This window comes from Sphingomonas sp. CCH10-B3 (assembly GCF_001556185.1).
GTDB classification, from domain to species: domain Bacteria; phylum Pseudomonadota; class Alphaproteobacteria; order Sphingomonadales; family Sphingomonadaceae; genus Sphingomonas; species Sphingomonas aquatica.
Map to the genome: position 1 here is coordinate 1 of NZ_LSIJ01000105.1, position 111,323 is coordinate 111,323.

Here is a 111,323-nt window from a genome sequence, read left to right on the forward strand (position 1 = left end):
CCGTGACATCCCGTGCCCGCGCCCCCATCTCGCGTGCCATGAATCCCTTGCGCTCCCCCTTGCGCTTTCTGGTCGAATCCCGGGTCGACGCGCTGTTCACGCCCGCGCCCGACGATGCGCCGTTCGACATCACCCAGGGGGCCGACAACGGCCTCTACGGCCCCGGATCGGTCGCCTGGGCCGTGCACGGCGACTTCGCGACGATGATGATCGGCGGGATTGCTGCCCTGCTGCTCCAGATGCTCCACCCCAAGGCGATGGCCGGGGTGTGGGACCATTCGAACTTCCGTGATGACATGCTCGGCCGCCTGCGCCGCACCGCGCGCTTCGTCGGCGGCACCACTTTTGCGCCGAGCGATCAAGCCGAAGCGATGATCGCGCGCGTGCGCCGCATCCACGCCCATGTCAGCGGCACGCTGCCCGACGGCACCCCGTACCGCGCCGATGACCCGGCGACGCTGGCGTGGGTGCATGTCGCGGGCGAATGGAGCTTCCTTGCCGCCTATAAACGCTATGCCGATCCCGCGCTGCCGCGCCACCGCGAGGATGCCTTCTTCGCCGAGACGGCGGTGCTTGCCGACAGGCTGGGCAGCGGCCCCGTACCGACCAGCCGCGCCGCCGCCGATGCCTGGCTGGAGGCGATGCGCCCCCATCTGCGCGCCGACGACCGCACCCGCGCGGTGATGGCGGCGCTCCGCAACGCCGCCCCCGCAGGATCGGCGAGCGCGCCCGTGCAAGCGCTGCTGATGGCGGCGGCGATCGACCTGCTGCCGCCCTGGGCCGCCGCGCTCCACGGCGAGCGCCCCGGCCCGCTCAGCCGCGCGCTGACACGGGCGAGCGCGGGAACGCTGACCGCCGCCATCCGCGCAGGCCTCGCGCCAAGGGTCGCACGGCGGAATGCGGCGCTGGCGGCGCGGGCGGCGCGGCTGGCGGCGGAGAGATAGCACCCAAGCGCTTCTTGCCAGATGCTTGCGCGGCGTAAGGAAATCCCTTACCCTCCGCCCATGATCGTCTCGCGCATCACCAGCAAGGCCCAGACCACGATCCCGCGTGCCGTGCGCGCAGCGCTCGGGCTTCAGCAGGGCGACGAAGTGCGCTACGAAATCGATGGCAATCGGGTCGTGCTGACGCGCGCCGAAGCCCCCGATCCGTTCATGGCCAATTTTTCGACCTTCACCGAATGGGCCGATGAGGCCGACAGCGTGTACGACGTGCTCTGGGATGACTAGCCTGACGCCGGGCGATGTCGTCTGGGTGCCGTTTCCGCATGTCGAGGAAAACCGTATTCGTCCGCGCCCGGCACTTGTCGTCGCGACCGGGCTCGGCCCGGATGCCAGCCTTTGCTGGGCGATGATGATCACCAACGCCGAACGGGCGAGCTGGCCGGGCGATCTGGTGATTGCGGATCACGCCGCGCTGCGCCTGCCGATTCCGTCGAAAATCCGCATTGAGAAAATCGCCACGCTCGATGCATCGCGCGCGACGCTGCTCGGGCGCTTGCCCGATGCGGAGATGGCGGTCGTGGCCGAGCGCATGGCGCGCTACACCGGCGGACAGGTAGTTTAGATGACCAACCGGCTTTACTATGGCGACAATCTCGACGTGCTGCGCCAGCATATTGCGGATGAAAGCGTCGACCTGATCTATCTCGATCCGCCGTTCAATTCGAACGCCAGCTATAACATCCTGTTCAAATCCCCGGCGGGCGCGGGGGCGGATGCGAGTATCGAGGCGTTCGACGATACCTGGGCCTGGGGGCCGAGCGCGTCCGAAGCGCTGATGGACATCACCGCGAGCGGCAACCACAAGCTCCATGTGCTTTGCCAAGCGATGAAGACCGCGATCGGCGAAAATGCGATGATGGCCTATCTCGCGATGATGGCGGTGCGCTTGCAGGAACTGCACCGCGTGCTCAAGCCGACGGGCAGCCTCTACCTCCACTGCGACCCGACCGCGAGCCACTATCTGAAGCTGGTACTCGACGCGGTGTTTGGGCCTGAAAGATATGTGAATGAAATTATCTGGAAGCGAACGACGGCGCACAGCAATGTGTATCGCGCTTACGGTGACATAACTGACACCATTTTTTTCTACGCCAAGTCCGACAAGCACACTTGGAACCAAGTCTATCGGGCCGCGACTCCTGAAACCATCGCGGCTGCTTTCCCCAGCGTCGACCCAGACGGCAGGCGTTGGCGCTCCGAAAATCTTCGAAATCCTGGGGTCAGGCCGAACCTTCACTACCCATATACCGCTTCGAACGGCGTCACCTATCAGCCGCATCCAAACGGCTGGACAGTTAGTTTGGCGAAGATGCAAGCTTACGACGCGGAGGGTAAGTTGCATTTTCCAACCAACCCCGAAGGCCGGTTGAGGCGGAAATTCTACGCGGACGAGACGCCCGGAATAAAACTGCAAAATCTTTGGGATGATATTTCCGCAATCGGTGCTCAAGCCCAAGAACGCCTCGGCTACCCCACCCAGAAACCCCGTGCCCTCCTCGAACGCATCATCGCGGCGTCGTCCAATCCCGGCGATGTCGTGCTCGATCCCTTTTGCGGCTGCGGCACCGCGGTCGATGCCGCGCAGAAGCTCGGGCGGCGCTGGATCGGCATCGACATCACCCACCTTGCGATCGGCCTGATCGAAAAGCGGATGAACGAAGGCTATAATGCCGATGGCAAGCGCGAGGCTTTGTGGGAGACGATCGGCTCTCCGCGCGATCTCGCCTCGGCCCAGCGGCTCGCGCTGGACGATCCGCACCAGTTCCAGCACTGGATCACGCTCAAACTCGGCGGCTATCCGTGGATGGGCGGCAAGAAGGGCGGCGACAAGGGCGTCGATGGATACTTCTACTATGTCGGCGACGGCGGCCAGACCGAAACCGGCGTCATCAGCGTGAAGGCGGGCGGCAATGTGAACCCCGGCATGGTCCGCGATCTCGGCCGGGTGATGGCGCGCGACGGGCACAAGCTCGGCCTGTTCGTCTGCGCCGCGCTGCCCACCAAGGGAATGACCGATGAAGCCGCGAGCCACGGCCTGATCGAAACCGACTGGGGCCGCTTCCCCGCGCTCCAGACGTTCACGCTGGCGGAACTGTTTCAGGACCGCATGCCCAAACTACCGCCGCTGGTGAGCCCCAACCGCAAGGCGCCGAGGGTGGAGACACGGGCGAGTCATCAGACAGGCGCGCAAGACAAATTGTTGTGAGAAAGCAGCACTTTGACCAAAGATCGCTACCAAATCGACGATCGTTCGTGGCTCCGGATCGCATATGCCGCCAAGCTTTCGGGACTTAGCGTTGTCGCCATCAAAAAAAATGATGGGCGATGGGTCGCTTGACTGGTGCCAGCTTCGCGCGGGGTCGAAGACATTTCTGGTCGATGAAGCGACCATCATCCGACTCAGGCTGGAGGGTCGCCAAGCGTCGAAAGACGCGCTGAAGCGAGCCGTATCGACGCTCAAGACGGTGAACGAGCGCGGACGGTCGCAACTGTCTCAGCCGCCGCCTCTCAAGACCGGTGCGGTTTTTGTCCGAACTTGGGACCCAGCGCCCGAGGCAGCGCCAATTTCGGGACGCGCCATTCGGACTGGCGAAGACGATGGGGAGAATGTTTGACGTTTCCAACACCTATCGTTCATGCTATGTTCTGCATCAGTCGCTCTTTGCCATCGTCCGCGCCCCTTTTCCCTCCGCTTTCCGGCGTGTCCGGCGGGCGCGGTCGGCGCAGCGCCGACGCTTGTTCAAATCGGTCGTCACTGTCGCGATCGCGCGTGCCCCTCCCCTTGCGACGGCCATAGCTTTTGTGACTTTCCAGCCCCCTCTCAACCGTCATCCCCGCGCAGGCGGGGATCCATAGCGGCGGACGTCGCGACGCCACGCCGACCGGCAGCGCTTATGGATTCCCGCCTTCGCGGGAATGACGAGTCCGGTGGTGGAACAGCCCCCCCCTGCGGAGGTCGCAACCTTTGACACCTTCCGGCGCCCGCGCTTCCCTTTTGCGCGGTCATCGGCTATGCGCCGCGCTTCACGAAATTCCCCTAGACTCCTTCATCATCACCAGAGGTTTGTTTGGCCAAAGAAGAACTGCTCGAAATGCGCGGGCAAGTGGTGGAATTGCTCCCCAATGCCATGTTCCGCGTCAAGCTTGAGAACGACCACGAAATTCTCGGCCACACCGCCGGCAAGATGCGCAAGAACCGCATCCGCGTGCTGGTGGGCGACGATGTGCTCGTCGAACTCACGCCCTATGATCTGACCAAGGGCCGGATCACCTATCGCTTCAAGTGATCGGGTGGTGCGGTCGGCGCCCGTCTGGCACCCGCACCCTTATCGTCACCCCGGACTTGTTCCGGGGCCGACCCTCCCACACTCCCTTTTGCCTTGGTGAGCAGATCGTCAAGCCCCCCGGGCTTGACTGAAACGTCCGGGGGACGTTTCACCTGCTCATTGTCCAAGGGCTGTCCTTCTTTTGCGAGCCCTCAAAGAAGAAGGACGGGGCTTCGACTAGCTCAGCCCGAACAGCCTGCGGGATTTGACCTGAGATGAAACCCAGCCTCGTCCTCGCCTCCACCAGCCCGCGCCGCCGCGATCTGCTCGCGCGGCTGGGCGCCGTGCCCGACCGCGTTGCCGCCCCCGACATCGACGAAAGCCCGCTGCCCGGCGAACTGCCGCGCGCCTATGCCTTGCGCCTTGCCGAGCAAAAGGCGCGCGCGGTCGAGCGGGCCGAGGGCGAGATCGTCGTGGCGGGCGACACCACCGTCGCGGTCGGGCGGCGCATCCTGCCCCCGGCCGAGACCGAAGAGATCCAGCGCCGCTTGCTCGCGCTCATTTCCGGGCGGCGGCATCATTGCCTGGCGGCGGTGTGCGTGATCGGCCTCGACGGCGTGGCGCGCGTGCGGCTCGCCGACACGGTCGTCACCTTCAAGCGGCTGAGCGACACCGAGATCGACGCCTATGTCGCCTGCGGCGAAGGCCTCGGCAAGGCAGGCGGCTATGCGATCCAGGGCCGCGCGGAGGCGCTGGTGCGGATGCTGGCAGGCAGCCATTCGGGCGTGATCGGCCTGCCGCTGTACGAGACGCGCACGCTGCTGTTGAATGCGGGCTATCCGCTTGGCTGAGTGGCTGTACGAGGCCGGGATCGGCGAAGCGCGCGCCGCGCTGGTGGTGGACGGCGCGATTGCGGCGGCGCGGATCGAGCTGCCGGGCTTGCGGCTGGGCAGCGTGGTCGCGGGGCGGCTGGTGGCGCGCGACCGGGTGAGGCTGGCGGACGGCAGCGAGCTGCTGCTCGACGGCAAGGCGGGGGTGAGCGAAGGCGCCGCAATCCGCGTCGAGGTGACGCGCGAGCTGATCCCCGAAGCGGGCCGCGCCAAGCTGCCGCGAGCCCGCGTGAGCGATGCACCGCCCGGCGACGGGCCGGACTTGCGCACGCGGCTGGCGGCGAGCGGGCACCGGTTGCGCGAGCTGCGGCCCCACGAACCCGATGCGCTCGAAGCGGCGGGGTGGTCGGAAGTGCTGGAAGCTGCGATGACCGGCGAAATCGCCTTCCCCGGCGGCGCGCTGCGGATGAGCCCCACCCCCGCGATGACCTTGTTCGACGTCGATGGCAGCGGCGATCTCGGCGCGCTGGCGGTGGCGGCGGCGACGGCGGTGGGGCAGGCGATCGAGCGGTTCGACATCGGCGGGTCGATCGGCGTCGATTTCCCGAGCGTGCAGGGCCGCGAACTGCGTCAGGCGGTCGCCGCCGCGATCGACGCTGCGCTGCCGCCACCGTTCGAACGCACCGCGCTCAACGGCTTCGGCTTCTTGCAGATCGTGCGCCCGCGCCCGCGCGCGTCGCTGGTCGAGCTGCTGCGGGGCGACCCCGTCGGCGCCGCCGCTCGCGCTGCCTTGCGCAGCCTCGAACGCACGCCCCCCGGCACCCCGCTTGCCATGCGGTTGCCGGCGGCGGTCAAGGCGCGGATTGAATCGGCGCCCGGCTGGTTGGCCGAGCTCGCCCGCCGCACCGGCCGCCCGGCCCAACTGGAGTCCTGAGCCATGCCATCCTCCTGCCCGATCTGCGGCAAGCCCGTCAGCGCGGCTCACAAGCCCTTTTGCAGCCGCGGCTGCACTGATCGCGACCTGCTGCAATGGCTCGGCGAAGGCTATCGCTTGCCCGCCGGCCCCGCGACGGGTGACGAGGACGCATCGCAAGACACCGTCAAACCCGGGCTGGACAGCGACGCAGACGACGACTAAGAGGCCGCCTTCGCGTTTCCCGCGCGGCCAAGCCCAGGTAGCTCAGTTGGTAGAGCATGCGACTGAAAATCGCAGTGTCGGCGGTTCGATCCCGTCCCTGGGCACCATTTCCCACGAGCGACAAAGCGGCAGCGCGCGGCGGACTAAATCTGTCTGATCGGGGTGGTGCCCCAAGGCGGACGAAAGCGATGAATATGAATCGCCGCTTCTACTACCCTAGAGCCGCCATTTAACGCAAATGATCGCCTTCCTTCGTCCCCGGATTGCCCCCAGCGCTATGACCTAAAGGAACCGTTTTACTCATCCGTCGAGGAACGATCACCCTGCGGCAAACCATCACATCGAAAGGATTGACCGTCCATGCGGCATTTGCCATGATTTGAATATGGGGATCGCGGTCTCCCCACGAGGCGACAGGCTCAAGAATCGCGTCCTACTTTCAACAAGGACGCATCATGTCTGTTCTCAACACGATCTCACCGGATAAACTCGTTCGCTTGGTCGGTATTCCGACCGGGCCTGTTTTGATCGACGTTCGACCCGAGGAGGAATTCTCGGCCGAACCGCTGCTGATCCCTGGATCGTTGCGAAGGTCCGCCAGCGATGTCAGCGCCTGGGCACGAGCATTCCACGGCCAGTCGGTCGTTGTTGCTTGTCGGGACGGTGGATCGCTGAGCCAAGGCGTCGCCGCCCGGCTGCGCCACGACGGCGTGTCAGCGGAGGCGCTGGAGGGCGGTGTGGCCGGATGGGCGAACTCTGGTCTTCCAATGGTGCCGAACACCGTGCTGCCGCCCCGCGATGCCGAGGGACGGACCGTCTGGGTGACGCGCGGTCGCCCCAAGGTGGACCGGATCGCCTGCCCGTGGCTGATCCGCCGCTTCATCGATCCGAGCGCGATCTTCCTGTTCGTGGCGCCCTCCGAGGTTCAGGGCGTCGCCGAGCGCTTTGGCGCCGCTCCCTTCGACATCGAAGGCGAAGGCGTCACTTGGAGCCATCGGGGTGAGCTATGCACCTTCGACGTCATGGTCGAGGCATTCGGCCTCAGCGGTCATGAGTCACTCAAACGCCTCGCGCCGATCGTGCGCGGTGCCGATACCGGCCGCCCCGACCTCGTGCCCGAAGCGGACGGGTTGCTTGCCGCCTCGCTCGGCCTGTCGCGCATGTATGCCGACGATCAGGAACAGCTCGAGGCCGGGATGCTCCTCTACGACGCCTTCTATCGCTGGTGCCGCGACGCGACCGACGAAACCCATAATTGGGTCTCGCACCAGCCCGCGAAAGCCCGCGCCAAAGCGCAGGTGCGGCCATGAGCGGCGCGGTGACGGAACTGCCCGTAGGCAGCGAAGCAGGCACGCCGGATCACGGCATCACATTTGGTGAAGCCGTGCGCGTCTGGGCGCGGATCGCATCGCTGAGCTTCGGCGGCCCCGCTGGCCAGATCGCGGTAATGCACCGCATCCTCGTCGAGGAGAAGCACTGGATCGGTGAGGAGCGCTTTCTGCACGCGCTCAACTATTGCATGTTGCTGCCCGGCCCCGAAGCGCAGCAGCTTGCCGCCTATATCGGCTGGCTGCTTCACAAGACCAAGGGCGGTCTGGTCGCAGGCGGACTGTTCGTGCTGCCCGGCTTCCTCGCAATCCTGGGCCTCAGTTATCTCTATGTGCTGCTCGGCCATGTGCCGCTGATCACCGGGTTGTTCTTCGGCTTGAAGGCGGCGGTCCTCGCGGTGGTGATCCAGGCGGTGGTGCGGGTCGGATCGCGTGCTCTCAAGAACAACGTCATGCGCGGGATCGCGGCGGCCGCCTTTGTCGCGATCTTTTTCCTCAATGCGCCTTTTCCGCTGATCGTCCTAGCGGCGGGCATCGGCGGCTATGTCGGCGGACGGCTGGGCTTGTCGGCCTTCAAGGGCGGCGGCGGACATGGGAGCGCGGGCGGGAATGTCGTCCATGACCGCGATACCGCGCTCGGCGAAAGCCTGCCGGATCATGCCAAGCCCAACCTTGGCTGGTCGCTCAAGATTTCCGGGACATTCCTGTTCCTTTGGCTCGCGCCGGTCATCGCGCTGCTGGTGCTTCTCGGCCCCGATGACGTGTTCACGCGCATCGCAACCTTCTTCAGCCAGATGGCGATGGTTACATTCGGCGGCGCTTATGCCGTGCTGGCTTATGTCGCGCAGGAAGCGGTAGGCACCTATCATTGGCTCAGGCCCGGCGAGATGCTCGACGGCCTTGGCCTGGCCGAGACGACGCCGGGGCCGCTGATCATGGTCACGCAGTTCGTCGGCTTCCTCGCGGCGTTTCGCGATGCGGGCGCATTGCCGCAATTGGTCGCGGCCACGCTGGGCGCGATCCTGACGACATGGGTGACGTTCATGCCCTGCTTCCTGTGGATCTTCGCGGGTGCGCCGTTCGTCGAGCAGTTGCGCGGCAACCGGACGCTCTCGGCCGCACTCAGCGCGATCACGGCGGCCGTCGTGGGCGTGATCCTCAACCTTGCCGTCTGGTTTGCGATCCACACCTTGTTCCAGGACGTGCGGGTGGTCCGGGTCGCGCGGTTCGCCTTCGACTTCCCGGTTCTGACCTCGCTTTACCTCCCGGCGGCGCTGCTGGCCGCCGGCGCCGCGATAGCCGTGTTCCGGTTCAAGGTCGGGATGATCCCGGTCCTCGCGGCAAGTTCCGCGATCGGTGCGGCCCTCTATCTGTCAGGCGTGGTCCAATGATCCCGCTGCTGCTCAAGGAGATCATGATGAAGCGTATCACCACGTTCGGCCTGTTGGGGCTTCTCGCTCTGAGTTCGCCCGCATTGGCGGCTGAACCCTGGGAACAGGCGGTCGCCACCGCCATCGGCAAACCGGGCGCCGAGATGCCGGGCGGTGTCTATCGCATCGGCCTGCCGCGCAGCGACCTGCATGTGGTGCTCGACGGCGTGACCTTGAAACCGGCGCTGGCGCTCGGCTCCTGGCTGGCGTTCGTACCGCATGGCGGGGGTCAGGCGATGGTCATGGGCGATCTGGTGCTCACCGATACCGAAGTGAATCCGGTGATGGCCAAGCTTGTCGCCGGCGGAATCGAGATCACCGCGCTCCACAACCATCTGCTGCGGAACACACCCCACACCATGTATATGCACATCGCCGGGCATGGCGATCCGGCGCAACTCGCCAAGGTGCTGCACGATGCGCTGGCGCTGAGCGGCACGCCCTTGTCCGCGCCTCCGGCGGCAAGCCCCGCCGCGCCGGAGACGATCGACCTCGACACCGCCGCGCTCGACCGCATCATGGGCCACAAGGGCAAGATCGGCGGCGGCGTCTATGCATTCGGCATTCCCCGTGCCGAGGCACCGCGCGATGGTGGGATGGCGTTACCGCCCGCGATGGGCGCGGCCATCGCCATCAACTTCCAGCCAACCGGCGGCGGCAAGGCGGCGATCACCGGCGACTTCGTGCTGACAGCGTCGGAGGTCAATCCGGTGCTGCGCGAGTTGCGGCAGAACGGGATCGAGGTGACGGCGCTCCACAACCACATGCTCGACGACGAGCCGCGCCTGTTCTTCATGCACTTCTGGGCCAATGACGACGCGCAGAAGCTCGCGCGCGGGTTGACCGCCGCGCTCAGCCATGTCGCGGTCGCGGCGAACTAGGGCGCAGCGATGAAACCCTGGAGGGGATGTGCAGCGGCACTGCTGCTGGCGCTGCCGGGGTGCAGCCAGGCACAACCGACCGATCCGCACTCCCCTCTCGTGCTGGAGCGAACGATCTCGCTCCCCGACACCAGGGGGCGCATCGACCATCTGGCGGTCGATCTGGCGGACCATCGGCTGTTCGTTGCCGAGATCGCCAACGGCACGGTCGATGAGGTCGATCTTGAGGCCGGCAAGGTCATCGGCCGCATCGCCGGCCTTGGCGAACCGCAGGGCGTCGCCTGGCTTCCGGCGACCCACGAATTGGTGGTCGCCTGCGGTGACGGCTCGGTCCGCTTCTATGACACAGAGCTTCACGAGCGGGCGCGGATCGCGCTTGAGGACGATGCCGACAATGTGCGGGTCGATCCGCGCAACGGCCATGTCATCGTCGGCTATGGCAAGGGCGGCCTCGCCACGATCGATCCCGTCCGTCACACGGTTCTCGCCCGATTGGCGCTGCCCGGCCATCCGGAGGGGTTTCGGCTGTCCGGATCGCGCGCCTATATCAATATCCCCGATGACGGCTCGGTGATCGCGGCCGACATCGACCAGGGAAAACAACTGGCACGCTGGCCGACCGGACTGCACCGGCTTAACTTCCCGATGGCGGTCGAGCCGTCAGGCAACCGGATCGTGATCGCCTATCGGCTCCCGGCGGCGCTGGCGACGATCGATACAGCGAGCGGCCAAACGCTCTCCCTCGGATCAGCTTGCGGTGATGCCGACGATCTATTCCTGGTGCGCGATCATATCCTGCTGGTCTGCGGCGCCGGCCATGTCGATGTGATCGGCGCCGATGGACAGAGCGCGTGGGCGCAAACTGCTGGCGGCGCACGCACCGGGCTCTATGTGCCGGAGCTGGACCGATTGTTCGTGGCGGTTCCGGCCCATGGTCATCCCGCCGCGATCTGGGCGCTCAAACTGAATCTCGCGCAGCCCCAGCGCTGAAGCACGGCGGCGTCAGAGATATTTGGCCAGTTCACCCAGCTTAGCCAGTTCGTCGCGCGTCGCCTTGGGCAACGGCCCGACCAGTTCCTCCAGATGATGTTCGATATGATCGCTGACCAGCAGTGTCTTGGTCTTGTCGAGCGCAGCGACCACCGCCTGCATCTGCTGCGCGATCTGGAGGCCGTCCCGGCCTTCGGCAACCATTTCGACGATCTTGGCGAGATGGCCCTGCGCGCGCTTCAGGCGGTTGAGAAGATCGGGATTGGCGGCATGGCTCATGCAAATGTCCTGCTCAATGCGGTAGCGCGATCCATCCGTGAACGGCGACATAGAGGCCGACGATCAGGATGACCCCACCCGAAACATAGGGCGCCTTGCGGACGATCTCGCCAAAACCGCTCCAGCGCTTCGTCACCTGCTTGACGCTGATCGCGGCGATGACGCCCGACGCGACCATGGTGATGGCAAGCCCGATGCTAAAGCACAACACCAGCACGGCGCCCAGCGCGAGCCGCTGGAGCTGGAGGCAGAGCAGCAGCACGGTGATCGCGCCCGGGCATGGGATCAGACCGCCGGTCAGGCCGAACAGGATGATCTGGCCGGTGGTGACATTGCTGTTCGCGAAGCGGCGCCGGATGTCCTCTGCATGGGCCATTTCGTGCGCATCGACAAAGCCGCCGGTCGCAACCTCCAGGCCGCGTTCCTCGGCTTCCTCGAATTCTTCATGTTCATGGTGGTCGTGATCGCCGTGATGATTATGCCCGTGGCCGTGGGAGTGGCCGTGATGGTGCCCATGATCGTGGTGATAGTGTTCGGCTGCAATCTGCTCGCGGCGGGTGCGCCATAGCATCCAGGCGGCGATCACGACGATCAGCACGCCGGATGCGAGCTGGAAATAGGGTTCGGTCGCTTCCGCGTTGAGGCCGCCGAACAGCCACATGCCGCCGAGCGCCACGACCCAGACCACGACCGTATGGGAGAGCGTCGCCGCCAAACCCAGCAGCACGGCCTGGCGCACTGTTCCCCTGACCGCGATGATGAAGGCCGCCATCATCGTCTTCGAATGGCCCGGTTCGAGCCCGTGCAGCGCGCCGAGCAAGATGGCGGTAGGCACAAACAGCCACGCATGGGCGGCGCTTTGTTGAAGCAGGTCTGCAAGAGAGGTCATGGCGTGGCGTTTAGCATGAGCTTTCGCATCATCCCATCCCCCTGGATAGGATATTTATCGATAAACGAACCTTATTGTGTTCTGGAGATTACTCCTCATCGCCTGATGAGCATCGGCGCCCGCTGGCTCAATCTACAAGTAGCGCGAGATTGCCTTGAAACCCTCGATCGCCCTGTTCGAGGGCGATCGGCGGTTCGCGGTGGTGGTCCGCTTGCCGGATGCCCAGCGCGACGATCTTGAAACGCTTGGCGTCATCCCGGTCATGCTGCCGGCGGCCGAAGGCCAGGCTGGTGCTGCCGGCGATTACGGCTTGGACAGCCCGCCTGAAGATCGGTCCCATGCCAAAGGCCAAGTTGGCGACCTCGTAGGCAAACGCAATGCCGGTGCCCGGATGGGCATCGGCATTGTGATCCAGCAAATATCAAGCCGGTCAGACTGCACCGTCCCTTCGGAATGCTGGTCGCGGATACGTAGCCAGAATCTCCGCAATCGATTTGAACTCCATGACCGTCATCGATCGCCGTTGTCACTACGCTGGCGTAGCAAAGGCGGTTTATAGGTCATTTTCGGCGGAAACCAACGGTATGTGGTGACCCGCGATGATGAACACTACATTTACGCTGTAACACCGCCCTAATGCTTGCACATTCGAATCAATTCGGATGGGCCGCCGCCGCAGTCGAGTCTATGACGGAAGAACTTCGACAGTCATGGAATAAGACGATCGTGGCCGCGGTGGCGCAATCGGGCGCGGTGCTCCTTCGCCTCCGGGCAGATTACCAGCAGCCAGTGGCTGTTCAGCCTTGGCACTGGCTTGGGGCGCAGAACCACCGGGGCCGGCCGCGCTCCGTCCACCGCCGCTGGCGACGTTTACCCACCACATACCGGCGTCCGGCCAAGTGATCGTGACCTTGCCCTCGGCATCGGTCGTGAGATCAAGCTGCTGAATGCCATCGCGATAGCGAACGCCACCGTTTACCGCGCTCACGGAAAGGTCGGCCGCCGGCTTGCCATCAAGCAGGAACTGGAAAGTGGCAGCCTCGCCGCTCGCCAGTTCGGTAGGGTGCGTAACCGGAACCATCTCAAGTCCCTTGCCGGTCGGCTTGAAAACCGCGGTGGTCGGCTCTCCAGCGGTCGCAAAGGTCTCGATGCGGCTCGTATTGACCGCGCTCCATACATCGGTCGCCCCGGCGGGCACAGCTTGAGCGAGCGTTGCAGGCGTGGTCCCGCGCGGAAGCATCTTCCGTTCTCCGTTCAGCAGGTAGCTGCCGCTCACCGATTCAGAAACGATTGCGATCTTGTAGGTGCCGGGCTGCACGACATGGACATCGAAAGTCTGACGCAGGCGGCCCTTCGCGCTGTTCTCGACCGCTACCTTGCTGCCATCCGGCGCGAGCGCGAACGGTTCCCAATTCTGCACGGCGTGATCGAAATAATAGAGGTCCGTCGATAGGGCCGCATCGACCGTCAGCCATTCGTCGCCGCTACCGACGAACATGGTCTCGGAAGGAAGCATCCACGACCGGGGCGCTGCCTCGACAGCGATCGGCGCAAGCGCGGCTCCCATGGCGAGGGCCGACAGGATCGACGTGCGGATCATCTTCACAGGCATAGCTCCCCCTTAACGCCGGGCGTTCAGTGAGACGCGGCCAAGCTCGAACTTGCCGCTCGTCGATGCAGTTGCCTGGGTTCCCGACCAGGTGAAGGGCAGACGCACCGCTTCGCGTCCACCGGCCTCGCGTGCTGCTTCGACGACGAGGACATAGTTCCCCGGTGTCAGCGCGGGCATACCTCCCCGACCGGCGGTGAAGCTGAGCGTATGCGATCCGGCCGGACGGGTTGCGCCGCTCACGCCGTCGGCAGGAACACTGAGCATTCGTCCGGCAGCACGCCACCAAAGACGCACGTCGCGCAGCCATTTGGCGCCCGCATTGTTGCGCTTGTCGACATCATAGAGAATGCTGAGGGTCCGGGGAGCGCTGCCCGCCTTCTCCAGCCAGACCGCCACATAGGGGCGATGATATTCGGCAACCGACAATCGCGGCAGCGTGAACGAAAGGTCAATCGTCTGCGCGCCAGCTGGCGTTACCCCAAAGCCGCTTGAGCCGAGAGCCGCCGCAGTCAATCCCGTCAAGCGAAAACGCATGCATATATCCCTGATTTCGATTGCTTCTAAGAAGCCCAAGGTCCAATTCAACATCACCCACGTAGCGCAAACAATTCGCATTCGCAACAAAAGGGACTTGCGTTCATCAATATTGCATCGTCAAATGGGAAGAGCGCATGTTCGTGCACCTTAACTCCGATTGTAAGAACGGCTATTCCATTCAAGACGGCGACCCACAGATGCAGCATGGGCGGGCAGTCCTTCAGCCTCGGCAAGGGTCACGGCTGCACGACCGAGTTCTCGTAAAGCCCGTTCGTCCAGCTCGATAACGCTGGTGCGCTTCATGAAATCAAGCACCGATAGTCCTGAGGCGAACCGCGCCCGGCGCCCTGTTGGCAGGACGTGATTGGGGCCAGCGATATAGTCGCCGATAGCTTCCGGCGTATGCTGGCCGAGAAAGACCGAGCCAGCATGTGCGACACGGTCAAAAAGATGGCGAGGTCGAGGGGTGGCGATCTGGAGATGTTCGGGCGCAAGCGCATCGATGAGTGGTATGGCATCGTCGAGAGCAGGGACGACAATGATCGCGCCATGCGCTTCCCACGAGGAACGCGCCACCGCCGAAGTGGCGAGGGTGCCGAGTTGCACTTCGACCGCCGCAGCGACGTGGTCGGCGAAGGCCCGATCGTTGGTGATGAGGATCGACTGGCTCGTCGGATCATGTTCGGCCTGACTGAGAAGGTCGGCGGCGATGCAATCCGCATCGTTCGCTCCATCCGCCAGGACGACAATCTCGGATGGACCCGCGACCATGTCGATTCCCACGACACCGTAAACCTGCCGCTTGGCTTCGGCGACCCAGGCATTGCCCGGACCGGTGATGACATCGACGCGTGGGATCGACCCAGTGCCGTAAGCCAGCGCGGCGACCGCTTGTGCACCGCCAATCGGACGCACCTCGTCAATGCCGGCGAGGTAGGCCGCCGCCAGCACCAGCGGGTTGGCGATGCCATCGGGCATCGGGGTCGCCATCACCACGCGACTTACGCCCGCAACGGCGGCAGGAATCGCGTTCATCAGCACCGATGAGGGATAAGTGGCTCGGCCCCCCGGCACATAGATACCGGCGCTTTCCACTGCCCGCCATCGCGCGCCGAGCCGGACGCCAGCACCGTCCACATAGTCGCTGTCCGTGGGCAACTGCCTTTCATGGTAGGTGGCAATCCGCCGCGCGGCAAGTTCCAGGGCCATACGCAAGTCAGGGTCGAGGTCGCGGAACACCCTCTCGCAAACGTCGCGGCCGATCGTCCATCCGGTCTGGTCGAGGTCGTGCCGATCCCACTTCCAAGTATAGGCGCGCAACGCATCGTCGCCGTCCCGGCGAACAGCCGCGATCACCTCGCGCACGACCACCGAGACATCCTCGTCGGCTTCGCGCCGCGCTTCCACCAGTGCGTCAAAATCCAATTTGAAATCAGGGGCGTCCGCAAAAAATCTTCGAACCATGCTTCACACTTCCACTTGTTGGGCGCTGAATTTGGTGAGGCGACACGCAGCAGCTTTCGCAGATTACCGCACAGCCTCGACCGCGATCAGCAGCACGGCATAGCGCCCGCCTTTGGCCAGCAACACCAGCGGCAGGAAGACCCGTAAAGGCGTGCGTAGCAATCCGGCCGCAAAGGTTAGCGGATCTCCTACAATCGGCGCCCAGGAAAGCAGGAGAGACCATTTGCCCCACCGGGCATACCAGCAAACGGCCTTCTCGACCGTGGCGGCCTTGAACGGAAACCAGCGCCGGTCGCGCAGCCGTTCGAAACCGCGTCCGAGCAGCCAATTGAAAAGCGAACCGAGCGTGTTTCCTGCCGTCGCACTTAACAGCAGCAGGAGCAGATCGTATCGCCCACTGATCGCCATCGCCGAGAGCAGGATTTCGGACTGTGCAGGCAGCAGGGTCGCGGCGACGAACGCTGTCACGAACAACCCGGCATAGGGCGCCGCTATAGCGATCATCGCGATCGACAGAAGGCATAGCGGTTCGCATCCTTCACTGCACAGTCGTGCCGAACAGGTGGCCGATGCCCGCCGTGGCTGCCAGCGCGATCGCGCCCCAGAAGGTCACCCGCACCGCGCCACGCCACATCGACGCGCCGCCTGCCCTTGCGCCGATCGCGCCGAGAATGGCGAGGAGGACGAGCGTCGCGATCGTGATTGCGATGACCAGCGAGGCGCGCGGGACCACGCCGACCATTAACACCGGTATGATCGCACCTGCGCAGAAGGTTGCCGCCGACGCCAGTGCCGCCTGGATCGGCCGTGCCGCCAATTCGGACGTGATGCCAAGCTCGTCACGCATGTGCGCGCCGACCGGATCGCTGCGCATCAACTGCTCGGCGACCTGGACGGCGAGGTCGGGTGCAAGCCCGCGCGCTTCATAGACAGCGGCCAGTTCGCGGCGTTCCTCCTCGGGGTCTGATGCATGTTCGCGCGTTTCGCGCAGCCGGTCGGAGCCTTCGACATCGGCCTGACTGCTCACCGAGACATACTCACCCGCCGCCATCGAGATTGCGCCGGCGATAAGCGCTGCGACGCCGGTCAGCATTACCGTCGACGAACTCGTCTGGGCCGAAGCGATGCCGACCACCAGGCTGGAGGTTGAAATGATGCCGTCATTAGCGCCGAGCACTGCCGCTCGCAGCCAGCCGACCCGCTGCACCAGATGCCGTTCGCTCGGATGTCGCATGCCTCAGTCTCCCTGCCTCGTTCGCGATGGGCATCCAGTGAGACGCCCATGGCGCGGACTGTTTCCGCACTTATGCCCGAAGGACTCAGCACTCGGTGGCCAACGCCGAGACCCCTCCATCATGCTTCCGCAATCCTGACGCGCAGAAGCTTGACCGAATTAAGGAACACGAGAACGTCTGGTCCCAGATGGATGAACGCCGCCTGGATTGGTCCAATCCAGCCCATGAGCGCGGCGGTGATGCCAAGCACATGGACCACTCCGACACCGACCCAGAGATTTTCCTGGACGGTCCGATAGGCGCGACGCGCGATAGTGCGCGCGCCAACAATCTTGCCGAGGTCGTCGGTCATCAGTGCGATGTCAGCGGCTTCCAACGCCGCCTGCGTGCCGCCGCCGCCCATGGCGATGCCAATGTCGGCACGCGCGAGTGCCGGCGCGTCGTTGACGCCGTCACCCACCATCGCAACCTTATAGCCGCGCTTCTGCAAGTCGGCGATCATGGCGACTTTGTCTTCGGGCATCAGGTCGGCCTTGACCTCATCGACACCCAAGTCTCTCGCAATCGCGTTAGCAGTCGTCTGATTGTCGCCGGTCAGCATGACGATATGTCTGACGCCATTTTCCTTCAAAGCGGCGATGGCTTCTCGCGCCCCTGGGCGCAGCGTATCGGCGATGAAGATGATCCCGCAAAACCGGCCGTCAACCGCGACGTGGACGGGCGTGCGATCCCGATCTTCGACAGCATAGGCGATGGACACGCCGTTCTCGCGAAGTAAAGCCGGATTACCTACGAGAACGGTTCTGCCTTCCACGGTCGCCCTAACGCCTCGACCCTGAACCTGCTCGTAGTTTTCCGGTTCCGGCACTGTGATTCCGTCCTCGGCGGCCGCCTCGACCACCGCCTTGGCCAAAGGGTGGGCTGAGCGGCGATCGGCGGCGGCCGCGATCCGCAGCAGTGTCGTTTCCGAAAAATCTGGATTGGTCACCTTGACGTCGACCACTAACGGCTTGTTGGCGGTCAGCGTGCCGGTCTTGTCAAAGGCGATCGCGTCTGCCTTGGCGAGTTGCTCAAGATAGAGCCCGCCCTTGATGAGAATGCCGCTGCGAGCAGCCCTGGCAATCGCGGCGATCATGACGATCGGCGTCGCCAGGCCAAGCTCTGCCGGCGAGGTGAAGATCAACAAGGTCACGATCTTGGAGACGTCGCGCGTCACCAGAAAAACGACGATCAGGAAGACGAACACGACCGGGATCAGCCATCCCGCGACCTTGTCGGCCAGCTTCTGCACGGGGGCAGCCTCGGCTTCGGCATTTTCGACCAGCGCGATGATGCGGGAGAAGATCGTATCGCCGCCGACCTTTTCGGTTCGGATGTCGAGCGCGCCGGCTTCAACGATGGTGCCGGCGAACACCTCTGCACCCTCCGTCTTGTCCTGGGGGACGCTTTCACCGGTGATCGGTGCCTGGTTGACCGAGGCTCGCCCGCCGACGACCACGCCATCGACCGGGATTTTCTCGCCGGTTCGCGCGAGGACGATGTTGCCCGCCTTGAGCGCCGCGATCGGCACCGTGCGCTCCGACCCGTTATCCCGCACGATCGCGGTTTGGGGCACGGACCCGATCAGCGCCTTGATCGAGGCGCGAGCGCGATCGGTATTGAGGTCGGCAATGAACTCCGCAATGAGAATGATGACCATTAGGACGGCGCCGGCCACAGTTTCGCCGCCGAATATCGCGACAATGGTCGCGATCGTCACGAAGATCTCGGTGCCGATCTTACGTTCAGTTATGAGGTCGGCGAGCCCTGTCCTGACCAGCGGATAGAGGCCGATGACGACCGCAGCCCAAAGCACCTGGATCGGCACAAGCTGTTGCCAATACAGCAGCGCCACCGTGCCGGTAAGCAGTATCCGGCCAATTTCGATCCAGCGTTCCCGTGTCATCAGGTCGCGCCAGGTCGCACCGTCTTCCCGGGGTTCAACTGCCTCACTCATCGTAACGCTGCCTCCTGTCGCTTCATTTTTCCGTTCGCCCGATAGAGGCTCCCGTTTCCCGCACCCTGAGGGGACATTTCGCCGCGAGCGCGGGGGCGAGCGCCCGCGGCGTGGTTCAGACCTCAAGGGGCAGGCCCGAACCAATCTCGATTTTAAGCACCGGAGCGAAAGCCCTTCCTGGCGCGACGCCTGGGTGCAGTTGACGGCCTGCGGAGCGCAAGATGCCGCGCGAGCAAGCGGTCCTCGGCCCTGAGCAACGAACCGAAAAGTCGCTTCGCACCTTTGAGCGGCAGCAAGGATAAAAGCCCCGTGCAGCGGAAACTGTGGACCACGCGCGCGCCTGGGGGGATTGCAGAGAGCAGGTAGCTTTCCTCCAGTGCGAAAAGCTTTCCCAGACCGAAGCGCAGGGCAAAGCACCGCTGCTCATCTACCGTTACAATGCGGGCATCGACGGTTCGGAAAGGCGCATTGCCTGTCTTCATGCGGAACGAATAATCGACCTTTGTATCCGACGTCAGCGAACCGGTTATTCTGACGAAAGGATGCCAGCGAGGGTAATCGTCAAACCTCGTGATGGCGGTCCAAACCCGCGGAAGCGACGTGTGGATGACGGTTTCATTCTCGACGGTGAACATGGCTCAGCTCCCGACGTCTCGACGGCCTTTTCAGGCTTGATCGTCGCGCGCGCCGAGCAATGTCTCGACCGGCGCGATCGTGATGAGCCCGATGCTACGTATGGTGTTGATCTCCGTCACGAACGTCCGAAGGCGCTCGTCTTCGTCGACGATTTCAACGACCAGGGGATCATTGCGATCGAGGAAGCCAGAGGCATGAATCAGTTTGGAATGCCCGAAGCCGACACGCCCGTTCAGGACCGTCACTCCAAGCAGTTTATGCGCTTTCGCCTTCTCCAGAATCACCTCGAACACGGGACGGTCGCCGCTCATCGCCAGTTCATCGGTGAAGATACGGAGCAAGGAATAGGATTTGGCTGTCATAACGCTGTCCTCTCTTCGTTTCGTGTCGAGGGGCCGACGACGTTTGCGGTTCGCCGCCGGCCCCTCTTGCTAGTTGGCCGGCAAGGGCTCATGCGGCTCTGCGCGCTCATCCCTTTGCCCGCGCCCGGCCATGTAGCGGGACATGAGCGCAGTGATCGCCGGCAGGACCAGCAGGGTGAGCGCCGTGCAGGTGATGAGGCCCCCGATCACGACTGTCGCGAGCGGACGCTGCACCTCGGCGCCGGTGCCCGTGGCGAGCGCCATCGGCACGAAGCCGAGGCTGGCGACCAATGCGGTCATCAGCACTGGCCGGACACGTTCCATCGCGCCGCCGATGATCGCTTCATCCTCATCGACGCCATCGTCACGCCGCTTTCGGATCGCGCTCATCATGACGAGGCCGTTGAGCACGGCGACGCCCGACAGGGCGATGAACCCAACCGCCGCCGTGATCGAGAAGGGTATGCCACGCAACAGCAGCGCAAACACCCCACCCGCCAGCGCCATCGGCACTGCCGAGAACACGATCGCCGCCGGCACGAAGCCGCCGAGCGCCATGTAAAGCAGTGCGTAAATGGCGAGGAAGCAGATCGGAACCACAATCAGCAGGCGCAAACGTGCCGACTGGAGGCTTTCAAACGTGCCGCCCCAATCGGTATACATGCCAGCGGGCAGATTGAGCTGGCCGATCTTCTCCTGGGCTTCGGTGACGAAGCCCCCGAGATCGCGACCGCGCACATTGACCTGCACGACGACCATGCGCTTGCCGTTCTCACGGCTGATCTGGTTCAACCCTTGTGTGTAGCTGAACCGTGCCACCTCGCGCAGCGCGATCGAGCGCGCGACCTCGCCCGGTCCTGCGGGCAGCATGACCGGAATCGCGCCAAGCGTTTCCAGATCGTCGCGCTGCGCGTCCGGCAGTCGCACCACCACTGAGAAGCGCCGATCGCCCTCGAACAGCAGCCCGGCCTCGCGCCCGCCGAGCGCGGCGGCGACGGTGTTCGCCACCTCCTCGACCGACAGGCCGTAACGCGCCGCAGCCTGCCGATCGATCTTAACGTCGAAGGTCGGCGCACCCGATGTTTGCTCTGCGCTGACGTCACCGGCGCCCGGTATCGAGCGAAGGATACCGGCGATCCGGTTGGCCTGGGCACTCATCGCGCCGAGGTCGTCGCCATAGAGCTTGACCGCGACATCCGCGCGCACGCCGGCGATGAGTTCGTTGAAGCGCATCTGAATGGGCTGCTGAATCTCGGTGCGATTGCCGATCAGCGGCTTCATCCGTTCCTCGATTCGCTTAAGGATGTCCTCCTTCGACTTGACCTCGGCCGGCCACTCATCCTCGGGCTTGGGGATGACATAGGTGTCCGAGGCGTTGGGCGGCATCGGGTCGGTGCCAAGGTCGGCGTTGCCGTTCTTGGAAAAGACCAATGCCACCTCCGGTAGCGATTTCAGCGCATTTTCTATCTGAAGCTGCATCTGCGTCGACTGGTCGATTGAGGCCGAGGGCACGCGGAAGTTGGTAACGGTGATGTCCTTCTCGTCGAGCTGCGGCATGAACTCCTCGCCGAGCAGGCCGAAGGCGAATATCGCCGCCACGAACACGCCCGCGCCACTGGCGACAAACGGCAGTGGATGCGCCACCGCTTTGGTCAGGAGTGGCGCGTATTTCTCCTTGAACCAGCGGATCGGCTTCACCTCCGTCTCGCTGACCTTGCCGGTGATCACGAGCGCGATCATGGCGGGCACGAAGGTCAGCGACAGCACGAAGGCGGACGCGAGCGCCACCATCAGGGTGATCGCCATCGGCGCGAAGGTCTTACCCTCGACGCCCTGGAAGGTGAGCAGCGGCACGAAGACCAGGAAGATGATGAGCTGGCCATAGACGGTCGGCCGGATCATCTCCTGTGCGGCGAGTGTGGTTTCCTCCATGCGTTCGGATCGGGTAAGAAGCCGTCCTTCATGCTCCTGCCGCTCCGCAAGGCGTCTGAGCGCGTTCTCCACGATGATGACCGCGCCGTCGACGATCAAGCCGAAGTCGAGCGCGCCGAGACTCATGAGGTTTCCCGACACGCCGAGCCTGTTCATGCCGGTAGCGGTCATGAGCATGGTGATCGGGATCACTGCCGCGGTGATGAGCGCTGCACGGATATTGCCCAGCAGCAGGAACAGGACGACGATGACGAGCAAAGCGCCTTCGACGAGATTCTTCTCGACAGTGGCGATGGTGGCGTTGACGAGCTTGGAACGATTGTAAACGGGCTCCGCGAAGACGTCGGGTGGAAGTGCCCGGTTGATTTCCGTGAGCTTGTCTGCCGCGCTGGTGGCAACGATCCGGCTGTTGCTGCCGGTCAGCATCAGCACGGTCGAAATGACCGCCTCCGATCCCATGCGGCTGCCCGAGCCGGTGCGGACCGCGCCACCGATCTCGACGTGACCGACATCCTTCACACGCACCGGCACGCCGGCGCGCGTGGCTACGACCGCCTCCTCAATGTCCTGGATCGACTTGAGGCGTGCGTCGGCGCGGACAAGGAAACTTTCACCGGCCCGCCGAATGTAATTGGAACCGGCAGAGAGGTTGGCCCGCTCCAGCGAGTCTGCCAGCTCCGTGATCGAGAGACCATAGGAAGCCAGCGCATTGAGGTTGGGTTGGACGAGATACTGCTTCACATAGCCGCCGTTGGAATCGACGCCGGCCACGCCCTGCACCGTCCGCATCTGCGGGCGAATGATCCAGTCCTGCACCGTCCGCAGATAAGCCGCCTTGGCGAGTTCGGTCGTCAGCTTCTCGCCTTCGGGCGTGAGATAGCTGCCGTCCGACTGCCAGCCGGGCTTTCCGTTCTCGATCTTCACGCCCTTCCCGTCGGGATGGCGGAAGGCGACCGAGTAGAAGAAAATCTCCCCGAGGCCGGTGCTGAGCGGCGCCAGATTGGGCTGGACGCCGGCAGGCAGGCTATCCCTTGCCTGGGCGAGCCGTTCGGTCACTTGCTGCCGCGCGAAATAGATGTTGGTGTCGTCGGTGAATACCGCCGTCACCTGGCTGAATCCGTTGCGCGTCAGTGATCGGGTCAGGGTGAGGCCGGGAATACCGGCCAACGCGGTTTCGACCGGAAACGTGACCTGCTTTTCCATGTCGACGGGACCAAGCGTCGGATTGAAGGTGTTGATCTGCACCTGACGGTTGGTGACGTCGGGCACGGCGTCGATCGGCAGTTTGGTGATTTGCCATGCGCCGATGCCGACGATGATGAGGACGAGGAAGGCGACGAACCATCGCCCCCTCACCGAGAGGCTGAGGATACGCGCGATCATTCCGCCGACTCCTTTTCGAGTTCGGCTTTCAGCAGGAAAGCGTTGGTGGTGGCGATCGGCGTCCCGGCCTTGAGGCCGGAGACGATGGCAACGAGCCCGCCGCTGCGGCTGCCGGCCTGGACCGTCTGCGCCTTGAAGCCGTCACGGGTCCGAACGAAGACGACGGTGCGATCCCCGATCGTCTGCACGGCATCCTGCGGCACCATAACGCCATCTTTGACGGCACCGCCGCTCGCAAAAATGCGCGCCTGGACGAGCTGCCCCGGAGCGAGCAAGCCCGCGTCACCCTTCGGCTCGATGACGACGGTCGCTGCCCGGCTCTGCGGATCGATCACGCCGGTCGCGGACCGGACGCGGCCCTCGATGGTGCGGCCGTCGCTGACGGTGAGTTCGACGCGATCGCCTGTGCGCACGCGCCCGGCGTCTGCCGGAGGAATGCTGGCCGTGATTTGCAGACGGCGCGGATCGGCAACGCGGAACAGTTCGGTTTCCGCAGCGACGAACTGGCCGAGATTGGCGGGAGCCGACGTGATGCGGCCACTGACCGGGCTCACCACCGCGACCGAGCGGCCGTCTCTCGACACCCTTGCTGCGCCCGCAGCCGCGCTCGCCCGGCGGGCATCGGCCTGTGCGACGGCGAGATTCGCTTCGGCGGCTTCATAGTCAGCTCTCGGACTCACACCTTGCGCCAGCAAGCCCCGCTCACGCGCGAGCTGGCGGTTGGCGAGCGTGACGCGCGCCGCCGCCGCCGCCTGATCGGCGGCGATCGTCGAAGCATCCCGGCTCTCAACGAGAGCGAGGGTTTCACCTTGCCCGACGGGATCGCCGATCCGCTTGAAGATTCGGGTCACGGTGCCGGGCGCTCTTGCGGTCAACACCGCCTCGGCATCCGGCGTAGCTTCAACCGTGGCGGCGGCCGGGATCGCCGCGTCCAGTTCACCGGACGCGGCGGGAGCAATGCCGATCTGTGACGCGGCGATGCCCTGCTGCGATATGGCTATCGTATCGGTTGGTGCAGCCGAAGCTTGCGACTCCGTTTCTGCTGCCGGAGCAGAGGCGGAAGGCTGCGTGAGGCGCGCGGCACCGAAGCCGAGCGCGGCGGCGGCGACCAGCCCAAGGGCGGCACCGGCATAGAGGCGGTTCTTGTCGTTCATTGGACCGGTTCTCCGGTGATGGTGAGGCCCTGGAGACGGGCGAGATTGGCGCGGGCATCGAGGCGGGCAGCGGCAGCGTCGAGAACGACCCCGCGCGCAAGTCCCAGCCCGTGCCTTGCCGCGATGAGTTCGATCAGGGGCGACTTGCCGGACTCGTAGGCGATGCGAGCAAGCCGGTAGGTCTCGTCTGCCGTTCGCAGCGTCTGTTCGGCCGCTGCGACACGCGCGTCCGCCGCTTCGTTGAGGGCGACAGCGGCGCTGATTTCTGCTTCCAATTCTAGCAAGGTAGCATTTGCCCGCGCTTCCGCGCCGCGTAGCTCCGCCTGGGCGGCGGCAATGTTCCCGCGATTGCGATCGAACAGCGGAAAGGGGACAGTTATCCCCGCGATGATCGCATTGGCCTTGTCGACTTCCAAACGACGGACGCCGACTGACGCCGTCACGTCCGGCACTGCTTGACGCCGTGCCACGATCACACGATGCGCTGCCGCCTCTCGCTCAGCCTTGGCGGCGAGGTAAGGTGCGGTCTGCATCGGGTCCACGGGACCATAGCCGGACCGCGCCTCGAACCTTCCCAGGAGAGGTTCGGACAAGGTAGTGAACGGTGTCGTCTGACCAGCAAGCGCGGAAAGGCGCGCATAGGCGCCGACCCGCTCGGCCTTCGCCGTGTCCACGGATGCCCGTAAAGAATTGACCTCGGTCTCGGCCTGAAGGCTGCGCAGCCGCGCTTCCTTTCCAGCCCCAACGAGCGCGCGTGCAGCACGCAGGTCAGTCTCGGCCTCCTCGACTTCATCTTCCGCCAGAGTGATTCGTCGATCAGCGATCTCCGCCGCGCCGTAAGCGCGGGCAAGATCATAGGCATAGGCCAGGCGACCATCCCTGCTCCTGGCGCGAGCGGCTACGACTCCCGCTTCGCCAGCCGCAATGCGCGCGGAGCGTTTGCCGCCCAGCTCGATGACCTGGTTGAGTTGCAGTGTGCTCTCGGCCCGGTCGAAACCTCTATAGGGCTGTTGACCGGCGATGTTCTCGGTCATCACCCCAATGCTGGGATTGGGCCGTGCCCGTGCTTGCCGGGCCAGGCCCTCGGCGCGTTCGACATCTGCTTCCAGGATCACCTGACGCGGCGCTTCCTGTGTCTCGCGAAAGAGTTCTGCGAAAGGCGGGGCGGTTTGCGCGTTTACACTTGTGCACATCAGGCCGCCGGCCGCCGTGAACAGGCCAAACAGCGCCACGCGAACGCGCCGTTGGCCGATATAATCGGTCATTTGGATTTTCCTTGAGGTTATGCTTGCGGAACGCCGGTCGGCGCGCGGGCATCAGCCTCGTGGGGGACGCAGAAGGGCTTCCGGTAAAAGACCGCTGATGACGAAGTCTTTGGAAACGAACCAGTCGCCTGAAACGGCGAAGAAAGTAGCAGTCATGCCAGTGCTAGGCACGATGTCCGCCAACCCATGAATGACCGTGTGGGTCGCCTTATGAAGATCGACTTCCGGCATGGACGGACTATCGTCATCATGCTGGACAAGAGCGCTTTCGATCCTCGTCTCATCATGGCCGGCCATCGAACTGTGCCAAGCATTCAAGCCGAGCACGTTGAGCATCGCTAGCATGGCCAACAGCGCGCCAACGATGAGGTATCGATTGGCGGCTTTTGCATGAAGGACATGGCGTTGGCCGAGGCGCATCTTCTTTTTACTATCGGCAAATGCGCAAATCGGCAATCCCGACCTTCCCGCAAGACAGCGAACGGCCCTCATGCCCGCCTCGCCCAATGCGGGTGGAGATCGTCGATCATATAGGCGTGTGCGGCACCGTCGCCCGTATGATATAGACGAATATGCTCATGATCCTTCGGTAGATCGTCATGCTCGTGCGGCACGACATCGGGGTCGTCAGACGGCCAAAATAGCAAGGCAAAAATCGTGCCCGCACTTGCAAAAATCGCCATCGCACCGAACGCAGCGGTCATGGAGATATTGGCGCCGAGTTGACCAACCAGCGGATAGCATATCAGCCAGCATATGTGGCTGAGAGCAAACTGTGCGGCAAACAGCGCCGGCCTGTCTTCTGCATTGGCCGATCGTTTGAGCAACCGCCCCGAAGGCGTGACGCTCATCGAATATGCGATCCCCAGCACGACCCAACCAGCGAGCAACATGTGCCAGTACGAAGGACCGACCGGAACGGCGATACTGATCCAGGTCATTGCGCCGAGGCCCACAGACAGGGCGACAGCTGCACCGACCATAACCCTTCGATCATCGATCCTGTCGAGCAATCGGGGCAGAAGCAGGGCTGCGGCGATCGAACCCAGACCATAAGCTGCCAGAGTCAGCGCCACGTCGCGTTGGGCCATCCCGAGTAAGCTCTGGACGATGACCACGGTGTTGACGATTACCATAGAGCTGGCGGCGGCGGCGGACAAGGTAATCGCCAGCAGACCGAGCAAGCGCGGCGTCTGGAGGTAGATACGCATCCCGCGCGTGGTCTTGGCATAGAGGCTTTCCTGCCGATCTGCTGACCGCTCGGCGCGCGGCAGAATGACCGAAACGACTAGCAGCGCCGAACCGATGAAACCGATCGCCGTGCCGGAAAACAGCCAATGGAAATTGATCACGGTCAACAAGGCGGCCGCCAGCATCGGGCTGGTGATATTCTCCATGTCATAGGCGAGGCGCGACAGCGAGAGCGCGCGGGTATAGTCGCGCTCATCGGGCAGGACGTCGGGAATGGTCGCCTGGAAGGTCGGCGTAAATGCCGCCGAGGCAGCCTGGAGCACGAAGATCAGGACATAGATTTGCCAAATCTCGCTCACGAAGGGCAGGCAGATCGCAACGGCCGCGCGCACGAGGTCCAGAGAAACGAGCAGCGCCCTGCGCGGGACGCGATCAGCAAAGGCCCCGGCGATGGGCGCAATCCCGATATAGGCGACCATCTTGATAGCGAGAGCTGTTCCCAAGACAGCGCCCGCATTGCCGCCAGCGAGATCGTAGGCCAGCAAGCCGAGCGCCACGGTCGCAAGGCCGGTCCCGACCAGGGCGATGACCTGGGCGAGCAGCAGATGCCGGTAGGTTCGGTTCGCAAGAACGGCGAGCATGGTTTCCAACGAGTCGGGCATATCCCCCCAGGGGGATACTTGCCTTTATCCTCGTTGCGGTTAAAAGGTCAATAAAGGACTGGTGTCGATCGCTCTTTCGGTCGGTGGCATCATGATCAAATTCCTACCTGGCGGTCGGTGAACCGAAAACTACGTCTCGACAGCATGACCTTAGGTAACGATGATAAGAAGATGTCCCATCCCCATCCTCACTCGACCCATCCCGCAATCGTCAAACGCCTCAACCGGGCTACCGGTCATTTACGCAGCATCGTGGACATGATCGAGAACGGACGATCCTGCTCCGATATCGCCATGCAATTGCAGGCGGTCGAAAAGGCGATCGCGACCGCCAAGCGAACCTTGATCCAGGATCACCTCAGCCACTGCATCGGTGGCGATCCGGCGCACGGCGAAAAGGCGATGGCTGAGTTTCAAGCTATCTCTAAATATCTCTAACCGACGCAGCCGGGAAAGAACAGCGACGGAGCCATGTCCACACTGTTTTCAAGTCAAACATTCCGCCGCTTTCTGTTGGGCCTGCTCGCCTTTGCTGTGCAACTTTCCGCTTGTCAGGCTATTGCACGCCACGCCCCTAGTGCAACGCTCGCTGCGGAGGCAGAACGCCATGCCGAATTAAAGCAGCAATCCGCTGCCCACGGCCACATCCATGACGACGGCGATGATGGCGAGCGCGTGCGTGGCCATGTGCATGGGCATAACCCGGCCGACCATAGCCATGATACGCCTATCGGTGTTGCCCAGTCAGGCGTCGATCTCCCTCTTGTGCAACAGGGATGGCCACCTCAGGCCGGACCGATATTGAGCGGCCGCAACAGCGACCCTATGGACCGCCCCCCGGAGTACCTGTCCTCGATGTGACCGCGACGCCGCGCCAGCGCGGCAATTCACATAGATAGACAGGTATTCTCATGATACAGGCTTTTACTGAGCCGGCGCACGGACGACGTGCGTCCTCCCGGCTCCTATTGTTATTGTTCTTGACCGGGCTGAGCCTCGTTCTTTGGACCGGCACCGCCTTCGCCCATGCCGTCGCCGAAGGCGATAAGGGCTATATCCAGGAGATCAGCGGGGTTCACCTGCTGGAGTTTATGTATCTCGGCGCCAAACATATGGTGACGGGATACGATCATATTTTATTTCTGTTCGGGATCATCTTCTTCCTCTATCGGATGAAGCATATCGCGATCTATGTCAGCCTGTTCGCGATCGGCCATTCGACGACCATGCTGCTGGGCGTTTTCTTCGACTTCGGCATCAACAGCTATATTATTGACGCGATCATCGGCTTTTCGATCGTCTATAAGGCGCTCGACAACCTTGGGGCGTTCCAACGCTGGTTCGGCTTCCAGCCGAACACCAAGGCTGCAACGCTGATATTCGGTTTCTGCCACGGCTTCGGCTTGGCGAACAAGATCATCGACTATGAGATTTCTCCCGACGGCCTGCTGCCTAACCTGCTGGCCTTCAATGTCGGCGTCGAACTCGGTCAGTTGCTCGCGCTCGCCGCCATTCTGATCATCATGGGCTTCTGGCGCCGAACGCCGAGCTTCTGGCGTCATGCCTACACCGCCAACGTCGTGATGATGACCGCCGGGTTCGTGCTGATCGGATATCAGCTCACCGGCTGGGTCGTCGCCTGATCAAAGGATTTGAACCATGTATAACTCGCCCATACCCTCACAAGCCGAACTGCCGTCATCCGGCCAGCTTATCCGTTCGACCGTGATCGCTGCCGTGACAGCCGTCGCGCTCCTCGTCACGATCGTGCTCCCGGCCGAATATGGTGTCGATCCTACCGGAATCGGCCGCGCGCTCGGTTTCACTGATATGGGGGATATAAAGCGCCAACTCGCCGAAGAGGCCGAAGCGGACAGGAAAGTTGATACCGCCGCGAATGATGCCAGAAGCAGGGCCATCATCGAGGCCGCTGCATCAGGAAGAACCATCGCCCCTGGGCAGAGCGCCGACGCCCCGCCCGCAGTCGACGCTGCGCCGGGCCGGACTGATCGGATGAGCGTCACTCTGAAACCCGGCGAGGGTGCAGAGGTGAAGCTCGTGATGAAACGAGGGGAAAAGGCGAGCTTCGTCTGGACCGTTCAAGGCGGAGCCGTGAATGTCGACCTCCACGGTGACGGCGGCGGACAATCGATCAGCTACGAAAAGAAGCGCGGCCTTTCCAGGGGCGAAGGCGTAATTACGGCTGCGTTTAACGGCAATCATGGTTGGTATTGGCGCAATCGGGGTGATGCCGAAGTGACCGTGCTTCTGGAAACTCAAGGCCAGTATGCCGACATAAAGCGGCTAATCTAGCGCATAAAAACAGAGTGCCTTCCTTGGGATTCTACAGCCGATACCGAGTTATACTCGGTATCGGCCATTCAGATTGTACTGACCATGTCGGATTGAAGAAATAGATATGCCTTTCGACATTCGCCAACTTCGCTACGCCATCGCCGCGGCGGATCATGGCAGCTTCTATCGCGCGTCCAGGGTGCTGGACGTGGAGCAGTCGACGTTGAGCCGGGCCATCCTGAAGCTGGAGCGGGTGATCGGCGGACGGATTTTCAACCGCTCGCAGGGCGGCGTCAGCATGACGCTCGCCGGCGCGCAGTTCATCCGCGCGGCGCGGTCGATGGTGGCGAACGCGGACAAGATGGTGGCAACGATGCGGGCGGCGGGCCAGGGCCGCGCGGGGGGACTTATGATCGGACACAACAGCGCGATCTCGGCCGGCCATCTGCGCGCCACCATACTGGGCTGGCGAGCGGCAAATCCCGATGTCGAGATCGACGGCGTGGAAGCCGACCGGGGCGCGCTGCTCGCGGGGCTCGATACGGGCGAGATCGATATCGCGGTCCTGGTCGGCGAAGCGGGCCATGCCGGATTCCGGCGTGAGGGGTTGTGGAACGAGCGTGTCATGGCCGCGTTGCCGGCAGATCATGCCCTTGCCGCAAGCGAGGCCGTTCATTGGACCGATTTGCGGCGCGAGCGCTTTCTGCTGCCTGCCGCCGATCCCGGCCCGGAAATCCGCGACCTGCTGCTCGGCCGCCTGATGATGGCGGGCGAGCCTCCCGATATCAGGATGCATCAGGCCAGCCGCGAGGCGATCCTGAGCGTGCTGGGCGGCGGTCTGGGCGTGTCGATCGTCTGCGAGGGCGCGACGGGCGCTCGCTATCCCGACGTCATCTATCGCCCCGTCCAGGGCGAGCAGGGACCGGCCTTCATCAACTATTCGGGCTACTGGCGAAAGGACAACGCCAATCCCGCGCTGAGGCGTTTCCTCGCCTTCGTGCGCGACCGCTATGCGCTGTCCTTCGACATCCCGTGACCGCGCGAGACAGTGACATGCGACGTTAACAGGCGGGATCGCAACCAACGGCCGGCCTGATTTGCAACCGGAGAAAGGAGCCGTCATGACGCAGGGAAAGACACTCATCATCGTGCTGGTCACGCTGATCGTCGGGTTCGGAGCGGGTTTCGTTCTGCGCCCGGTGATCGCGCCGGCCGAACCGGCAGCAGCGGTCGCGAGTCCTGTGCCCGTCGCCGCGCCCGCGGAGCCGCGCGGCAAGCAATATTTCGCGGCGCATCTCGACGAGGCCCGGCAGGTTCTGACACAGTGCGCGGAAGGCTCGACGCGCGGCGACGAATGCTTCAATGCCGAGATGGCCGTGACCGAGGCGGAGGGCCGAGCGCGGCACAAGAAGTTCTTTGGCAATTGACCACGCGAACGGGCTTTCAGTCCCCCTGCGCGCGATGCCGGCGAAAGGCGCGGTCGGTGGCCATGAACCGCTCCAGCATCGGCGCGATCAGGCGCGCGGGCGGGATCGGGCTGCCCTCGCCGAGAATCTCGCCGTAGCGCCGTAAATCCTCGAACAGCGGCGCGGGCAGTTCCACGGCGAGCTTGACGGGCTTGTCCTCGGGGATCTGCCCCAGCTTGAGTTTGGTCATCGCGTTGCTCCGATGGGTTCGAGGATCAAATCTCTCGTCAGGACGACCCTGAGCGGATGCCCCGGCCGGATGGTGAGCGTCGGCTGCACATTGAGCTGCCGCCGCACGACCTGCTGTCCGGTCTGGTTGATGGTGTCCTGCGATCCCCGCCGAAGCGCGCGGGTGAGGTCGTCCTCGCTGTCGGCCCCCAGCTCGGCGCCGACGCCGAGCAAGGTCGAGACGGCGGCGGCTTTCAGCAGATTGCCCCAATGCTGATTGACGCGACCCTGTAGCCCCGCAAATCCCGCGGCGTCCGTTCCGGGCTGGCGCTCGAGAACGATCGAGCGCCCGTCCGGCATGATGAGGCGGTCCCAGGAGAGCAGCACACGCGTCTGCCCCGCGGCGACCTCGCTGTCATATTCGCCGATCAGCCGTGCGCCCTGCGGAATGAGCAGGATGCGCCCGGTGATGCTGTCATAGACGTTCTGCGTCACCTGGGCGGTGATCTGGCCGGGAAGGTCGGAACGGATGCCGGTGATCAGCGCGGCGGGGATGATGCTGCCGGCCTGGACAATGTTGGGCGAGGCCGGCGCGGTCAGCCGCTCGGCGCTGACAGTGCGCTGATTGGTCGCTTGCGCCATGAACGCCCGCTTGGCGGCTTGGTCGCCCTGCGCAGCCTCTGACGGTTGCGGAGCTGCGGCCTCCGGCGCTGCGATGGCGAGGCTCGGCAAGGACGGCATCGCACCGGTCCCGGCGCTGCTTCCGCCGAGGAACACCATGCTGGTGCGGGCTGCATCGCGTTCCTGGGCGATGCGCTGGCGAGCGGCTTCGGCGGCCTGGATGCGCGGATCGGGCTGCGCGCCGACCGGTGGCACGGGCACATTCTCCCCGCGCTGCTGCGCCGAGACGATCGGGCCGCCGAGATCGCCGGGAAGCCTGGGGCCGAGCTTCGGGACCTGGCCGTAATCCTTCGGCCCCGAGGTGATGGTCTCGGATGCGGCGCGGCTGTCGGTATTGTAGAGTTCCTTCGCCGCCTGTTCTCCTTTGGGCGCGAGCGCATACCAGAGCGAGCCGCCGATACCGAGCCCCGCGACCACGCCGAGCGTCGCCAGCGCCTTCCTCGAAAGGCGCATGACGCGCGGCGCAGGCCCGCGAAGCTGAAAGGCGGCGGGGTTCGCGGATGCGGGTTGGGGGGATGCCTGCGGCGCTGGCTGGACGGGCGTATTGGTGGGATCGGCCATCACCGCCCCCTGCGGGACGTGTCCGCGCCGTCGCGCACGATTCGCACGCGCCGCTCGGTGCGCTTGTCGCTCAGGCGCAATTCCGCGCTGGCGAACAGGCGATCGACCACCATATAGCGCCCCTGCACGCGGTAATTGACCAGCTCGGCGTCGCCAGCCGCGCCGGTCACGAACAGCGGCGGCATCTCGCCCTGCGAGATCCCGGCCGGGAACTCGATGAACACCTGCGCGGAATCGTCGAAGGCGCGCACGGGCTTCCACGGCACGCGGTCGCCCTCGATCCGGTAGCGGAAATTGAGCGCCGCGATGTCGATGCCGGTGGCGACGGGGGCCGAGGCGGCAGCGGCGGCGTTTGCGCCGCGCAGGGCGATCAGCGCGTCCTGCGGATAGGTCCACGACACCGACGCCATATAGGTCGAGGCCGTCGCGCGCAGTTCGATATGATAGGTGCGCCGGTCGGTGTTGATGACGAGGTTAGTGAAAATGTCGGGCCGCGTGGGCTTCGCGAGGATATGCACGCGCGCCGTCGCGCCGCTGCCGCTCACCGTGTCGCCGATGATCCAGCGCACGGTGTCGCCGGCCGCGACCGGCCCCGGCCCGACGAGCTGCTCGCCCTCCTGAAGCGCGATGTCCGTCACCTGGCCGGGCGCGGTATATACCTGATAAAGCGCGCCTTCGGTCCAGGGATATTGCTGGATGGCGTTCACATAGCCGTCGCGGGTGGGTTGCACGCGGGCGGCCGCGTTCGCGGCCCCGACGCGGCGGCGCGGATCGGTCGCTTCTCGCGGCGAGGCGCTTTGCGTGACCGGCTTCAACTGGCCCGGAAGCGGCAGCGGTTCGGGGATAGTCACCACCTCGACCACGCGTGGCGGTTGTGCGGCCGGCGTGGCCGCGATCTCGCGCGGTGGATCATCGTAAGCGATGCTCGGCGCTTTCGCCGATGAGGTGGCGCAGCCGGCCAGCGCGGTTGCGGACAATAACATAACCGCGCTGGCGGCATGGCGGGCGGACATGCGTGTCATTGCGACAGCTCCTTGCTCCAGTTGAGGGCGTTGACGAACACGCCGAGCGGGTTCTTGCGCAGCGCGTCGGGGGTGCGCGGGGTCTGGACAACGACAGTGAGGATCGCCGACCAGCGGGTCGTCTCGGCGAGACTGCCGTCCTGATAGCGCCGCTCGATCCAGGCGACGCGGAAGCTGTCGCCGGAGGCACGGATCACGCTGGAGACGTCCACCGCGACCTGCACCTTGCCGACCTGTGCGATCGGATCGTTGGCGCGCGCGTAGTCGTTGAGCGCCAGTGCGCCCTTGTCGGTCGTGAAATCGTAAGCCCTGAGCCAGTTCTGCCGGACGATGACCGGATCGGCCGGGATCGCCCTGACCTGCTCGATGAACCGGGCGAGATGGAACGCGATCTGCGGATCGGTCGGGCGGTAGCCGGTTTCGGCGGGAGCGACGGCCTGCGCTTCGCCGAGCCGATCGACCTGCACCACCCAGGGCACGATATGGCCGCGGGCGGATTGCCAGACGAGTCCGGCCGAGAGCCCACCGGACAGGGCGAGCGCGCCGAAGAAGGCAAGGCGCCAGTTCTTCGCCTGCACGCGGGCGGAACCGATGCGGTCGTCCCAGACCTGCGCGGCGCGCTGGTAGGGCGTCGCGGGTTCGGGGGTCTGGCCGTAGCGGATGGTGGGTCGTCGGAACATTTTCGGATCACTCCCTTTCCTTGACGTCGGGACCGCCGCCGCCGCCGTGGCTGTCGCCGGCCTTCATCGTGTGAGCGAGGACGGTCGCGCCGTGGGTCGCGGACTGGCGCTGCTTCATGGCCGAGGCCCATGCGGGCGGCGCGGAAGCCGGGGCTGCCGGCGATGCCGCGGGCGCGGGACTTCCCGATGCGGGAGCGACGCCCAGCCCGGCGCGGGCGCCTGTGCGGAAGTTGTCCTTCATGGATGCGCTCGCCTTGCCGGCCATCCGGCGCAGCGGCGAGAGCGCGGCATTGACGGCGCCGGTCGCCGCCGTCTGTCCGACAGCGGCCATGCCGCCCGCCACAGCGCCCGCGCCGCTCCTGCCGAGCGAGCCGACGCTGTAGGCGCCCGCCGCGCCGCCCGCCATGCGCGCGCCGCCTTGCGCGGCTGCCGCACCCATCCGCCCGGTCGCGCCTATGGTCGAGGCGGCAGCGCCGACGCCGAGCTTCGCGGCGGCGGCGCCACCGACCAGCGCGCCGCCCGCCGCCAGCACGGTGCCGGCCGCCGCGCCCGCGCCGAGCTGCGGCCCGCCCGAGACGATCCCGTTGGCGATGCCGGGGCCGAAGATCGACAGGCCGAGCAGCGACAGCGCGCCGAGCGCGATCGCCAGAACCTGCCGCGCGTCGGGTTCGGGACCGACCGTCGCCGTGAACGTGCTGAACAGGGTCGTGCCGATCCCGGTGATGACCGCGAGCACCAGCACCTTGATCCCGCTGGAGACGATATGGCCGAGCACTTTTTCGGCCATGAACGCGGTGCGGTTCCAGAAGGCGAAGGGCAGCAGGACGAATCCGGCCAGCGTCACCAGCTTGAACTCGATCAGGGTGATGAATATCTGGATGGCGATAATGAAGAAGGCGAGGACGACGATCAGATAGGCGAGCAGCAGCACGGCGATGATCGCGAGATTGGCGAACACCGACCAGAGGCTGTTATAGGCCTCCATCGCGTCGATCAGTGGCTGCGCCGCATCGAGACCCTTTGCAGCGATCGTGCCGGGCTTCATGAACTCCGCGAGGCTGAGGGCATCGCCACTCGCCTTGAGCCCCAGCCCCGCGAAGCTGTCGAACAGGATCGTCGCCAGTGTCTGGAAATTGCCGATGATGAAGGCGAAGGCGCCGATATAGAGGGTTTTCTTGACCAGCCGCTGGATCACGTCCTCATCGGCGCCCCAGGCCCAGAACAGCCCGGCGATGGTCACGTCGATCGCGATAAGGGTCGAGGACAGGAAGCCGACCTCGCCGCCGAGCAGGCCAAAGCCGCTGTCGATGTAGCTGGTGAAGGTGTCGAGGAAGGTATCGACGATCCCGGTGTCACTCACGGCGCGGTGCTCCCGGCCTGATCGGCGGGGACAAAGGGGCCGGGAAGCTCCGGCCGGATCGCCTCGTCAGCCCGGCTGCCGTCGCTGTCATATGCGGCGGGAAGCGCAGGATGCTCGCCCGGCGCGGGCGCGTCGGCATCCTTGCCGAAGAAGCGGCGGCGCTTTTCCGCCCATGCCGCCTCGCAGCCGGAATCCGGCATGGTGAGCGTGGCGCAGCGTTCCAGTTCGCGCGCCAGCCGCTTCTCCTGCTCTCCTTCTTCAAGGACGGGCAGGACGGCTTCAAGCTGCGGTTCATGCGGTTCGCGCGAGCCCGCGAGCGCCACGGCCAGCATGATGCCGCCGAGCGCGGCGACACCGGCGATCTTTGCATTGCGCGACATGCGGCTTCTCCTGTCAGTCGCGGCCGAAGAAGCGGCGGAAGCGTTCGCGCCCCTCCGCCTCGATCGCGGCCTGCCGCGCGGCGTCGAGCGACTGCGCCCGTCCCTGCGCCGCGACGGCGGCGGTGAGGTCGGCGAGCTGCTGCGATTGCAGGGCGAGAAGCTGGTTGCCCGCCTGCGCGGCCTGGAGCGCGCCGGTCGCCGACTGACTGGCCGAGACCAGGCTGTTCATCGTGGTGCGCGCGCCCTCGATATTACCGACGACGCCGGCCTGCACCTGCAAGGAGTCCTGGAACGCGCCGACGCTGTCCTCCCAGCGCGCGTTCGCATTGGCGATCATCTGGGCGTTGGTGCCGGTGAGCGCGGTGCCCTTGTAACGGTCGGTGAAGGCGCTCTGGATGTCCCGGACATCGTAGGCGATGCGCTGGGCCTGCCTAAGCAGCTGCTGCGTCTGCCGGACCTGCTGCTGGAGAACGTCGACCGTCGAGAGCGGCAGCGAAGCGAGATTGCGCGCCTCGTTGATGAGGCTCGTCGCCTGCTGCTGAATTTGCTGAATCTGGTTGTTGATCTGCTGGAGCGACCGGGCGGCGGTCAGCACGTTTTGGGCGTAATTGGTCGGGTCATAGACGATCCCGCCGAACTGGGCGTGCGCGGGCGTCGCGGCGGTGGTGCCGATCATGCCGGACGTGGCGATCGCGCCGGCCAGCATGGCGCGGCGCAGGATGGTGGCTTTCATGGGATCATGTCCTTCAAGGCAAGGGGGAGCTGGCCGGTATCTTCCCGGTTTCCGGCCAGCGGATCGGGTTGAGGTTCGGGAAGAAGCTCGACCGCCCAGGCGCAGCCGCGGTGACGCAGCCATTCGGCCGCGAAGGCAGGCGCGCCATGCGCCTCCACCAGCTCCGCGATCCGGCGCTGATCGGTCTTGGAAGAGGCGGCGGCGAAGGCCAGCGCGACCTCGCCAAGCCCCAGCTCGAACAGGCGGTTGCCGCGCCTTGACTGGCAGTAATAATCGCGCTTCGGCGTCGCCCGGCTCAGGATTTCGATCTGGCGGGCGTTGAGCCCGAACCGCTCGTAGATCACCGCGATCTGCGGTTCGACCGCGCGTTCGTTCGGCAGGAATATCCGGGTCGGACAGCTCTCGACGATGGCGGGCGCGATCGTGCTGCCCTCGATCTGCGCGAGCGACTGGGTGGCGAAGATGACGCTGGCGTTCTTCTTACGCAGCGTCACCAGCCATTCCGAAAGCTGTTTGGCGAACGCGGGCGATCCCAGCGCCAGCCAGCCCTCGTCGATGACGATGAGCGTCGGGCTGCCGTCGAGCCGCCCCGCGATGCGGTGAAACAGGTAGGACAGGACGGCCGGGGCCGCGCCGCTTTCCATCAAGCCTTCGGTCTCGAACACCTGAACGGTGGCCTCGCCAAGCCGCTCGGTCTCGGCATCGAGCAGCCGGCCCCATGCTCCGCCCACGCACCAGGGCGCGAGCGCCTGCTTGAGCTGCTGGCTCTGGAGCAGGACGGCAAGGCCCGTCAGGGTCCGTTCCGCGATCGGCGCGGTGGCGAGCGAGGTCAGCGCCGACCAGATATGCTCCTTGGCCTGCGGGTCGACGGTCACATTCTCGGATGCGAGGATCGCCGCCAGCCATTCGGCGGCCCAGGCGCGTTCGGCTGGGTCGTCAATATGGGCGAGCGGTTGGAGCTGCACGCCGTCCCCGGCCTCGTCGGCGAGCATCCCGCCGAGATCCTGCCAGTCGCCGCCCATACCGATCGCAGCCGCGCGGATGCTGCCGCCGAAATCGAAGGCGAAGACCTGCGCGTTCTCGTAGCGGCGAAATTGCATCGCCATCAGTGCAAGCAGCACCGACTTGCCGGAGCCGGTCGGCCCGACGATGAGGGTGTGCCCGACATCGCCGACATGAAGGGAAAACCGGAACGGGGTCGAGCCTTCGGTCTTGCCATAAAGCAAGGGGGGCGCACCGAAATGCTCGTCCCGTTCCGGCCCCGCCCATACTGCTGACAGGGGGATCAGGTGGGCGAGATTGATGGTGGAAATCGGAGGCTGGCGGACGTTGGCATAGGTGTGGCCGGGGAGGCTCCCAAGCCACGCCTCGATCGCGTTCATGCCCTCGGGGATCACGGTGAAGTCGCGACCCTGGATGACCTTTTCGACCAGCCGCAGCTTTTCAGCCGCAATGGCGGGATCGCGGTCCCACACCGTCACGCTGGCGGTGACATAGGCCATGCCGGCGTAGTCGGCGCCCAGCTCCTGCAAGGCAGTGTCGGCGTCGGCCGCCTTGTTCGAGGCATCGCTGTCGAGCAGCGTCGATGCCTCGTTGGTCATCACTTCCTTGAGGATCGCAGCAACGCTTTTGCGCTTGGCGAACCATTGGCGGCGGATGCGGGTCAGCAGCTTCGTCGCGTCGGTCTTGTCGAGCATGATCGCGCGGGTCGACCAGCGATACTCGAAGGCGAGCCGGTTCAGTTCGTCGAGCAGGCCGGGGAAGGTGACGCTCGGGAATCCCGTGATCGTCAGCGTGCGCAGATGATGGTCGCCGAGTTTCGGCTCCAGCCCGCCGGTCAGCGGCTCGTCGGCGAGCAGCGCGTCGAGATGCATCGGCGTTTCCGGCACGCGCACGCGCTGGCGCCGGGTCGAGATCGTGCTGTGCAGGTAAGTCAGCGTCTCGCCGTCATCGAGCCAGCAAACCTCGGGCACGAAGCCCTCGACCAGATTGAGCACCCGGTCGCTGCGATCGGTAAAGCTCTGGAGCAATTCCCACGGATCGACGCCCGTGCCGGAACGGCCTTCATAGAGCCAGGTTTCGGCGCGGGCGGCGTCCTCGGCCGGTGGCATCCAGAGGAGCGTCAGATAATAGTCGCTCTCGAAATGCGCGCCTTCTTCGCGAAACTGTTCGCGCCGCTCCATATCGACCAGCGCCGAGACCGGATCGGGAAAGTCCGATTCCGGATAGTCGAGCGCGGGCGTGCGCTGCGCTTCGACGAAGATTGCCCAGCCCGAGCCGAGACGGCGCAGCGCATTGTTGAGCCGCGCCGTGGTGGCGACCAGCTCGGCTGGCGTGGCGGAATCAAGGTCCGGTCCCCGAAAACGGGCGGTGCGCTGAAAGCTGCCGTCCTTGTTGAGAACGACGCTTGTCCCGACCAGCGCGGCCCAGGGCAGGAAGTCGGCGAGATGCGCGGCGCCGTTCCTGTATTCGCGCAAGCTCATCATGGCTGCATCCATGTCGGGTAGCGGAGGTGGCGGCGGGCCACGTCGACGAACTGGGGATCGCGCCGCGCGGCCCATACCGAGAGCGCATGGCCGATCGCCCATATCGCGAGGCCGGCGATCCAGAGGCGCAGGCCCAGCCCGATCGCGCCTGCCAGCGTCCCGTTGACGATGGCGAGCGAGCGCGGGGCGCCTCCGAGCAATATCGGCTCGGTCAGCGCCCGGTGGACCGGCGCGAAGTAGCCCGCGATGGGCTCGCCATGATCGGCCGCGCCGGTCATGCGACCATCGCTCCGCCACCGAAGGAAAAGAACGAGAGGAAGAAGCTCGACGCGGCGAACGCGATCGACAGACCGAACACGATCTGGATCATCCGCCGTGCCCCGCCCGACGTATCGCCGAAGGCCAGGGTCAGCCCGGTCACGATGATAATCATCACCGCGATGATCTTGGCGACCGGCCCCTCGATGCTTTCGAGGATAGACTGGAGCGGCGCCTCCCACGGCATCGACGATCCGCCCGCATGGGCGGGCATCGCGTAGAGCAGCCCGGCCGCGGTGATGCCGATATGGCCGAGGCGGTCGAGCACGGTGCCGCCGAGCAGGCGGCCCTTCATGGTCCTGAGAGGCGTGGCGTCGTTGGTCATGGCAGGTCTCCGGTCTGGGGGGTGGTGAGCGGCGTGAGGCGGTAGTCGCCGGTCGCGGCGTCGAGCCCTTCGACGCGGGCCAGCTCGGCGAGGCGGCGGCCGTGCCCGTCGCGGACGAGCACGGCGATCAGGTCGATGGTCTCGGCCAGCAGCGCGCGCGGGACCGTGACGACGGCCTCCTGAATGAGCTGCTCCATACGGCGCAGCGCGCCGAGCGCGGTTCCGGCGTGGATCGTGCCGATGCCGCCCGGATGGCCGGTGCCCCAGGCTTTGAGGAGATCGAGCGCCTCGGCGCCGCGCACCTCGCCGATCGGGATGCGATCAGGGCGCAGGCGCAGCGAGGACCGGACGAGATCGGACAGCGAGACGACGCCATCCTTCGTGCGCATGGCGACGAGGTTCGGCGCGGCGCATTGCAGCTCCCGCGTGTCCTCAATCAGGACGATACGGTCGGTGGTCTTGGCGACTTCCACCAGCAGCGCATTGACCAGCGTGGTCTTGCCACTGCCGGTGCCGCCCGCCACGAGGATGTTGGCGCGAGCGGCGACGCCATCGCGGCATGCCGCCGCCTCGGCCGCCGACATGATCCCGGCGGCCGCATAGTCGTCGAGCGTGAACACCGCGACGGCGGGCTTGCGGATGGCGAAGGCCGGGGCCGCGACGACGGGCGGCAGCAGCCCCTCGAACCGCTCGCCCCCTTCGGGCAGCTCGGCGGAGACGCGCGGGGACCGGGCATGAACCTCGACGCCGACATGATGCGCGACCAGGCGGACGATGCGCTCGCCGTCAGCGGCGGCCAGCGTCATGCCGGTGTCGCTGATGCCCTCGCCGAGCCGGTCGACCCACAGCCGTCCGTCCGGGTTCAGCATCACCTCGATCACGGCGGCATCGTCGAGCCAGGCCGCGATCGACGGCCCCAGCGCCGTGCGCAGCATCCGCGCGCCGCGCGTGTTCGCTTCGGATCGGATCGGCTGGACGGACAAGAAACGGCCCCTGAATTAGGCCGGGCGAACCGCCGCCCGGCGTCAGGGGCACATCAAGAGAGACAGGAAATCGCGCGAGGCAACAACTATGTCAGGGCGTAGTAGTGACGGCGGCAGATAAGTGCGCGTTGCGGTCTGACGCTTTCAGCACCGCTCTCCGCCCGCGCTATTTCGTGAAGATACCTGGCCGATTCGCGCATGGCCGGCCCCGGCTGGTTCGCTGCACTGTCATGTGTCGGTGGAGCCGCCGTCACGACCTGCAATATCCTCCGGTATTTCGTCGAGCAGGCTCTTGCCGCTGGCGTAGCGGCGGCCCAGCGTCTCGACAAAACCCTCATAGCGCTTGCGGCCCTTGACCTGGGCGGCCGCCTGATCCTCGTCGGGCAGCGGCGGCGTCACCGCCAGCCAGAAGCGGACGAAAAGCGCCAGTGCCTCGGTGGTGAGGCCGGTGTTGCGTTCGAGCCGCTGGACCTGCCGCGAAAGCCGGTCGAGCCTTCGGGCGAAGGCCGCCTCCATCCGGTCGGCGCCGTCCGGCGACATCCAGGAGGTGACGGCGGCTTCCACGATCGCCGAGCGCGAGATGCGGCGGCGGATCGCCAGCTCGCTGACCTGACGGGCCAGCTTGGGCGGAAAATAGACGTTGAGACGCACGCGCATGGGAATCTCCTACATTTCGATGCCGTCGTCGGGATCGAGCGACGCCTGCCGCGCGACGCCCTGCATCCGCCGCCGTGCCGCCGCCTGGCGCGCAGCATCCTCGGGTTCGTCCTCGACGATGGAAAACTCCTGCGCGGGCGGTGCGGGCGTCGTCTCCTTCACGATGGCGACATGATCGGGAAGCTCGGGCTCGCGGCGCAGCCCGCTGTTGGCGGCATCCTCCTGGCGCCGGATGATTGCCGCGATCTCGGCGGGATCGGCCGAAGCGGCGAGCCCCGTCCAGTCGTCGGGACGGATTTCCCGAGGTGGCGATGCGGCCGGATCGGGCGGCGGCATGATCCGCGCGGCGAGACGGGGATCGGCGTAGTAAGCAGCCTTCTTCGCGCGGATGGGCTGGACGCCCGACACCATGACGATTTCCTCGTCGGGCGGCAGCTGCATGACCTCGCCCTGGGTCAGAAGCTGGCGGGCGGTTTCGGAGCGCGAGACCATCAGATGCCCGAGCCAGGGCGAGAGCCTGTGCCCGGCGTAGTTCTTCATCGCGCGCATCTCAGTCTTGGTGCCGAGCGCCTTCGACACGCGCTCGCCCGTCTTCTCGTTGTTGGTCGCGAAGCTCACCCGAACATGGCAGTTATCGAGGATCGCATTGTCCTGCCCGTAGGCTTTCTCGATCTGATTGAGCGACTGCGCGATGAGGAAGGATTTCAGGCCATAGCCGGCCATGAACGCCAGCGCGCTCTCGAAAAAGTCCAGGCGCCCGAGCGCGGGAAACTCGTCGAGCATCAGCAGCAGGCGATGACGCCTGGCGCCGCTCGGCAGTTCCTCCGTCAGCCGCCGCCCGATCTGGTTGAGCATCAGGCGGATGAGCGGCTTGGTCCGCGAGATGTCGCTGGGGGGAATGACGAGGTAGAGCGTCGCCGGCTGCTCGCCCGATACGAGATCCATGACGCGCCAGTGGCAGGCGCGCGTGACCCGGGCGACGACGGGATCGCGGTAAAGCCCGAGAAACGACATGGCGGTCGAGAGCACGCCCGAGCGTTCGTTGTCGCTCTTGTTGAGCAGTTCGCGCGCGGCCGAGGCCACCACCGGATGCACGCCGGCTTCGCCGAGATGGGGCGTCGCCATCATCGCGGCCAGCGTCTGCTCGATCGTCCGCGCCGGGTCGGACAGGAAGGCGGCGACACCCGCCAGGGTCTTGTCGGGCTCGGCGTAGAGAACATGCAGGATCGCGCCGACCAGCAACGCGTGGCTGGTTTTCTCCCAGTGGTTGCGCTTCTCCAGGCTGCCTTCGGGATCGACCAGCACGTCGGCCACGTTCTGCACGTCGCGGACTTCCCACTGGCCGCGCCGCACCTCCAGCAGCGGGTTGTAGGCGTCCGACGCCGCGTTGGTCGGGTCGAACAGCAGCACGCGGCCATGCTGCGCGCGGAAGCCCGCGGTCAGCGTCCAGTTCTCGCCCTTGATGTCATGAACGATCGCCGATGCCGGCCAGGTCAGAAGCGAGGGGATCACGAGGCCGACGCCCTTGCCGCTGCGGGTCGGCGCATAGCACAGCACATGCTCGGGGCCGTCGTGGCGCAGATAGGCGCGGCCCAGCTTGCCGAGCACCACACCGTCGTCGCCGAGCAGCCCGGCCGCACGCACCTCGTCCTCGGTCGCCCAGCGCGCCGAGCCATAGGTTTCCGCGTTCTTCGCCTCGCGTGCGCGCCAGACCGACATGGCGATGGCGACAGCGACCGCCACGAAGCCGCCCGACGCGGCGATCCAGGCGCCGGTCTGGAAGATGGCGGGCGCATAGGCGTCGTAGCTGAACCACCACCAGAAGAAGGCGTAGGGCGGATAGACCGGCCAGCCGAGCGCCGTGAACCAGGGTTCGCCAAGCTCGGGCTGATACGCCAGCGCCGCCGCGGTCCATTGTGTGGCGCTCCAGATCGCGGCGACCACGATCAGGAAGACGGCGATGATCTGGCCCCAGAGGATTTTGGTAGCGGGCATGAGAGTCTCCTTCTTTCAGGGGGCGAGGCCGCGCTTGCGGCCCAATGACCATCCGATGCCGCCGCCGTTGCGGGCGATGCCCGCGATCTGGCGCCCGAGCTGGCGTTCAAGGTCGTTCGACCAGGGGACGAGCCGGAAGCCCAACCCGTCGTCGATCATCGCGAAGCGACCGGAGGCGAGCGCGAGGCGCTGGCGGCATGTGCCGGCGACCTTGTCGCCGGGATTGGTAGGCCGGTAGGCGAGCCCCGTCCGGCCCGCGATCTCGGCACCTGTCGCGTCCAGTTCGCGGCGGCGAAGCGTCTCGATCAGGTTGCCTTGCAGGACCACGCGGTTGCCGAAGCGGCGGGCCAGTCCTTCGCGCACGAGATGGTCGGTGCGCTGGTCGAGCGCCCGCTGCACCTCCGATCCGAAGCCGGCGGCCGTCACTCCACGGCCGCGCTCGATCAGACGATGATCGAGCCAGGTCGCGCCTCTCGCCTTCACCTGAGCCGCGAGGTCGAGATCGGATCGCGTCGCCAGGAACAGGGACGGCTTCGGATCGCCCGGCCGGCCGACGGCGCGCAGCTCAACGATGCCGCCGATATCCGGGCTGCGATCCAGCGCCTCGATGCCCGGAAGCCGGACATGGTGGGTGCGCCCGTCGATGCCGTCGATCACGGCATAGGCCGAGCCATGCAGCTCGTCGTGCAACCCCTTGTCGATCAACCGGCCGACGATGGGCTTTTGCGGCGCTGCGCTGACGATCTCGTAAGTGTCGAGCGGGCGCTGCAGGCCGCGACCGTTCAGCGCCTTGCCGATCGTGCGGATGATGTCGCCGCGCGTGCCCAGCTCGCGCAACCTGGCTTGCGCATCCGACGCCAGTGCCCACTGACCGGGCGCGGCCTCGGCTGCGAGCCCCATAGTTTCCAGATGCTGCAAGCGGCCGATCATCAGGCGGCGGACCTGGGGATCGTCGAGTCCGGGCTGCTGGGGGCGCAAGTCGATGACGCCGAGTGCGTCCGCCGTGCGATCGATCTCGGCGTCGAGCCTGGTCCAGCGTTCGGCCGTTACCTCGCGTTCGAGCGCGCGCTGGATTTCATGCTCCGGTTTCGGACCCAGCTCGGCCCAGGCCAGTTCTTCGGCGCGCGAGCGCAGATTGTGGCTGATATAGTCCCGGTTGATGACAAGGTCGGCGCCATGGTCATCGACGCCGCGCACCAGCAGATGGACATGCGGGTTGTCGGTGTTCCAGTGATCGACCGCGACCCATTCGAGCCTGGTGCCGAGATCGGCTTCCATCTGGCGAACGAGATCGCGGGTATATTCGCGAAGGTCCGACAGGTCCGCCGCATCCTCGGGCGAGACGATGATCCTGAAATGATGCCGGTCGTCCTTGCACCGATCGGCGAAGGCGCGATCGTCGGCGCCATCGCCATTGGCGTCGAACATCCGCGCGGGCGATCCGTCGCGGGTGACGCCCTCGCGCTTGAGATAGGCGATGTGCGCGGACAGCGGCGCCCTCGGCCGTCCATTCCGGTGGAAACGGGTGACAGGGACAATCTTGACCAGCACGCGCCGGCCCGATCCGAACAGGCGGCTGCGTGCGAAGGACGTGCGGCCACGGCCGAAGTTCGATTGCCCGCGCTGGCGCGATCCGCCCCAGCCGGCCGTTCGCCGGCCTCCGCCGCTGCGCGCGGCGACGCGGAGCACCTGGACGACAAGTCCTTGCGCCTTGCGGCCCTGGCCGGCTCCCCTGTTCCTGACCTTGCCCGGCCGGACGCGGAAATCCTCGTCCTCGCTCACGGCCGGGCCGCTTTCCGCCGAAAATGGCCCATAGTGCCATTCGGCGCTTTGATTTTGCTGGCTTTTTTCTTCCGAGCGGCACGCTCGCCGACCGACGTACCCGCGCCAAATCGTTGAAAGACATAGGCTTTCAGCGAATTTGGGGCGCGCTTTCTATCTTGCCGTCCCTTCCTTCGGCTTTTTCCTGCCCTTCCAGGCACTTCCACCTTCCAACCGGGCAATCTGAAAACGGGGGCGGTCATGGCGCGCCGCTCGCCTCTCGACGTGCAGCCACCGTGCAATTCGGCCGCGGCGGCGCTGCAACGGGATCGCCCGGCAGCGCGAACTTGAGGCGCCAGGTTCGCCACGCTTCGGCGACGGCGCCGGTGCCGGGGAACAGGTCGTCGAGCGTGTCGTCGGGACGCGCGGCGACCGTCTCGAACGCCCAATGAGCGACCACTTCGGGTTTCGCGCCGGTAAGCCCACGGCGCAGCGTGATCGGGCATTCGATCCAGTCACGCAGGACCAGCCGCTTGCTTACGACCGGCTTGCGCGCGGGCTTCACGATGACGGGTTCCCACGCATAAGCGACCGGCACGTTGCGCTTGAACGCGGCAAAGCCTTTCACCCAGGCCATCCACCGCGCGCCGGTCTCGCGCACGAGCGGCGCGAGCACGGCGACCGATTCCGGCGTCGCGGCGGCATGCAAAATCCAGCCGTCATAGTCTCGCTGGAGCCGCTCGATCAGCGCGGGATGATCGACCTCGCCCGCATAGTCGGGATGATCGCGATAGAGATGCGCGCAGCCGATATAGGGCGGATCGGCATAGGCGATCTTCACGGCTGCCTCCGCCCCGACAGCGCGACGAACAGGCTGTTCGCGGGCGGTTCGACCGCAGCGCGCATGTCAGCCGCGCGTTCGCCGGACGACGTTTCCGGTGCGGCCGGATCGCCGTTCGGCCGCGCCGCGAACAATGCAGCCCTGCGCCATGCAAAAGGATCGGACGGCGGTGCGGCAGCAAGCCGGCTGTCGTCCGCGCCGCCTATGATCGACGCGAGCTTTGCGAGATAGGCGCGCGTCTCGGCGGGCAGCGGACGGCCGCGCGATAGATATTCGTCGTAGCGGCCCGGCCCCGCATTATAGGCCGCCAGCATTGCCATCGCGTTGCCGTAGCGGTCGTGCATCGCGCGCAGGTAAGCCGCGCCCGCCATGATGTTGTCGCGCACATCATAGGGATCGCGTCCCAGCCCGTGGCGCGCGCGCAAGCTCGCCCAGGTGCCGGGCATGATCTGCATGAGGCCCATCGCCCCGGCCGTCGAGACCGCGCGGACATCGCCGTTGCTCTCGACGCGCATCACCGCCCATATCCAGCTTTCCGGGATGCCGAAGCGCCGCGCGGCGTCGGCGACGTGAACGGCATAGGGATGGCTGGCTGCCGTGCGTTCGGCCGGCGTGTCCTGTGCCCGCACAGCGTTCGGCCCGATGCCGGACGACAGCAGCAGGGCCGCGAGCAGGACGGCCAATCCGCCCCCGCTCTTACGCCAGCCTGCCAGCGTGCTCGCTGCGGTAAAGGGTGCGCGCGATGCGCCGGCCGTGGGCCGCCCCCGGATCAAGTCCGGGGCAGACTCTTGACCTTCGCTGCGCGCGCCGGTCAGCCTGCGACCGAGCGGGACGGAGGGATGCGGCTTTTCCGCGAACAAAGGGATGATGATCGAAACAGCCACCGATCAGCTCCGGTCGTCGCGCGGCCGGGGGCGCTTCCATGACAGCCGGAACGTCCGGCCATCGTCGTCGGCGCGGAACAGAACCGGCCGGAACGGCGCCCCGAAGAGCGGGCTGTCGATCTCCAGCGCGATGTAATTGCCCGCGCGTTCGCCGACCCGTTTCCATGCGCCGCCGACTTCCGGGCCGTCCTCGTCGTCGAGGTGGACGCGGTAATCGGGCGCGTTCTCGGCGTCGCCCGGATCGATCGCGACCAGCACGATCTGCTCGTCGACACCGAAATACCGGGCGCGCCCGGCATAGCCATTGGCGGTGGGTTCAAAGATATTCGTCGGCATGGCCAATCTCCTTGGCTTCGGGGGTGGAAGGCGATTGCGACGGCGCGCGCAGATGCAGCGGCGTCGCGCGGCCGATGACGGCGGACGCCGGCAGCGGGCCGAAATAGCGGCCGTCGAGGCTGTCGGGGACGGACGGGTTGAGCAGCAGCAGTTCGCCCGGTTGCAGTGTGCGGCAGCCCCGCCAGACCGGCAGCGGGCGGCCCCGGCCGTCACGCGCGCGGGCGCTGGCGACGGACTGGCTATCGACGCTCACCACGGCGCCGATGCGGCACACGCGCTGCCCGGCTTTCGCGGCGACATGCTTCAGCAGCGGCACGCCCTCGGGCAGATAGCCGCGCGCCGAAAGCCAGCGGGAAAGCCGCTTGGGCGGCGTGACGGCGACCAGCACACCGATAGCGGGATCGCGGTCGGGATGGATGCGGTAGAGCCCGATCGGCGCGCTGGCGCTGGCGTTCCAGATCACGCGCGGGAAAGGATCGGCGACGGCGATCGCGACGAACGCCGCGGCGAAGGCGGACGCGGCGGTGGCCGTCGCCATGACGTAGCGGCGGCGCGTCACCCTTCGATCTCCTTGCGGCGAAGCCAGGCGCGATGCCGCTCCAGCGTGTAAGGGCGCGGCTGGTGTCCCGCGGCGATGCGGTTGTGGACGTGGCGCCAGTGCTCGGGCGCCGCGTCGCAGGGATCGACGCCCGCCGTCTCCACCGCGTCGATCGCGGCGAGCACCTGCTGGACCTTGGGCCAGCTCTCGATGTGCAGGAGGATTTCGCCGCCCGGCCGCACGAACGGCAGCGTCGTATAAGGCTCGCCCGGCGTGACCGCGCGCACCACGTCGATGCGCGAGGCGATCGTGCCATAGTCGTTGGCGGTCCAGCGGACGAAGGCAAACACCGCGCCCGGCCGGAAGCTCATGACGCGCGTCCGGCGTGTGACGATGCGTTCCTGCGCGACGCGGCCGAAGCGTATCCAGTGCTCCAGCTTCTTTTCGATCCAGGTCAGTTCGACTTCGGTCAGCCGCGATCGCGATGCCAGCGCCGTTGGTTCTGTCGGCGTTCGGGCGGCCTGCGCCTGCTCCGCCGCGCGGCGGCGCAGCGCGGCTTCGAACCCGCTGAAGTCTATGCGCTGCGGATGCGCGGGATCGCTCATCGTTCGTCTCCGGTGATGTCGGGGGAGGTTCGCCCGAGCACGACGTCGAGCGCGGCTTCGGTGCGCAGGATGGCGCGGCCGATGGCTTCGGGGATTTGCGGGAGAACGGCGTCGCCGAACGCCTCGACGATCAGGCTGGCCGCAGCCGTCCGCTTTCCAGCGCCGATCGCAACGCGCGTGCCAGCCACCCAGGCGGAAAGCCCATCATCCAGCCGTAGGTGATGGGCAAGGCCGCCGTTCCAGTCAGCCCACGGCTCCGCAGCATCGCCGCCAGCGCGCGGGCGCCCGCCCATTTGTCCGGCGCGCGATCCGTCATCGCGCCGTCCATCACCGCGTCCATCGTCGGCGATTTCCGCCGATCGTAGGCCGGACTCCAGCCGTCCATCCGGCTGTCGCGCTTCGTCGGGGTGGGGAGGATTTCCGCCGCGTGGCGCAACAGGTTCGGCGTGTCGATCTGCGCCTTCGCGCCGTTCGCCCGGCGTCCCGTTTCGATCTCCTGCCGGCTCAATCTCCGTCCGCCGTTCGGTTTGACAGGCGTCGGCATCATGCCCGCGTGCCGGCTCGCATGGCCCTGCAACTGGCTGAGCACATCGCCCCGGCCGCCCTTGTCCGCATCCGATTTGCGCGGCGTCGCGAGGATCATGCGAAGCGGATATGTCGATCCTGCGCCGCCGCCCGCGCCGTCCCTCATCCCGTCCGTCGCCATCGGCGTCGGCAGCCTGTTCTCGCGAAACAGGTCGAACAGACCCGATTCCTTGAGGGCCGTCCGTGCGCCCGATCCACCCTCCAGCCGGATGCCGCCTTGCTGGGATTGCGATACCGGCGTCGGCAAGCTGGCCTGGGTCGTAGCCGATAAGCCAGGACCGCTTGCGGACATGGTTGGCGCCGACATTTTCAGCAGCCACCACGCACGGTTCGCAGGCGTAGCCGAGCGTTTCCAGGAGAAGGAGCAGCCGGTCAGCGCCGCGAGTTCGCAGATTAGCGCTGTTCTCAAAAGCGAACCAGCGAGGGCGGCACTCTCCGACCAGCCGGACGGCTTCGAGGTAGAGGCCCGACCGTTCGCCTTCGATCCCCCTGCCTTTGGTGTTGGCGCTGGAGATGTCCTGGCACGGCGGCGAACCGACGATGATGTCGGGCAGGAATCCAAGTTCAGAAACAAGTCGAGCTGCCGTGAGGGACCGGACATCCGCGTAGAGTCTGACATGGGGATTGTTCTCCGCGTAGAGGATGCGGCGCCATTCGACGATCTCGCAGGCGGCGACGGTGACGAATCCGGCGCGGTGCAGGCCGAGCGACCAGCCGCCCGCCGCGGCGCTGAACAGGTCGAGCGCGCGCATCATTCGCAAAGCCCGTATTCGCTGTCGCAGAGCAGGCCGTGCTCATCGGCGTCGCGCTGCTCCTGCGCGAGGAACAGGTCGTAGTTGCGGCCGCCCCGGCTGGTGCGCGACCACGCGATCGCCCTGTCGATCGTCGCACGTCCATGATCGGCGGGATCGCCGGGCACGGTCGGCGCGGGCAGCAGGGATGCCGGCGCTCCCGATATCGCGGTGCGCCGCGAAACGAGGCTGACCAGCCGTTCCCACTCCCGCACGCGATCGACTTCCGCGGGAAACCGCATGGCCCAGGCGCGCAGTTCGCGCTTCCTAACCATGATGCAGGTCGAGCAGCCGACCCGGCTCATCCCCATCGTGTAGAGCGGGTTATGCCGGAGTCCGTGGCGCTCGGAGATGGCGAAGGCGTCGGCCGCCGACCAGCGAAAGATGGGCCGGTAGAGCACCTTGCGGGCGCCGGAGGGATGCCGCACCGACTGGATCGGCGGCTTCTTCGCCCGCGCCGGGCTTTCGTCGGCGCGCTCGCCGATCCAGTCGATGACCGAGATCCCCGCATCGAGCAGCGGACGCTTGCGATGCATCATCGGGATCAGTTTGGTCTCGTCGGTGCAGAAGCGCGTTTTGGTGCCGGGAAACCGGCCGTGCAGCATCGCCATGTCGAGGAACGGGATGCCGGTGGGATGCAGCAGCTCGAGCGCGCGGTCGATCAGATGATCGGGAACCGGGGGCGAGACCAGGACGGGACATTCGCACGCGGCGAGCCATTGGCCTTTCGTGAGCCTGCCTGCCTGCCACGCGGCCCGGCGCTGGTTGCACGCGCCCTTATGGCGGGTCCGCCGCTTCTCCTTCGACCATTCCTCGCGCAGCATCGCGCGCTTGCGGGCGAAGGCCGCCGCGTCTGTGAGCCCCGGCACGTCGTTCGCCGAGACCGTCTCGATACACAGGCCGGTGCGTTGTCGCAGCCAGCCGTCGAGATACGCGATGTGGTCGAGCGTGATCGGGTTCTCGTGGCCGTTGTCTGCCGAGAGGAACCGCGGCGCGCGGTTGCCGAACGCGGCAAGCCCCCTGCGCTCGATCCGCTCGACCATCCGGCAAAGGACGGCCTGGCTGTCCTTGCCGCCCGAGATGCTGCCGAAGTGCTGGGCGGCGATCATGGCCGCGGTTCCGGCCCGCGCCGCGTAACACGGTGCCGGGATTGATCGCCGCACGCAAAAGGCGTAGTAGTATAGCGTAGGGGAGACGGCGGATTTACTGCCCGATACTTCGCGTCGTCTCGCGAATTATCCACAGCACCAAAGCGCGTTAGAAAGAATACGAAGTATTCTTTACTGTTAGCATAGTTAGAAGAGAGCCGATTCCGCGAGCGATTCCAGAAGCTTGTGCGGAGGTCCGGTTTTTTATAGGCCGAGTCAGCGGTTTTTAATCGGCCGAGTCCGGCGGTTTTCAATAGGCCGAGTCTCATGGCCGGTTATCCACAGCCAGCCCCATGACCCGCGCCGCCTTCTCGAACGGATCGGCGGGCACGGGCGCGAAGGTCAGCCGCTCGCGGCCGAACGCCCGCTCGATCGCCAGCGCGTAGCCCGGCAGCGACTGGCGCTGCACGATGGCGCGCAGCTCGAACGCGAACTGCTTCAAGGGCGAGAGCGCGCCGGATTTCAGGTGAAGGTGCGGGACGTCGAAGCTCCAGCCGCCTTCCTGCTGGCCGCCATGCTTGCGCACGATCCGGTAGAGCCAGCGTTCCAGCCCGCCCGTTAGGTCGAAATAGGCCCGGTCGATGGTGAGCACGAACGTGCGGTCGACGACGCCGGCATAGAACCAGTCCGGCAGGATCAGCTCCAGTCCAAGCGGACGGCCGTCGCCGTCGAGCCGTTCCTGCCACTCGTTGATCCACGAGAAGCGATGGCGTCGCCGCTGGTGCTGCTGGCGGATCGAGGTGGCGACCGTGGTGGATTGCAGCCGGTCGAGCGCGGCCTTCAGCCGGTCATAATGATCCTTGCCGGTGCCTCGTCCGGTGAATGTGAGGATTTCGTGCGGCGTCGTCGCCATCAGGCGCGAGGTCGGCAGCCCCGCGTCGCGCGCGGCGACGATCTGGCTCGCCGCCCATATCAGCACGTCGGCGTCCCATATGGTCGCCATGCCATGTTCGGGCACGGCCTCGACCGATATCCAGGTCGCGCCCATGCGGAAATCGATCGGCGTCACCCGCCTGCGCTTGGCGAGGCTGAAGAACGGCCAGGCCATGAGGTCCTGGGCATCGCGCGGCGCGATATCGCGCCCGAGCGAGGGGAACAGCGCGAGTTGGGCGCGCTCGCCGGAACGGGAGGCGGTGCGCGGCATCATCGGCGGCTCTGCGTGATCGCCGCATCCCGCTGCGGCATGAGATCGTTCTGGCCGGGGTCGGACGTGGAATATTTGGTGCCGAGGTCGGCCCAGGCGCGCAGGTCGTCGACCGAATAGACCACCCGTCCGCCGATCCGGCGATAGGCCGGGCCGCTCCCGAAATAGCGGTGCTTCTCAAGCGTGCGGCCGGAAAGGCCAAGGAAGCGCGCCGCCTCGGGGGTCCGCAGGTAGCGGGGCGGAAGGGTCACGGGCGGTCGGGACAAGGGGCGTCTCCTGCGAGGCGGGGTGGCAGGAGGCGATCATGGCGAAGTGCTCACGGCAGGGTGGGGAACGAAGATTCGCAGCTGCGCCGATGTGACCACCCCCCGGCCGCTGTCATGCGGCGGGCGCTATCAGCGGAAGCGCAGCAGCTTGCGGTAGTCGCCCTTCATCATGGCGGTGGCGTCGCGCACCAGGCGATAAGCGAAGGACCGGGCGTCCGAATTCTTGAAATCGGATGCCGAGAGATGCGCGGCCTCGTCCCTGCCGAGCGCGATCGCGATTTGGCGGTATGTCGCCCCGGCGAGGCGCAGATCGAGCGCGCGAAGCATCAGCTCGAGCCGGGCCGCGCGGATCGGGGTGAGCGGCCATCCGCGCGGCAATGGGCCGGTTCGCTTGCCCGACATGAGTCGATGGAAACGCAGCAGGCTGAGGATGCGCTTGATGAAGTCCTTGTCGAGCGGGACGATCGCGGCGAGCGGCCGGCCGGGCGTCGGATCGCGCAGCCACAGCCGATGCTCGCCGGCCGCGTCAGCGACGACGACATGCCGGCCGTCGATTCCGGCCTGGTCGGCGAGCAGCGCGCCCAGCGCCAGCGGATCGACCGCCTTGGCGCCGGTATATCCTTCCGGCGCAGCGTCGAGGATCACGGTGACGGCGGTGAGTTCCGGCCGCCAGATCACCGTGCCCGACAGCTCATCAGGCAGATAGGCGAAAGGACAACCCCCAGCGGCGGGCGAGCGTCGTTCGCTCGCTGGCCGGGGCGTTCGGGTTCAGTCGCGCCCGCTCTGCGCGATACTGGCGGTTGCGTTGCAGGAACGCGGCGGCGAATTCGGCCCGGCCCGGCGTGTCCGGCGCATTGCCGGCACGCCGCGCGCGCCCTTCGGGCGTCATTGGCATGGGATCATCCTCTCCAGCCGCTCATTGTGCGGAGTCTGGACCGCCGAGGATCGGGAGAAGCACTGCATCCCGACAGCGCGAAGGCCGCGCCAGGCGATGCCGGCCGCGCATCGGAATCCACGACCGGAAAAATCCATTTCGGTCTGAATGTTAACTTATTCGATGGCGCGCGGGCCGAGCAGATATGCGTAGCCCACTTCGGTCATCCAGCGCGCGCGGGCGAGATGGCTCTCATGCATCGCGCGGGCGCGTTCGGGTTCCGCGGCCGGATCGATCCCGAAGATATGCGCCGCCGCGTCGCGCCAGTCGGCGCCCTCGTCGTCGGTATCGAGCAGGCGGATATAGTCGGCGAGGTGATCCTCGTCATAGGCGGTGAGCCGCGGCGCGTCGGGCGCGCGATCCTTGAAATGCTTGCCGGTCATAACGCCCCCGTTCCTCCAGTCCCGTTAACCTTTTAGACCGAAACGGAGACGATTCTATACGCACGGCGGGCATGGCTTCGCGCGTCGTCCGCAATGGTCGGGTTCCAGGTCAGCAGCGGTTCGTCTGCGGTGCGCCCCCGCAAACTTCGCTCCTGACCCTGATCGGGGAGTTGGAAAACCGGAATATCTCGGTCCCTGTGACCTTTAGCCCGGAAGCCTGTTGTATACGTCACAGGCTCCCCGACCATGTGGTCAAGGATAGCGGCGCCGTCACGGCCGACGCCCAACCGGATATTCAGGGGTTTCCACGCCCCAGGCCGCCGCGTAGCGGCCCACGTCTTTCTTAGGACGGGGACGCCGTTCTGGCTACTGTCTCTTGCGAGCCGGGCGATGCCCGGCGAGCGCGCGCCATGACGGCCGCGCGGACCTATGGGCCGCGCGGCCGCCGCTGCTCCGGGCAGGACCTGCAGCCGGTTGTCGGTTGTCGGTTGTCGGTTCTCAATATCGGCCCGAGAAAGGCAAGAACGGCTGTTCTTTCCAGCTTCGGTCAACACGGCGGTAGGTCAGCCGCCGGCAGCGAAATGCGTTCCAGGTCCAAATCAGCGGCTCAAAGCCGTGCCACCAATCGGCGTCAATGTCGCCGCAACGCCCTTCAAAGCAAAGCTTATGGCGCGCGTCATAGAGTCGAAACTCCATCGGCAAACTGTCGCCCTCGTTCGTGCCGGCATAGGCGATGCTTCCTTCGGCATCTTCACCGACCCCGGCAAGGGAAGTGCCCATATGATCGGATGTGATAATCCAGCGCATGATATAATTCCTTGTGAGGGTGGCGCCCGCCGCAGGGACGGGCGCGAATGATGGGAAAGGGTGGCGACCTATGCGGCCGCCCGGCGATGCTGCCGCGCGGCAAGCCGCTTGCTGGCGGTGTGATAGTGGCCGTTGTCCAGTTCTATGCCGGTCCAGTCGCGCCCGAGTTGCTGGGCTGCCGCAAGGGTCGAACCGCTACCGCTGAATGGGTCCAGGACAAGGTCGCCCGGCTGCGTGAAAGCCTCGATCAATGGCGCCAGTGCTTCAACCGGCTTCTGCGTGGGGTGCAGGCGGTTCCCGCTGTAAGGAAAATCGAGCACATCGGGGATAGGCCGTGTCGGACGGACGGGATTGCCCTTTGCCAACAAATAGGCTTGCTCATGTTCATAGCGAAGGAAGCGGGCCGATGACGCATAACGCTTGCGGAAAACAAGATGGCCGACGATGCGGAAGCCTGCCGCCTTCCATGCATCCATGAACAAATCGACTTTGTTCCAGCCATAGAAGGAAACCGCAAAGCCGCCATCCTTCAAGACGCGGTGCATTTCCCGAAACGCCGGACGCAGCCACCGGCCGTTATCGTCATTGGCGACCTTGCGCCCCTGGCGGTCCCGGTAGCGGGTCACATAGGGCGGATCGGTCAGGATGAAATCCACCGTGCCGCTATCGAAAGCCTGCATCACTTCAATGCAATCACCGTTGAAGATCACATCGCGGGGAGCCTGTGCCTTGCTGGTCATATCTCAAATCCTTTGGTTCTGAAGTTCAGCGAAGCGGAATGCCGCGCCTGAACTTCTGCCCGGCGGCGAGCCAAGGGTAGCAACGGGGCAAGGGCGGCCGGGGCGGAGGGGAATCACCCGCCTGCACAAGCGAAGCGCGGAAGGTGGGGATACCGCCCCGGACGGTTCCACTTACCTTGACCGGCGCGAGGACTACGTCCTTAGCAACGATCGCGCCGCCTTGGCGGCGCGAAAAGCAAATGACAGCCGGGATTACCGGCGCGGCCTTCAGGCCGATCCCTGCTCGATCCCCCCAGACCGCTATCCTGCGAGGCACAAAAAAACCCGATGGCGTGGGGCGCCATCGGGTGCTGTCCGCCTTACAGGTCGCGGTAGGCTGCAACCTCATCGCTGAGGTAGGGGATGTATCCGTGGGCGCGTGCCAGTTCGCGCGCTTCCCACTTCCGTTCCCATTCCGGCTTGGCCTGCTCGGCGGCCATCTTCCGGTCGGCCCTGGCCTTGTTGATCCTGCGAATCTTTGCCCAATCCTTTTTCATGTCTGCCTCCTGTGTGCTGGCGTTGCTGATGCATCAGGCAGGCTTTGGCGGGCGACGCGGGCAAGCTGAAAAACGGAGGGTCCGCTTGCGGAAACCGTAGGCGCTGGCGCCGGTTTTCTGCTTGGTGGCTATGCCACTTCCCGCATGAGGCGCCCGGCAAAGCCAGATGCGCTAATCAGCAACCAGCCCGGGAGGGAGATGAACGGATTTTCGGGCAAAGCGGGATCGGCAAGGCTAGGGCCATAGTGGAAAACACGCCGGGCAAGGTAGGAATGGGGGCAGAAGTGGGACGCTTCCCCTGCACTTTGCGCGCATGGATGCCTCCGTCGACCAGGATGCGGAGTCCTGGGCTTACCGTTATCTGGCTGGGCGGGCGCCTGTAGCGAGTATGGCATCGTCCGGTGGCAGGCCGATGCAATGGCTGGTGCGGTTTCGCACGGCGCAGATCCTTTATGGAAAACTGGAAGCGCCCCGCCATTGCTGGCGGGACGCTTCCGCGGTCAGTCGACCTTCAGCTCGAACTTGCCCGTTGTCTCGGTCGAGACAAGCCGGAGATGAACGTCCGGCGCCAGGACCGGATTGAGTTTGAGCGAAGCGTAGGGCTTCTGGTCCTTGGTGGCCTTGAGCCAGCCCACACCGAATTCCACGCGTTCATCGTCGGCGGCAACGATGCGATAGTCGGGCGACTTGTCGCTTGCCTTGTCGCCGATCCGAAGGATTTCCACCTTCTCGCTGAGACCGAAAAAGCGGATTTCGCCGTGAAAGCCGCGATCGGTCGCTTTGAAGTTTCCGCAGATCATGTCGTCAGTCCTTTCTTGACTCGGGACCGCGCCCTTCGCGGCCTCGTGGCGTGTCGAAGATCGGGGACGTTCGGCTGCGCACCGCTTGCGGCCTATGGACGGCCAAAGGGCCGCTTTTTTGCTTCGCGCTGCAAAGCCGAAGGCGGCGGAAAAAAGCTGCCCGGCGCCGTTGCGCCGCCAGGTGGACACGATCAGATCAAGCCACGAGGGAGGCCGCGAGGGTCGGTCGGGCAGGCAGGACGGGAGACAATGCTGCACCCGGTATTTCAGCGGACCCAGCAGCGATGGCTGGGTTATGGCTTTCGCGTCGGCGTGGCAGGATTCACGGGCGAGCGAACAGCGCGGTGAATAGGCGCTCGGCTTCGGCCATGCCGTCGTCGGTCAGATGCACCGACTTTGCCTTGCGCGCAGGATCGGAGATCAGCCCGCGTTCGTGCAGTCGATCCATCGCGCTCCAGTCGAAGCCTTTCCAGGCCGTGCCGGTGGTGCTGAGGTTGAGCCATAGCAGGGCAAGCACCGCCTCGTCGATTCTGTCGGTGTCGGTGTCGGTGTCCGTCCGCGAGTCCATGCGCGGGAGGATAGCAAACCGGGCTGCACACGGCATCCACGATCCCGCCGTGAGCACTTATCTTTGCTACGCTACACTTCGCTATTTCCGCCTTGCGCCGCCGTGCGCCGAATCCCGCCGCCGTTGCTACGGGTCCGGCATGTATGCGCCCGAGGGCGATTTTGCTGGATTCCCGAGAGATGCGCGGCAGCTTGAGCAATATGGGACTCTCTCGCAAACGTCGCCGCCGCGCACCCCGCGGCTGGTCGGAAGGGCTGGAAGACCTGCACGATTACATGCAGCCGCAGCCGACGCGCGCGTCGGCGCGCAAGAATGCCGCCAGCGCGCCGATCGTCGTTACCGACGACTGGCCCGAGCAGGTTCCCATCGGCGATGCCGAGTTGCGCGTCATCGAAGGCGCTTTTCGTGAGGAGCTGGACGCCCTGTTCGGGCCGCTCCCCTAAAACGGCCAATGGAAAGGGGTTGAAATGTTCGTCAAAGTGACGTACATTGTAGCGGAAATGGATAAGTCAGGAGTCGGTCCCATGCCGCGCAAACAAGCCGTAGCGGAGTCCGCCAGAGCCAATCGCGTCGAGCGGCTCGGCTTCCGTATTGACGAAGAAACGAAGGATTTGATCGAGCGGGCAGCTCACCTCACGCGGCGCAAGGTCAGCGACTTTTGCGTGACAGCGCTAGCCGACACGGCGCGGCGAACGATCGCCGAGCATGAAACGCTCGTGCTGTCGGATCGCGACCGCGCGGCGTTCTTCGATGCGCTCATCAATCCGCCCGAGCCCAGCGAGCGGCTGATCCGCGCTCTCCAGGAGCACCGGCGCCGGGTTGCGTCCTGATCATGACGGCGCATGCGGATTTGCAGGTCGAGCCGCTGGGGCCGCATCACGACCGCGAGGGATTTTCCTGCGGCATCGACAGTCTCGATCGATATTTGCGGAGGCAGGCGGGCCAGGACATGCGCCGCCGCTCGGCTGGTGTGTTCGTTCTCGCCGAGCGTGCAAATCCCGGCGTGGTTCTCGGCTATTACACGCTTAGTCAGGCCAACATCGCGCAGGGCGACATTCCGGCAGCGGCGCGAAAGCATGTCCCGCGTTACCCGCTCGTCGCCGCGACGCTGATCGGCCAGCTCGCGGTGTCGCAAGCGAGGCAGGGCGAACGCCTTGGGGCGATCCTGATCGCCGATGCCGTCGAGCGCGTCTGGGCGACGGCCGCGACAGCTGGCTCGTCGATACTCGTCGTGGACGCCATCAATGATCGCGCGGCAGCCTTCTACGAAGGCAATGGCTTCGTGCGCCTGCCAGATTCCCAACGCCTCGTGCTGCCGATGCACACTATTCAAAGATTGGTCGAACGATGACGAACGCTGCTCTCGCCCCCTCGGAAACCGGAGCCGTGCAACCGGCGCTGCGGGCCGCGCTCTACCTGCGCGTCTCGTCGCCGCGTTCGGCCGAGAGCGATCTGTCGATCCCGGACCAGCGCCGCCAGACGTCGAGCTATTGCCACTCGAACGGCTGGGAAGTCGCGGCCGAGTTTGTCGAGCCGGGGGTTTCGGGCACAGACGATCGCCGTCCCGCCTTCCAGGAAATGATCGACGCGGCGCTGGAAAGGCCGTCGCCCTTCGACGTGATCGTGGTCCATAGCTTCTCGCGCTTTTTCCGCGATCAATTCCAGTTCGAGTTCTACCTCCGCAAGCTGGCGAAGAACGGCGTGCAGCTCGTCTCCATCACGCAGATTCTCGGCGATGATCCGATGAGCGAGATGATGCGGAAAATCATGACGCTGTTCGACGAATATCAGTCGAAGGAGAACGGCAAGCATACGCTGCGCGCGATGAACGAAAACGCCCGGCAGGGTTTCTGGAATGGCGCCCGTCCTCCGATCGGCTATCGCGCGGTCGCGGCCGAGCAGCGCGGCGCGAAGATCAAGAAAAAGCTGGAGATCGATCCGCTCCACGCCGAAACGGTGCGCCGCATTTTCCGGCTGGCGCTGGAAGGCGCGGATGGGCGCGGGCCGATCGGGGTCATGGCGATCGCGTGCTGGCTCAATGAGAATAATATCCGCACGCGCTATGGCGGTCGGTGGGGCAAGGGCATGGTCCATCAGGTGCTGACGCGGACCACCTATATCGGCGAGCACCGCTTCAACACCTATGACGTGAAGAAGGGGCGCGCGAAGCCGGAGACCGAGCACGCCATCATGGAGGTGCCGCCGATCATAACGGTGGCGGAGTTCGAGGCCGTGCAGCGATCCTTGAAAGCGCGCAGCCCGAAGATGATGCCGCCGCGGGCGGTGGGCGGATCGACGCTCTTGACGGGCATCTGCTTCTGCGCCTGTTGCGGTGGCGCGATGACGCTGCGCACCGGCACCAGCCGGAGTGGGCAGGAGTATCGCTACTACACCTGCGCGACCAAGGCGACGAAAGGGAAGACGGGATGCCCCGGCGTCTCGCTTCCGATGGATCGGCTGAACGAGGCGGTGATCGAGCACCTGGAGAAGCGGCTGCTCGATCCCGCGCGCCTTGAAGTGCTGATGGACCAGCTTATTGCCCGACGCGACGAATGGGTGACCGAGCGCCGCCAGCACGTCGCCGAGATGGAACGGCGCGCGACTGAGGTCGAGACCAAGCTTTCCCGGCTCTATGAAGCGATCGAGAATGGATTGGTCGATATGGGCGATCCGTCGCTCAAGGCGCGGATTGCCGAGCTGACCACCATCCGCGACCAGGCCAGAGGCGATGCCGAGCGCGCGGTCGCACACATTGAGCGGATCAGCCCGGAGATCACGGTCGAGAGCCTTCACGCCTTCGCGCTGGTCGCCAAACGCAAGCTCCGCCACGACGATGGCTCCTATGCGCGAAACCATATTCGGGCGGTGGCCCAGCGGGTCGAGGTCCACAGCAAGACGGATGTGCGAATCTGCGGCACGCGCACCGAGTTGCTGCGCACCCTCACCGCCGTCTCTGGCGTAGAGGCGGCGGTGCTAGGGACTCGGGCTTTTGGACCGAAATGGTGCCGCTTACAGGACTCGAACCTGTGACCCCCGCATTACGAATGCGATGCTCTACCAGCTGAGCTAAAGCGGCCTGCGCGAGGGGCGAGTTCGCCCGGTTGCGGAGCGCGCGCTTAACACCTCGATCGGCGACTGACAAGCGCCCGCAGGGAAATGTGCCGTCGGCGGCAACTTGTGCGCTCGCCGCCCGCACAACTTTACCGGTCGTTTACCACAATCGGGCACAACGCATCCCGAAGAGCGGGCGAAGGCCCATTGGGCCCATTGGGGATGAGCATGGATACGCTGCGCGGGTTCGAGGACGATCGGATCGATAGCGATCAAGGGGACGAGGCCGACATGAGCGTCGACGACAATGCCAATTTCGACATCGGCACCGACGAACGCCGGATGCATGTGCGTGCCTATAATCACTGGGTGTCGCTGCTCGGCGGGCGCGCCTATCCCTCGATCGAGGATCTCGATCCTGAAAACATCGCCGATTTCGGCGCGCATTCGGTGCTGCTCGATTTCACTGGCGGCATCGAGGATCCCGCGATCCGCTTCCTCGGTCGTGCGCTGCGCGATGAATGCCAGCTCGATTCGTCGATCACCCACATCACGCAAGTGCCAAGCCGATCGCTGCTGTCGCGGCTGACCGACCATTATCTGCAGATCATCGCCAACCGCGCGCCGATCGGTTTCGAGGCCGAATTCGTCGGCACGCGCGGCCACAACACGCTGTATCGCGGCATATTGATGCCGTTTTCGTCCGATGACGACACGATCGATTTCATTTACGGCGTGATTAATTGGAAGGAAATGGTCGACGCCGAGACACAGGCGGCGCTTTCCGCCGAAGTCGCCGAAGCCGTCCGCAGCGCGCCGCGGCCGGCGGTCGCCGCGCCGGCACCTGCCTGGGCCAGCGGGCCGAGCGCGGGCATCGACGACACCGATCATGCAACCGGCGAGGACGATGCGGCCGACCATGACGATCTCGGCACGACGCTGGGCCTTGCCGACCAGCTGAGCCTTGCCCAGCAAAGCGCCGCTGCCGTCCGCGCTGCCGATACGCGCAGCCGCGCCGCGCTCTACCGCGCGCTTGGCCGCGCCTATGATTTCGCCGCCGCTGCCGATTCGGATCCCGATGGCTATGCCGCGCTGCTTGCCGACACCGGCATGAAGGCGCAGGCACGCGCGCCGATGACGCCGATCGTCAAGCTCGTGTTCGGCGCCGATTACGACAAGACGCGCCTGACCGAATTCGCCGCCGTGCTGACGCACGCCCGCCGCACGAATGTACCGCAAGGGGCGCTCGGCGATTTCCTCGAAATGGCCGAGGGCGGGATCAAGGGGATCGTCGCGGCGGAACGTGCGCTGAAGCGCCCGGCGCCCGCGGTCGACCGTGTAGCGGCGGCTCGGGCACGGCTTGCCGCGCTGCCGAGCCTGGCGTCGGTTGCGCTCGATGTCGATGCGGTGGTTGGCGACTATGTCGTGCTGGTGGCGCGCAAGAGCGTTCACGGCGACCTCGACATCATCGGCAGCGTCGCGTCCAACGACCCGGTCACCGATCGCGCGCTGGCCCGCATCGCCGACTGATCCGGCGGCGCCCGCACCGCTTCGGGCGACTTCGATCTTGAGCTAACCGGCCGCGCGGCGCATAGCGTCGCCCATGGTCATCGCCACGCTGAAATCGCTGTCGGACGCGCTTGCGGTCCGGCTGGTCGAAGGGGCCCTGCCGGGCGAGCTTGCGGGGTTCGGCGCAGCCGAACAGGCTGAAGCTGCACGGTTCGTGGCCGCAACGGCGGGGCTCCGGCCGCCGAATACGGCACGCATGGAGCTTGAGACGATCAGCGGCGATGATTCGAACCGCCAGATGCGGCTCGCGATCATCAACGACGACATGCCGTTTTTGGTCGATTCGATCGCGGCGACAATCGGTGCGCACGACATCGCGATCGACCGCATCATCCATCCCGTCCTGCCGATCGAGCGCGGCGAGGACGGCACATTCCGCAAGGTCGGATCGGGCGCGCCCGAATCGATGATTTACATCGAGATGGAGCGCGTCGATGCGCGGCGGCGCAAGGCGCTGCTCGGCGATATCGACCGAAATCTGGGCGATGTGCGCGCCGCCGTCACCGATTGGCCTGCCCTGCAGGAAGCGATGGCCGCCGACGCAGCCATGCTCAACGCCAGCATCGATCCGATCGAACGCGAAGGCGGTGCGCTGTTCGACTGGTTCCTCGACCGGCATTTCACGTTGCTCGGCCATGAGCGCTGGCTGCGCGACGGCGGCGCCGTCGAGCAGATCGGCATTGCCCGCAATGCCCAGCCGGTGCCGATCCTTGCCACTACCTCACGCCAGCTTGCGCTCGACTGGTTCGCGGCGGGCAATCCAGCGCCGCTGCTGGTCAAGTCGAACCTGATTTCGGCCGTGCACCGCCATGTGCCGCTCGATCTAGCGATCGTGCCGGTGCGCGAGGGCGATGCCATCATCGGCCTGTCGATCCACGCGGGCCTTTGGACATCGAGCGCGCTCCACGCGCCGCCGCAGGACGTGCCGGTGCTGCGCGCGCGGCTGGCGGCGCTCGAAGCCAAGCTCGGTTTTGATCCCAAGGGGCATACCGGCAAGGCGCTCAGCCACGCGCTCGGCGCACTGCCGCACGATCTGGCGACTGCCTTTGATCCCGACAGCCTTGAATCGCTTGCGCTGACCTCGATGTCGCTGGCCGATCGGCCGCGCGCCGAGATGGTGCTGGTCCGCTCGACGCTGGGGCGGCACATGTTCGCGTTCGTGTGGCTGCCGCGCGACGATCTGTCGACGGTTCGGCGGGTTGCGATCGGCGACATGCTGGCCGAGGCATCGAACGGTGCGCTGCTCAACTGGTCGATCGCGCTCGAAGACGGCGTGGTGGCGATGATCCGCTACACCTTCGATCTGCGCGGCGAGGGGCGGATGCCCGAAGTCGCGCCGCTCAATCAGCGGCTGGCGCGGATGCTGCGCGGTTGGGCCCCGGCGGTCGAGGCAGCGCTTGCCGAAATGGCCGACCCGGCTCGCGCCGCGCGGCTGGCGCTGCGCCATGCCAATTGCTTCCCGCAAGCCTATCGCGCGACGAGCACCCCGGAAGAAGCTGCCCGCGACATCGTGCGGCTGGCGACGCTGGAGACGCCCGAGGCGCGTTCGGTGCGGCTCTATCGCGACGCAAGCGGCGTGCGGCTCAAGATCTATCGCTATGGCGGCGCGCTGGCGCTGTCGGATGCCGTGCCGGTGCTCGAGAATTTCGGGTTCCGCGTGATCGAGGAAGTGCCGACCGCGCTTGCCGACGAAGCCGAGGGTTTCGTCCATGATTTCGCCATTCAGGCCGGCCCCGAAGCCGTGCCCGGCGCACTCGAAGGCAATACCGCAGTGCTCGAGGCGGCAATCGCCGATGTGCTGCAGGGGCAGGCCGAAAATGATGCCTTCAACCGGCTGATCGTCGATGCCGGGCTCACGCCGCGCGCCGTGGTGCTGTTTCGCGCTTGGTTCCGCTATCTGCGTCAGGCCGGCATGGCTTACAGCCTTGTCACCGTGGTCGACGCGCTGCGCCGTGCGCCGCATGTCGCCGCCGCGCTGATCGCACAGTTCGACGCCGCACATGATCCGCAGTGCCGCGCCGACGCCGCCGCAGCCAAGGCCGCCGTGCTTGAGGGCCTCGACAGCGTCAACGCGATCGACGACGACCGCATTCTGCGCGGGATCGGCGGCGTGATCGACGCCACGTTGCGCACCAATGCCTTCGCGCCGGCTGCTGCTGAAGCACTCGCCTTCAAGCTCGACAGCGCGCGCGTCCCCGGCCTGCCGGCACCGCTGCCGTGGCGCGAAGTATGGGTCTATTCGCCGCGCGTCGAAGGTATTCACCTGCGCGCCGGCCCGGTCGCCCGCGGCGGCTTGCGCTGGTCCGACCGGCGCGACGACTTCCGCACCGAAATTCTGGGACTGATGAAGGCGCAGCGCGTGAAGAACGCGGTGATCGTGCCTACCGGCGCCAAAGGCGGCTTTTATCCCAAGATGCTGCCCAATCCGGCCAACCGCGACGCCTGGCTCGCCGAGGGCACCGAAAGCTACCGCATCTTCATCCGCACGCTCTTGTCGGTTACCGACAACATCGTCGAAGGCAAGGTCGTTCACCCGGACGGCGTGCGCATCCATGACGGCGAAGACCCCTATTTCGTCGTCGCCGCCGACAAGGGTACCGCGACCTTCAGCGACGTCGCCAATGCGATCGCGCTCGATCGCGGCTTCTGGCTGGGCGATGCCTTCGCAAGCGGCGGCTCGGTCGGCTATGACCACAAGGCGATGGGCATCACGGCCAAGGGCGCATGGGTCAGCGTCCAGCGGCATTTCGCCGAGCGCGGCGTCGATGTGCAGACCGATCCGGTCCGCGTCGTCGGCTGCGGCGACATGTCGGGCGATGTTTTCGGCAACGGCATGCTGCTGTCGAAGACGATCCGGCTGGTTGCCGCCTTCGACCACCGCCACATTTTCCTCGACCCCGATCCCGATCCGGCGGCGAGCTGGGCCGAGCGCGCGCGGTTGTTCGCGCTCGCACGCTCGTCCTGGGCCGATTACGACAAGGCGCTGATCTCGGCGGGCGGCGGCGTCTTCGCGCGCACCGAAAAGCTGATCCCGCTGTCGGAGGAAGTGCGCGCGGCGCTCGGCATCGACGCTGCCGAACTCGATCCCGCCTCGCTCATCTCGGCGATCCTGAAAAGCCCGGTCGACCTGATCTGGTTCGGCGGCATCGGCACTTATGTGAAGGCAGCGGCCGAGAATAATGTCCAGGTCGGTGATCCGGCCAATGATCGCCTGCGCATCAATGCCGAGGAACTGCGCGCGACCGCGATCGGCGAAGGCGCCAATCTGGGCGTGACACAGGCAGCGCGCATTGCCTTTTCGGCGCGCGGCGGCCGGACCAATACCGATTTCATCGACAATTCGGCGGGCGTTGATTGCTCGGACAATGAGGTCAACATCAAGATCGCGCTCAATCGCGAAGTCAATGAAGGCCGGCTGGAAATCGAAGCGCGCAACGAGCTGCTTGTCTCGATGACCGACGATGTCGCCGCGATCGTGCTCGAAGACAACCGGCTCCAGACGCTCGCCTTGTCGACGATGGAGAATGACGGCGCACAAGGACTGCCGAGCTATGTCCGCCTGATCGAGATTTTCGAAGGCAGCGGTCGGCTCGACCGCAAGGTCGAAGGGCTGGCATCGAACGACGATCTGTTGCGGCGCGCGCAGGAGCAGCGCGGGCTGACGCGGCCCGAGCTTGCGGTGTTGCTCGCGACCGCCAAGCTCGCGCTGCAGGACGCGATCGAACACAGCCCGCTTGCGCATGACGAGGCGCTGAAGCCCGATCTGCACGCGGCGTTTCCGCCGGCCATGCGCGCCGGCTTCGGCACCGCGATCGACCAGCACCGGCTGCGCGGCGAAATCGTCGCGACCAAGCTCGCCAACCGCATCGTCAATCGCCTGGGCGTGCTGCACCCCTTCGAGCTCGCCGAGGAAGAAGGCGCAGCGATGGCCGATATCGCGGCGATGTTCGTGGTCGTCGAACAGCTGTTCGACCTGCCCGCGCTCTGGGCCGAGATCGAAGCGACCGACATGCCCGAGGCCGCGCGGATCGGCATGTTCGAGGAAGTCGCTGCCGCTGCCCGGTCGCACATCGCAGATCTGCTCCGCGTATTCCGCCCGGGCACTGGCCCTGCCGATGTGCACGCGCGGATTGGTGCCGGTATCGCCGCGCTGGCCGGCAAGACGGACTCGTTGCTGCGCGACGAAGCGCGCGCGCAGAGCGATCGCATTACCCACCGGCTCGAATCGGTTGGCGCCCCGGCGGCGCTTGCGCACAAGGTCGCGCGCATTTTCGAGCTCGACGGCGCGGTCGGCCTCGCCGATCTCGGCCAGCGACTTGGTATCGACGAGGTGGTGCTGACGGGCGCCTTCACTACGCTGGGCCAGGCACTTGGACTCGACTGGGCGCAGGCCAATGCTGCGCGCATCGTCTCGAGCGACCCGTGGGAGCGGTTGTTGATCGCGGGTCTCGCGCGCGACTTCCAGCAGATCCGCCTCGATTTCCTCGGTCGACTGGGCACGAGCGATCCGGGACCGGCTGTTGAGGACTGGCTGACGCGCAATGGCGGGCGCGTGCAGCAATTCCGCGCTCTCGTCGACCGTGCCCGCCGGGCGAGTGCGCCCAATGCGGCGATGCTGGCGCAGATCGCCGGGCAGGCGCGCGTACTGCTCGGCCACTAGGCGGCGGCGCGGCGTTCCTTGAGCGCACGACGCCACGTCCGTGCCCGCGCCCACATGATGACGCCGGTGATCGCGAGCAGCGCGGGCAGCAATCCGCCCAGAAAGATGATCACTTGCCAGACGATCCCCATGCCGTTGCCGTCGTGGATCCGGCGCATCAGCTGCGCGATTCCGGCGCTGCCGCGATCGGCTGGCGGTGTAGCAAGAGTCCGTCCGCTCGCGTCGTCGATCACAACGACGGGGGCATCCTTCCCGGCCAGCGTAAAGCGCCACTGCGGTTTATAGTCGTTCGGCCAAGCAATCTGGGCAATGCGCGCGCCCGCCGGCAGCCGTGCGGCGGCGTCATTCAGGCTCAGCCGCGTGACCGGAAGCGGCTTGGCCCGGTTCAGCGCTGCGCGTTCGGCACTGAAGCCCATCGTCCGGCCATTTTCGCCCACCAACGGCCCGAAAAAGCCGGGGAAGCTGATCCAGGCGCCGGTCAGTGACAGGACGAACAGCGGCAGCGCGATCCAGAAGCCGAACAGATGATGCAGGTTGGCGTCGACATGCCGATGCCGCCGCCAGCGCAGCCCGCGCAGCCAGCTGCCCACCGTCGGCCACCACAGCCAGAGCCCCGAGATCGACGACAACAGCATCGCAACCCCGATCCAGCCGACGATCGCGCGACCGACGCCGGGGATCATCAGGCTGCCGTGGATCAGGTGCATCACCATCACCGGCCCCGATCGGCTGCTCGACACTTCGAGCACGCGCGCGGTCGGCGGGTCGAGATAGATGTTGGTGCGCGGAGCAGGACCTCGGATCGCGCTTTGCTGGGGGGCGGTCTGCGCAATCACCGGATCGCCGGGATGTGCCGGCAACTTCAGGCTGGCGAGCGGCGCACCGCCGACCGCCTTGCGCGCGGCATCGGCATAGGCGGCAGGCGCCAGCAGCGTCACGCCGCTGGTCGCATAACGCGCCGGGCTCAGCAGCCGCTCGACTGGTTCGTCCCACACCAGCGCAGCGCCGGTCAGGCTCAGGGGAATGATCAGGATCGCCAGCAGCAGCCCGATCCATTTGTGCACTTGGAACCACGCCTTGCGCAGGCCGATCTTCGTCATTGTCTGATACTCTTTAGAAGCGGAAGCGGACGGTCGCGCGGCCGTTGAGCGGCGCACCGGTCGAGATGTTGTTGTCGGTGTGCGCGGTCGGGAAATAGCCCGCGTCGAACAGATTCTCGATATTGACCTGAACTTCGATCGCCTTGGTCAGCTTGTAATAGAGCGCCGCATCGACGCGCGCATAGCCGGGCAAGGTGACGCTGTTCGAGATCGAAGTGAAACGGTCCGAGAAATAGCTGACGCCCGCGCCGACACCGAAGCGCTTCGACACATTGTACCGCGTGAACAGCGACAGGCTGTGGTCGGGGACCAGCGCGACCTTGCGCCCGGCCGGCGCCGCCGCTGTCGTCTCAGTAATGCGCGCGTCCTGATAGCTGTAGCCGAAACTCAGCTGCCAGTCGGGCGTGATCTCGCCGCGGGCCTCGACTTCGACGCCGCGACTGCGCTGCGCCCCGGTCAGCACCGTCGTGCCCGCGACCGGCCCGGGCGCCCGCGTGTTCGTCCGGTCGAGCTGATAGACGTTGGCGGCAATCAGCAAGCCGGCGCGCGGCGCCCATTTCGCGCCGATCTCATAATTGTCGAACTGCTCGGGCTTGAGCGCGGCGGTCGTCACGTCGAGCGAGCTGAACTGGTCGCCCGATTGCGGCAGATAGGACCGCGCATAGCTGGCGTAGAGCGACACCGGCTCGACCGGATGCACCACCAGCCCCGCACGCGGCGACCAGAGCGCGTCGCTGCGCTGGAAACGCTCGCCGTTGAGGCGATTGGTAGCGGTCAGCGAGAAACGATCATGGCGCAGCCCGACGAGCAGTTCGACCGGGCCGAGCTTGATCTGGTCCTGCACATAGCCTGCATAGATATCGGCATAGACGACCGTGTCGCGCTGGCCGGTCCCTGCGCGGAACACCACCGGCGGCGCCACAAAGGGGTTGGCAAGCAAGACGCTGGCGGTCAGCCCGCCGTTGCTCGTCCCCGCCACGCCATCGAAAAAGCCGTTGAGGCGGCTCGACGTCGAATGCTGGGTCCCGAATTCGAACCCGGCGAGAAGGGTGTGATCGATCGCGCCGGTGCGCGTGCGCCAGACGAAGTCGGTCTGGCTGAGCAGATTTTCGCGGAAAGTGAAGTCCTGATAGGCCTGCACCGGCACGCGCCCGCCGCTCACGGCGCCCGAGGGGAACAGATTGCGGTAGTATTTGTCGTAATCGCCATAGAGCAGCCGCCCGGTCACGCTCAGCGCGGGCGAAAACTGGTGCGTCGCGGTCGCGCGCGCGACATTGCCCTTGAACTGCGTGCGATTGACGCCAGCCGCCCCGAAGAAGGTATCGCGAAACCCGGCGAGCGGGCGGCCACCGAGCGAGGGGATGCCGCGATCGGTGACGCGGTCGTCGTCGACATATTCATACGACAGCGTGAAGGCAGTGTCGGGGCCAGCAAACCATTTGACGACCGGATTCACGGCGGTGACGCGCCCGCCATAGACCTGCCGATGATTGGCGAATTCCTCATGCACGGCATTGATCCGCGCCGCGACCGTGTCGCTCAGGCGGAAGTTGATGTCGCCATCGACATACCAGGCGCCAAAGCTGTCGACCGAGGCACTCGCGCCGCCGAACATACCAAGCCCCGGCGTCTTGGTGACGCGGTTGATCACCCCGCCGCCGCCGCCGCGCCCGAAGGTGAGCGCGTTGGGTCCGCGCAAAATCTCCAGTCGGTCGAGATTGTAGAGCGGGCGGTAATATTGGACGTCGTCGCGTTGGCCATCGACGAAGAAATCGGCGGTCGAGTTATTGCCGCGCAGCACGATCTGGTCGCGGTTCCCCTCGCCCTGCGCCGCAATGGCGCCGGGGACGAAGCGCAGCGCGTCGCCGATCGAGCGGATCGCCTGATCGTCGATCTGCTGGCGCTCGATCGACGTGATCGCCTGCGGCACATCCTTGACCGGCGTCGGGGTGCGCGTGGCAGTGCTGGTCTCGGGAGTCGCGTAGCTGCTGCGCTGGCCAGTCACCGTCACGTCGGCGCGGTCGGCATCTGCATCGCCCGGTGCTGGCGTAGGCGCAGAGGCCTCGGTCGGTTCTGCCAAGGCGGCCGCCGGCGTCAGCGCCAGCGTCGAAGTTGCCGTCAGCAGTGAAATTGTGAGCAGTCGCATTGGTTTCTCCCGTCGAGGCCGGGGTTATTGCGACTCATTATCATTGTCAACGCTATTGCGAGTTATTCGCAACTTTGCCGAGCGAACAGCCAGGTGCGGATCGCGCTGGCGAGGTTGGGCGGATCATTCTGGGCGATCCGCAATGCGTCGATTTCGGCGATCAGCGCCGACAAGGGCAGCGCATGCGCTGCCGCCGCCGCTTCGAGCGCGGCCCAGAACACCGGCTCAAGGCTGATCGAGGTTGCATGCCCGGCGATCGTGACGGATCGCTTGACCGGGCCGATGAATCCGCCGGGCGGGGGCGCAATTCGGTGCGCCGTCACCGCGGCGCCGCGTCGAACAACCCCGCCAATTGTTCGATCATCGTGCCGCCCAATTGTTCGGCGTCCATGATCGTCACGGCGCGGCTGTAATAGCGCGTTACATCATGCCCAATACCGATCGCGCAAAGTTCAACCGGCGATCGCGTTTCGATCCAGCCGATTACCTGCCGCAAGTGGCGCTCCAGATACGATCCGCTGTTGACGCTGAGCGTCGAATCATCGACTGGCGCGCCGTCCGAAATGACCATCAGGATCTTGCGATCCTCGGGCCGCGCGATCAGCCGGGCATGTGCCCACAGCAAAGCCTCGCCATCGATATTTTCCTTGAGCAGCCCTTCGCGCATCATCAGCCCGAGATTGGGCTTGGCGCGGCGCCACGGCTCGTCGGCCTGTTTGTAGAGGATGTGGCGCACGTCGTTCAGCCGCCCCGGTTGCGGCGGGCGTCCGGCGGCGAGCCAGGATTCGCGCGCCTGCCCGCCCTTCCATGCGCGGGTGGTGAAGCCCAGAATCTCGGTCTTGACCCCGCAGCGCTCGAGCGTGCGCGCGAGAATGTCGGCGCTGATCGCCGCGATCGAAATCGGGCGGCCGCGCATCGACCCCGAATTGTCGATCAGCAGCGTGACGACCGTGTCCTTGAATTCGGTATCGCGCTCGACCTTGTACGACAGCGACTGCATCGGATTGACGATCACCCGGGCCAGCCTTGCGGCATCGAGCAAGCCTTCGTCCTGATCGAAATCCCAGCTGCGGCTTTGCTGCGCCATCAATCGCCGCTGCAACCGGTTGGCGAGCTTGGTGACTGCGCCCTGCAGATGGACAAGCTGCTGGTCGAGATAGGCGCGCAGCCGGGCGAGTTCCTCGGGATCGCACAGTTCGGTCGCGGCGATTTCCTCGTCGAACGCCTGCGTCCATGACTTATATTCGAACTGCGGCGCGAAATCGTTGAACGGGCGATTTGGCCGCACCGGCATCATCCCGTCGTCGCCTTCGTCGCCGGGTTCACCATCGGCCTCGTCGAAGCTGTCGTCGCTCTGCTGAGTCGATTCGCCTTCCTGCTGTTCGGAATCGCGCGATTCGCCGCGCTGCTCGACGTCGCCCTGGCCCTGTTCGCCCGCGTCGTCGCTGGGATCGCCTTCGTCCTGCGTCTGGTCGTCCTGACCTTCGTCCTCGTTGCCGCCCTCGTCCGCCTCGTCGGGCAGAATATCGCCTTCGACGAGATCGAGGTCCTGGAGCAGCTTCATCGACAATTGCGCAAATGCCGCCTGATCGTCGATCGCAAGGCCCAGCGCGTCGAGATCGCCGCCCGCTTTCTCCTCGATCCAGTCACGGACCAGCGCGAGACCCGCAACCGCGCCTGCCGGCGTCTGCTGCCCGGTCAGCCGTTCGCGCACGATCAGGCTGACGGCCGTCGACAGCGGCACTTCATCGGCGGTCCGTGCCCGCGCGATCGGATCGCTACGCAGCCGCATGCCGAGCGCGGTTTCAAGGTTGTCCGTAATGCCCTGATAGCCGCGCGACCCGAGCGCCTCCACCCGCGCGCTCTCAACCGCGTCGAAGACCGCCCGCGCGACCGCTTCCTGCGGCGCACCCTTCAGGTGCAGCGCGGTGTCGTGGTGCTTGAGCCGCAGCGCAAAGCCATCGGCAAAGCCGCGCGCCTCGGCAACCTGCTCGGGCGGCAGGCCGCGCGCGGGCATCGGCACCTTGATGTGCTTGCCCGATTGCGTCGGCGCGTCGGCGGTATAGGCAAGCTCGATCTCGGGCTCGTCCGCCAGCGCCCGCGCGGCGCCACCGAGAACCGATTTGAAGCGATCGAGGGGCGTTTCCTGCGCCATTATGCGGGCGCTAAGCCTTCCCCACCACGCTTTCGGGCAAATCCTTCCCGAATACGCGCTGGTAATATTCGGCGACCAGCGCCCGCTCCGCCTCGTCGCACTTGTTGAGGAACGACAGCCGGAACGCGAAGCCGACATCGCCGAAGATCAGCGCGTTCTGCGCCCAGCTGATCACCGTGCGCGGGCTCATGACGGTCGAAATGTCGCCATTGATGAAGCCGCGCCGCGTCAGATCGGCCACGCGGACCATATTGTCGACCACCGCCTTGCCGTCGGGCTTGTCATATTCGCCCGACTTGGCGAGCACGATCTGCGCTTCGACGGCGGCGGGCAAATAGTTGAGCGTGACGACGATGTTCCAGCGGTCCATCTGGCCCTGGTTGATCTGCTGCGTACCGTGGTACAGCCCGCTGGTATCGCCGAGGCCGACCGTGTTCGCGGTCGCGAACAGCCGGAAGTGCGGGTTGGGGCGGATCACGCGGTTCTGGTCGAGCAAGGTCAGCTTGCCTTCGGTTTCCAGCACGCGCTGGATCACGAACATCACGTCCGGGCGGCCGGCGTCATATTCGTCGAACACCAGCGCGGTCGGCGTCTGCAGCGCCCAGGGCAACAGCCCTTCGCGGAATTCGGTAATCTGCTGTCCGTCCTTCAGCACGATCGCGTCGCGCCCGATCAGGTCGATGCGGCTGATGTGCGCATCGAGGTTGATGCGAATGCACGGCCATTTCAGCCGCGCCGCCACCTGTTCGATATGCGTCGACTTGCCGGTGCCGTGATAGCCCTGCACCATCACGCGGCGGTTGTGGGCAAAACCGGCGAGAATCGCGAGCGTTGTGTCGGCATCGAAGACATAGGCCGGATCGAGATCGGGCACGCGCTCATCGGCTTCGCTGAACGCGGGGCATTGCATGTCGGTGTCGATACCGAACAGGTCGCGGACGCTGATCATCCGATCGGGCGCGTCGAGCACTGTCGTCGTGCGGCTGTCGGGCTGGGTGTTGGGAATATCGGTCATTGCTTCGCCTTGGACTGTCGAAGATTTCCCTAGCCGCTTGGTCGCGCGCAAGTCGAGAGCTTGTTAACAATCGCGCGTCAGCCCGGCATGCCCACTTTCGCCGGCAGCGGAAACAGCGTCACGAACCATTCGGCGCGCGCGCGGCTGCCCTCGACACGGACATCGCCCGCCTGCATCGCGTCGCCCAGCGGCCGCCCGCCATAGACAACGGCGGCGATCGCCTCGGGCGTGCCCGTCAGCAGCGCGCCGACATCGGCCGGGGTTTCGCGCGCGATCGTGATCGTGCCGCCACCGAGCCGGGCGACGAACCCGTCCCCGCCCAATTGCAGGCCAATCTCGGCGCGTCCGCTGCCGAGCCGATCAGCCGACACCATCGTGCGGAACGACAACATCAGCGATGCCGCCGACAACGGCAGCGTTGGATCATGTTCCGGCGATCGCGCCGCCCAGCGGCCGAGCGCCATGATTGCGACATCGCATTCATAGCCCCAGGGCGTGAGCTCATAGACCTGCGCGGCAGCCGGCGGCGGCAGGCGGCGGCGCTGCAAAATGCCCGCCGCCTCCAGCCCGGCAAGGCGCTGCGTCAACACATTCGCGCTGATTCCGGGAAGCGTTCGGCGCAGATCGGCGAAACGGCGCGGGCCGAACATCAGCTCGCGGATGATCAGCAGCGACCAGCGCTCGCCGACCAGCTCCATCGCATGGGCGGTGCCACAGGCATCGTCATACCAGCGTTTCGCCGCGCGCCCAGACCCATCGATCACTTTTTCTAACTTCATGATTGTTTTTTGTAACTGCAAATGGCAGGCCATGCAAATCACGTCGGCGACTCGACCGGCGTAGAAAAATTGGCTGTTCGTAACAATGCTTTAGGAGAGGAAGCATGACCGACGCACCACAGGGTCCGACCACGGGCCTGACCCCGCATATCAATATCCGCGATGGCCGCGCCGCCGAGGCGATCGACTTTTACACGCGAGCCTTTGGCGCGACCGAACAGCGCCGGATGATGGCCGACGACGGCAAGCGTATCATGCACGCACACCTCCACATCAATGGCGCGTCGCTGATGCTCAACGACGACTTCCCTGAAATGCGCGGTGGCGAAGCCGCGAAAGACCCCGAAGGCGTCGTGCTCCACCTGCAGGTCGATGATGCCGATGTCTGGTGGGACCGCGCAACCGGCGCCGGTGCCGAAATCCGCTTTCCGATCCAGGACCAGTTCTGGGGCGACCGCTATGGCCATGTCGCCGATCCGTTCGGCTACACCTGGTCGATCGGTTCGCCGATCAAGGGCTGAACGCTTCCCGCCACCCGGAAAAGGATCATGACCATGCCCTATGTCGATGGCCTCGTCATTGCTGTGCCGCGCGACAAGCGCGCTGAATTCCTCGCCCACGCCGAACATGTCGACAAATTGTTCCTGCAATATGGCGCGCTGCGCGTCGTCGAATGCTGGGGCGATGACGTACCGCACGGCCAGACCACCGATTTCTATCGCGCCGTGCAGGCGACCGACGACGAAGTGGTGGTGTTCAGCTGGATCGAATGGCCCGACAAGGCAACGCGCGATGCAGGCTTCGCCAAGCTACGCGACGATCCCGGCATGATGGACTTTGCCGTGCCGTTCGACGGCAAGCGCATGATCTTCGGCGGGTTCGAGGCGGTCTACGCGCTGGAGAAGTGACGGGACGGCATCGGCAACGACCGCGCCGAGCAAAAGGAAATCCGCATGAGCCACAAGATCGCTCCCTGCCTCTGGTATGACGGCACCGCTGAGGAGGCTGCGACTTTCTACGCCGCGACCTTCCCCGATTCCTCGGTCGACGCAGTCCACCGCGCGCCGGGCGATTACCCGAGCGGCCAGCAAGGCGATGCGCTGAGCGTCGAATTCACCGTGCTCGGCATGAAGTTCATCGGCCTCAACGGCGGGCCGATGTTCCAGCACAGCGAAGCGGTGTCGTTCCAGGTCTATACCGACAGTCAGGAAGAGACCGACCGCTATTGGAACGCGATCGTCGGCAATGGCGGCGCCGAGAGCATGTGCGGCTGGTGCAAGGACAAATGGGGCCTGTCGTGGCAGATCACGCCGCGTGTGCTGACGGCGGCGATCAGCCACCCCGACCGCGCCGCGGCGCAACGCGCGTTCGACGCGATGATGACGATGACGAAGATCGACATCGCCGCGATCGAAGCCGCGCTCGCAGGCTGAGGCGATGGCATTCAAACTCTCGGTCGAGCGCCACATCGCCGCGCCGCCCGAGCGGGTGTGGGAGATCATGACCCGGCGCATGCCCGAGTGGTTCTGCCCCAAGCCGTGGGTCGCCGAAATCATCGAGCAGGACTGGCGCCCCGGCGGCCGCAGCGCGATGGTGATGCGCGGGCCGGAAGGCGAGGAATCGCCGAACGAAGGCGTGTTCCTCGACGTCGTGCCGGGCGAGCGCTTCATCGTCACCGATGCCTTCACTGCCGGCTGGCACCCGGCCGGGCCGTTCATGGTCGGCGTGTTCGAAATCGCGCCCGCCGGAGACGGCACCCACTACCGCGCCAGCGCCCGCCACTGGACCGCCGAGGCGTGCGAGCAGCACAAGGCAATGGGCTTCGAAGCCGGCTGGGGCGCGGCGGCGGACCAGTTGAAGGCGCTGGCCGAAGCGGGCTGACCGCGCGGCGGGTTTCGCCCGCGAAAAGTGTCAAAGATTACGACCATCGCAGGGGGGTGTCTCCTCGCTGAGGCCCGAGTCGCGGGCGGCGCAGGGCGAGGGTGACAGAGGTTTTCCTACATTGGGAGGGGGCTGGTGCAAAGTTTTTGGTGGCGCCTAGCATCGAGTTGGCGTGTCCGATCAACCACCGATGCGATCGTGGCTTGCACAAGTCTGGGACGACATTAGCCTGCATCTTATTAGGAGCAGCCGATGGCGCAAGAAGATGCTGAATATCCAGAGCATGTCGCTACTCGTCAGGCTCGAATGCATATGCGCCTTGATTTAGTAAAGACCGTCCAGACTGTCGATGAAGAAAGCCGGACCGTCAAATTCTCGCTAGTGCCGGACCCGCGCCGTTACGATCGTGTCGAAATGGAAGGTGGGACTTGGTATCTTGACCGATATTTCCAGACTCTGATCCGCCTGGAGGATTTCGCTGGACCAAAGATGAATGGCCTCCCTGTCTACCGATCGGACCGTACCGTCGACTCTGCGCTAGAATATGCGGGCCGTCGACGAGACGCGATTGCGGTGGAGCTCCAGACAGGCGAGCATCAGCCGCCCAAAGAAGCACCTAGAGCGCATGGCACCTTGACGGCCGATGACTCTGAACGTGAAATGGCGTTTCTATCAGTGGATATTTGCGGCTCAACTGCCTACCGGCGGCGTGATGCCAAGGGCTTCGACCAAGCCTACCAGATTCTTCTGCAAGAGTTCGGCACCACTGTTGGGCAATTTCAGGGTAAGCTGTTAAAGGCGACCGGCGATGGCTTTATCGCCTATGTTGATGGACCCGGCGTAAATGTGCTCGTCGACAACTCCATCGATCTTGGCTGTTCGCTGATTCGCATTCTGCACGACGCGATCAATCCGGCGATCGAGGCCCACGGGCTGACGCCGCTCGCGATCCGCGTTGGGGCGGATTTCGGCCCTGCTGTCGTCCGCGAAGTCAAGATTGCTACCACAGGCTTTGCTTCCCTAGACGTCATGAGCGATGCTCTCAACCGTGCGGTCAAGATAGAGCAAAGTGCTGAGCCGAACAGCTTCCGGGTCGGCTTCGATCTCTATAGATTGGCGCACGTCCAATGGTTGGAGCGGAGCCACAAAGTTAACTTCGACGGCGCGAGCGTCGGAATTTCTGGATACAAGGTTTTCGAAGTGCAATGAACCCGCCGCTCGACAACTACTCGTCGAACTATCACCGTCTGCAGGGGCAGCGCGTTGAAATCACGCGCCGCCGCATAGAGGCTATAAACCGTACGGTAGCGCCCGGCTGGCTAGTCCCCGCACCCGCGGACCTCCCAATAGGACGGGGAAGACGCCTTGAAGCCGCAATACTGTTCCTAGACATCTCCGGGTTCACCCTTCGGGCATCGGAAACTACGGAGGAACAAGATGGACAGGTTCGGATTCTCAGCCTATTCTTCTCTGAGATGATTCGTATTGTTGGGGACCTCGGCGGTACTGTCGAGAAGAACACAGGCGATGGGATTATGGCTTATTTCGGCCGACCCCGGGGAACCGCATCTGATCCACGCCAAAGCGCGCTGGTATGTTCTCTCTATATGTTCCTCGCAGCCGAGCGGCTGATCAATCCAGTAATCCAAGCAACTAACCTTGAGCCATTGCGCTTTCGCATTTGTCTGGACTTCGGCGCGATTACCGTAGCGCGGCTCGGCGCAGCGCAGCGCTTCAATCATATCGTTGCAGTTGGCACAGCCGCCAATCGCACGTCCAAGATGCTCGCCCATGCGGAACCCGGCGATTTACTTTTGGGTGATGCCATGCTGCCGGGCATTCGGGCCGACTGGCGTGAGCAATTTCTCGCACACACGGGCAAAGATTCGGGGTGGGTGTACAATGACGGAGAACCCTATCACTTCTGGCGATACAATGGGCGATGGAACCCTCCATGGCGCTAGCGCTGTACCCGCCACGGACGCGCCGCTCGCAGAGTTCGCTAGCTTCCACGAAGGCTATCTTCACAATTATGTATCGTTAGCCGACACGAAGGCAACGGTTCTGCTGGGACTCGTAGGCACCTTTATCGCATACTTATTTTCCAAACCCACCTTTACCGCGTTCCTATTCAAACCAGCGTGCACGCCGTCCAGTTGGCTAGCCTGGGCGAGTATTGTTCTTCTCGCCGCTGGCGCTGGCTCCGCCGCCTGGGTCGTAGCACCCCGCCTCAAAACAACAGGTGAAGGTTTGGTTTTCTTCGGCGCCGTCCGCGCACATGTCGACGCCGCCGCTTATGCCGCTGCAGTGCGCTCGGCAGGTGCCAACCTCCTCGAAGATGCTTGGTTACGGCACTGCTATGACGTATCTGAGGTCTGCTGGCACAAGTACCAAAATCTTAGGCGCGCGATTTGGCTGAGCATCGCTGGTTTGGTCGCAGCATTGCCCCTGCTTGCTTCTATCTAGGCGCGTATAGTTCTGCTCGGACCGCCGAAAGCCGGCCTCGCCCCCCTCACGCAAACGCCGCCGATTTCCGCAGCGCCTGATACGCCGCAATCACATCCTGCAACTTGCCCTCAAACCCCCGGTCTCCCCCGTTCCGGTCGGGGTGATACTGCCGCACCAGCTCCGAGTAGCGCGTGCGGAGCGCGCGCCGGTCGGCGTCGGTCCCCAGTCCCAGCACGCGCAGCGCCTTGCGGTCGCCGTCCGACAGCGGCTTGCCGTCTTTGCGCGCTGCCCCCTCGCGCATCCGCTCGCGGAACCTTGCGCCGATCGCGTCGAGCGGGTCGGCGAAGTCGGCCCAGGGCGGCGGGCGGTCGGCGCCGCTCGTCGCAAAGGCGCGCGTTTCGCGTTCCCAGCCGGCATAGGGGCGCTGCGCCGCGTTGATCTCCTCGGGCGTCATCCCGGCGAAGAAATTATAGCGCGCGTTGAATTCGCGAACATGGTCGAGGCACAGCCAGCGATAGGCGGGCGGCGCGTCGCCCCGCGCCCCTTCTTCGGGCGGCGCGCGGAATTCGCCCGGCGCCTCGCACCCCGGCGTCATGCATTGCCGCCCCGTGCCCTCGACGCGGCCGTGGAAGCGCGCGGCGGGCCGGGTCTTCTTTTCGCTCGAGCCGTCCACTGCGCTCCCCGAATCCGTAAAAGCGGCTTATATAGGTCGCATGTCCGATCCCGCCACCGGCCCCGTCGCCGCCGAAATCGCCGCTCGCCTCAACCGCGCGCTCGCCCCGTCGCATCTCGACGTGATCAACGACAGCGCCCACCACGCGGGCCATATGGGTGACGACGGATCGGGGGAGTCGCACTTCACCGTGGTGGTCGAAAGCGCGGCGTTCGCGGGGCAATCCCGGCTGGCGCGGCAGCGGCTGGTCAACAGCGCGCTCGGCGATCTGATGGCAGGGACGGTGCATGCGCTGGCGATCCGCGCGCGAGCGCCCGGCGAGGCATGACGCGGGCGGCGCGCCCCGCCGCGCGGATCATATTGCTCGATCCGGCGGGCCGCGTGCTGCTGTTCCGCTTCGATCCCGATGACCGCCCGCCTTTCTGGTGCACCCCGGGCGGCGCGCTCGATCCCGGCGAGGATTACGCCAGCGCGGCGCGGCGCGAGCTGATCGAGGAAACCGGGCTCGACCTTGATCCGGGGCCGGAGATTGCGCGGCGGTACGTCGAGTTCACGACGATCGAGGGCGTGCCGGTGAGTGCCGACGAACGCTATTTCCTCGTGCGCGCGCCATCGGACGTGATCGACACCGGCGGGCATACCGCGCTCGAACAGCGGGTGATGACGCGCTGGCGCTGGTTCACCCCCGCCGAACTCGCCGCGCACGACGAAGCCTATTTCCCCGAAGACCTGATCGCCCTCGTCGCTACTCACGCGGGAGCAGACGCATGACCGATGATCTTTTCGTGCTGACGATCACGCCGACCACGCATGATCTGGGCGGGTTCAAGGTCCACCGCACGCTGCCGTCGCGGCCGCGCACGATGGTAGGGCCGTTCATCTTCTTCGACCAGATGGGCCCGGCGCATCTGCCCGCAGGCGAAGGGATGGACGTGCGCCCGCATCCGCACATCAATCTGGCGACCGTGACCTATCTGTTCGCGGGCGCGATCGACCACCGCGATTCGATCGGGAGCCATGTCACGATCGAGCCCGGCGCGGTCAATCTGATGACGGCGGGGCATGGCATCGTCCATTCGGAACGCTCGCCCGCGGGCGAACGCGCGGCGGGGCCGGAACTGTCGGGCATCCAGACGTGGCTTGCGCTGCCCGAGGCGGACGAGGAACGCGATCCGGCGTTCGAACAGGTGCTGCGCGCGGCGCTGCCGGTGGTCGAGGCGGGTGGCGCGAGGGCGCGGGTGATCATGGGGACTTTGTGGGGGGCGACCGCGCCGACCACGACCTATGCGCAGACCATCTATGCCGACATCGATCTGGCGGCGGGCGCGCAGGTGCCGATCGACGCGGGCGCCGATGAGCGCGCGGTGTATCTCGCTTATGGCGAAGCGACCCTCGACGGCGTGCCGCTCGATCCGCAGACGCTATACGTGCTGCGCCCGGGGATCGCCGCGACCTTGCGCTCGGGCGACGGCGGCCGCGTGATGCTGTGCGGCGGCGAGGCGTTTGCGACGCCGCGTCACGTCTGGTGGAATTTCGTGTCGTCCAGCCGCGATCGGCTCAACCAGGCGAAGGAAGACTGGCAGGCGGGGCGCTTCCCGACGGTGCCGGGCGACGACAAGGAATTCATCCCGATCCCCGAAGTGCCCAAGACGGTGAGCTATCCGTAACGGGCTAACGTTGGCCCAAACTCAACCGTCATCCCCGCGAAGGCGGGGATCCATACTGGCTTACCTTGCGAGATAGCCTCGATCTCCGGCGACTATGGATCCCCGCCTTCGCGGGGATGACGGCTCATGGCCTTGCGTACGCAGGACAGAGGCTCGTTTCTCGACGTCGCGCGAAACGAACGCGGAAATACTCGCGCCCCGGCCCCGGCCTCACTTCGCCTCCAGCGGTCCCCCCGTCACCGGCGGCGCGCCCTTCAGATAATGCGCCAGCCAGCCATGGACCTCGCGATAGAATTGGCGGCTGTCCTCGGGCTTGGTGATCCAGTGCCAGGCGTCGGGGAAGATCAGCAAGCGGCTCGGCACCTGCATCCGCTGCAGCGTCGACCAGGTCTCAAGCGTATTCGACATCGGCACGCGGAAATCGCGCTCGCCCGCCGTCAGCAGCATCGGCGTCTTCCAGTCGGCGGCATAGGTGATCGGGCTTTGTTCGCGCCACACCTTGCTGCCGCCCCACGGCGGGCCGCCGCTGGCAACCTCGCGGCCATAGTTGAAGTCGCTGGTGCCCCATTGCGTCAGCAGATCGACTTCGCCGGCATGGCTGACGAGGCATTTGTAGCGCGTCGTCGTCGCTTCGATCCAATTGGTGAGGTGGCCGCCATAGCTGGCGCCGCCCGCGCAGGCGTTCTTCGCGTCGATGAATGGATAGAGCTTGGCGGCTTCATCGACCGCCTGATCGATCTCCAGCGCCGGCCCTTTCAGCGGATCGAGCTTGATCGCCCGCGCGAACGCTTCGCCATAGCCGGTCGAGCCGGTGTAATCGGTCAGCAGAACGACGTATCCGGCGCTTGCCAGCAAGTGATAATTCCAGCGCAGCCCGATCTGGTCGATGTTGCTCGCGGCTGGCCCGCCGTGGATGATGACAAGCAGCGGATATTTCTTCGCCGGATCGAAGCCCGGCGGCTTGACGATCATGCTGTGGATGCGTTTGCCTTTGCTGCTCCCCGCCGTGCTGACGAACCAGAAATGTTCGGGGGACTGCCAGTCGATCGTCGCGGCCTCGGCGACATTGACGCTGGTCAGGTTGCGATGCGCCTTGGCAGCGGGATCGATGCGCACGATCTCGGCCGGGTTCACCGAACTGCCATAGCTGGCGATGAGCTGGACCGACGAAGCCTTCGACGGGATGTCGAGCGCGGTATAGCCGCCAACTTTGGGCGTCGTCACCAATTCGGGCGTGCCGCCGGTGATCGGCAGCCGGTAAAGGCTCTCGGTCCCGGCGTCGGGGACGAGCAGATAGACGGTGCGGCTGTCGGGCGTGACCGCAAAGGCATCGGCCTCGCGATCGAAATCGCGCGTGATCGGCGTCGCGTCGCCGCCGGCTGGCCAGCCAATGCGGTTGAGCCGGGAGAGGTCATAGACTTCCTGCCCCTGCGTGCTGAATTTCACGAGCAGGCTCTTGCCGTCGGGCGTGAACACCGGCGCGCCGTAATTGCCCGCTTGCGGTGTCACCGGACGCGGCTCGCCTCCAGCGGCGGGCATCCGGTAAAGCCGGTAGTTGACGCGCGCAAAGGCGGCGTTCCACCGCTCGGTGGTTGCGGTGAAGACGATCTCGCTGCCGTCGGGGCTCCACGCCGGCGACAGCGTCACCCCGCCATCGGCCTGGGCGTCGCCGCCGAAGCCCTCGGCCTGCGCCAGCGCCGTCGGCGACAGGAGGTCGCGGGCGGCCGCCCCATCGGCGAGCGGCTGCACCCACAGGCTCGGGCGGCGATCATCCAGCCACTGGTTCCAATAGCGGATCGGGAAGTGATTATAGACGCGCATATTATATTTGCGGGCCTTGCGCGCGGCGACCGCCGCCTTGTTGGCGGCATCGTCCATCGCGCCGGGATAGACATTGCTTTCGAAAAGGATCGCGGCACCATCGGGGCGCCACTGCGGATTGGCGGCGCCGGTTGCGACGTTGGTGACGCGCCGGGCCTCGCCGCCGGCCAGATCGATGACGTAGATCTGCGACTCCTCATCGCCCTCACGCTTGGTCGCAAAGGCGATGCGGCGGCTGTCGGGGGCCCAGGCCGCGCCCGATTCGGCGGCCTTGCTGTTGGTCAGGCGACGCGGCGCGGCCGATCCGTCGGCGGGGACGATCCACAGATCGGCGACCGCGCCGTCTTTCTCATAGGACGGCTCGGTCAGTGTGTAGATGACCCATTTGCCATCGGGACTGACGATCGGCGCGCCGACGCGCTTCATCATCCACAGCGCTTCGTGGCTGAGCACCTTTTTCGGCGCGGCCGCCGCCAGCGGGGCGAACGCCAGCATTGCGCCGCTTGCCGCCAGCAAAGCCAATGATATCCGCTTCATGCCATCCCCCTTGTCGCTGCGTCGCACCGCAAGCTAGCGCCGCACGAGCGGACCGCCAGCAAAAATCTTGTGCCGCCCGGCATCGGCGTTAGGCTTGCCCGATGACCGATCCTTTCCCGCAACAGCGCATCGCGCTCGCGACCGGCGTGGCGCTCGACGTGGTCGTCGCGGGCGATCCGGCGGCGCCCGCCATCATCCTGCTCCATGGCTTTCCCGAATCGCACCGCACCTGGCGCCACCAGATTCCCGAGCTGGCGAAAACGCATTTCGTCATCGTGCCCGATCAGCGCGGCTTTGCCCGCTCCGACAAGCCCGAAGGGGTCGAGCAGTACAAGGCCGACAAGACCATCGGCGACATGCTCGCGCTCGCTGATCATTTCGGCAAGGACCGGTTCACGCTGGTCGGCCATGACTGGGGCGGCGCAATCGCTTGGGCAGCAGCGCTCAACCATCCCGACCGCATCGAACGGCTGATCATCCTCAACGCGCCGCACCCGCTGATCTTTCAGCGCACCTTGTTCGACGATCCTGATCAGCGTGCCGCGAGCCAGTATATCACGGCGTTCCGCGACCCGAGCCTCGAGGCCTATATCGAGCGGGTCGGGGTCGAGGCCTATTTCGGCAAGACCTTCGTGGGCCACGCCGACCCGGCAGTGATGGCGGTCGAAAAGCCGATCTTCCTCGATCAATGGACTCAGCCCGGCGCGCTGACCGGCATGTTCAACTGGTACCGCGCAAGCGGGCTGATCGTGCCGGCGCTGCGCGACACGGCACTGCGGCCGAGCCAGCTGGTCGGGCTCGAGCCGCTCGTTCCCGACCTCACCCTGGTGAAAATCGCCGAGGCGGGCCATTTCGTGACCTGGGAAGCGCCGCTTGAGGTGAATGCCGCGATCCGTGCCTTTCTGCCCTGATCGGCTGCGGCGGCCACTCGGTTGCGCCTACCAAGTTGCTCAAGATCAGGAAGAATTTCCCGCTGGCGAGGGAACGGCGGCGCGCGTCGCGCTTTGGTGATCCGGGGGTGCCCAAACCCGGAGACTGAACCATGTCGATCCTAGACAAGACGATTGCCGCGCTGACGCCCCCCGAAAGCGAAGAAGCCCGGCAGCAAGCCCGCGAAAAAGCCTCGGCACTGGCGGTATCGAATGACTGGCTTGCGGAAATTCTCGATCACCATCGCGAAATCGAGACACTGTTCGCCCATGCCAAAGCGGCCGCAACGGTCGATGCGCGCCGCGCGGCGCTCAAGCAACTCGGCACGATGCTGACGGCGCATGCGGTGGCCGAGGAAGCCGCAATCTATCCCGCGCTCGCCGCGCAGCGTCAGGTCGGACACGCCGAGCTTGCCTATCAGGAACAGTCGGCCGCGAAGATGGAGCTCGGCCTGCTCGAACGGCTCGACCCAATGAGCGAGGATTTCGCCGACAAGCTTGGCCACATCGAAGGCGCAGTCGCGCACCATGTCTATTCCGAGGAAGGCACCTGGTTCGCCCAGCTCGCCGAGGATCTGGATGCGGGCGAAAAATCGCTGGTCACCGCACGCTACCGCGAGGAATTCGACCGATACATGGGGCCCGAAACCAGCAGCGCTCCGGCAATGCCGCTACGCTGAGCCCTCCTGGGGCGTGAGAGTTTTCGTGTTATTCCCCGACGTGAAATGGTGCCAGAAGAGGGACCGTGACGTGTCGCCAAAGCGTTATATCACAATGCTTTATTGCGATTTTTCGAATTTCGATACCGTCGAAAATACCGTCTTGGCACTGGCGTTGGTCCTCAATGAGGACTCAAATCGCTGCGGACGGTCTATTTCGGATCAATCCGCGACACCAAAATTTATTTTGCGACCCGCCGACAATTTCCTGCCTGAGAACGGCGAAAAACCGAATCAAGCCGCACCCAACGAAGCAGCCATGGCAGGTGCAATCAGCGCCGCCAGTTGTTGCACGACCGCACCTTTGCCAACCAACAGATCAACGCTTGCAATCCGCAGGCGTTCATCGCCTTCCATCATGCCGTAACCTGCATCCAGCGCCTCACTGCCAAGGCTGGCGTGATGAGGATAGAGCAGCATCGCCTCACCGCCCGCAGGGATCAGCAATGTCACCGAGTGGGGAAAGCAACATGCGTGCTGGGCGAGGGTCAAAGCAATCGACGTCGATTGGCCTGCTGCGTGGCTGGATGAGCTGATTGGCAAAGATCACATCAAGGCAGGCAAGCGCGATGGCATCAAAGATCAGAAACTGCTGAACGGCATCGAGGCGCAATCGATAGTGGTTTCTGCCGGAGGGCAGCTTTGGGAGCAATTGAGCGGATGGGGTCAGTCGCGAAAACTGCTTTCGCCAACCGAGCTGGGAATTCTGCGCGTCGCTGCATCTGTTCCGATGAAAAATCCTTCAGAAAAGCAATGCCTGAAGGTCATCGAATCCCTTCGCAAACTTAGATCCGAAGGTTGCGCGATCGGTGCCGATTTGTCGATCTGACGCCTCCGAGCGGGGGCATCCATTTTCCCGACAAAACTGACCGAAATTTTGCGGAAAGCATTTTCAGCAAGTGAAGACCAGCGTGTTTCCGGTGAGTAGTCTGGCGTAGGGTGTGGAGGGCAAGATAAAAGCAGTGCCAGCCCCTGACCCTTATGTGGTTGGTTCAGTTGAGGAATTTCGTATGGCACCGAAGGAAGGCTGCCATACGATATTGCGCAAAAGCGCAGAAATCTGCGGCGCTATCGTCTGGCACCGCTGATTTTTGGGCGTTTGTGCTCGATCCGGTTCGGTCAACGATAGGCCGAGTGCGATGGGTGCCCGTGATGGGGCGGTGATGCGATGGCGGCGCTCGGCCTCCGGCGGCGCAATCTGTCGATTTTGGGCGGTGCCATACCGTTTCAGGGCTGAGATCCGGGAGTTTCAACGGGAGCGTATGGCACCGGAAATTCGGTGCCATAGGGAAAAGCTCTAATAACTCATCTGCTTAACAACCGAGTGCTGGCACCTCTTTTATCTCGCCCTCCAAAACAGTCCGAATCTTGCTGCCTTGCCGATTCCGCCGATGGTATTCCGCAGCCACCTAAAGGCCGCCAAGCAACGCTTGCCTGCGATGGGCACGAAATGCCCTGCTTTGATGAAGTTTGGCCGGGAAGCGGAACACCCGCCGCAAGCCTCCCTACCTGTCCCCCACTTTCCGGCAGCCTGTTTGTCTGCGCTGGGCTGCGAGGAGTAGCCAGGCGCAGAGGCGGCGATAGAGAGCTGCCTTCGCTTCAGGCAATATGGCGCGCACGAAATCCATCTGACGAAAGCGAAGTTCATGCCCCGCGCCCTGCCCAAAAATGCCGCCATACCGGAAACCCCGCAACTGCCGCTGGAGCCGTTGACCGTGCGTATCCCGGTCGCGGTACAGCTGACAGGAATTGGCCGGTCGAAGCTGTATGAGCTGATCGCGGCGGGCGAGGTCGATGTCGTCAAGATCGGCGCGTCAACACTCATCACCGTTGCCAGCCTGCGCCGCCTTATCCAGAAATCGCGGCGCTAGGCGGCTAGTGGGACAATGCTGCCGTTCGACGTGCGCCGCTCAAACGGCAGACTTCGCCGCAACCCGCCTTAGCTAGCGTGAGATGGGGCGGATGGGGGTCTGGGGCAAAAGGTTTCCGGCTCAGGTGTCAACACCGGGACAAAAAACGGGCCAGGCTGTCAAGACCGGTCGACAGTCGAGCACTGGCGCACTTCGGTGATTACCTCTGCGGTCGGGGATCCCCGAGTCCGAAGGCATACTCGCTAATCAGCGAGCCGCAGACACCGTTATTCCCGCTACATCATCTAGTGGAAGCTATGCACCACAATCATTGCTGGCGACGTTACCGACACGCTGGATCTGGCTTTGCCCCATACCACCTGCCCCCACGAGTTGCACAGTGGCAAGTGGTATGGCTAGCCGCTCATCCTTTAGGTTTCAGCGTCAATGGAAGGCCGGCGAACATTATGACTGCCTCTTCAACCACTGCCGCTATTTCCTGATTGATGCGGCCCGCAACATCGCGAAACCTTCTGGCAAGGGCGTTGTCGGGTACAATGCCCAGACCCACTTCGTTGGCGACCAGAATGACCGGCCCCCGTGCGGCTGAAAGCGAGCGCGCCAGTCCTTCCGTAGCGGTAGCAGTATCGCGTTCCGCTAGCATCAGGTTCGAAGCCCACAACGTCAGGCAATCGACCAGCACCACCGTTTCCGGCGTGCTATATGCCGTGATTGCCACCGCCAGGTCCAGCGGTGCCTCGACAGTTGACCAGCGCGGACCGCGATCGGCGCGGTGCAGCGCGATTCGTTCGCGCATCTCATCATCGAAGGCCTGGGCTGTCGCCAGATAGACCAGTTTACCTGTCAGGGTCTCTGCCCGGCCTTGGGCAAAGCGGCTTTTGCCCGAACGAGCTCCGCCCAGCACCAGCAAATGGGGCAAGGCACTGCTCATGCACTGTCTCTCGCTGGGACGGAGGCGGGGCGTTCCGCCATCGCCAGCGCCACCAGCGCGTCGATATCGAGATCCTCCTCCAGCGCGACTGCGATCTCGTCAAGCGCCGCCTCGACGGTGAAGCCATAGTCCACGCCCCCGGCTTCTACATCCATGCGCGACAGTAGTGCCCGGCGCAGCTCCGCATCGGCCAGCAGGCCGTGGACATAGGAACCAAACACCGTTCCGCCTGCATTAATCGCGCCATCGCAGCGTCCATCGGAAAGCAGGGCGAAGGGCCGCTGCGTGTCCGGCCCGCTGGTTTGCCCCATGTGCATTTCATACCCCTGAAAAGGCGCGTCCATCGCCAGCCCGCTGACCGGGCGCAACGCCTTGTGGGCGTGCAAGGTTGATTCGACATCAAGCAGGCCAAGGCCGCTGGCAGCGCTGGCCGGACCTTCAATCCCATCGGGATCTGCGATACTTTTGCCGAGCATTTGGTAACCACCGCAAATCCCAAGGATCAGCCCGCCACGCCGGTGATGCGCCAGAATATCGATGTCCCAGCCTTCGTCGCGCAAAGCGGCCATATCGGCAATGGTCGCCTTTGATCCGGGCAGGATGATGAGCGCGGCTTCTGCCGGAATCGGCTGACCGGGCGGAACCATGTGCAGTTCTACCTCGTGTTCGAGCTTCAGCGGATCAAGATCATCGAAATTGGAAATGCGCGGCAGGATCGGACAGGCGATCATGGTGCGCCCCCCTGCGCGCATCTTGCCGCGTTCCAGTACCACGGCATCCTCGCTTGGCAGACGCGCGGTGGCCCCCAGCCACGGGACAACACCTAAACCCCGCCAGCCTGACAAGCTTTCGATCTGGGCATAGCCATCGGCGAACAAGGCGGGATCGCCCCGGAACTTATTGATGATGAAGCCCTGGATCATCGCCGCGTCGGCCGGGTCGATAATCGTTTTCGTGCCAACGATGGCGGCAATTACTCCGCCGCGATCAATATCGCCCACCAGCACGACTGGCACGCCTGCCGCGCGCGCAAATCCCATGTTGGCAATGTCGCCTGCGCGCAGGTTGATTTCCGCAGGAGATCCTGCGCCTTCGACCACGACGATGTCGCAGGCCTGACGGAGCCGCTCATAGCTGGCCAGAACTTCGCCCAGCAAAGCGCCCCGTGCCTGCCGGAAATTGCCCGCGCCCAATGTGCCTCGCACCCGGCCATGCACTATCAGTTGCGATGTGCGATCCGCCTGCGGTTTCAGCAGCACCGGATTCATGTCGGTATGCGGCTCCACCTTGCAGGCGATCGCTTGCAAGGCCTGCGCCCGGCCGATCTCGCCGCCATCGCTGGTGACGGCAGCATTGTTCGACATGTTCTGCGGCTTGAACGGCAAGACCCGCAAACCCCGCTGCACCAAGGCGCGACACAGCCCCGCCACCAGCACGGATTTGCCCACATCAGAGCCGGTGCCCTGAAGCATTATAGCGCCCATGCTGCACCTCCTGCAATTCCGGCCGCTATCAACCACAGGCACAGACATGCACGGGCGTAGATGCCCAATCCGCGCTGAATATCCTCTGCCCGGGCCGGGCGGTCTCCCTCCCCAATCCAGAGCTTGTCCGAAAGAATCCCGTCATAAGCGATTGGCCCCGCCAGACGCAGCCCCAGCGCCCCGGCCATCGCGGCCTCGGGCCAGCCCGCATTGGGCGAGGCGTGCCTGGACGCATCGCGCCATACTATCCGCCAGCCACCCCCGCCGCACAGGCAGATCAGCAATCCCGCGAGACGCGCTGGCGCGAGATTCATCGCATCGTCGGTGCGGGCCGCAGCCCAGCCATAGGCGCGCCATCGCTCCTCGCGGTGCCCAATCATGCTGTCGGCGGTGTTGATCGCCTTATAGGCCCAGATACCGGGCAGCCCCAGCACCAGCAGCCAGAACAACGGCGCGACCACCCCGTCGCAGAAACTTTCCGCCAGACTCTCGATCGCCGCTCGGGCAACACCCGCTTCATCAAGCGCCGCCGTATCACGGCCAACGATCATGCCGACTGCGGCGCGCGCGCTGGGCATATCCTGCCGCTCCAGCGCATCGGCAACGGGGCGCACGTGGTCGTACAGGCTGCGCTGCGCCAGACCCGGCCAGGCCAGCACAGCGATCAGGGGCCAGGCCCAAGGCCCGGCGATTGCCACGAGCAGACTTTGCAGCACCCAGCCCGCACCGCCCGCCACACCCAGCAGGAGCAGGACGGTGACCGCCCCGGCCATGCGCCGCTGTCCATCGGACCGCGAGGGGACATTCCAGCGCCGTTCCAGCGCGGCGATAATCCGCGCAAAGATGCCCACAGGATGGCCGATCCGGCGATACAGCGGCTGAGGCCAGCCCACTGCCGCGTCGAGCACCAAGGCCAGGAAAGCAGTCAGATCAATCATCAGCCAGCGCCGCATCAAGGCGATCCAGCGCCTCTCGGTCGGCGGGCAGGCCCAGGCGCAGCCAGCGCGGATCGTAATCGAACGGCCGCGTCAGGATGGCATGGCGCGCAAGGCGTTCGAACAGCGCGGCGGCATTGTCCGTTTCGATCAGCCGGAACAGCGGGCAGGCACCTATCGCGCTGAAACCTCGCCGCGCCAGCACCGCGTCCAGCGCATCCGCCTGTTCAAGCAAGGCCATCCGCATGGCGGCTGTCCAGTCCACATCCTGATATGCCGCCGTGCCGATGGCCAGCGCCGCTGCCGATAGCGGCCAACTGCCCAACCGCTGCCGATATTGCGCGATCAGCGCGCGCGGTCCCAGCACAAAGCCGAGCCGCACCCCGGCCAGCCCGAAGAATTTGCCGAACGAGCGGAAGATGATCAGCCGCTGTTCGTCCTGCACATGGGCGGCAAGGCTGCTGTGCGGGGCGGCATCGACAAAGGCTTCGTCCACGACCAGCCACGCTGCGCTGTCGCGCCGCGCCTCCAGCCAGCCCAGCAGCGTCGCGGGCGGGGTGATCTGCCCATCGGGGTTGTTGGGATTGGCGATGATGAGGGTCGCTTCCTCTGTCCCCGCCAATTCGGTCAGGGCTACGGGACGGCTGCGGGGAATCATCTCGCCATGGGTGCGATAGCTGGGCTGGGCATGGATAGCGGGGCCGGGCAGGATATCGCCAAGCATGCGCAAGCCGATCTCCGTGCCCGGAACAGCGCAGACATGGGCAGGGTCCGCGCCGAAACAGGCGGCGGCGGCGGCCTCCAGATCGTTCAGCGCGCCGGTGTCGGGCAGCGCCTGCCAGTCCACTGCCAGATTGTCCGCGCCGGGCCAGCCATGCGGATTGATGCCGGTGGACAGGTCGATCCACGGCGCCTTGCCCATGCCGAACTGCGCCATGGCATCGGCCAACCTGCCGCCGTGAAAACTAAAACTGTTCATGTCGTGTGTATCCATAGGCCCGTGATTGCCACGCTCAGCAGCAAGCCGGTTTCGATCAACTCGATGCCTGCACCATGGCCATCGCCGGAAATCCCGCCCAACGCGCGGCGCACGTGCCTCCCCCACCACAGAACGAGCAATGGTGTGACAAGCAGCGCCGGAGTGAACCACGCCGCCGCTGCCAGCGCGGCCGCCCAGCCCGCAAGATCGATCGCGCCGATGGCGGAACGGAATCGAGCCGCCAGCCCCTGATGCAGCGGCATCAGCCACCATGTCCACACCAGCGGGCCGATGCGCGCGGCAAACGGCACCAGTACCAGCGCGCCAAACGCCCGTGCATCCACCAGCATATCCAGCAGCACCAACTTGCTCAGCAGTTGGAGCACAATCGCGACAACGCCGAAGCTGCCGACATGGGGATCGGCCAGAACGGCCAGCAGCCGCTCGCGATCTTTATGCGCCGCGCCGCTGGCATCGGCGAGGTCGGCCAGGCCATCAAGGTGCAGCGCGCCGGTCACGCCCACCCAGACGATCAGTGCGGCTAATGTGCCCAGCCGGTGATCGACCAGCGCGCCTGCCCATGCGGCTCCCGCAACCGCTGCACCAATAACCAGGCCTACAGCGGGAAACCAGCGCATCGACCGGGCAAACGCGGCATCATCCACGACTATTGTCCGCAGTGGAGTTGGCATAGGCAGCCGCGTCAGGAATTGCAGGGCGATGATGAAGCCCCTCACGGATAAAGCCCCGCGATCTGTGCCGTGGGGGTTGCTCCGGGCCAGACGCGCAACGTCAGCAGGCAATTGTAGGGCAGGTCAACGGCCCACGTCTGGTGCATGTCAAACCCGCACAACACCGCCAGCGCCGCCCGCATCGCGCCAGCGTGCGTGACGATCAGCGTTGGCCGCGCGGCCAGATCGTCAATGGCAGCGGACACACGCTCCACCAGCGCCGACCAGCGTTCTCCACCGGGCGGCGCATGGCCATCGGGATCGTCCCAAAACCGCGCCAGCGCCGCGCCTTCGACATCGCCCGGCGCCATCCCGTCCCATGCGCCAAAGTCCAGCTCGCGCCAGCGCGGATCGATTGACAGCGGCACATCGGTCGCCAGCCCAATGGCCTCGCCCGCCAAACGCGCCCGTGACAGGTCGGACGCGATCAGCACTTCCGCCGCCAGATCCCGCGCCTGATCGGCGCAGGCCGCGATACCGGCGGCCGTAGGCGGCGCATCGGTGCGGCCGATCAGCCGCCCCGCGCCTTCCGGTTCGCCATGGCGCAAGAGGTAAAGTGGAAAGCTGCTCACAAGCCGTCTGCCACCCCGGCCTCGGCAAATGTCGCCATACCATTGTGCGTGGCCAGCGCTGCCCGGATTACCGACACCGCCAGTGCGGCGCCGCTGCCTTCGCCCAATCGCATCCCCAGCGAAAGCAGGGGATCAAGGCCCAAATGCCCCAGCAGTCGGATATGCCCCGGTTCAGCCGAACAATGGCCCGCCAGGCAATGATCGGTGATCGCCGGAACGGCGGCGGCCAGCGGCGCCAGCGCGGCGCAGCTGATGAACCCGTCCAGCACCACCGGAATACGCAGACGGCGCGCCTCCAGCACGGCCCCGGCAATCGCGGCGATTTCGCGCCCGCCCAACCGGCGCAGGATTTCAAACGGGGTGTCCGGCGCATTGGCATGACAGGCCAGTGCCTGTTCCACCACCGCCACTTTGCGCGCGATTCCGCCCGCATCAACCCCGGTGCCCGGCCCGACCCATTGCGCGGGCGTGCCGCCATAACTGCGCGCGCAGAGCGCGGCGGCGGCGGTCGAATTGCCAATGCCCATTTCGCCGACGACCAGCAGGTGCAGCCCCGGCTCCACCACCGCCGCTCCGGCAGAAAGTGCAGCAAGGCACTCCGTCTCGTCCATTGCCGCAGCGACAGTGAAGTCCGCCGTGGGCCGGTCGAGATCGAGTGCAACCACCCGCAGATCCAGTCCGGCCGCCCCGGCCAGTGCGTTGATCGCCGCGCCGCCAGCAGTGAAATTGCCGACCATCGCGGCGGTCACGCTGGCGGGAAAGGAGCTGACCCCGTGGACGACGAAGCCATGATTCCCGGCAAAGATCGCCGCGCGACCCTGTTCGATCACCGGCTGCGCCGTGCCCTGCCATCCGGCCAGAAACACGGCGATGTCTTCCAGACGCCCTAGCGATCCGGCTGGCTTGGTCAGACTGGTCTGCCGCGCGCGCGCAGCGGCGATGGCGTCCGCATCAGCGATTGGCATATCTGCAAGGGCTGCTTCAAACGCGGCCAGCGTGGCAAACCGGCTCATTCCGCGACGAAGCCCGGCGGCGGGGTGCGCGTGATGAAATGGCCCTTCACGCCTTGCGGCCATTGCTTGAACGGCACCCGGCCATGCTCGCTGGCGGCATAGTGGACCGCATAGTCCAGAATGGCGGTAGCGGCGTCCTCGTCCGGGGCGAAGCGGCCCAGCACATAGCCGACCTTGCCCGGCGCGCGCAGGTGGATGGTGCAGAAATCGGTGCAGGCAAACAGGCAGGCCATTTCCTGCACGGCAACCCCGGCATAGCGCGCGTCGCTCTGCTGAACCGAGCGCAGCGCGGCAACAAGTTGCGCGCCGCCGCGCGTTCCGGCGGCGTCCTCACGCGCATCGGCACTGTGGCGGCAGGTGTTGCAGGCCACGATAGCGGGGCCGTCCTCCACGGGTATCAGCATGGTTTTCTGGTCCTTTGATTGATAATCATCGTTCGAACACCCGGTCGGCCCACGGTTCACGCGGCTGCCAGCCGCGCTGTTCCAGTTCGGGGGTGTCGGAAATATCGGCTGGGTAGCCGATGCACAGCAGCGCGATCAGCGACCAGGTGGCGGGAACGTCCAGCAGGGCATGGACCGCCGGGGGATCGACAATCGACACCCAGCCAAGGCCAAGTCCGCGCAACCGTGCCGCCAGCCACAGATTGTGGATCGCCAGCACGCAGGAATAGCGCAACATTTCGGGCATGGTGGCAATGCCAAGGCCGTGCCCCGCCTCGGGCTGTTCGTCACAGAACACCGCGATCAGTTCGGGCGCCTCACGCAGGCCGTGCAGCTTGAGCGACAAGTAGTGATCGTGCCGCTCCTGCCCGGCATAACGCTCTGCCGCATGGGCGCTTTGCCCGTCGACATGGGCGGCCAGCGCCTTGCAGATGTCCGGCGTCCGTATGCGCACGAACCGCCACGGCTGGGCATTGCCGACCGATGGCGCCAGCGCGGCGCAGGCCAGCAGCGCGCGCATGTCCGCTTCCGCCACAGCGCGGCGATCGAATTGCCGCACATCGCGCCGCCAGCGCAGCAATTGCGTGAATTGCTCCGCAAATTCCGCGTCGAACACAGGCGGGGCGTCGCTCAGAATTCGATCCCCGCCTGCGCCTTCACGCCCGAACGGAAGGGGTGCTTCACCATGGTCATCTCGGTGACAAGGTCCGCCACCTCGATCAGCGCGTCGGGCGCGTTGCGACCCGTAACGATCACATGCTTCATGGCATCGCGCGCGGTCAGCACCGCCACCACTTCATCGACCGGCAGATAGTCATACCGCAGCACGATGTTCAGTTCGTCGGCCAGCACCATGTGATAGCTGGGGTCGGCGATCATGCGCTTGACCTCGTCCCAGCCGGCGCGGGCGGCCGCGATATCGCGCGTGCGGTCCTGTGTGTCCCAGGTAAATCCCTCGCCCATCGGCTTGAATTCGACATTGTCCGGAAAGGCATCGAACACGGCCTTTTCACCCGTTTTCATCGCCCCTTTGACGAACTGGACCACCCCCACTTTCATGCCGTGGCCAATGGCGCGAACCACCATGCCCAGCGCCGCGCTGGTTTTGCCCTTGCCCTTGCCGGTGTGGACGATCAGCAGGCCCTGTTCGCGGGTCTTGCTGGCCATGATCTTGGCCTGCGCGGTCTGCTTCTTGCGCATCTTTTCGGCGTGGCGGGCATCGCCGCCTGCAACTTCTACTTGGTTTTCAGGTTCCATCGGCCAATTCCCTTCGCATGAGATAGACATCCATGATCCAGCCATGGCGCGCGCGCAGTTCCGCCCGGCGCAACGCGATCCGGGGACCGGCTTGCGCCAGGGGGCCCTGTTCCAGCGCCTCGTGCGCCATGCCCAGATAAGCGCCCCACCAGATGGTGATGCCTTGCGGTTGCAGCCCCTCGAACGCGCCGCCGCTATCGAGCATGACGACAATCGTGTCGGCTCCGGCAGGCCAGCCATGGGCGCGCAGCAGCCGCCCGGTGGTGATCGTCACCGGGCCGGCCAGCGGGTTCAACGGCATGGCATGGGCGGCGGTCAACGCCTGAAGGCTGGTGATGCCCGGCACCACCCGCACGGTGATTTCAACGCCCGCGCTGCTCAGCCGATCGGCAATGCGCAAGGTGCTGTCATACAGCGAGGGGTCGCCCCAGACGAGCAGCGCCAGTGTGCCGCCACCGGGCAAATGCTGGGTGATCTGCGCCTGCCACGCATCCGCGATGGCATCATGCCAGGCATTGACGTCATCCAGATAAGTGGCCCCATTACCGCGCACTGGCCCACCTCTTACTGGCAGGTCAAATTCCACAATCCGCGTTGGCCCCGTCAGAACCTGCGCGCAGATCTCCCGGCGCAGGTCGATCAGGTCGGACTTGGCCTGCCCCTTGCGCGGCAACAGGATCAGGTCAGCTTGGTTCATCGCCGCCACGGCCTGCGCTGTCAGGTGATCGGGGTTGCCCGTGCCGATGCCGATCAGGTGGAGGTCGATCATTGGGCTTCTCGGCACGAAGCGGGCGCGATCATGTGGAAATAGCTGCCGGTGACATGGCCGCGATGCGATCCGCTTTCGGCCACCGCCGCGCCTTCGGCATCGGTCACAAGCGCCAGCGGCGCGTCGCTTTGTTCAACGATGGTGGAATAGTGGAACTCGTGCCCGCGCAGTCTGGTCCCGGCGGCAAGGCCCGATATCGGCACCAGCAGTTCGGCATGGCGATAGCCAAGGTGCATCTTGCGCTGGGCATGGCTGGTGACCAGCCCCAGCAGCCCGGCCATCCGGTGCCGTTCACCACTCTTGTCGATCAACCCCTGCCCCAGCACCATATAGCCGCCGCATTCGCCGTGAACGGGCCGCGTTTCGGCATGGCGGCGTAGGCCGGACAGGAATGTCGTGGCGGCGGCGATGGTCCCGGCGTGCAATTCGGGATAGCCGCCAGGCAGCCACACCAGATCGGCATGGGCGGCGGGCGCCTGATCGGCCAGTGGCGAAAACGGCAGGATCTCCGCCCCGGCGCGCCGCCAGCCTTCGATCAGATGCGGGTAGACGAACGAAAAGGCGGGATCGCGCGCCATGGCGATCCGCTGGGCCGGAGGGGCGGGCAGCTTGCCGCCGTCGGCTTGTGGTGCGGCACCAGCGGCAAGGCGAATAGCGTCAAGATCGACATGGGCGCGCAGGAACGCTGCAAACTCGGCAATCGCGCGATCAAGATCGGGATGCTCCACCGCCTGAACCAGCCCCAGATGGCGTTCGGGCAGGGTCAGGTCGCCGCGCCTTGGCAGGGCGCCCAGCACGGGGATGCCCACCGCCTCAATCCCCTTGCGGACCAGCCGTTCATGGCGCGGACTGGCCACGCGGTTCAGGATCACCCCGGCAAATGGCAGCCCCGGATCAAGGCTGCTGAACCCCAGCGCGGTGGCGGCGGCGGACTGCGCCTGCCCCGACACATCCAGCACCAGCACGATCGGCCAGCCCATCCGGCGCGCCATGTCGGCGCTGGCACCATTGCCCGACGCACCCTTGCTGGCCACGCCGTCAAACAGTCCCATCGACCCTTCGGCCAGCACCATGTCCGCACCCCCGACCTGCGCCGCAATGCCAGCGATCAGATCGTCCTCCATCGCCCAGCTATCGAGATTGAACGACGGCCTGCCACTGGCCGCGCGGTGAAACGCGGGGTCGATATAGTCCGGCCCGCTCTTGAACGGCTGCACAGCCAGCCCGTCTTCGGTCAGGGCGCGCAGCAGGCCCAGCATCACCGTGGTCTTGCCTGTGCCCGATGCGGGGGCGGCGATCATCAATCCCGGAGTCTGGTGGCGCGCGCTCATTCGACCGCACCGGCAAAGCGTGACGTGGCATCCTGCGGACGAAAGCGGCGGTCATAACCGGGCGCGTAAAGGCTGCTTTCGGCAAAATCCTGTGCTGCCAGCACCCGCCCGACAAGGATCAAGGCGGTGCGCTCCATACTGCCCGCCACGGCCTGCTCGATCGTGTCGAGCGTGGCCCGGACAATCCGCTGATCGGGCCAACTGGCGCGCCAGACCACGGTGACGGGGCAATCTGCGCCATAGGCCGGCGTCAGGTCCGCCACCACTTGCGCCAGATTGTGGACCGACAGGTGAATGGCCAGCGTCGCGCCGGTCATGGCAAAATTGGTCAGGCTTTCGGCGGGCGGCATGGTGCTGGCGCGGCCCGGCGTGCGGGTCAGCACCAGCGATTGCGACAGCGCGGGCAGCGTCAGTTCTGCCTCCAGCGCAGCGGCGGCGGCGGCGAACGCCGGGACACCGGGCGTCACGGTAAAGGGAATGTCCAGCGCGCGCAGGCGGCGCAATTGCTCGCCCATCGCCGACCAGACCGAAAGATCGCCCGAATGCAGCCGCGCCACATCGTGCCCAGCGGCGTGGGCGGCGGCGATCTCGGCCATGATCTGGTCCAATTCCAGCGGCGCGGTGTTCACGATCCGCGCGCCCGGCGGGCAGTGATCCAGCACGGCCACCGGGATCAGCGACCCGGCATAAAGGCACACCGGGCACTCTGCGATCAGGTCGCGTCCACGCAAGGTCAAAAGGTCGGGCGCGCCGGGACCGGCGCCGATGAAATGGACGGTCATGTTGGGATTTCCTGAAGGTTGACGCTGGCAGCAATGGCGCACGTCGCCATGCGATCGGGGGAGATGTGGCGCGGCGACAGCAGGCGCGCACCCGCGCCAGCAGCGGCAAGCGCGGACGCTTCGGCAACGCTGCCGACGTGACGAGCGTTCAGGCTGGCGATGGAGCGCGTGGGGGTGGAAACGGCGGCCAGTGCATCGGACGCCACGCCCATCAGCGGCAGGTCCAGCACTTCGGCCAGCGGCACCAGCGCCGCAAGCTTGTCATGCGCCGCAGCCAGATGGGTGACCGGCGGCTGCCCCTGCCCCGCCAGCGCGAACGCGGCGCGCAGCGAACACAGGCTGACGCCCGACCGAAAGCCGAAGCCCGCGACAATCACAGCACCGCGCTCCATTGCACCACCGGATAGCGCGCGCGCCAGCCGTGGCGGCTGCCCAGCGGCGCGGCGTCGGCCAGTTCGATGCGCAGGAGGCTCCCGCCCGTCTGGCCATGCCACCGGGCAAGCAGCGCTTCTGATTCCAGCGTCACCGCATTGGCTACCAGCCGCGTTCCGGCGGGCAAACGCGCCCACAGCGCGTCCAGCAAAGCATCGGACAATCCACCGCCGATGAACACCGCATCGGGCGATGGTCCCGGTGGCAAGGTATCCGGCACCGTCCCGACGACCACCTTCAGCCGGTCAACGCCCAGCGCAGCGGCGTTGGCCCGCACACGGTCCGCGCGCACCGGATCCGCCTCTATCGCGCAGGCCCGGTTGGCCGGGTGGGCCAGCAGCCATTCGATCCCGATCGATCCCGATCCCGCGCCAATATCCCACAGCAGCTCACCCGCACACGGGGCCAGCGCCGATAGCGTCAGCGCGCGTACCGGACGCTTGGTCAACTGCCCGTCGGACGCAAACCAGTGATCCGGTCGGCCCGCCGTCAGCGGCAAGGACGGGCCATGCCCGGCACACTCGATCCCGGCCGCTACCGGATGGGCGATGTCGGTGAAAGACAGCCCCTCGGCGCGCGCGGTGCGAACCCGTTCGCGCGGCCCGCCCAGCGCTTCCATCACATGCAACGCTGACGCGCCAAAGCCTTGGCCGGTCAGATAGTCCGCCAGCGCGGCCACCGCCGCGCCATCGCGCAACAGTGCAATGACGCGCCGCCCTGGTGCCAGGTGGGGCTTGAGCCGATCTAACGGCGCGGCATGGAAGCCAAGACAGGCCACATCCTGAACCGGCCAGCCCAGCCGCGCAACCGCCAGCGTGAAGGTGGAAGGCGCGGGGATCGCAACCCATTCGCCCGGATCAAGCAGGCTCGCCACACTGCTTCCCGCCCCGAACCAGAACGGATCGCCCGATGCCAGCATCACCACCCGCTGCCCGCGATGTTGCATCAGCAGGGCAATGCCATCGGCAAAGGGTACTGGCCATTCGATCATGGTACAGGTAATCGCGGGCAGCAGCGACAGGTGCCGTGCCGGTCCCATGACCAGTCCGGCCTGCGCCAGCGCCGTGCCGGCGGCGGCGGAAAGGCCGTCCGGCCCGTCCTCGCCAATGCCGATGATCGTCAACCACGCTTCAGGAGCCATATCAGCCATGCCCAACGTCCTCCTGCTGGGCGGCACGACAGAGGCCAGCGCGCTTGCCCGCCTGCTTGGCGCGCGGGGCATTGCGACGACGCTCAGCTATGCCGGACGGACCGAAAACCCCCGCGCTCAACCGGTGCCGGTGCGTGTCGGCGGGTTCGGCGGTGTGGCGGGGCTGGCCGATTATCTGCGCCACCACCGCGTGACTCATCTGGTGGACGCGACCCACCCCTTTGCCGCAACGATGAGCAGCCATGCCGTGGAGGCGGCCCGTCTGGCCGGAGTGCCTCATGTAGCGCTGACCCGCCGGGCGTGGCAATCGGTCGCCGGAGACCGCTGGACCCGCGTTGCCAGCATCGACGGTGCGGTGGCAGCGCTGGCAGGCCCGACCCGCCGCATCATGCTGGCGCTGGGCCGGATGCATGTGGCAGCCTTCGCTGCCCAGCCGCAGCATCATTATCTGTTGCGCTTTGTCGATGCGCCAGACCAGCCGCCGGGCTTGCCCCATCACACCCTGATCGTCGATCGCGGGCCGTTCACCGCAACAGGCGACAGCGCATTGATGGAGGCGCACGCCATCGATCTGGTGGTGTGCAAGAACGCTGGCGGGCAAGGCGCTGAGGCCAAGCTGATCGCGGCGCGGTATCTGGGCTTGCCGGTCCTGATGATTGATCGCCCCGTCGTTCCGGACCGGGCCGAATGCTATCGCCCTGAAGATGTGCTGGTGTGGCTGGGTCATGATGCCGAACCCAAGGCCGAGCGGGGCGTATAGAGGATGGGGCTAGGCTTTCGCGCACTTGGGCGTTCGATGATCCGCGTCAGGCTTGATCCGACGATCACCATGGTCCGCATGTCGGCCATGTCTGCACGGGCCTGACCCAGCGGTACGATCCGCAATTGCTCGTCCGGCGTCGATACGGCGCGGGCGAACAGGATCGGGCGATCCGGGCCGCACACTTCGCGCAGCAGGTCCAGTACACGTTCGAAACCTTCGGGCCGGGCTTTTGACCTCGGGTTGTAGAAGGCCATGGCAAAGTCCGCCTCTGCCGCCAGCCGCAACCGTTTTTCGATCAAATTCCACGGCTTGAGATTGTCCGACAGGTTGATCGCGCAAAAATCATGACCCAGCGGCGCCCCCGCCCGCGCGCTGGCGACCAGCATCGCGGTGATGCCGGGCAGCACCCGGATGTCGAGATCGCGCCAGTGGGCCGGGCCTGCCTCCAGCGCCTCGAACACGGCGGCGGCCATCGCGAAAACGCCCGGATCGCCCGATGATACCACCACCACGCGCCGCCCCTGCGCCGCGAGGTCCAGCGCATGGGCGGCCCGGGCCAGCTCCACCCGGTTATCGGACGGATGCAGTGTCAGCCCGGCGCGCGGGGCGATCCGGGCGACATAGGGAATATAGCCGATGACATCGCTTGCCCCGGCCAGAGCGGCGGTGACTTCGGGCGTAATCAGCGCCTCGTCGCCCGGCCCTAGACCGGCGATGGCCAGCCAGCCGCTCATGGCCCCGGCACTCATGGCCGGCGCCCCTGGCCGTGAATCAGCAGGATCGAGAAATAGGGCGTGACCGTTTCGGCCTCGATCAGCCGCGTGACCCGCTGACCTGGCATGGCGGCATGTTCGACCAGCCATGCCGCATCCTCGCGCCCGGCAGCGGCCACCGCGCGGCGCAGTTTGGGCAGGTTGCGCCCGATCTTCATCACCACCAGCGCATCTGTATCGCGGATGCGTCGCACCAGTTCATCCTCGGGCAGGGTCGCCATCGCGATGGTCAGCACATCGTCGCCCCAGGTGATCGGGATGCCGGTTGCGTTCCACGCCCCGGCCATGCCGGTGATACCCGGCACCACTGCCACCGGAACCGTGCCCGCCAGCCGGGTGTGCAAATGCATGAACGAACCGTAGAAAAACGGATCGCCCTCACACAGCACGACCACGTCTTCGCCTGCCTGCGCCAGCATGACCAATCGCTGCGTGCATTCGGCATAGAAAGCGGAAAGACAGTCGTTGTAGCGCGGGTCGGATAACGGAATCTCGGTCGTCACCGGATATTCCATCGGGATTTCGATCACGTCGGGGCGGAGCATTCCTTCAACAATCCGCCGCGCCTGACCCGGCCGCCCGGCCTTGCGGAAATAGGCCACGTGGCGGGCGCCGCGCACCAGCCGGTCGGTGCGAACGCTCAACAGATCGGGCGCACCCGGACCCAAACCCACGCCGTGGATCGTCCCGCAGGAAAGGGCCGCGCTCATTCGTTGCCGCTCGCCAAAGCGTTGATCGCAGCAACCGTGATCGCGCTGCCGCCCAGCCGCCCTTCAACGATGCAGCACGGCACCGGCGGCGCGGCCCATAACGCGGCCTTGGATTCGGCCGCGCCGACAAAGCCCACCGGACAGCCGATGATCGCCGCAGGGCGCGGGCAATCGGGATCTTCCAGCATATTCAGCAGATGGAACAGCGCGGTTGGCGCGTTGCCGATGGCCACCACCGCGCCTGCCAGATGCGGCCGCCACAGTTCCAGTGCGGCGGCAGAGCGGGTGTTACCCATTGCCCGCGCCATGTCGGGCACTTGCGGCGCATTCAGGGTGCAGATGATCTGATTATCAGCAGGCAGCCGCGCACGGGTGATCCCTTCGGACACCATCCGCGCATCGCACAGCACCGGCGCGCCAGCGGCCAGCGCCGCCCGCGCCGCACTGGCAAAGCCGGGTGAGAAGCGGATATGCGCGGCAAGGTCCACCATCCCGGCGGCGTGGATCATGCGCACCGCCACCGGTTCCTCATCAGCGGAAAAGGGCGCCAGATCGGCTTCGGCGCGGATCGTGGCGAAAGACTGGCGATAGATGGCCGCGCCATCGGTTTCATAGATATGGGGCATCAAGCGGCTCCGAAATGGGCGAGAAGCTCGGCTGGGCTGAGCGCAGAGCGAACTGGCAACGCACCGGCGGGTGCGTTCAGGGAAAGATCGAACAGGCCATCGCGGCCGGTCAGCGTGACATCGGCGGCGCGCTGGCGGGCGCAGCCCTTGGCACAGCCCGAAACATGCAGCCGCCCGGCGACATGCGGTGCAAGGCGGCGGGCAAGATCGCGGGTTTCAACCGAGGCCTGCGGGCAGCAGGGCGCGCCGGGGCAAGCATCGACATGCAGCAGCGGGTCGGCAGGATTATCGATCAGCCCACCGGCGCAAACGGCAGGCGCGCCTTCCACCAGCAGCACACGCCACGGCGTGATCCGCACCGCTGCGGCGGGCGATGCTTCCACCATCACGGCCAGTATCCGCGCCTCTATCCGGCCAAACGGCAAGCCATAGGCCCAACTCCCATCACGGAGGCCCAGATCATGAAGGCCCGGCACGATGCAAGCAGCCGACGGCGCGGGCAGAATGTCGCCACAGGCCCATTCGGGCAGGACCAGCCGGTGTCGCGCCATGCGCCCCGCTTTCGCGCCGCCGCTGGCCGCAAACCAGTGGGCGAGCGCGATCAGCGCGTCCACTTCCCTGCCAGCAGCAACCGCCATACCGGTGGCGCGGCCATCGGCGCGCAGGATCAGACCGCCATCGCCGCCGCGCTCAATGCGGAAATCGCCCGCCTCGCCACCCAGAATGCAGGTCTGACCGGCATCGATGGCAAAGCACACTTTACCGGGCAGATCGGGCAACTCATCCAGCCGGGTCAGCAATGCGCCCGCAATGCGGTGGCTGTCATCACCGGCGCGCCAATCCGGCGCGACCAGAATGTTGCGCCGCTGTTCGATGACAGGGTCAGGGTCCACCAGATCCAGCACAAGCAACCGGTCGAGCAGCGCCTGCCAGCCAGTTTCAGGCACCCCGCGAAGCTGGAGATTGGCGCGGGCGGTCATGTCGATCAGGCCATTGCCGTGCACCACGGCGGCATCGCACAGGCCCAGCACTTGCGCCCGCGTCAGGCGGCCAAGCCGAGGCTTTACCCGCACCAGCAGCCCGTCGCCCGCCATCATCGGGTGCCAGGCATCGGGGCACCAGCCCTTCACCGCAAAACTGCTCATGCCCTGTCCTCAAGCCTTGGCAGGCTGGCGAGGATGGAATTGCGCCGGGTCTGCCACAGCCCGGCGGCATGGAGCGCGGCAAAGCGGGCTTCCATCGCCGCCAGCGCAGCCGGATTCTCGCGTTCAAGAAATGCGCGAACATCGGTCTGGCCCAGTGTCGCGTCGTGATAAAGGTCGAACAGATGCGGCGGTACGCTGCCTGAAAGGTGCGCAAAGGCACCCATATGGTCCAGCGTCGCGGCCAGTTCTGCCCCCCCGCGAAAGCCGTGCCGCATCATGCCCGCCACCCAGCCTGGGTGCGCCGCGCGGGCGCGGACCACGCGGGCGATCTCTTCGGTCAGGGTGCGCGCAACGGTGCGCCCCGGATCGCGATTGTCGAGGTGGTAGAGCGCCGCCGAACCACCGATCAGCGCCTTGGCAGCGGCAAAGCCCGCCTCGTGCGCGGCATAATCGGCGGCCAGCAGCAGATCGGTTTCGGGCAAGTCCTGAAGATGGACAAAGGCGTCCGCTCCTTCAACACGCTGGCGCAGGCCGTCAGGATCGGCAAAGGTTCCGATCGCATCGGAGGCTGCGTCAAACGCATGGTCCGATGCCGCCAGCCATGCCTCACCAGCAGCGCGCCGGGCCGCTTCAGTATAGACCTCGGCTGCATCGCCAAGACCCAGTCCATAGCTGCCGGGGGCCGGGCCATAGACGCGCGGTGCCGCAGCCTGCCCTGCAAACGGGTTCCAGTCCGCCGGTTCATCGCGCAAACACAGCGCGCGCACCGCTTGGCCAAACAGTATCGGCAGCGCAGGAAAGGCATCGCGGAACAGGCCGGAAATCCGCAACGTCACATCGATACGCGGCCGGTCCAGCAGCGCCAGCGGCAGGATTTCGATGCCTGTTACCCGTTCGGACGCGGTGTCCCACAGCGGCTTTGCGCCCAGCAGGTGCAGCGCCATGGCGAATTCCTCGCCCGCCGTGCGCATCGTGGCCGATCCCCACAGATCGAGCACCAGCCCGCGCGGATAATCGCCGTGATCCTGCAGATGCCGCCGGATCAGCTCCTCTGCCAGTGTCACCCCTTGGGCATGGGCCGCGCGTGAAGGCACGGCGCGCGGGTCTATCGCATAAAGGTTTCGCCCGGTTGGCAGCACATCGCTGCGCCCGCGAAAGGGGGAGCCGGAGGGACCGGGCGGAACGCGGCGTCCGTCGAGTGCCGCCAGCAATCCGGCCCGCTCGGCTGCGCCCTGATCTCCCCGCCCGAACACATGCAGCCCGCCACCGAACTGGCTGTCCTTTACATCGCAAACGAAGCGGTCGATCCGGGTGATCGCCTCGACCAGCGTGGCCGCGTCATCAAGGCCCAGTTCCGCCTCAAGTCCCAGCACGCGCGCTTCGTCGCGGATGTTCACTTGCAGACGGTCGCGGCGGGCCGGGTCCAGCCCGCCAGCGTTGGAGAATTCATCCAGCAGCGCCTCGATCCGGGCCAGCCCCGCACCGCTTTGCGTTTGCACCAGTGGCGGGGGAACGTGCCCGATCGTAACCGCGCTGATCCGGCGCTTGGCCTGCGCCGCTTCGCCGGGATCGTTGACGATGAACGGATAGATCACCGGCATCGCGCCGGTCAGCGCCTCGGGCCAGCAAGCATCGGACAGCGCGACTGATTTGCCCGGCAGCCATTCCAGTGTGCCATGTGCGCCGACATGCACCAGCGCGTCCACGCTTCGCTGGCGCAGCCACAGGTAGAACGCCACATAGCCATGGCGCGGGCAGCGGGACAGGTCGTGATAGTCGCCGTCGCGATGGGCGCGCTCGCCGCGTTCGGGCTGCAAGGCTACCAGCGCGTTGCCGATGGGCAGCGCGGCAAAACGGAACGCGCCATCGGCGGCGGCAGCATCGGCTTCCGGCTCGCCCCATGCGGCGAAAAGTTCAGCGCGCAGGGTATCGGGCAGTGCTGCCAACGCCTTGCGGTACTCTGCCAGCGGCCAGTGCTGATGTGTGCATTCAAGGAGCGCTGCCAGTCTGGCCTGCGCGTCAGTGGCATATCCCGCCTCGGCCAGATCGGCCAGGATCGCCTCGGCAGAAGCCAGCGCATCCAGCCCCACGGCGTGGGCGATCTGGTATGCCTTGCCGGGATAAGTCGACAGGACCAGCGCAACCCGCCGCTCGGCAACCGGCGTTTGGGCAAGTGCGATCCAGCCCGCTACCCGCGCGGTGATCGCTTCGATCCGGCCGGCATCGGCGCGATGGATGGTACGGGCAAAGCCAAGCGCGGGATCGCGCGTCCCCGCCTCCTTGAAGCTGGCGATGCCTGCAAACACCCGCCCGTCAATTTCGGGCAGCACCACATGCATGGCAATGTCTGCGGGGGAAAGCCCGCGCGACGCCGCCGCCCATCCCGCGCGCCCGGACGTGGCCAGCGCCAGCTGAAACACGGGAACGCCCGCGCCATCAAGCGGGGTGGCGCCGTCCTCGCCCCGCGCGGAAAAAGCGGTAGCGTTGATGATCGCTACCGGGCCAAGTCCGCGCACCCAGCGGTCCACCTGTTCGCGCACCTGCGGGGCTTTCAGCGAGGGGACGAAGATCGACAATGCATCGAAACCGCGCTGCTCGAACGCGGTATGCAGGGCGGCAAACGGGTCCAGATCGTGGGCGGTCAGGTAAGAACGATAGAACACGATCAGGACCAGCGGCCTTGCCGGATCGCGCACAAAGGCTTCAGGATCGACCACGCCAAAGCCGGGATGCCAGCCTCCCGCCATCGGCAGCGGATCGCATGTCCGGGCGGGGGCATCAATCAGCCCCGCCAGCTGCGACAGCGCGGCAAGCGCCGCCTGCGCCGCCCCTGCACCGCCAGCATCGCACCACTGCGCAAGTTCGCGCAATGCAGGCACCGGCACGGTCGAAACCGCATCCAGCCGCGCGTCCTCCCAGCCGTCGCCGGGCAGCACGGCCAGGGCGATGCCGCGCGACCGGGCCAGCGCCTCGACCTGTTGCAGCCCGTAGCTCCAATAGGGCGTGCCGCCGATCAGCCGGATCAGGATCGCCTTTGCACCCGAAAGTGTCCGCTCGACATACGTGTCGACCGACAGCGGATGCATCAGCGCCGCCAGATTGGCGAGCCGCAGCGAAGGGAACGCCACATCGCCCGCGCGGGCCTGATGCCATGCCGCCGCGAATGCGCCCAGGTCGCTGTCCGAAAAGGACAGGACCACCAGATCCGCAGGCTCTTGCCCCAGATCCTGCGGGACGGCGGTTTCCTCCATCCCGTGCGTTTCGCGGAAAATGACGTGCATGGCCCGCGCCTTACGCCAGCAGCACCGCGCGAATGGCGTCTGCATCGACATGATCGTGCTCGGCAATGGCGACCAGCGTGGTGCGGCGCGGCTCGTCAGGCCGCCACGGGCGGTCGTACTGGTGGCGCACCCGCGCGCCTACCGCCTGCACCAGCAGCCGCATCGGCTTGCCCGCAACGGCGGCATAGCCCTTCACGCGCAGGATATGGTGATCGCGCGCCAGCGTTTCGATCCGCGCCACAAGCACTGCCGGATCGGCGATCTCGCCCCATGCGATGACGGTGCTGTCAAAGTCGTCGTGCTCGTGGTCGTCATCTCCATCATGGTGCGATGGGCGCGCGGCGATGTCGTCCTCGGCAGCGGCATCAAGGCCCAGAACCACGCGCGGATCGACCACGCCTTCGGTCAGTTCGATCACCGGAACCGGGCGACTAAGCTCCGCCGCGATGATCGCGCGCGCTGCGGCGACACCTTCCGGACCTGCCAGATCAACCTTGGTCAGCAGAATCATGTCGGCGCAGGCAAGCTGGTCCTCGAACACTTCCGAAAGCGGCGTCTCATGATCGATGCTGGGATCGGCGGCGCGCTGGGCGTCAAGCGCGGCCACATCGGGCGCGAACCGGCCTGCCGCCACCGCTTCGGCATCGGCCAGCGCCAGCACACCGTCCACGGTGATCCGGCTACGAATCGCGGGCCAGTCAAACGCCTTGAGCAGCGGCTTGGGCAAGGCCAGACCCGATGTCTCGATCAGGATGTGATCCGGGCGCGGATCAAGCGCCAGCAGCTTTTCCACCGTGGGGATGAAGTCATCCGCCACGGTGCAGCAGATGCAGCCATTGGCCAGTTCTACGATGTTTTCCGCCGGGCAATCCGGAATGGCGCAAGATTCCAGAATCTGGCCATCCACGCCCAGCGAGCCGAATTCGTTGACCACCACCGCCAGCCTGCGCCCGCCCGCATTGCGGATCAAATGGCTGATGAGCGTGGTTTTCCCCGCGCCCAGAAAGCCCGTAATGATGGTGACAGGCACCTTTGACAGGTCGGCCACAAGCAATTCCTCCGCGCGCCAGAGCGACAAACGGCGGGGCTTGCCGGACAAGTCCGGTCGGCGCATCGCAACGGGCAGGCGCGATGAAGCACCCGTTACCACGCGGCCGTGCAGCCCCAGCCGCACAGCTTCGTCGCTCAGACGGAGAGTTACCGTGCCGTGACCATCCCCTGGATCAGGCAAGAGCGACCGGTGCGCCGGCAGGTCTCCTGGCTCGCGGGTCACAGCTTGATGCACGCCTTCCCAGACTTTGCGCCAAAGCGCTGTCCAGTGGCAGCTCCTGTGTTCAGGAGCATGTGCATCGCGCTATCCGCTTACAGTTGCAGGGACAGCCACGGATTTGGGAGCAAGCTCCCGCACCGCATTCCCGATTAAGCCCCTTGCGGGGCACCGGCGCGATCATTGAAGGGCGGGTTGCCCCGGTCCTTCGCCGCGCGCTCTAGACGAAAATGCCAGCCAAGCCAATTGAAGTTGTTGCTTCATCCTCTTTACGCCATCGCCTTATCTCGGATGGGTTGGCTGCCAGGCGCTCGATCGCATCGCAGGGATAAGTCCAGAGCGTTATTTCGGTTACGCCTTTTCTGATCCTGGAAGCCCCCGATAGGGCCAAGCGGCCGTCCTTGGCCCACCGTGTTCGCTCGCGGGACGTGATGCAGAGAATATCCTCGACCTGCCGTTGACTGACAGGCTTGCACGCTATCCGGAAAAGCCGTTTCCGTATGGCATCGACGAGATCTTCCGCAGCCTGCCTTGAATTCGGATCAAAGACACAACTTTTTCTGGATTTAACGAATGTTCCGTTGGAACGAGCCATCAGCATCCGGATCGCCGCGTCGCGCTCGCCGTGATGTACGCGAAGCCCGAGCGGCATTCGGACATCAAGATCGATTGAGACGGTGCAGGACTGGTCATCGTGGCTGAGTATGACGCAACGATCCACGCAGTGACGGTCAGGCAACGACCGAAACCTCGATTTCATCGAACCGCTTCCAGCGATAGATCGCGTAACTCGCCAGCCAGCAGAACACGAAAAGACCGATGATGGCGAAGCCCAGACCATTGAAATTTTCGCCCAGTTCAGCGGCGACCCGCCATGGCCTACCCGTAAGGGCCAGCTTGTCGCCAATCAGGGCCAGCGTTTCGATTCCACCAATGACAATCGCCACGATGGCCGAGATCAGGGTAATGGTGATGTTGTAGTAGAGCTTGCGGATCGGCTTCACGAAGGCCCATTCATAAGCGCCCAGCATCACCACGCCGTCCGCCGTATCGATGAGGGCCATACCGACCGCGAACAGGGCGGGCAGGACCAGGATTGTCCCGATCGACAGGCCATCGGCGGCCTGGCTGGCCGACATGCCCAGAATGGCAACTTCGGTTGCTGTATCGAACCCAAGCCCGAACAGAAACCCCAGCGGGGCCATATGCCAGCTTTTGTTCACGAGGCGGAACATCGGCCTGAACAGTCTGGAAAGCAGACCGCGCCCACCCAATAGCAGATCAAGATCGTCCTCGGCATAGCTGCCGCCTGCACGAGCATGGGCAAAAGTCCGCCAGACAGAGCGCAGGATGACCAGGTTCATGCCGGCGATCGTGAACAGGAAAAGCGCGGAAATCACGGTTGCAATCACGCCACCGATTTCCTTGAAAGCGCCAAACTGCGACAGCGCGCTGGCCGTCACCGCAATGATGATCGATGCTATGGCAATGATTCCGGAATGCCCGATCGCGAACCAGAATCCGACCGAAACCGGACGCTGCCCGTCCTGCATCAGCTTGCGGGTCACATTGTCGATCGCCGCAATATGATCGGCATCAACCGCGTGACGCAGGCCCAGCCCCCAGGCAAGCACGGCGGTGCCGAGCATCAACGGCTGTGCATGAAACAGGCTGAATGCCCAGACCCAGACGCCAATGTTGGCGGCGATCAATCCGGCAAACAAGGCACCAATTCGTCGGCGCAGAGACAGGGACGGCAGTGTCTTCGTGAGGGGCATGATTGGCTCGGCGATTGAGGAATGAACAAACGAAGGACGGTGCCGCAGACGTGCCGCAGCGCCGCCCATCAAGGGATTTCGCTAGAAATTGACCTTTGCGCCAATCCTCACAGTTCGAGGCTCGACCACGCGGCTCAACCGGCCTTCCACCGGAGCACCTGCATCAAAGGCGGGGATGTAGGACTCGTAATAATAGGCGATGTCCTTGTCTCGGCTGTCGAAGATGTTCAGCACTTCTCCAAATATCTCGACCTTCTTGCCCTTCCACGCGGCTCGGGCATTCATGACCGTGCTGCCCCGATCCCGGACACTGTTGTCCTCGACAAGCGGAGAAGGTCCAAGGTGGCGCACCCGAATGCTGGCTTCCCAGGGATCAAGAATGATGGCGGCACCTGCTGAAGCCGCGTTCTCGAATGCATTGGGGATGTGATCGCCATTGTCGAAGCGCGCATGGCTGGCGGTATAGTTTCCATCAAGCGCAAGCCAAGGGAACGGCCGCCAGAAGGCGACGATTTCATAGCCATGACGCCCACTGGCACCCGACGGTTCAACAGCATTGGAATCGCCAATGAAACGAAGTTCGCTGCCGACATGCAGCCACCAGTAAGTCGCGGTTAACGTGACCCCTGAGAATTGAATGCGTCCTCCCAGTTCCTTGCCAATGCCGCGAACCAGAACGGGAACAGGCGTGTCCCTGTTGACCGCACCCCGAACATCATTGGAATGGAATCCACGGCCCCAGTTGGCGTAGAGTTCAAGATGCGGCGTAACCTGATAGGCGATTGACGCCTTGGGAGAGAGAATCGACGCTGAGCCACTGCCTTCGCCCAGCGACGCCGCAACAGAATCTCGTGCACGCACGGAATAGTGATAATAGTCCCCGCGAAGACCACCTGTCACACGCAGTCCCGCCAAGGGTTTCCAAGCGACTTCGCCGTAGAGCGCGGAAGACAATTCCCCGACCCGGTAGTGCCCGAGTGACGCAAGAAATGCGCGGGCAGCCGTTCGATCGACACCAACATTCCCGACGGCGTCGTATCTGTTTTCGGTGCCAAGGCTCACAGCCAGACTGTCAGCGATTTCCCAATGTTTTTGTGCGGACAGCCCGAGGACCCAACGCCGGTCGAACTGCTTGATCTGCGCGCTTGTGCTATCCGGATCGGTGTAAGTGGGGTTCGAGAACATCGACCAGTCATAAAACTGGGCATAGACATTGGCGCGCCATGTCGGTTGCTTGACCGCGATGTTAGCCACCAGGCGCGTCGTCTCACCCCGCGCGGAAGGATCTGGAGAGCAGAACACATCCGCACACAACGCCGTGCCGATAATGCGCTCGGGGATTTGCTCGGTTGGGTGCCATGTCGCCCGGTAGGCATGGAGAGATGCCTCCAATGTGCCCGCACCGGTCGGCATCCTATATTTCGCGAACCCCGAGTAGTGGCGCAGACGTTCAGGTTCCTGCCACGGTCCGTCATAGGTCTTGGCCTGGGCGACAAGCGTGAGGTCTCCAGCACCCAGGTCGTGCAATGTTCCGCCCGCAGCGACGCGGCGCCAACCATATGATCCAGCCTCGGCCGATGCCCATGGCCGGTCATAACCCTTGATGGTCGTCATATAGGCTGCTCCCGCCAGAGCGAAATCACCGCCATCGGCGCGGTAGGGCCCTTTACGAAAATCCTCCCGGCCCACGATCTCCGGAATGAGCCCGTTGAGGTCGAGATAGCCATGACCATGTCCGTGGGTACGAAAGTTCATCTGCACATCATCGATATAAGTACTGAAGTCAGACCCATGGTCGAGGTTGAAACCGCGCAGGAAATACTGGTTGGCTTTGCCGCTCCCCGAATGCTGGGCTGCAACCAGCCCCGGCACCGCTTCCAGCAGTTCGGCCACGCGGAGAAGAGGCCGC

At 65.4% G+C, this 111,323-nt stretch carries 120 protein-coding genes, 2 tRNA genes and 1 riboswitch (1 of these 123 running past the window's edge); of the genes, 40 read left to right on the forward strand and 82 right to left on the reverse strand.

Going from position 1 to position 111,323, the window contains the following annotated elements:
- The first annotated feature begins 2 nt into the window (after nt 1-2).
- The 13 genes from AX672_RS17305 to AX672_RS17365 all read left to right on the forward strand — a co-directional run bounded on the left by AX672_RS17305 (nt 3) and on the right by AX672_RS17365 (nt 10,867).
- Complete coding sequence (locus AX672_RS17305) at nt 3-944, forward strand: oxygenase MpaB family protein (RefSeq protein ID WP_231731425.1); 942 nt, start codon at nt 3-5, stop codon at nt 942-944.
- Nucleotides 945-1,004: 60 nt separating this feature from the next.
- Nucleotides 1,005-1,229, forward strand: a complete 225-nt coding sequence (locus tag AX672_RS17310; RefSeq protein ID WP_066653717.1) for an AbrB/MazE/SpoVT family DNA-binding domain-containing protein — start codon at nt 1,005-1,007, stop codon at nt 1,227-1,229.
- A complete protein-coding gene (locus tag AX672_RS17315) occupies nt 1,222-1,566 on the forward strand; it encodes a type II toxin-antitoxin system PemK/MazF family toxin (protein ID WP_066653718.1) in 345 nt (114 codons plus the stop codon). The genes AX672_RS17310 and AX672_RS17315 overlap by 8 nt, the downstream gene beginning before the upstream one ends.
- Complete coding sequence (locus AX672_RS17320) at nt 1,567-3,210, forward strand: site-specific DNA-methyltransferase (protein WP_066653719.1); 1,644 nt, start codon at nt 1,567-1,569, stop codon at nt 3,208-3,210.
- Between the two features lie 862 nt (nt 3,211-4,072).
- A complete protein-coding gene (infA, locus tag AX672_RS17325; protein WP_066653720.1) occupies nt 4,073-4,291 on the forward strand; it encodes a translation initiation factor IF-1 in 219 nt (72 codons plus the stop codon).
- Between the two features lie 254 nt (nt 4,292-4,545).
- The gene (locus tag AX672_RS17330) at nt 4,546-5,121 is read left to right on the forward strand and encodes a Maf family protein (RefSeq protein WP_066653721.1); all 576 of its coding nucleotides are present in this window, start codon (nt 4,546-4,548) and stop codon (nt 5,119-5,121) included.
- A complete protein-coding gene (locus tag AX672_RS17335) occupies nt 5,114-6,034 on the forward strand; it encodes a ribonuclease (protein ID WP_066653723.1) in 921 nt (306 codons plus the stop codon). Before AX672_RS17330 ends, AX672_RS17335 begins: the two co-directional genes overlap by 8 nt.
- 3 nt (nt 6,035-6,037) lie before the next feature.
- A complete protein-coding gene (locus tag AX672_RS17340; protein ID WP_066653725.1) occupies nt 6,038-6,238 on the forward strand; it encodes a DNA gyrase inhibitor YacG in 201 nt (66 codons plus the stop codon).
- A 31-nt stretch (nt 6,239-6,269) separates the two neighbouring features.
- Nucleotides 6,270-6,345 (forward strand) — tRNA-Phe (locus AX672_RS17345).
- Nucleotides 6,346-6,693: 348 nt separating this feature from the next.
- Nucleotides 6,694-7,548, forward strand: coding sequence for a chromate resistance protein ChrB domain-containing protein (locus AX672_RS17350; protein WP_060978302.1), 855 nt, complete (start codon nt 6,694-6,696; stop codon nt 7,546-7,548).
- Entirely contained in the window at nt 7,545-8,957 is a 1,413-nt protein-coding gene (gene chrA, locus AX672_RS17355) for a chromate efflux transporter (protein ID WP_060978301.1), read from the forward strand. The genes AX672_RS17350 and chrA overlap by 4 nt, the downstream gene beginning before the upstream one ends.
- A complete protein-coding gene (locus tag AX672_RS17360) occupies nt 8,954-9,877 on the forward strand; it encodes a DUF1259 domain-containing protein (RefSeq protein WP_208597921.1) in 924 nt (307 codons plus the stop codon). Before chrA ends, AX672_RS17360 begins: the two co-directional genes overlap by 4 nt.
- Nucleotides 9,878-9,886: 9 nt before the next feature.
- A complete protein-coding gene (locus tag AX672_RS17365) occupies nt 9,887-10,867 on the forward strand; it encodes a YncE family protein (RefSeq protein WP_060978300.1) in 981 nt (326 codons plus the stop codon).
- A gap of 12 nt (nt 10,868-10,879) precedes the next feature.
- Here AX672_RS17365 and AX672_RS17370 read toward each other — a convergent pair whose 3' ends face one another.
- From AX672_RS17370 to AX672_RS17445, 16 genes are all read right to left on the reverse strand, one after another.
- Complete coding sequence (locus tag AX672_RS17370; protein WP_060978299.1) at nt 10,880-11,146, reverse strand: metal-sensing transcriptional repressor; 267 nt, start codon at nt 11,144-11,146, stop codon at nt 10,880-10,882.
- Nucleotides 11,147-11,159: 13 nt separating this feature from the next.
- Nucleotides 11,160-12,035, reverse strand: coding sequence for a nickel/cobalt efflux transporter (locus AX672_RS17375; RefSeq protein WP_060978298.1), 876 nt, complete (start codon nt 12,033-12,035; stop codon nt 11,160-11,162).
- Nucleotides 12,036-12,162: 127 nt separating this feature from the next.
- Nucleotides 12,163-12,453: a hypothetical protein gene (locus AX672_RS18750; RefSeq protein ID WP_060978297.1), complete on the reverse strand. Its 291-nt coding sequence runs from the start codon at nt 12,451-12,453 to the stop codon at nt 12,163-12,165.
- Nucleotides 12,454-12,720: 267 nt separating this feature from the next.
- A complete protein-coding gene (locus AX672_RS17385) occupies nt 12,721-13,647 on the reverse strand; it encodes a DUF4198 domain-containing protein (protein WP_223811304.1) in 927 nt (308 codons plus the stop codon).
- Nucleotides 13,648-13,656: 9 nt separating this feature from the next.
- Complete coding sequence (locus AX672_RS17390; protein WP_060978296.1) at nt 13,657-14,181, reverse strand: DUF2271 domain-containing protein; 525 nt, start codon at nt 14,179-14,181, stop codon at nt 13,657-13,659.
- Between the two features lie 150 nt (nt 14,182-14,331).
- Nucleotides 14,332-15,648: a histidinol dehydrogenase gene (hisD, locus tag AX672_RS17395; protein WP_060978295.1), complete on the reverse strand. Its 1,317-nt coding sequence runs from the start codon at nt 15,646-15,648 to the stop codon at nt 14,332-14,334.
- A gap of 63 nt (nt 15,649-15,711) precedes the next feature.
- Nucleotides 15,712-16,152: a YqaA family protein gene (locus AX672_RS17400; protein ID WP_060978294.1), complete on the reverse strand. Its 441-nt coding sequence runs from the start codon at nt 16,150-16,152 to the stop codon at nt 15,712-15,714.
- A 34-nt stretch (nt 16,153-16,186) separates the two neighbouring features.
- Nucleotides 16,187-16,882, reverse strand: coding sequence for a VIT1/CCC1 transporter family protein (locus AX672_RS17405; RefSeq protein WP_060978293.1), 696 nt, complete (start codon nt 16,880-16,882; stop codon nt 16,187-16,189).
- Nucleotides 16,883-17,001: 119 nt separating this feature from the next.
- Complete coding sequence (locus tag AX672_RS17410; protein WP_060978292.1) at nt 17,002-18,879, reverse strand: heavy metal translocating P-type ATPase; 1,878 nt, start codon at nt 18,877-18,879, stop codon at nt 17,002-17,004.
- A 152-nt stretch (nt 18,880-19,031) separates the two neighbouring features.
- On the reverse strand, nt 19,032-19,514 hold the full coding sequence (locus tag AX672_RS17415; protein WP_062344279.1) for an SRPBCC family protein: 483 nt from the start codon (nt 19,512-19,514) through the stop codon (nt 19,032-19,034).
- A gap of 30 nt (nt 19,515-19,544) precedes the next feature.
- On the reverse strand, nt 19,545-19,877 hold the full coding sequence (locus AX672_RS17420; protein WP_060977360.1) for a DUF190 domain-containing protein: 333 nt from the start codon (nt 19,875-19,877) through the stop codon (nt 19,545-19,547).
- A gap of 69 nt (nt 19,878-19,946) precedes the next feature.
- Entirely contained in the window at nt 19,947-23,192 is a 3,246-nt protein-coding gene (locus AX672_RS17425; RefSeq protein WP_060977359.1) for an efflux RND transporter permease subunit, read from the reverse strand.
- Nucleotides 23,189-24,346, reverse strand: coding sequence for an efflux RND transporter periplasmic adaptor subunit (locus AX672_RS17430; RefSeq protein ID WP_060977358.1), 1,158 nt, complete (start codon nt 24,344-24,346; stop codon nt 23,189-23,191). The genes AX672_RS17425 and AX672_RS17430 overlap by 4 nt, the downstream gene beginning before the upstream one ends.
- Nucleotides 24,343-25,611, reverse strand: a complete 1,269-nt coding sequence (locus AX672_RS17435) for a TolC family protein (RefSeq protein WP_060977357.1) — start codon at nt 25,609-25,611, stop codon at nt 24,343-24,345. Before AX672_RS17435 ends, AX672_RS17430 begins: the two co-directional genes overlap by 4 nt.
- Nucleotides 25,612-25,662: 51 nt before the next feature.
- Nucleotides 25,663-26,031 carry a hypothetical protein gene (locus AX672_RS17440; RefSeq protein WP_060977356.1) on the reverse strand — a complete coding sequence of 123 codons (369 nt, stop codon included), beginning with the start codon at nt 26,029-26,031 and terminating at the stop codon, nt 25,663-25,665.
- A 68-nt stretch (nt 26,032-26,099) separates the two neighbouring features.
- Nucleotides 26,100-27,464 (reverse strand): MFS transporter, encoded by a 1,365-nt coding sequence (locus AX672_RS17445; protein WP_435653441.1) that lies wholly within the window; start codon nt 27,462-27,464, stop codon nt 26,100-26,102.
- 171 nt (nt 27,465-27,635) lie between these two features.
- Here AX672_RS17445 and AX672_RS18400 point away from each other — a divergent pair, with 171 nt between their 5' ends.
- From AX672_RS18400 to AX672_RS17465, 6 genes are all read left to right on the forward strand, one after another.
- Nucleotides 27,636-27,902 (forward strand): metal-sensing transcriptional repressor, encoded by a 267-nt coding sequence (locus AX672_RS18400; RefSeq protein WP_060977355.1) that lies wholly within the window; start codon nt 27,636-27,638, stop codon nt 27,900-27,902.
- A 33-nt stretch (nt 27,903-27,935) separates the two neighbouring features.
- Entirely contained in the window at nt 27,936-28,325 is a 390-nt protein-coding gene (locus AX672_RS18755) for a hypothetical protein (RefSeq protein ID WP_124811103.1), read from the forward strand.
- A 119-nt stretch (nt 28,326-28,444) separates the two neighbouring features.
- Nucleotides 28,445-29,107, forward strand: a complete 663-nt coding sequence (locus tag AX672_RS17450) for a HupE/UreJ family protein (RefSeq protein WP_223811305.1) — start codon at nt 28,445-28,447, stop codon at nt 29,105-29,107.
- Between the two features lie 16 nt (nt 29,108-29,123).
- Complete coding sequence (locus AX672_RS17455) at nt 29,124-29,777, forward strand: hypothetical protein (RefSeq protein WP_060977353.1); 654 nt, start codon at nt 29,124-29,126, stop codon at nt 29,775-29,777.
- A 106-nt stretch (nt 29,778-29,883) separates the two neighbouring features.
- Nucleotides 29,884-30,795, forward strand: a complete 912-nt coding sequence (locus tag AX672_RS17460; protein WP_060977352.1) for a LysR family transcriptional regulator — start codon at nt 29,884-29,886, stop codon at nt 30,793-30,795.
- An 85-nt stretch (nt 30,796-30,880) separates the two neighbouring features.
- On the forward strand, nt 30,881-31,186 hold the full coding sequence (locus tag AX672_RS17465) for a hypothetical protein (RefSeq protein WP_060977351.1): 306 nt from the start codon (nt 30,881-30,883) through the stop codon (nt 31,184-31,186).
- 16 nt (nt 31,187-31,202) lie between these two features.
- On the opposite strand, the gene AX672_RS17470 is transcribed toward AX672_RS17465, so the two are convergent.
- The 31 genes from AX672_RS17470 to AX672_RS17620 all read right to left on the reverse strand — a co-directional run bounded on the left by AX672_RS17470 (nt 31,203) and on the right by AX672_RS17620 (nt 57,241).
- Nucleotides 31,203-31,415, reverse strand: a complete 213-nt coding sequence (locus AX672_RS17470; protein ID WP_060977350.1) for a DUF2274 domain-containing protein — start codon at nt 31,413-31,415, stop codon at nt 31,203-31,205.
- Complete coding sequence (locus tag AX672_RS17475; protein ID WP_060977365.1) at nt 31,412-32,635, reverse strand: TrbI/VirB10 family protein; 1,224 nt, start codon at nt 32,633-32,635, stop codon at nt 31,412-31,414. The genes AX672_RS17470 and AX672_RS17475 overlap by 4 nt, the downstream gene beginning before the upstream one ends.
- Complete coding sequence (gene trbG, locus AX672_RS17480; RefSeq protein ID WP_060977349.1) at nt 32,635-33,657, reverse strand: P-type conjugative transfer protein TrbG; 1,023 nt, start codon at nt 33,655-33,657, stop codon at nt 32,635-32,637. The genes AX672_RS17475 and trbG overlap by 1 nt, the downstream gene beginning before the upstream one ends.
- The gene (gene trbF, locus AX672_RS17485; RefSeq protein WP_060977348.1) at nt 33,654-34,337 is read right to left on the reverse strand and encodes a conjugal transfer protein TrbF; all 684 of its coding nucleotides are present in this window, start codon (nt 34,335-34,337) and stop codon (nt 33,654-33,656) included. The genes trbG and trbF overlap by 4 nt, the downstream gene beginning before the upstream one ends.
- A 7-nt stretch (nt 34,338-34,344) precedes the next feature.
- Nucleotides 34,345-35,697, reverse strand: coding sequence for a P-type conjugative transfer protein TrbL (gene trbL / locus AX672_RS17490; protein WP_060977347.1), 1,353 nt, complete (start codon nt 35,695-35,697; stop codon nt 34,345-34,347).
- Nucleotides 35,694-36,077, reverse strand: a complete 384-nt coding sequence (gene trbK-alt / locus AX672_RS17495) for a putative entry exclusion protein TrbK-alt (protein ID WP_075151007.1) — start codon at nt 36,075-36,077, stop codon at nt 35,694-35,696. The genes trbL and trbK-alt overlap by 4 nt, the downstream gene beginning before the upstream one ends.
- A 13-nt stretch (nt 36,078-36,090) precedes the next feature.
- Nucleotides 36,091-36,810 (reverse strand): P-type conjugative transfer protein TrbJ, encoded by a 720-nt coding sequence (gene trbJ, locus AX672_RS17500; protein ID WP_060977346.1) that lies wholly within the window; start codon nt 36,808-36,810, stop codon nt 36,091-36,093.
- Nucleotides 36,807-39,296, reverse strand: a complete 2,490-nt coding sequence (trbE, locus tag AX672_RS17505; RefSeq protein ID WP_060977345.1) for a conjugal transfer protein TrbE — start codon at nt 39,294-39,296, stop codon at nt 36,807-36,809. Before trbE ends, trbJ begins: the two co-directional genes overlap by 4 nt.
- Nucleotides 39,293-39,574 (reverse strand): VirB3 family type IV secretion system protein, encoded by a 282-nt coding sequence (locus AX672_RS17510; protein WP_021244356.1) that lies wholly within the window; start codon nt 39,572-39,574, stop codon nt 39,293-39,295. The genes trbE and AX672_RS17510 overlap by 4 nt, the downstream gene beginning before the upstream one ends.
- On the reverse strand, nt 39,571-39,939 hold the full coding sequence (locus AX672_RS17515; RefSeq protein ID WP_099046471.1) for a TrbC/VirB2 family protein: 369 nt from the start codon (nt 39,937-39,939) through the stop codon (nt 39,571-39,573). The genes AX672_RS17510 and AX672_RS17515 overlap by 4 nt, the downstream gene beginning before the upstream one ends.
- Entirely contained in the window at nt 39,936-40,922 is a 987-nt protein-coding gene (trbB, locus tag AX672_RS17520) for a P-type conjugative transfer ATPase TrbB (protein WP_060977343.1), read from the reverse strand. Before trbB ends, AX672_RS17515 begins: the two co-directional genes overlap by 4 nt.
- Before the next feature lie 228 nt (nt 40,923-41,150).
- Complete coding sequence (locus AX672_RS17525; RefSeq protein ID WP_066653726.1) at nt 41,151-41,579, reverse strand: CopG family transcriptional regulator; 429 nt, start codon at nt 41,577-41,579, stop codon at nt 41,151-41,153.
- A gap of 9 nt (nt 41,580-41,588) precedes the next feature.
- A complete protein-coding gene (locus tag AX672_RS17530; protein ID WP_060977341.1) occupies nt 41,589-43,574 on the reverse strand; it encodes a conjugal transfer protein TraG in 1,986 nt (661 codons plus the stop codon).
- 15 nt (nt 43,575-43,589) lie between these two features.
- Nucleotides 43,590-45,356, reverse strand: coding sequence for a relaxase/mobilization nuclease domain-containing protein (locus AX672_RS17535; protein WP_060977340.1), 1,767 nt, complete (start codon nt 45,354-45,356; stop codon nt 43,590-43,592).
- A gap of 238 nt (nt 45,357-45,594) precedes the next feature.
- Nucleotides 45,595-46,176 (reverse strand): hypothetical protein, encoded by a 582-nt coding sequence (locus AX672_RS17540; RefSeq protein WP_060977339.1) that lies wholly within the window; start codon nt 46,174-46,176, stop codon nt 45,595-45,597.
- Complete coding sequence (locus AX672_RS17545; protein WP_196490428.1) at nt 46,173-46,859, reverse strand: lytic transglycosylase domain-containing protein; 687 nt, start codon at nt 46,857-46,859, stop codon at nt 46,173-46,175. The genes AX672_RS17540 and AX672_RS17545 overlap by 4 nt, the downstream gene beginning before the upstream one ends.
- A gap of 204 nt (nt 46,860-47,063) precedes the next feature.
- The gene (locus AX672_RS17550; protein ID WP_060977337.1) at nt 47,064-47,396 is read right to left on the reverse strand and encodes a DUF736 domain-containing protein; all 333 of its coding nucleotides are present in this window, start codon (nt 47,394-47,396) and stop codon (nt 47,064-47,066) included.
- Nucleotides 47,377-47,955 carry a S26 family signal peptidase gene (locus tag AX672_RS17555; protein WP_060977336.1) on the reverse strand — a complete coding sequence of 193 codons (579 nt, stop codon included), beginning with the start codon at nt 47,953-47,955 and terminating at the stop codon, nt 47,377-47,379. The genes AX672_RS17550 and AX672_RS17555 overlap by 20 nt, the downstream gene beginning before the upstream one ends.
- Nucleotides 47,952-48,539 carry a DUF2840 domain-containing protein gene (locus AX672_RS17560; RefSeq protein ID WP_082730629.1) on the reverse strand — a complete coding sequence of 196 codons (588 nt, stop codon included), beginning with the start codon at nt 48,537-48,539 and terminating at the stop codon, nt 47,952-47,954. The genes AX672_RS17555 and AX672_RS17560 overlap by 4 nt, the downstream gene beginning before the upstream one ends.
- A complete protein-coding gene (locus AX672_RS18405) occupies nt 48,536-49,879 on the reverse strand; it encodes a DNA cytosine methyltransferase (protein ID WP_062346144.1) in 1,344 nt (447 codons plus the stop codon). The genes AX672_RS17560 and AX672_RS18405 overlap by 4 nt, the downstream gene beginning before the upstream one ends.
- Nucleotides 49,876-51,024, reverse strand: coding sequence for a phosphoadenosine phosphosulfate reductase domain-containing protein (locus AX672_RS17575; RefSeq protein ID WP_060977334.1), 1,149 nt, complete (start codon nt 51,022-51,024; stop codon nt 49,876-49,878). Before AX672_RS17575 ends, AX672_RS18405 begins: the two co-directional genes overlap by 4 nt.
- A 304-nt stretch (nt 51,025-51,328) precedes the next feature.
- On the reverse strand, nt 51,329-52,207 hold the full coding sequence (locus AX672_RS17580; RefSeq protein ID WP_060977362.1) for a replication initiator protein A: 879 nt from the start codon (nt 52,205-52,207) through the stop codon (nt 51,329-51,331).
- Nucleotides 52,207-52,473 (reverse strand): helix-turn-helix transcriptional regulator, encoded by a 267-nt coding sequence (locus AX672_RS17585; RefSeq protein ID WP_060977333.1) that lies wholly within the window; start codon nt 52,471-52,473, stop codon nt 52,207-52,209. Before AX672_RS17585 ends, AX672_RS17580 begins: the two co-directional genes overlap by 1 nt.
- 129 nt (nt 52,474-52,602) lie before the next feature.
- Nucleotides 52,603-53,151 carry a DUF2285 domain-containing protein gene (locus AX672_RS17590; protein WP_208597816.1) on the reverse strand — a complete coding sequence of 183 codons (549 nt, stop codon included), beginning with the start codon at nt 53,149-53,151 and terminating at the stop codon, nt 52,603-52,605.
- A 16-nt stretch (nt 53,152-53,167) separates the two neighbouring features.
- Nucleotides 53,168-53,368 (reverse strand): transcriptional regulator domain-containing protein, encoded by a 201-nt coding sequence (locus AX672_RS17595; protein ID WP_075151006.1) that lies wholly within the window; start codon nt 53,366-53,368, stop codon nt 53,168-53,170.
- A gap of 155 nt (nt 53,369-53,523) precedes the next feature.
- The gene (locus tag AX672_RS17600) at nt 53,524-53,790 is read right to left on the reverse strand and encodes a DNA -binding domain-containing protein (protein ID WP_060977331.1); all 267 of its coding nucleotides are present in this window, start codon (nt 53,788-53,790) and stop codon (nt 53,524-53,526) included.
- A 498-nt stretch (nt 53,791-54,288) separates the two neighbouring features.
- A complete protein-coding gene (locus tag AX672_RS17605; protein ID WP_060977330.1) occupies nt 54,289-54,597 on the reverse strand; it encodes a hypothetical protein in 309 nt (102 codons plus the stop codon).
- A 68-nt stretch (nt 54,598-54,665) separates the two neighbouring features.
- Nucleotides 54,666-55,337, reverse strand: coding sequence for a DNA methyltransferase (locus AX672_RS17610; RefSeq protein WP_060977329.1), 672 nt, complete (start codon nt 55,335-55,337; stop codon nt 54,666-54,668).
- A gap of 359 nt (nt 55,338-55,696) precedes the next feature.
- A complete protein-coding gene (locus AX672_RS18760; protein WP_155645922.1) occupies nt 55,697-55,873 on the reverse strand; it encodes a hypothetical protein in 177 nt (58 codons plus the stop codon).
- 500 nt (nt 55,874-56,373) lie between these two features.
- Nucleotides 56,374-56,862, reverse strand: coding sequence for a DUF736 domain-containing protein (locus tag AX672_RS19155; protein ID WP_223806432.1), 489 nt, complete (start codon nt 56,860-56,862; stop codon nt 56,374-56,376).
- Between the two features lie 133 nt (nt 56,863-56,995).
- Nucleotides 56,996-57,241 (reverse strand): DUF6429 family protein, encoded by a 246-nt coding sequence (locus AX672_RS17620; RefSeq protein WP_060977327.1) that lies wholly within the window; start codon nt 57,239-57,241, stop codon nt 56,996-56,998.
- 179 nt (nt 57,242-57,420) lie between these two features.
- Here AX672_RS17620 and AX672_RS17625 point away from each other — a divergent pair, with 179 nt between their 5' ends.
- From AX672_RS17625 to AX672_RS17640, 4 genes are read left to right on the forward strand one after another with little or no spacing between them, the layout of a single operon-like run.
- Complete coding sequence (locus AX672_RS17625; RefSeq protein ID WP_060977326.1) at nt 57,421-57,684, forward strand: hypothetical protein; 264 nt, start codon at nt 57,421-57,423, stop codon at nt 57,682-57,684.
- A gap of 24 nt (nt 57,685-57,708) precedes the next feature.
- Nucleotides 57,709-58,071, forward strand: a complete 363-nt coding sequence (locus AX672_RS17630; protein ID WP_227876605.1) for a type II toxin-antitoxin system TacA family antitoxin — start codon at nt 57,709-57,711, stop codon at nt 58,069-58,071.
- Between the two features lie 2 nt (nt 58,072-58,073).
- A complete protein-coding gene (locus tag AX672_RS17635) occupies nt 58,074-58,592 on the forward strand; it encodes a GNAT family N-acetyltransferase (RefSeq protein ID WP_060977324.1) in 519 nt (172 codons plus the stop codon).
- Nucleotides 58,589-60,271, forward strand: coding sequence for a recombinase family protein (locus AX672_RS17640; protein WP_082730630.1), 1,683 nt, complete (start codon nt 58,589-58,591; stop codon nt 60,269-60,271). The genes AX672_RS17635 and AX672_RS17640 overlap by 4 nt, the downstream gene beginning before the upstream one ends.
- On the opposite strand, the gene AX672_RS17645 is transcribed toward AX672_RS17640, so the two are convergent.
- Nucleotides 60,242-60,317: transfer RNA gene (locus AX672_RS17645), tRNA-Thr, on the reverse strand. The two genes, AX672_RS17640 and AX672_RS17645, sit on opposite strands and share 30 nt — an antisense overlap.
- A 203-nt stretch (nt 60,318-60,520) precedes the next feature.
- On the opposite strand from AX672_RS17645, the gene AX672_RS17650 reads away from it, so the two are divergent.
- Nucleotides 60,521-61,822, forward strand: coding sequence for a PAS domain-containing protein (locus AX672_RS17650; protein WP_066653873.1), 1,302 nt, complete (start codon nt 60,521-60,523; stop codon nt 61,820-61,822).
- A gap of 73 nt (nt 61,823-61,895) precedes the next feature.
- Entirely contained in the window at nt 61,896-66,521 is a 4,626-nt protein-coding gene (locus tag AX672_RS17655) for an NAD-glutamate dehydrogenase (protein WP_066653727.1), read from the forward strand.
- Here the strand turns inward: AX672_RS17655 and AX672_RS17660 are convergent.
- From AX672_RS17660 to AX672_RS17685, 6 genes are all read right to left on the reverse strand, one after another.
- Complete coding sequence (locus AX672_RS17660) at nt 66,518-67,621, reverse strand: PepSY-associated TM helix domain-containing protein (RefSeq protein ID WP_066653728.1); 1,104 nt, start codon at nt 67,619-67,621, stop codon at nt 66,518-66,520. The two genes, AX672_RS17655 and AX672_RS17660, sit on opposite strands and share 4 nt — an antisense overlap.
- 13 nt (nt 67,622-67,634) lie before the next feature.
- Nucleotides 67,635-69,767, reverse strand: a complete 2,133-nt coding sequence (locus AX672_RS17665; protein WP_082730631.1) for a TonB-dependent receptor — start codon at nt 69,765-69,767, stop codon at nt 67,635-67,637.
- Nucleotides 69,768-69,829: 62 nt separating this feature from the next.
- Nucleotides 69,830-70,090, reverse strand: coding sequence for a ribbon-helix-helix domain-containing protein (locus tag AX672_RS17670; protein ID WP_066653729.1), 261 nt, complete (start codon nt 70,088-70,090; stop codon nt 69,830-69,832).
- Nucleotides 70,087-71,922: a cobaltochelatase subunit CobT gene (gene cobT, locus AX672_RS17675; protein WP_066653731.1), complete on the reverse strand. Its 1,836-nt coding sequence runs from the start codon at nt 71,920-71,922 to the stop codon at nt 70,087-70,089. The genes AX672_RS17670 and cobT (AX672_RS17675) overlap by 4 nt, the downstream gene beginning before the upstream one ends.
- A gap of 10 nt (nt 71,923-71,932) precedes the next feature.
- A complete protein-coding gene (cobS, locus tag AX672_RS17680) occupies nt 71,933-72,937 on the reverse strand; it encodes a cobaltochelatase subunit CobS (protein WP_066653734.1) in 1,005 nt (334 codons plus the stop codon).
- Between the two features lie 77 nt (nt 72,938-73,014).
- Complete coding sequence (locus tag AX672_RS17685) at nt 73,015-73,716, reverse strand: winged helix-turn-helix transcriptional regulator (protein WP_066653736.1); 702 nt, start codon at nt 73,714-73,716, stop codon at nt 73,015-73,017.
- Between the two features lie 104 nt (nt 73,717-73,820).
- Here AX672_RS17685 and AX672_RS17690 point away from each other — a divergent pair, with 104 nt between their 5' ends.
- From AX672_RS17690 to AX672_RS18765, 7 genes are all read left to right on the forward strand, one after another.
- Nucleotides 73,821-74,237: a VOC family protein gene (locus tag AX672_RS17690; RefSeq protein ID WP_066653738.1), complete on the forward strand. Its 417-nt coding sequence runs from the start codon at nt 73,821-73,823 to the stop codon at nt 74,235-74,237.
- Nucleotides 74,238-74,270: 33 nt separating this feature from the next.
- The gene (locus AX672_RS17695) at nt 74,271-74,624 is read left to right on the forward strand and encodes a DUF1428 domain-containing protein (protein WP_066653879.1); all 354 of its coding nucleotides are present in this window, start codon (nt 74,271-74,273) and stop codon (nt 74,622-74,624) included.
- A 45-nt stretch (nt 74,625-74,669) separates the two neighbouring features.
- Entirely contained in the window at nt 74,670-75,149 is a 480-nt protein-coding gene (locus AX672_RS17700; protein ID WP_066653745.1) for a VOC family protein, read from the forward strand.
- 4 nt (nt 75,150-75,153) lie between these two features.
- Nucleotides 75,154-75,597 (forward strand): SRPBCC family protein, encoded by a 444-nt coding sequence (locus tag AX672_RS17705; protein ID WP_066653746.1) that lies wholly within the window; start codon nt 75,154-75,156, stop codon nt 75,595-75,597.
- 252 nt (nt 75,598-75,849) lie between these two features.
- A complete protein-coding gene (locus AX672_RS17710) occupies nt 75,850-76,806 on the forward strand; it encodes an adenylate/guanylate cyclase domain-containing protein (RefSeq protein ID WP_082730632.1) in 957 nt (318 codons plus the stop codon).
- Nucleotides 76,803-77,561 (forward strand): adenylate/guanylate cyclase domain-containing protein, encoded by a 759-nt coding sequence (locus AX672_RS17715; RefSeq protein ID WP_066653750.1) that lies wholly within the window; start codon nt 76,803-76,805, stop codon nt 77,559-77,561. Before AX672_RS17710 ends, AX672_RS17715 begins: the two co-directional genes overlap by 4 nt.
- Nucleotides 77,533-78,063 carry a Pycsar system effector family protein gene (locus tag AX672_RS18765; RefSeq protein ID WP_168727536.1) on the forward strand — a complete coding sequence of 177 codons (531 nt, stop codon included), beginning with the start codon at nt 77,533-77,535 and terminating at the stop codon, nt 78,061-78,063. The genes AX672_RS17715 and AX672_RS18765 overlap by 29 nt, the downstream gene beginning before the upstream one ends.
- Before the next feature lie 46 nt (nt 78,064-78,109).
- Here AX672_RS18765 and AX672_RS17720 read toward each other — a convergent pair whose 3' ends face one another.
- Nucleotides 78,110-78,640, reverse strand: coding sequence for a J domain-containing protein (locus AX672_RS17720; RefSeq protein WP_082730634.1), 531 nt, complete (start codon nt 78,638-78,640; stop codon nt 78,110-78,112).
- A gap of 118 nt (nt 78,641-78,758) precedes the next feature.
- Between AX672_RS17720 and AX672_RS17725 the strand changes: the two genes are divergently transcribed.
- The 3 genes from AX672_RS17725 to AX672_RS17735 are packed head-to-tail and all read left to right on the forward strand — an operon-like array spanning nt 78,759 to nt 80,385.
- Nucleotides 78,759-79,046: a BolA family protein gene (locus tag AX672_RS17725; RefSeq protein ID WP_066653755.1), complete on the forward strand. Its 288-nt coding sequence runs from the start codon at nt 78,759-78,761 to the stop codon at nt 79,044-79,046.
- Entirely contained in the window at nt 79,043-79,489 is a 447-nt protein-coding gene (locus AX672_RS17730; RefSeq protein WP_066653757.1) for an NUDIX hydrolase, read from the forward strand. The genes AX672_RS17725 and AX672_RS17730 overlap by 4 nt, the downstream gene beginning before the upstream one ends.
- Entirely contained in the window at nt 79,486-80,385 is a 900-nt protein-coding gene (locus AX672_RS17735) for a pirin family protein (protein ID WP_066653759.1), read from the forward strand. Before AX672_RS17730 ends, AX672_RS17735 begins: the two co-directional genes overlap by 4 nt.
- 210 nt (nt 80,386-80,595) lie before the next feature.
- On the opposite strand, the gene AX672_RS17740 is transcribed toward AX672_RS17735, so the two are convergent.
- Entirely contained in the window at nt 80,596-82,743 is a 2,148-nt protein-coding gene (locus AX672_RS17740) for a S9 family peptidase (RefSeq protein WP_066653760.1), read from the reverse strand.
- A 101-nt stretch (nt 82,744-82,844) separates the two neighbouring features.
- On the opposite strand from AX672_RS17740, the gene AX672_RS17745 reads away from it, so the two are divergent.
- A complete protein-coding gene (locus tag AX672_RS17745) occupies nt 82,845-83,654 on the forward strand; it encodes an alpha/beta fold hydrolase (RefSeq protein WP_066653761.1) in 810 nt (269 codons plus the stop codon).
- Nucleotides 83,655-83,785: 131 nt separating this feature from the next.
- Complete coding sequence (locus AX672_RS17750; RefSeq protein ID WP_066653763.1) at nt 83,786-84,352, forward strand: hemerythrin domain-containing protein; 567 nt, start codon at nt 83,786-83,788, stop codon at nt 84,350-84,352.
- Between the two features lie 273 nt (nt 84,353-84,625).
- Here AX672_RS17750 and AX672_RS17755 read toward each other — a convergent pair whose 3' ends face one another.
- Both AX672_RS17755 and AX672_RS18970 read right to left on the reverse strand, forming a co-directional pair.
- Nucleotides 84,626-84,811: a hypothetical protein gene (locus AX672_RS17755; RefSeq protein ID WP_066653766.1), complete on the reverse strand. Its 186-nt coding sequence runs from the start codon at nt 84,809-84,811 to the stop codon at nt 84,626-84,628.
- Between the two features lie 4 nt (nt 84,812-84,815).
- The gene (locus AX672_RS18970; RefSeq protein ID WP_066653769.1) at nt 84,816-85,004 is read right to left on the reverse strand and encodes a hypothetical protein; all 189 of its coding nucleotides are present in this window, start codon (nt 85,002-85,004) and stop codon (nt 84,816-84,818) included.
- A 6-nt stretch (nt 85,005-85,010) separates the two neighbouring features.
- Between AX672_RS18970 and AX672_RS18770 the strand changes: the two genes are divergently transcribed.
- Both AX672_RS18770 and AX672_RS17765 read left to right on the forward strand, forming a co-directional pair.
- Nucleotides 85,011-85,220 (forward strand): hypothetical protein, encoded by a 210-nt coding sequence (locus AX672_RS18770; protein ID WP_168727538.1) that lies wholly within the window; start codon nt 85,011-85,013, stop codon nt 85,218-85,220.
- Nucleotides 85,221-86,037: 817 nt separating this feature from the next.
- A complete protein-coding gene (locus AX672_RS17765) occupies nt 86,038-86,262 on the forward strand; it encodes a helix-turn-helix domain-containing protein (RefSeq protein ID WP_066653771.1) in 225 nt (74 codons plus the stop codon).
- Nucleotides 86,263-86,665: 403 nt separating this feature from the next.
- On the opposite strand, the gene cobU is transcribed toward AX672_RS17765, so the two are convergent.
- Genes cobU through AX672_RS17840 form a run of 15 tightly spaced genes read right to left on the reverse strand, consistent with a single transcriptional unit; the run spans nt 86,666 to nt 99,071 of the window.
- Nucleotides 86,666-87,193 (reverse strand): bifunctional adenosylcobinamide kinase/adenosylcobinamide-phosphate guanylyltransferase, encoded by a 528-nt coding sequence (gene cobU / locus AX672_RS17770; protein ID WP_066653774.1) that lies wholly within the window; start codon nt 87,191-87,193, stop codon nt 86,666-86,668.
- The gene (locus AX672_RS17775; protein WP_066653776.1) at nt 87,190-88,677 is read right to left on the reverse strand and encodes a cobyric acid synthase; all 1,488 of its coding nucleotides are present in this window, start codon (nt 88,675-88,677) and stop codon (nt 87,190-87,192) included. Before AX672_RS17775 ends, cobU begins: the two co-directional genes overlap by 4 nt.
- Nucleotides 88,665-89,615 carry an adenosylcobinamide-phosphate synthase CbiB gene (cbiB, locus tag AX672_RS17780; RefSeq protein ID WP_066653886.1) on the reverse strand — a complete coding sequence of 317 codons (951 nt, stop codon included), beginning with the start codon at nt 89,613-89,615 and terminating at the stop codon, nt 88,665-88,667. The genes AX672_RS17775 and cbiB overlap by 13 nt, the downstream gene beginning before the upstream one ends.
- Nucleotides 89,608-90,591: a threonine-phosphate decarboxylase CobD gene (gene cobD / locus AX672_RS17785; RefSeq protein WP_066653882.1), complete on the reverse strand. Its 984-nt coding sequence runs from the start codon at nt 90,589-90,591 to the stop codon at nt 89,608-89,610. Before cobD ends, cbiB begins: the two co-directional genes overlap by 8 nt.
- Complete coding sequence (locus AX672_RS17790; protein ID WP_066653778.1) at nt 90,588-91,328, reverse strand: adenosylcobinamide-GDP ribazoletransferase; 741 nt, start codon at nt 91,326-91,328, stop codon at nt 90,588-90,590. The genes cobD and AX672_RS17790 overlap by 4 nt, the downstream gene beginning before the upstream one ends.
- The gene (locus AX672_RS17795; protein WP_066653780.1) at nt 91,325-91,894 is read right to left on the reverse strand and encodes a histidine phosphatase family protein; all 570 of its coding nucleotides are present in this window, start codon (nt 91,892-91,894) and stop codon (nt 91,325-91,327) included. The genes AX672_RS17790 and AX672_RS17795 overlap by 4 nt, the downstream gene beginning before the upstream one ends.
- The gene (gene cobT / locus AX672_RS17800) at nt 91,891-92,907 is read right to left on the reverse strand and encodes a nicotinate-nucleotide--dimethylbenzimidazole phosphoribosyltransferase (RefSeq protein ID WP_066653783.1); all 1,017 of its coding nucleotides are present in this window, start codon (nt 92,905-92,907) and stop codon (nt 91,891-91,893) included. Before cobT (AX672_RS17800) ends, AX672_RS17795 begins: the two co-directional genes overlap by 4 nt.
- The gene (locus AX672_RS17805) at nt 92,904-93,311 is read right to left on the reverse strand and encodes a DUF1636 domain-containing protein (protein WP_066653785.1); all 408 of its coding nucleotides are present in this window, start codon (nt 93,309-93,311) and stop codon (nt 92,904-92,906) included. Before AX672_RS17805 ends, cobT (AX672_RS17800) begins: the two co-directional genes overlap by 4 nt.
- Nucleotides 93,312-93,336: 25 nt before the next feature.
- The gene (gene bluB, locus AX672_RS17810; protein ID WP_124810531.1) at nt 93,337-93,966 is read right to left on the reverse strand and encodes a 5,6-dimethylbenzimidazole synthase; all 630 of its coding nucleotides are present in this window, start codon (nt 93,964-93,966) and stop codon (nt 93,337-93,339) included.
- A gap of 14 nt (nt 93,967-93,980) precedes the next feature.
- Nucleotides 93,981-94,607 carry a cob(I)yrinic acid a,c-diamide adenosyltransferase gene (cobO, locus tag AX672_RS17815; protein ID WP_066653789.1) on the reverse strand — a complete coding sequence of 209 codons (627 nt, stop codon included), beginning with the start codon at nt 94,605-94,607 and terminating at the stop codon, nt 93,981-93,983.
- A complete protein-coding gene (gene cobF, locus AX672_RS17820) occupies nt 94,597-95,376 on the reverse strand; it encodes a precorrin-6A synthase (deacetylating) (protein WP_066653792.1) in 780 nt (259 codons plus the stop codon). The genes cobO and cobF overlap by 11 nt, the downstream gene beginning before the upstream one ends.
- Nucleotides 95,373-96,707, reverse strand: a complete 1,335-nt coding sequence (locus AX672_RS17825) for a cobyrinate a,c-diamide synthase (protein ID WP_066653794.1) — start codon at nt 96,705-96,707, stop codon at nt 95,373-95,375. The genes cobF and AX672_RS17825 overlap by 4 nt, the downstream gene beginning before the upstream one ends.
- Nucleotides 96,704-97,489: a precorrin-4 C(11)-methyltransferase gene (gene cobM, locus AX672_RS17830; RefSeq protein WP_066653796.1), complete on the reverse strand. Its 786-nt coding sequence runs from the start codon at nt 97,487-97,489 to the stop codon at nt 96,704-96,706. Before cobM ends, AX672_RS17825 begins: the two co-directional genes overlap by 4 nt.
- The gene (locus tag AX672_RS17835) at nt 97,486-97,866 is read right to left on the reverse strand and encodes a cobalamin biosynthesis protein (protein WP_066653889.1); all 381 of its coding nucleotides are present in this window, start codon (nt 97,864-97,866) and stop codon (nt 97,486-97,488) included. Before AX672_RS17835 ends, cobM begins: the two co-directional genes overlap by 4 nt.
- Nucleotides 97,863-99,071, reverse strand: coding sequence for a bifunctional cobalt-precorrin-7 (C(5))-methyltransferase/cobalt-precorrin-6B (C(15))-methyltransferase (locus AX672_RS17840; protein ID WP_066653798.1), 1,209 nt, complete (start codon nt 99,069-99,071; stop codon nt 97,863-97,865). Before AX672_RS17840 ends, AX672_RS17835 begins: the two co-directional genes overlap by 4 nt.
- Between AX672_RS17840 and AX672_RS17845 the strand changes: the two genes are divergently transcribed.
- Nucleotides 99,070-99,831: a cobalt-precorrin-6A reductase gene (locus AX672_RS17845; RefSeq protein ID WP_066653801.1), complete on the forward strand. Its 762-nt coding sequence runs from the start codon at nt 99,070-99,072 to the stop codon at nt 99,829-99,831. The genes AX672_RS17840 and AX672_RS17845 overlap by 2 nt on opposite strands.
- Here the strand turns inward: AX672_RS17845 and cobJ are convergent.
- The 9 genes from cobJ to AX672_RS17885 all read right to left on the reverse strand — a co-directional run.
- A complete protein-coding gene (gene cobJ, locus AX672_RS17850; RefSeq protein ID WP_124810533.1) occupies nt 99,795-100,568 on the reverse strand; it encodes a precorrin-3B C(17)-methyltransferase in 774 nt (257 codons plus the stop codon). The genes AX672_RS17845 and cobJ overlap by 37 nt on opposite strands.
- A gap of 11 nt (nt 100,569-100,579) precedes the next feature.
- Entirely contained in the window at nt 100,580-101,317 is a 738-nt protein-coding gene (gene cobI / locus AX672_RS17855) for a precorrin-2 C(20)-methyltransferase (RefSeq protein ID WP_053556447.1), read from the reverse strand.
- A complete protein-coding gene (locus AX672_RS17860) occupies nt 101,314-101,943 on the reverse strand; it encodes a precorrin-8X methylmutase (RefSeq protein WP_066653804.1) in 630 nt (209 codons plus the stop codon). Before AX672_RS17860 ends, cobI begins: the two co-directional genes overlap by 4 nt.
- Nucleotides 101,943-103,088, reverse strand: coding sequence for a cobalamin biosynthesis protein CobG (locus AX672_RS17865; RefSeq protein WP_066653805.1), 1,146 nt, complete (start codon nt 103,086-103,088; stop codon nt 101,943-101,945). Before AX672_RS17865 ends, AX672_RS17860 begins: the two co-directional genes overlap by 1 nt.
- Entirely contained in the window at nt 103,085-106,369 is a 3,285-nt protein-coding gene (gene cobN, locus AX672_RS17870) for a cobaltochelatase subunit CobN (RefSeq protein WP_066653892.1), read from the reverse strand. Before cobN ends, AX672_RS17865 begins: the two co-directional genes overlap by 4 nt.
- 10 nt (nt 106,370-106,379) lie before the next feature.
- Entirely contained in the window at nt 106,380-107,417 is a 1,038-nt protein-coding gene (cobW, locus tag AX672_RS17875; RefSeq protein ID WP_066653895.1) for a cobalamin biosynthesis protein CobW, read from the reverse strand.
- A 182-nt stretch (nt 107,418-107,599) separates the two neighbouring features.
- Nucleotides 107,600-107,827: riboswitch (cobalamin riboswitch) on the reverse strand.
- Nucleotides 107,828-107,856: 29 nt separating this feature from the next.
- Nucleotides 107,857-108,396, reverse strand: coding sequence for a hypothetical protein (locus AX672_RS18775; protein WP_124810534.1), 540 nt, complete (start codon nt 108,394-108,396; stop codon nt 107,857-107,859).
- Complete coding sequence (locus AX672_RS17880) at nt 108,368-109,414, reverse strand: HoxN/HupN/NixA family nickel/cobalt transporter (protein ID WP_066653898.1); 1,047 nt, start codon at nt 109,412-109,414, stop codon at nt 108,368-108,370. The genes AX672_RS18775 and AX672_RS17880 overlap by 29 nt, the downstream gene beginning before the upstream one ends.
- An 81-nt stretch (nt 109,415-109,495) precedes the next feature.
- On the reverse strand, nt 109,496-111,323 hold the 3' portion of the coding sequence (locus AX672_RS17885) for a TonB-dependent receptor (RefSeq protein WP_066653807.1). Its footprint extends 248 nt past the window's final position; 1,828 of the gene's 2,076 nt are visible here — the last part of the coding sequence; the start codon falls outside the window, past its right edge — the gene reads right to left on this strand; it ends in the stop codon at nt 109,496-109,498.

Coding starts and splice junctions, on each gene's coding strand:
- AX672_RS17310 (WP_066653717.1), top strand. CDS start 1,005: ATGATCGTCTCGCGCATCACCAGCAAGGCCCAGACCACGATCCCGCGT.
- AX672_RS17315 (WP_066653718.1), top strand. CDS start 1,222: ATGACTAGCCTGACGCCGGGCGATGTCGTCTGGGTGCCGTTTCCGCAT.
- AX672_RS17320 (WP_066653719.1), top strand. CDS start 1,567: ATGACCAACCGGCTTTACTATGGCGACAATCTCGACGTGCTGCGCCAG.
- AX672_RS17330 (WP_066653721.1), top strand. CDS start 4,546: ATGAAACCCAGCCTCGTCCTCGCCTCCACCAGCCCGCGCCGCCGCGAT.
- AX672_RS17340 (WP_066653725.1), top strand. CDS start 6,038: ATGCCATCCTCCTGCCCGATCTGCGGCAAGCCCGTCAGCGCGGCTCAC.
- AX672_RS17350 (WP_060978302.1), top strand. CDS start 6,694: ATGTCTGTTCTCAACACGATCTCACCGGATAAACTCGTTCGCTTGGTC.
- chrA (WP_060978301.1), top strand. CDS start 7,545: ATGAGCGGCGCGGTGACGGAACTGCCCGTAGGCAGCGAAGCAGGCACG.
- AX672_RS17360 (WP_208597921.1), top strand. CDS start 8,954: ATGATCCCGCTGCTGCTCAAGGAGATCATGATGAAGCGTATCACCACG.
- AX672_RS17365 (WP_060978300.1), top strand. CDS start 9,887: ATGAAACCCTGGAGGGGATGTGCAGCGGCACTGCTGCTGGCGCTGCCG.
- AX672_RS17370 (WP_060978299.1), bottom strand. CDS start 11,146: ATGAGCCATGCCGCCAATCCCGATCTTCTCAACCGCCTGAAGCGCGCG.
- AX672_RS17375 (WP_060978298.1), bottom strand. CDS start 12,035: ATGACCTCTCTTGCAGACCTGCTTCAACAAAGCGCCGCCCATGCGTGG.
- AX672_RS17385 (WP_223811304.1), bottom strand. CDS start 13,647: ATGCCTGTGAAGATGATCCGCACGTCGATCCTGTCGGCCCTCGCCATG.
- AX672_RS17390 (WP_060978296.1), bottom strand. CDS start 14,181: ATGCGTTTTCGCTTGACGGGATTGACTGCGGCGGCTCTCGGCTCAAGC.
- hisD (WP_060978295.1), bottom strand. CDS start 15,648: ATGGTTCGAAGATTTTTTGCGGACGCCCCTGATTTCAAATTGGATTTT.
- AX672_RS17400 (WP_060978294.1), bottom strand. CDS start 16,152: ATGATCGCTATAGCGGCGCCCTATGCCGGGTTGTTCGTGACAGCGTTC.
- AX672_RS17405 (WP_060978293.1), bottom strand. CDS start 16,882: ATGCGACATCCGAGCGAACGGCATCTGGTGCAGCGGGTCGGCTGGCTG.
- AX672_RS17410 (WP_060978292.1), bottom strand. CDS start 18,879: ATGAGTGAGGCAGTTGAACCCCGGGAAGACGGTGCGACCTGGCGCGAC.
- AX672_RS17415 (WP_062344279.1), bottom strand. CDS start 19,514: ATGTTCACCGTCGAGAATGAAACCGTCATCCACACGTCGCTTCCGCGG.
- AX672_RS17420 (WP_060977360.1), bottom strand. CDS start 19,877: ATGACAGCCAAATCCTATTCCTTGCTCCGTATCTTCACCGATGAACTG.
- AX672_RS17425 (WP_060977359.1), bottom strand. CDS start 23,192: ATGATCGCGCGTATCCTCAGCCTCTCGGTGAGGGGGCGATGGTTCGTC.
- AX672_RS17430 (WP_060977358.1), bottom strand. CDS start 24,346: ATGAACGACAAGAACCGCCTCTATGCCGGTGCCGCCCTTGGGCTGGTC.
- AX672_RS17435 (WP_060977357.1), bottom strand. CDS start 25,611: ATGACCGATTATATCGGCCAACGGCGCGTTCGCGTGGCGCTGTTTGGC.
- AX672_RS17440 (WP_060977356.1), bottom strand. CDS start 26,031: ATGCGCCTCGGCCAACGCCATGTCCTTCATGCAAAAGCCGCCAATCGA.
- AX672_RS17445 (WP_435653441.1), bottom strand. CDS start 27,464: ATGCCCGACTCGTTGGAAACCATGCTCGCCGTTCTTGCGAACCGAACC.
- AX672_RS18400 (WP_060977355.1), top strand. CDS start 27,636: ATGTCCCATCCCCATCCTCACTCGACCCATCCCGCAATCGTCAAACGC.
- AX672_RS18755 (WP_124811103.1), top strand. CDS start 27,936: ATGTCCACACTGTTTTCAAGTCAAACATTCCGCCGCTTTCTGTTGGGC.
- AX672_RS17455 (WP_060977353.1), top strand. CDS start 29,124: ATGTATAACTCGCCCATACCCTCACAAGCCGAACTGCCGTCATCCGGC.
- AX672_RS17460 (WP_060977352.1), top strand. CDS start 29,884: ATGCCTTTCGACATTCGCCAACTTCGCTACGCCATCGCCGCGGCGGAT.
- AX672_RS17465 (WP_060977351.1), top strand. CDS start 30,881: ATGACGCAGGGAAAGACACTCATCATCGTGCTGGTCACGCTGATCGTC.
- AX672_RS17470 (WP_060977350.1), bottom strand. CDS start 31,415: ATGACCAAACTCAAGCTGGGGCAGATCCCCGAGGACAAGCCCGTCAAG.
- AX672_RS17475 (WP_060977365.1), bottom strand. CDS start 32,635: ATGGCCGATCCCACCAATACGCCCGTCCAGCCAGCGCCGCAGGCATCC.
- trbG (WP_060977349.1), bottom strand. CDS start 33,657: ATGACACGCATGTCCGCCCGCCATGCCGCCAGCGCGGTTATGTTATTG.
- trbF (WP_060977348.1), bottom strand. CDS start 34,337: ATGTTCCGACGACCCACCATCCGCTACGGCCAGACCCCCGAACCCGCG.
- trbK-alt (WP_075151007.1), bottom strand. CDS start 36,077: ATGTCGCGCAATGCAAAGATCGCCGGTGTCGCCGCGCTCGGCGGCATC.
- trbJ (WP_060977346.1), bottom strand. CDS start 36,810: ATGAAAGCCACCATCCTGCGCCGCGCCATGCTGGCCGGCGCGATCGCC.
- trbE (WP_060977345.1), bottom strand. CDS start 39,296: ATGATGAGCTTGCGCGAATACAGGAACGGCGCCGCGCATCTCGCCGAC.
- AX672_RS17510 (WP_021244356.1), bottom strand. CDS start 39,574: ATGACCGGCGCGGCCGATCATGGCGAGCCCATCGCGGGCTACTTCGCG.
- AX672_RS17515 (WP_099046471.1), bottom strand. CDS start 39,939: ATGACCAACGACGCCACGCCTCTCAGGACCATGAAGGGCCGCCTGCTC.
- AX672_RS17525 (WP_066653726.1), bottom strand. CDS start 41,579: ATGCGCGTGCGTCTCAACGTCTATTTTCCGCCCAAGCTGGCCCGTCAG.
- AX672_RS17530 (WP_060977341.1), bottom strand. CDS start 43,574: ATGCCCGCTACCAAAATCCTCTGGGGCCAGATCATCGCCGTCTTCCTG.
- AX672_RS17550 (WP_060977337.1), bottom strand. CDS start 47,396: ATGCCGACGAATATCTTTGAACCCACCGCCAATGGCTATGCCGGGCGC.
- AX672_RS17560 (WP_082730629.1), bottom strand. CDS start 48,539: ATGAGCGATCCCGCGCATCCGCAGCGCATAGACTTCAGCGGGTTCGAA.
- AX672_RS18405 (WP_062346144.1), bottom strand. CDS start 49,879: ATGATGCGCGCGCTCGACCTGTTCAGCGCCGCGGCGGGCGGCTGGTCG.
- AX672_RS17575 (WP_060977334.1), bottom strand. CDS start 51,024: ATGATCGCCGCCCAGCACTTCGGCAGCATCTCGGGCGGCAAGGACAGC.
- AX672_RS17580 (WP_060977362.1), bottom strand. CDS start 52,207: ATGCCGCGCACCGCCTCCCGTTCCGGCGAGCGCGCCCAACTCGCGCTG.
- AX672_RS17595 (WP_075151006.1), bottom strand. CDS start 53,368: ATGCCAATGACGCCCGAAGGGCGCGCGCGGCGTGCCGGCAATGCGCCG.
- AX672_RS17600 (WP_060977331.1), bottom strand. CDS start 53,790: ATGACCGGCAAGCATTTCAAGGATCGCGCGCCCGACGCGCCGCGGCTC.
- AX672_RS17605 (WP_060977330.1), bottom strand. CDS start 54,597: ATGCGCTGGATTATCACATCCGATCATATGGGCACTTCCCTTGCCGGG.
- AX672_RS17610 (WP_060977329.1), bottom strand. CDS start 55,337: ATGACCAGCAAGGCACAGGCTCCCCGCGATGTGATCTTCAACGGTGAT.
- AX672_RS18760 (WP_155645922.1), bottom strand. CDS start 55,873: ATGAAAAAGGATTGGGCAAAGATTCGCAGGATCAACAAGGCCAGGGCC.
- AX672_RS17620 (WP_060977327.1), bottom strand. CDS start 57,241: ATGGACTCGCGGACGGACACCGACACCGACACCGACAGAATCGACGAG.
- AX672_RS17625 (WP_060977326.1), top strand. CDS start 57,421: ATGCGCGGCAGCTTGAGCAATATGGGACTCTCTCGCAAACGTCGCCGC.
- AX672_RS17630 (WP_227876605.1), top strand. CDS start 57,709: ATGTTCGTCAAAGTGACGTACATTGTAGCGGAAATGGATAAGTCAGGA.
- AX672_RS17635 (WP_060977324.1), top strand. CDS start 58,074: ATGACGGCGCATGCGGATTTGCAGGTCGAGCCGCTGGGGCCGCATCAC.
- AX672_RS17640 (WP_082730630.1), top strand. CDS start 58,589: ATGACGAACGCTGCTCTCGCCCCCTCGGAAACCGGAGCCGTGCAACCG.
- AX672_RS17650 (WP_066653873.1), top strand. CDS start 60,521: ATGGATACGCTGCGCGGGTTCGAGGACGATCGGATCGATAGCGATCAA.
- AX672_RS17655 (WP_066653727.1), top strand. CDS start 61,896: ATGGTCATCGCCACGCTGAAATCGCTGTCGGACGCGCTTGCGGTCCGG.
- AX672_RS17660 (WP_066653728.1), bottom strand. CDS start 67,621: ATGACGAAGATCGGCCTGCGCAAGGCGTGGTTCCAAGTGCACAAATGG.
- AX672_RS17665 (WP_082730631.1), bottom strand. CDS start 69,767: ATGCGACTGCTCACAATTTCACTGCTGACGGCAACTTCGACGCTGGCG.
- cobT (WP_066653731.1), bottom strand. CDS start 71,922: ATGGCGCAGGAAACGCCCCTCGATCGCTTCAAATCGGTTCTCGGTGGC.
- cobS (WP_066653734.1), bottom strand. CDS start 72,937: ATGACCGATATTCCCAACACCCAGCCCGACAGCCGCACGACGACAGTG.
- AX672_RS17685 (WP_066653736.1), bottom strand. CDS start 73,716: ATGAAGTTAGAAAAAGTGATCGATGGGTCTGGGCGCGCGGCGAAACGC.
- AX672_RS17690 (WP_066653738.1), top strand. CDS start 73,821: ATGACCGACGCACCACAGGGTCCGACCACGGGCCTGACCCCGCATATC.
- AX672_RS17695 (WP_066653879.1), top strand. CDS start 74,271: ATGCCCTATGTCGATGGCCTCGTCATTGCTGTGCCGCGCGACAAGCGC.
- AX672_RS17700 (WP_066653745.1), top strand. CDS start 74,670: ATGAGCCACAAGATCGCTCCCTGCCTCTGGTATGACGGCACCGCTGAG.
- AX672_RS17705 (WP_066653746.1), top strand. CDS start 75,154: ATGGCATTCAAACTCTCGGTCGAGCGCCACATCGCCGCGCCGCCCGAG.
- AX672_RS17710 (WP_082730632.1), top strand. CDS start 75,850: ATGGCGCAAGAAGATGCTGAATATCCAGAGCATGTCGCTACTCGTCAG.
- AX672_RS17715 (WP_066653750.1), top strand. CDS start 76,803: ATGAACCCGCCGCTCGACAACTACTCGTCGAACTATCACCGTCTGCAG.
- AX672_RS18765 (WP_168727536.1), top strand. CDS start 77,533: ATGGGCGATGGAACCCTCCATGGCGCTAGCGCTGTACCCGCCACGGAC.
- AX672_RS17720 (WP_082730634.1), bottom strand. CDS start 78,640: ATGACGCCGGGGTGCGAGGCGCCGGGCGAATTCCGCGCGCCGCCCGAA.
- AX672_RS17725 (WP_066653755.1), top strand. CDS start 78,759: ATGTCCGATCCCGCCACCGGCCCCGTCGCCGCCGAAATCGCCGCTCGC.
- AX672_RS17730 (WP_066653757.1), top strand. CDS start 79,043: ATGACGCGGGCGGCGCGCCCCGCCGCGCGGATCATATTGCTCGATCCG.
- AX672_RS17735 (WP_066653759.1), top strand. CDS start 79,486: ATGACCGATGATCTTTTCGTGCTGACGATCACGCCGACCACGCATGAT.
- AX672_RS17740 (WP_066653760.1), bottom strand. CDS start 82,743: ATGAAGCGGATATCATTGGCTTTGCTGGCGGCAAGCGGCGCAATGCTG.
- AX672_RS17745 (WP_066653761.1), top strand. CDS start 82,845: ATGACCGATCCTTTCCCGCAACAGCGCATCGCGCTCGCGACCGGCGTG.
- AX672_RS17750 (WP_066653763.1), top strand. CDS start 83,786: ATGTCGATCCTAGACAAGACGATTGCCGCGCTGACGCCCCCCGAAAGC.
- AX672_RS17755 (WP_066653766.1), bottom strand. CDS start 84,811: ATGCTGCTCTATCCTCATCACGCCAGCCTTGGCAGTGAGGCGCTGGAT.
- AX672_RS17765 (WP_066653771.1), top strand. CDS start 86,038: ATGCCCCGCGCCCTGCCCAAAAATGCCGCCATACCGGAAACCCCGCAA.
- cobU (WP_066653774.1), bottom strand. CDS start 87,193: ATGAGCAGTGCCTTGCCCCATTTGCTGGTGCTGGGCGGAGCTCGTTCG.
- AX672_RS17775 (WP_066653776.1), bottom strand. CDS start 88,677: ATGGGCGCTATAATGCTTCAGGGCACCGGCTCTGATGTGGGCAAATCC.
- cbiB (WP_066653886.1), bottom strand. CDS start 89,615: ATGATTGATCTGACTGCTTTCCTGGCCTTGGTGCTCGACGCGGCAGTG.
- cobD (WP_066653882.1), bottom strand. CDS start 90,591: ATGAACAGTTTTAGTTTTCACGGCGGCAGGTTGGCCGATGCCATGGCG.
- cobT (WP_066653783.1), bottom strand. CDS start 92,907: ATGAGCCGGTTTGCCACGCTGGCCGCGTTTGAAGCAGCCCTTGCAGAT.
- AX672_RS17805 (WP_066653785.1), bottom strand. CDS start 93,311: ATGCTGATACCCGTGGAGGACGGCCCCGCTATCGTGGCCTGCAACACC.
- cobO (WP_066653789.1), bottom strand. CDS start 94,607: ATGGAACCTGAAAACCAAGTAGAAGTTGCAGGCGGCGATGCCCGCCAC.
- cobF (WP_066653792.1), bottom strand. CDS start 95,376: ATGATCGACCTCCACCTGATCGGCATCGGCACGGGCAACCCCGATCAC.
- AX672_RS17825 (WP_066653794.1), bottom strand. CDS start 96,707: ATGAGCGCGCGCCACCAGACTCCGGGATTGATGATCGCCGCCCCCGCA.
- cobM (WP_066653796.1), bottom strand. CDS start 97,489: ATGACCGTCCATTTCATCGGCGCCGGTCCCGGCGCGCCCGACCTTTTG.
- AX672_RS17845 (WP_066653801.1), top strand. CDS start 99,070: ATGCCCAACGTCCTCCTGCTGGGCGGCACGACAGAGGCCAGCGCGCTT.
- AX672_RS17840 (WP_066653798.1), bottom strand. CDS start 99,071: ATGGCTGATATGGCTCCTGAAGCGTGGTTGACGATCATCGGCATTGGC.
- cobJ (WP_124810533.1), bottom strand. CDS start 100,568: ATGAGCGGCTGGCTGGCCATCGCCGGTCTAGGGCCGGGCGACGAGGCG.
- cobI (WP_053556447.1), bottom strand. CDS start 101,317: ATGAGCGCGGCCCTTTCCTGCGGGACGATCCACGGCGTGGGTTTGGGT.
- AX672_RS17860 (WP_066653804.1), bottom strand. CDS start 101,943: ATGCCCCATATCTATGAAACCGATGGCGCGGCCATCTATCGCCAGTCT.
- AX672_RS17865 (WP_066653805.1), bottom strand. CDS start 103,088: ATGAGCAGTTTTGCGGTGAAGGGCTGGTGCCCCGATGCCTGGCACCCG.
- cobN (WP_066653892.1), bottom strand. CDS start 106,369: ATGCACGTCATTTTCCGCGAAACGCACGGGATGGAGGAAACCGCCGTC.
- AX672_RS18775 (WP_124810534.1), bottom strand. CDS start 108,396: ATGAAATCGAGGTTTCGGTCGTTGCCTGACCGTCACTGCGTGGATCGT.
- AX672_RS17880 (WP_066653898.1), bottom strand. CDS start 109,414: ATGCCCCTCACGAAGACACTGCCGTCCCTGTCTCTGCGCCGACGAATT.